Source organism: Chlorobaculum tepidum TLS, from assembly GCF_000006985.1.
Lineage (GTDB): Bacteria > Bacteroidota > Chlorobiia > Chlorobiales > Chlorobiaceae > Chlorobaculum > Chlorobaculum tepidum.
Genome location: NC_002932.3, coordinates 320379 through 435721 on the forward strand (window position 1 = coordinate 320379; position 115343 = coordinate 435721).

Sequence of the window (115343 nt, forward strand, 5' to 3'; positions counted from 1 at the left end):
TTCCGTCAGGATATATTCGAGCAACACGCCGGATGCCACCGTTTCGTGCAGGATAACGAATCGTTTTCACGCTATGGCGTTGTCCGGGGTTTGCATTACCAGAAACCGCCGCATGTGCAGGGCAAGCTTGTCCGTGTGATCCGGGGTGAGGTGCTTGATGTGGCTGTCGATATACGCAAGGGTTCTCCAACATTCGGCCATCATACTGCCCAGTTGCTCAATGAGAGCAACCGCCGGATGATGTGGATTCCGCCCGGATTCGCCCACGGCTTTGCGGTGCTGAGCCAGACAGCGGTGTTCAGTTATAAATGCACGGACTATTATGCGCCATCACACGATGCGGGCATCCGGTGGAACGATCCGGCCATTGGCATAGAATGGAGCGTGCCGGAAAGCGAGATAAGGCTTTCGGATAAGGATCTTCATCATCCGATGCTGCACGAGATTGAAGGTATTGTGCTGGACGCGTAGCATATTTTTCGAACCGCTTATACCGACCAGAGAACAATGAATATTCTTGTCACCGGGAGCCGTGGGCAGCTTGGTTCCGAACTGCAAAAACTGCAAGAAGTGCATGGCTGGCAGGAGTGGTTTTTCATGGATCTGCCGGAACTCGACATTACCGATGCGCTGGCGGTGGAGCGTGTTTGCCGGGATCGACGGATTGGCGCGATTGTCAACTGTGCGGCCTATACGGCGGTGGACAGGGCTGAGAGCGATGCGGAAGCAGCGTTCAGAGTGAACCGTGACGGCGCGGCGGTGCTGGCCGCGGTTGCAATGGAGGTTGGCGCACTGTTGCTGCATGTTTCGACCGATTATGTTTTCGATGGCAGCTCGAACCGACCTTATTGCGAGGATGACCCGGTTGCGCCTTGCGGTGTTTATGGCCTGTCCAAATGGGAGGGTGAAGAGGCGATCCGGGCGAGCGGCTGCTCGTATATCATTCTACGCACCGCCTGGCTCTACTCGGTTTACGGGCAGAACTTCGTGAAGACTATGCTTCGTCTTGGTAGCGAGCGCCAGTCGCTCGGCGTTGTGTTTGATCAGGTGGGCAGTCCGACATGGGCGGCGGATCTGGCCGGGACGATCGTTTCGATACTCGACCAATGCGATCCGGTTCGGAGCTACAGCGAGACTTTTCACTACTCGAATGAAGGAGTCTGTTCCTGGTACGACTTTGCCAAATCGATTATGGATGCCGAAGGGCTTTCGTGCAAGGTGTTGCCAATCGAGAGCAGTAACTATCCGACGCCAGCCAGAAGGCCGCATTTCAGTGTGCTGAACAAACGAAAAATCAAGAGTACATTGGGGCTTGAAATCCCGTACTGGCACGACAGTCTGTTGCGGATGCTGACAGAGTTGCGGAAGACGGCTGGCAAATCGTAAGTTTGGCTGCTATGGAACGGAATGGGTCAGGAAGACAAAAGGCGATGCTTCTGAATCATTATCAGTTATCAACTATCAAATTGCTTCGATGCATATTCTCATTACCGGTGGTGCGGGGTTTATTGGTTCGCATGTGGTCAGGCACTTTTTGAATCGTTATGCGGACTACACGATCACCAATCTCGACAAGCTTACCTATGCGGGCAATCTGGCCAATCTGAAAGATGTCGAATCGAATCCGAACTACCGGTTCGTGAAGGGCGATATCGCTGATGGCGCATTTTTGCTCGATCTGTTCAAAGAGCAGCGCTTCGATGCGGTCATCCATCTGGCCGCCGAGTCGCACGTGGATCGCTCCATCGAAAGCCCGGTCGAGTTCGTGATTACCAACGTGTTTGGCACGGTGAACCTGCTCAACGCCGCGCGTGCCACATGGGAAGGCAGGTTCGAGGGGAAGCGGTTTTACCACATTTCGACCGACGAAGTCTATGGTTCGCTCGGCAGCGAGGGGATGTTTAGCGAATCGACCCCCTACGATCCGCATAGTCCCTACTCGGCCTCGAAAGCGTCGTCGGATCACTTCGTCCGGGCATTCCACGCTACTTACGGCCTGCCGGTGGTTATCAGCAACTGTTCGAACAACTACGGTTCGCACCAGTTTCCCGAAAAGCTGATTCCGCTTTTCATCAACAACATCCGTCTGGAGAAGCCGCTTCCGGTGTATGGTCAAGGCCTGAACGTTCGCGACTGGCTTTGGGTGGTTGATCACGCACGAGCCATTGACGAGATTTTCCACCGCGGAGCGGTGGGCGAGACCTACAACATCGGCGGGCACAACGAGTGGACGAACATCGACCTGATCCGCCTGCTCTGCCGCATCATGGACCGCAAGCTTGGCCGCGAGGCGGGAAGTTCCGAAAAGCTCATCACCTGGGTGACCGACCGCGCGGGCCACGACTTGCGCTATGCCATTGATGCCTCAAAGCTGCAACGTGAGCTCGGATGGGCGCCGTCCGTGACCTTCGAGGAGGGGCTGGAAAAAACCGTTGACTGGTATCTTGAAAATCAAGCATGGCTCGATGAGGTTACGTCGGGAGCCTATCAGCACTATTATGAAAAGATGTACGCTGGCCGCTGAGTGTGGTTGTGACGTTCAATTCTCGGTAACCATTCCATCGATTTTGCAATGATGATCATGCCTGTCATTCTTTCCGGCGGTTCCGGAACGAGGCTCTGGCCGCTTTCGAGGGCGATGTATCCGAAGCAGCTTTTGCCGCTCTTCGGCGAAAAAACCATGCTTCAGGATACGGTGCTCCGGGTCGGGTCGATTGAGGGTGTCGGGCCGGTCATCTGCGTCTGCAATGATGAGCACCGCTTTCTGGTTGCCGAGCAACTCCGACAGATCGGGGTGGCCGAGCAGGCGATCATTCTGGAGCCTTTCGGGCGCAATACGGCGCCAGCTGCCGCTATTGCAGCGCTGGTCATTGCTGCGACCCATCCCGGCGCGCTCATGCTGCTTCTGCCTGCTGATCACGTTATTCTCGACAGGCAAGGCTTTGTTGCCTCGATTGAATCGGCACGGAGCGCGGCTGAGTCCGGCAGTCTGGTGACTTTCGGCATCGTACCGTCCACGCCTGAAACGAGGTATGGCTATATCCGGGCGGTTGCCGGTTCTACGGGAGTGACCCGTCCTGTCGCTGAATTCGTCGAGAAACCATCCCTTGAGCGGGCGGAAGGCTACGTGGTTTCAGGCGACTATTTCTGGAACAGCGGCATGTTCCTGTTCCGTCCAGAAATCTATCTCGCTGAGCTTGAAGCTTCCTCGCCTGAAATACTCGACGCATGCCGCAAATCCCTCGAAAATGCCCGGCGTGATCTCGACTTTCTGAGGCTCGATCCTGAGGCCTTTGCAGCCTGTCCCGCAAATTCGATCGACTATGCCGTCATGGAAAAAACTTCCAACGCAGTGGTTGTGCCCATGCAGGCAGGCTGGCGCGATGTTGGTGCGTGGTCGGCACTTTGGGAGGCCCAGGAACGCGATGCCGAGGGCAACATCAAACGTGGTGATGTGCTGACGCACGGAGTCCGGAACAGCTACATCCACGCCACCAGCCGGCTAGTGGCGGCAGTCGGCCTCGAAGAGCACGTGATCGTCGAAACCGCCGACGCGGTGCTGGTTGCTTCAAAAGAGCGGGTGCAGGAGGTCAAAGCCATCGTTGAGCAACTGAAGTTGCAGAAGCGCGAAGAGCCGCTGATCCACCGGCGGGTTTACCGGCCATGGGGTTCATACGAAACCGTCGATGAGGGCGAACGCTTCAAGGTCAAGCGCATTACGGTCAAGCCGGGCGCGGCGCTTTCTTTGCAGATGCACAGCAGGCGCGCTGAGCACTGGATCGTGGTGACTGGCAGGGCGCTGGTGACGGTCGGGAAAAAACAGGTGCCGCTGGAGGCGAACCAGTCGATCTACATTCCGGTCGAAGAGCTTCACCGGCTCGAAAATCCCGGCGACGAGCCGCTCGAACTCATTGAAGTGCAGTCGGGCGGTTACCTCGGCGAGGACGACATCGTTCGCTTTGAAGATCACTACGGCCGACTGTGAACAGTGGACGGAGTTGCCTTTCCGGTTTTTTCTTCTCTTTAGGATTTATAGGTTGTATAAGTTTTATCGGGTCTGTAAGTCCCATAGAAGAGGATGGATGGTTTTGAGAGCAACGATTATTGTAATACATTCATCTGTTGCGATCATGCGGCACTCCAGACGATTTTCAATCAAAATTCCGGTAGCATATGGCTGAAGAAATGAAATCTCCCAACCAGAATCAGCCGGTTGGTGACGTCGTGAAGGGTGATTTTGCGACCATTCTTGTTGGTCTGGGCACGATGCTCGACGGAGCGCTGACACCTCTGAGCAAAGTCGTCGCCTCGGCGCTTGATTCGATGACGGTTGTCGCGCACCAGATTCTCAATGGCATCAGCAATTCGATTGACAATAAGCAGCAGTAATTCTCCTTTCCCGGGACTTTCCCTCGTAGCGCATCTGAAGGCAGTCATCTCCGCTCGAAGGCTGCCTTTCTCTTTTCCTGCCGATTCTCGTATATTCAGACTTTTCCGCGAAAACGGGCCATAACCTGCTTTTCGCTTACGATATTTCCAGTTTGACATTTTCCAAGCCATGCCAGCCACCTATCCCGAGTACCCGTCCAGCCTTTCCTACAGCGCCATGGAGGCGCAAATCCGCGAGTTCTGGATCGAACGGAATATTTTCAGGAAGAGCCTCGAAAAGGATGCGCCCAAAGGCATCTACTCCTTTTACGAAGGCCCGCCGACGGTGAATGGAAAGCCCGGCGTGCACCACCTGTTCAGCCGCACCATCAAGGATGTGGTGTGCCGTTACCACACCATGCAGGGCTATCAGGTTCCGCGCAAGGCTGGCTGGGACACGCACGGCCTGCCGGTCGAAATCTCGGTCGAGAAGAAGCTTGGCCTAAAAAACAAGTCGCACGTCGAGGAGTACGGCGTGGGCGAGTTCAACCGTGAGGCGCGAGCGCTGGTTTATCACCACATCGACGACAACCGCGAGGGGTGGGGCAAGCTGACTGAGCGCATGGGCTATTGGGTCGATATGGACAGCCCTTACATCACCTGCGACAATAATTATATCGAGTCGGTTTGGTGGGCCCTGAAGACCATTTTCGACAAAGGGCTGATCTACAAGGATTACAAGATCGTGCCGCAGGATCCGAAGTCCGAGACCGTGCTCAGCTCGCACGAGCTGGCGCTGGGCTACAAAGAGGTGCAGGATCCGAGTGTCTATATCAAGTTTCGCCTGAAGGATTCGGGTGAAAGCATTCTCGTCTGGACGACCACGCCGTGGACGCTCATCTCGAACGTCGCCCTCGCCGTTGGCCGCGACATCGACTACGTGCGCGTCAAGCATCGCGAAACTGGCGAGGTGCTGATTCTGGCCGAGTCGCGCTTGTCGGTGCTTGTCGAGAAGATCGGCGACGAGTCGGCCTGGGAAGTCATCGACCGCTGCAAAGGCAGTGATCTCGAAGGGCGCGACTACGAGCCGCTTTTCAACTACTTTTCGCCGGAGCGCCGCGCATGGTACGTGGTGTGTGGCGATTTCGTTTCGACCGGCGAAGGTACCGGCATTGTGCACATCGCTCCGGCGTTCGGCGCGGACGACTACGAGCTGTCGAAGCAGTACCAGCTTCCGATGCTTCAGCCGGTGGCTCGCAACGGCTGCTTCACCGCCGAGGTTCCGGACTACGAGGGGATGTTCTTCAAGGATGCCGACAAGCCGATCATGCAGCGGCTCAAGGAGGAGGGCAAGCTCTACCGCCGCGAGACGATCCAGCACACCTACCCCTTCTCGTGGCGTTACGATGTGCCGGTGATCTACTACGCCCGCGAGTCGTGGTACATCCGCACTACCGACATCGCACCGCGCATGGTGGCGCTGAACAAGACGATCAACTGGAACCCGCCGGAGATTGGCACGGGCCGCTTCGGCAACTGGCTCGAAGAGAACAAAGACTGGGCGCTTTCCCGCGAACGCTTTTGGGGCACGCCGCTGCCGGTTTGGGTTGCCGAGGATTTCGCCATCGGCGATGGCCCCGACTCCGGCAAGCTCTTCGCGGTCGGCTCGGTCGCGGAGCTTCGCGAGGGCTTCATCGAGATTGATGGCGAAGAGATGAATCTCGGCGATGCGCTTGACAAGGGGCTCGTCGAACTCGACCTGCACAAGCCGTTCGTGGATCGCATCTGGTTCATCCGCGATGGCAAGCGCTTCAACCGCACGCCGGAGCTGATCGACGTCTGGTTCGATAGCGGCTCGATGCCCTTCGCCCAGCTGCACTACCCATTCGAGAACAAAGAGCTGTTCGACAAGACCTTCCCGGCGGACTTTATCGCCGAGGGCGTTGACCAGACGCGAGGCTGGTTTTACACGCTGCACGCCATCGCAACGCTCATTTTCGACCGTCCGGCCTACCGGAACGTCGTTGTCAACGGTCACATCCTCGACAAGAGTGGCCAGAAGATGTCCAAATCGAAAGGCAATGTGGTCGATCCGTTCGAGTCGATGGAGCAGTACGGCGCGGACGCTATCCGCTGGTATCTGATGATCACCAGCCCGCCGTGGCGCCCGAAGCTTTTCAATGCCGCCGAGATCGAGGAGGAGCAGCGCAAGTTCTTCCGCGCCTTCATCAACAGCTACAACTTTTTCGTGCTCTACGCGAACGTCGATGGCTTTCGCTACGAAGAGGCTGACATTCCGTTCACTCAGCGTTCGGAGCTTGACCGCTGGGTCCTCTCCAGCCTCAACACGCTCATCGCCGAAGTGACCAGCCGCATGGAGCAGTATGACCTCACGGGTGCGTGCCGTCTCATTGGCGACTTCACCGTTGATGATCTGTCGAACTGGTACATCCGCCGCTCGCGCAAACGCTTCTGGAAGGGGGAGATGGGGCCGGACAAGCTTTCGGCCTACCAGACGCTCTCGACGGTGCTCGAAACGCTCGCGAAGCTGATGGCTCCGTTCGTACCTTTCATCGCCGAAAAAATCTGGCTCGACCTGAAGAGCGTCGGTGGAACCTCGAAAGCCGAATCGGTGCACTTGGCCGACTGGCCGGTGGCCGATGAAAGCTGCATCGATGCGGCGCTCGAAGAGCGCATGAAGAAGGCGCAGATCATCACCTCGCTGGTGCGCACCATGCGCGAGAAGGCCGGCATCAAGGTGCGCCAGCCGCTCCGGCGCATCCTGCTCGCCGCCGCCGAACCCGGTTCGCGCGCCGCCTATGAGCTGGTATCGGACATCATCAAGGAAGAGGTCAATGTCCAGAAGATCGAGTATGTCGAGGACGAGGATGGCTCGGTTATCAGCAAGAAGGCCAAGCCCAATTTCAAGACCCTCGGTCCACGTTTCGGCAAGGACATGAAGCTGCTGGCCGAGGAGATCAGGATCATGAGTCACAAGCAGATTTCGCGCCTTGAAAAGGAAGGTTCCATCGAGATCGATCTCGGCGGACGCATCTGCACCGTGCTTCGTGAGGATGTTGACATCGTGCACGAGGACATCGAGGGGTGGCTGGTGGCGGCGGACGACGCGCACCGCATCATGGTGGCGCTTGACACCGAAATCACCGAAGAGCTTGAGATGCTTGGTCTGGCCCGCGAGCTGGTCAGCCGCATCCAGACGCTCCGCAAGGAGAGTGGTCTCGAAATTACCGACCGTATCGCTCTGACGATTGCGGGCAGCGAAAAGCTGCTGGCGGCGGCCAGAAAGAGCGAGTCCTATATTATGGACGAAACGCTTGCCACGTCGATTGTACTGTTGCCGCTCGACGATTCGCAGCCGGGCGACGGCGTGGAGCAGGTCAACAATGAATTGTGCCGGTTGTCGCTTGAAAAATCCGGTTCGTGATCGTATTATATAACTTCGTGTTTTTTTACGGTTTACCGCTGGGTTGCCGTTGGAACCTCTAAACCATGACCATCATGTCGAAGAAAACCAGCCCTGTTCAGGAAAGCCCTGTGGAGTCTACGGAAGAGACCAGACTGACCAGGACTTACCTGAGCGACGAGGAGCTCGAACACTTCAGGCAGCTTCTGCTGAAGCGGCGTGATGAGGTGCTGCGTGACCTCGATATTCTTCGCTCCTCACTGTCCGAGGAGAGTGTCGAGGACTCGATCAACTCGAACTACTCGATGCACATGGCCGATCACGGTACCGAAACCATGGATCGCGAGCAGCGCTTCATGTTCATTGCCCGTGACGAAAAATATCTGCACTACATCGATCAGGCTCTCGATCGCATCCGCAACAAGACCTACGGTATCTGCACCAAATCGGGCAAGCCGATTCCCAAGAAGCGTCTCGAGGCCGTGCCGCACACCTCGGTCAGGATCGAATTCAAGCAGACCAAGAAATAAAGCATCAACCTGTCCGGAACATTATCACAGATTGAAAAGGCTGTCCATACCGGGCAGCCTTTCGTTTTTTCCATAAAAAAAGAAAAGCCGTCTTGTCCGGAAGCGAAGACGGCTTTTTTATCTGGCGCGGTTTCTCGTTCAGCAAACAGGAAGGCTTAGTCGTTCTCTTCCTTGTCGGTCGTGGCGTCGGCGATCGGGATGGGGTAGTCGCCGCTGAAGCAGGCAGTGCAGTAGCTGCAGGTTTCGCCCTCGAATTCCGGTACGCTGTTCAGGAGGCCCTGCATGGAGAGATATCTCAGTGAATCCACGCCGATGTACTCCCTGATTTTTTCGATATCGCCCAGCTCGTGCTCGGCGTCAGCAAGCATGTGCGTGAGCAGTTGGCGCTTGGAGGGGAAGTCCATGCCGTAAAAGCAGGGATTGGTGATCGGTGGTGAGCTGATGTGCAGGTGAATCTCTTTCGGATTGGCCTCGCGAACCAGCTTGATGAGCATCTTGGCCGTTGTGCCGCGCACGATCGAGTCATCGACGAGGATGATTGGGCGGCCCTGCATGACGCCGCGCACGATGTTGTATTTCGAGCGAACCTTGATTTCACGGCTCTGAATGCCTGGCTGAATAAAGGTGCGGCCAACATAGTGGTTGCGGATCAGGCCGTGCTCGAAGCGCGCAGGCTTGCCGAGTTTGTTGCTTTCTCTGACGAAGCCGAGCGCAGCCGTGTTCGAGGAGTCTGGCACGCTGACTACGGCCAGCTCCTTGTCGTTGGGGTCTCGTTCGATCGTTGATTCCCTGGCCAGGTTCTTGCCGAGGTTCCGGCGCACCTTGTCAACCGAGTGCCGAAAGATGAAGCTGTCCGGGCGGGCGAAATAGACATACTCGAAGATGCAGCGGGCTTTGCGCTCGACAGGTGGAAGGTAGAGCGAAACCGGCTTTTCGTTGTCCACGGCGAGGTGGTCGATCAGGAGGATTTCACCCGGTTCGATGTCGCGGATGTACTCGGCCTTGATGATGTCGAAAGCACAGGTTTCGCTCGCTACGACGTAGGCCAGCTCACCGGTTGCGGGATCGATTTTCTTGCCGAGAGCCAAGGGGCGCACGCCGTAAGGGTCTCGCGCCGCAATCATCTGGTTGTTGGCCAGAATCACGATCGAAAAAGCTCCTTCTACCTGCCGCAATGCATCGTAAATCTGGTGCAGTGGCTCTTTTTCCTTGCTGCGCGCGGCAAGGTGCGGGATGATTTCGGTATCCGATGAGGCCTGGAAAATTACGCCCTCTTCGGTCAGCTCCTTGCGCAAAACTCTCGAATTGGTCAGGTTTCCGTTGTGGGCGATGGCGAGGCTGCCGGAGCGGTAGGTGAGGGAGAAGGGCTGGATATTGTTGTTCGATTTGGAGGCGCCGGTGGTGGAGTAGCGGTTATGGCCGATTGCTGCGTATCCGCTCAGGTTCTCGAAAATCTGTTCGTCCTTGAAAACTTCGGATACCAGCCCCAGCCCTTTATGCTGCTTGAACAGGGTCTTTTTCTTGGCCTTGTTGTATTCGGCAACGACGATACCTGCGGCTTCCTGTCCTCGGTGTTGTAGCGAGTAGAGGCCGTAAAAGGTATCTTCGGCGGGAGTTTTTGAATTAAAAACGCCGAAAACTCCGCACATATCAGTAAAATCTTGAGATTGTGTAAAATCTTTGCCTCTGAGAGGCAAGTGAAACTAATATATCAAGGAGAAACATAAAAACCATGAAAGAGAAATTGGGGCTTACATAACACACGCCAAACAGGTCATTTTGTCATCTGTCGTTCACTCCGGCTTTCCGAATAGTTCAATGGAGAATGAGCTCTGTTGTGACCTCTGAACTGCTTTGGCTGGAATGGAATAAGCGGTTCAGCCGTTGTTAGCAGACAGTAGTCAGAATATCTTTATTCACTCAACTGATCATCAATGAACTCATCCACGAAAAAAACTCCGTCACAATCGGTCTGGACATGGATTGTTATTACCCTGTTGTGGGGAAGCGTCTTCTTCGCTACCTCTACCTGGATTCTCGGCATCGTCTCCAGCTGGTTTGACGGTGGCGCATTCAGTCCTGATCGCGCCGAAGCGCTGCGCGTCTATGCAATGTATGTCCCTGCGCTGTTGGTTGTTGCGCTCTCGGCCATGGTGATACAAAGCCGACTCGATCCGGGCTGGCAAAAGCAGAGAGAGCGCGAAAAAGCGGTTCGGGCAGGAAAGCGTGAACAGCTTTTTGTTTCGTTTGCGGCCAGCATTGCCACGAGCTCTCTTTTCACTTTGTTGACGGCTGCTGCTCACATGCTCGCCGCGCCGGTTATCGGAACAGCTGTCAGTTTCAGCGTGAAGACCGTGCTGGTTGCGGCGGGGCTTAACATCGCGTTTGGAATTGCAGCGTCGCTGTTTGTGGGGATGATTTTTCTGGTGTTTGGCGTTGCGAAAGGGGGTTCGAAAGCGTGAAGCGTTCGGCGGAAAGGGCATAAAAAAAAGCGCAGGATAACCTGCGCTTTTTTTTTCTTTTCTGTGGAGCTAAGGAGACTCGAACTCCTGACCCTTTGCATGCCATGCAAATGCTCTACCAACTGAGCTATAGCCCCATCGACAAGGCTTAATTATCAGAAAAAAAATTTGCATTTCCAACAGCTTTTTTTGAATCTTGGGGGTGAAAGTTTTAAAAGCTGAAAAAAAATGACATTATGGGTCTGCTGTACAGTATGAAAGAGGGGTTTTCAGGGATTGGCCGGGCCAAACTTCCTGCTTTTGTGACCATAGCTGTCGGCTTTTTCTCACTGCTGTTGCTGGGCCTGTTCGGCACGGTCTCCCTCAGCTTTTATCAGGTGATTCAGGAGGTGCGCTCTCGCGTTGAACTGGAGGTTTTCTTTGATGAAACTGTCAACGACGATCAGGCGCGCTCGCTCGGAGAAAAGATGCAGGCGATTCCCGGAGTGGCTGCAACGCACTATATCTCGCGGGATGAAGCCGCATCGAGGTTCAGGCGTGATTTTGGAGAGGATGTCGTGACCATTCTGGGCATGAATCCCCTCCCTCGCTCGGTGACGCTGAATATCGATCAGCGTTACGCTCTTCCGGACAGCATCGCCGTTATCAGAAAGAAGCTCGAAGCCTTGCATCAGGGGCTTGACATTCGGTACAATCAGGAGTATCTGACAGGCATCGAGAAGAATGCGCGGCTTTTTACGCTCATTACTGCCGGAGTTGGCGGGGTGATCGCCCTGGCGACCATCATTCTGAACGCTTTTACCGTCCGGCTTGCCATGTACGCCCGGCGTGACCGCATCAAAACCATGAGGCTGGTCGGCGCGACCCGCTGGTTCATCAGTGCGCCGTTTCTTATCGAGGGTGCGGTGCTCGGGCTGGTTTCGGGTGGGCTGGCTGCGCTTGGTCTCTGGCTCATTTTCGAGCAGGCGCTTTTGCGCTACGAACCGGCGATCTACCAGATACTGCATCCATCGACTTACGTGATCTATCCGGGACTTGTCCTGCTCGGCATTGTGCTCGGTTTTTTCGGCAGCACCTGGTCGGTGGCCCGCTTCCTGCGCGTTTCCTGAGCGCTGCCGCCGGGATAAATGGCTACTCGTTGGTGAAGCCATAGAGCATCGCGATCTCTTCGGCCCAGCCCTCGGCATTGGGGGTTTCGAGTATCAGCGGTATCTCCTCGAGCGCCGGGTGACGCATGATGTGCGCAAAGGCGTCGATGCCGATCATCCCCTTGCCGAGGCACTCGTGCCGGTCAACCTTACTGCCGAGTTTCTGCTTCGCATCGTTCAGGTGCATTCCCTTCAGATAAAGCAATCCCACAACACGGTCAAACTCTCTCAGCGTCGCGTCGAATGCTTCCGGCGTTCTCAAATCGTAGCCACTGGCGAAAAGATGGCAGGTGTCGAGGCAGACGCCGACGCGCGACTTGTCCTCCACCAGTTCGATGATTCGCGCCAGATGCTCGAAGCGCCAGCCGAGATTACTGCCCTGTCCTGCCGTGTTTTCGATCACCGCTGTCACACCCGCCGTCGCATCGAGTGAGCGGTTCACCGATTCGGCGATGGTTTTGAGGCAGGCATCTTCATCAGTCAGATTGAGGTGGCTGCCGGGGTGGAAGTTCAGCATCGTCAGGCCGAGCGCCTCGGCGCGCTGCATTTCGGTGACGAACGCCTTGCGCGACTTTTCGATCTTGTCGGCTTCGGGAGCACCGAGGTTGATGAGGTAGCTGTCGTGCGGCAAAATATGCTCAGGCAGGAATCCTGCTTCATCGCAATTGCGCCGGAACGCCTCGATCGAGGCCGCCGTAAGCGGCGCGGAGTGCCACTGGCGCTGGTTGCGGGTGAACATGGCAAACGCTTTCGCGCCGATCTTTTGTGCGTTCAGCGGGGCGTTCTCGACGCCTCCGGCAATACTGACATGGGCGCCGACCCGTTTCATACTATCGTGTTGTTTGCAGGTTTTCGTGTGTTGATCAGAGCTTAACGACGATCTGCCGTTGAAGGTTCAATCGGTTAGCCTGTCGATGATCTCGTCCGGCAGGTTTGCGGTTTTGCGGATCGACCACCCGCCGTTGCGCGATGGCCGGGTTGAAAGCAGTTCGCCGAGCAGGCCGGTCGAGAAGAACTGCACGCCGAGGATGATGAGCAGGATGCCGAGGAACAGAATCGGCCGGTTGCCTGCCGGTTTGTCGAACAGGTACTTTTCGATGGTAACGTAAAGGCTGATGCAGAAGCCAAAGAAGAAGCTGCCGAGGCTCATCATGCCGAAAAAGTGCATCGGGCGTTTGAGGTAGCGGGTGATGAACATCACCGAAAGGAAATCGAACAGACCCGGCAGGAATCGCGATGCCCCAAACTTGCTCTTGCCGAACTTGCGCGCGTGGTGCATGACGGGAATTTCAGTGACGCGGAATCCTTTCCACTTTGCCAGCACCGGAATGTAGCGGTGCATTTCGCCGTGCAGGTCGAGCGAAGCGACGAGTTCGCGGCTGTAGGCTTTCAGGCCGCAGTTGAAGTCGTGCAGCGGGATGCCGCTGAAGAGGCGCGTCGTCAGGTTGAAAAGCTTCGAAGGCACGGTTTTACTCATCGGATCGTTCCGTTCCCGCTTCCATCCGCTCACCAGGTCGAATCCTTCGTTTATTTTCAGAACAAGGCCGGCGATCTCGCGCGGATCGTCCTGCATGTCGGCGTCGATGGTGACGACCACCTCACCCGACGCCGCTCGAAATCCTGCCGAGAGTGCCTCGGTCTTGCCATAATTCCGCCGGAACGAGATCAGTCGCAGCTCCGGCCTGTCAGTCATCAATTCACCGATCACCTTGTCGGAGCCATCGGTCGAACCGTCATCGACCATGATGATCTCGAAACTGAATTCGTCTCCGAAACATCGCTTCAGCTCGGAGCTTTTCAGCGCTGCGAACAGGCTTTCGCAGAATTCGGGAAGCGATTCCCGCTCGTTGTAGAGCGGCACGATGATGGAGAGGCTCGTCATTTATACACCTCTGGCGTCTGGGTTCCAGATGTACTTGTGCAGCTGGAGCTGCATCCGTACCGGGAGGCGGTCGCGTAGCATCCATTCGGCGAGGAGGCGCGGTTCGAGCTGGCCGAACACCGGGCCGAAGATGATCGAACATTTGCCGAGGATGCCGTGTCCGGCGATATACGATTTTGCCCACAGGTAATCCGCCTCCGAGGCGACGACGATCTTGAATTCGAAGCGTTCCGGCTCGTTGAGGGCGAGTGTGAAATTGGCGGCGCAATTATGCTCCATGACTCCCGACGACGGCGCCTTGATGTCGATGATCGCGTGCACACGCGGGTCAACGCGATCCACCGGCAGGAAGCCGCCTGTTTCGAGCAACACCACTGGATGCCGGTCGCAGAGCGCTGAAAGCAGCCCGAATGTCCCAGATTGAAGCAGCGGCTCGCCGCCCGTGACCTCGACGCACGGCGCATCAAACGCGAGTACGCGGTGCATGATCTCGTCAATAGTCATCGCAGTGCCCGGCTCCTCAGCGTAGGTTGTGTCGCAGTAACGGCAACCGTGGCCGCATCCGGCGAGGCGCACGAAGGCGCAAGGCCAGCCTGCAAACGAAGACTCACCCTGGATTGAGTAAAAAATCTCGCTGATATTGAGGGGGGCTTCCGTGCTCATGGCTGCTTGTCAAGCAGTTTTTCGAGCGCGGCGGGGTAGAGGCGATGCTCGCACCGGAGCACCCGCTCGGCGAGTGTTTTTGGCGTGTCGCCTGGCAGCACCGGCACATGATTCTGCATGATGATCCGGCCCTTGTCGTACTCCTCGTTGACGAAGTGAACCGTCGCCCCGCTCCGGGTTTCACCCGACGCGATCACCGCCTCGTGCACGCGCATTCCGTACATGCCATGGCCGCCGAACTGCGGCAGCAGCGACGGATGGATGTTCACGATTTTTTCCGGGTAGGCGGCAATCACCGCGTCCGGAATCTTGCGCAGATACCCGGCGAGCAGGATCATGTCGATCTGCCGATCCCGGAGTTCGCTCAGCATGGCGCGGGCGAAATCGTCATGCGAGCCGAACTGCGATTCCGAGAGGTGCAGTGTCTCGATGCCATACTCTTTTGCGAAATCGATCGCGCCGCACTGCGAGCGATTCGACAGGCACATCACGATCTCGGCAGGCAGCTCGCGTTCGATGATCGCGTGGAACAGCGCCTTGAAGTTTGAGCCCGTTCCCGAGCAGAATACCGCCAACCGTTTTTTCTTGTCAATCATGCAGATCGCGTACAAAGGATTTCGTGAATTCCCTCTAATATGCACCCGAACGTTGCTTTTTTCAAGCTGAAAGGTTCCCCGCGAACGGTTCAGTTAAGAGTGTGCCTGCGCGGAGTTGCAGTTCTCCGGTCGGTATAGTCGCGGATTTTTGTAAATTCCCGGTCTATTTTTGATTTCCGAACACAACACAACTCTCTGCTCATGCTTGATCCTGTCATCAAACGGGCGCTCGTGTCCGTTTCCGACAAAACCGGCATCGTCGATTTCTGCCGCGAACTGGCCTCGATGGATGTCGAAATCTTCTCCACCGGTGGCACGCTGAAATTACTTCAAGGTGCTGGTATCGTCGCGCAATCCATTTCGACCATCACCGGTTTTCCGGAGATCATGGACGGCAGGGTCAAGACGCTTCATCCGAAAATCCACGGTGGTCTGCTTGCCGTGCGCGACAACGCCGAGCACCAGAAGGCGGCCCGCGAGAACGGTATCCAGTTCATCGATCTCGTGGTGGTGAACCTCTATCCCTTCGAGGCAACTATCGCCAAAGCGGATGTGACTTTCGAGGAGGCTATTGAAAATATCGATATTGGTGGCCCATCGATGCTGCGCAGCGCGGCCAAGAACAACGAGTCGGTCACGGTGGTTACCGATGTCGCCGACTACGCCACCGTGCTTGACGAAATGCGCTCGAACGGTGGCGCGACCACGCGGGCCACCCGTCTGACGCTCGCGGCCAAAGTGTACGCGCTGACCTCGCGCTACGACACGGCCATTGCGGCCTACATGGCTAAAGCCGCTGGAGTCAAGGGCGCGGGCGACACGATGACCCTCAAGCTCGAAAAAGAGCTGAGCATGCGCTACGGCGAGAACCCGCACCAGAGCGCCGGACTCTACAAAATGGACGATGGCAACGGCGTGCGTTCGTTCAGCGCGATTTTCGAGAAGCTGCACGGTAAAGAGTTGTCGTATAACAATATGCTTGACATCGCCGCTGCGACTGGTATCATCGAGGAGTTTCGCGGCGAGGAGCCGTCGGTGGTGATTGTCAAGCACACCAATCCGTGCGGCGTCGCGCAGGCGCCGACGCTCTGCGAGGCCTACCGCAAAGCCTTCTCGACCGACACGCAGGCTCCGTTTGGCGGTATCATCGCCTTCAACCGCCCGCTCGACATGGAGACAGCCAGCGCGGTCAACGAAATCTTCACCGAGATTCTCATCGCTCCGGCTTTCGAAGATGGCGTGCTCGAGATGCTCATGAAGAAGAAGGACCGCCGTCTCGTGCTCCAGAAGCAGCCGTTGCCGAAAGCTGGCTGGGAGTTCAAGTCCACGCCGTTCGGCATGCTCGTGCAGGAGCGCGACAGTAAGACGGTTGCTCCTGAAGAGCTGAAGGTGGTCACGAAGCGCCAGCCGACCGCTGAAGAGCTGGCCGACCTGATGTTCGCCTGGAAGATCGTGCGGCACATCAAATCCAACACGATCCTCTACGTCAAGAACCGCCAGACCTTCGGCGTCGGCGCGGGCCAGATGTCGCGCGTCGATTCATCGAAAATCGCCCGCTGGAAAGCCTCGGAAGTGGCCCTCGATCTCAGGGGATCGGTTGTCGCCTCCGACGCCTTCTTCCCCTTCGCCGATGGCCTTCTCGCTGCCGCTGAAGCTGGGGTAACCGCCGTCATCCAGCCGGGTGGTTCGATCCGCGACAACGAAGTCATCGAAGCCGCCGACGCCAACAATCTCGCAATGGTCTTCACCGGAATGCGCCATTTCAAGCACTGAGGTAGCAGAAAAAGACAGAGAACTGCAAGGGCAGCAGGAACAACGTGATGAGCGTTGTTCCTGCTGCCTTTTTGTTTTTACTGCTATTCCGGGATTGTATTTCTCACAAAAACCGCACTACGACAAACACCCCAACCATAGTAAATGCCACGGCGATCCGGGCAGCTATGCCGATGGCCATACCGATCCAGACTCCGAATCCGGCGGTGCTGGCGGTGCGGAGGTCTTTCTGGGCGTAGAGTTCACCACCGACGGCTCCGGCAAAGGGGCCGATGATGATGCCTGGCAGTCCGAACATGAGCCCAATGATCGTGCCGATTGCCGCGCCGATGATGCCGTATTTGCCTGCGCCGAAGCGTCTTGCTCCGAGCAGCCCGCCGAGAAAGTCGATGAGGTAGGCCGCCGCGGTGAGCACGCCGAGGATGGTGAGCGTTCCCCAGCCGACATAGACGAAGCCTTCCGCCCAGGCGGCGAAGACGAGGCCCGCGAAGATGAGCAGCACGCCGGGCAGACCGGGCAGCAGCAGGCCTGCGAATCCGGTAATGAGCAGAAGCGCAGAGGCGAGCCAGAGGATGGTGGAGGTTTCCATAATCAGTGGAAGATATTGGGCTGAAGCCTTGAATTTTTTATCTGATGGCTGACCCCGGCTTGAAAGCCAGGGCAATATGAATGTAAAAGTTCTGGATGTCCGAAGGGTTGAAACCCTTTGGAATGTTTATCGTTCAGCTTTTTGATTGGCTCTTGTTTGCAACCGCTGCCCGTGCGTTGCGTTTCAGGCGACGGAGGCCGAGGCGCAGGGCGGGGGTTCCGGCGAAGCGTTTTCGGAATTGCGAATGGGTGAGTTCGAGGGCTTTTTCTGGTGTCAGGTTGACGAGTTCTTTTTTTTGCTCAAAGCCGGGGTAGCCTGTTGCTTCGATGTTTGCGTTGTGCGGGCAGGCGTCGAGGCAGTGGTCGCAGCCGTAAAACCAGCCGTTGGTCATCGCGGCTTCCTCGTCGGTGAAGTCGCGTTTCAGCTCTATCGTCAGGTATGAAATGCAGCGCCGGGCGTCGAGTTTTCCGGGGGTGTTGAGCGCTCCGGTGGGGCAGGCGTCGAGGCAGGCGGTGCAGTCGCCGCAGGGGTTCCAGTCGAGCGGTGTGTCGGGTTCAAGTTCGAGGTCGAGCAGCAGTTCGCCGAGGAACACTCGCGAGCCGTAACCGGGCACGATAAGCAGCGTGTTCTTGCCGGTGCGCCCGATTCCGGCGGCTTCGGCCCACTCTTTTTCGAGCACTGGCGAGCTGTCAACGCAGATTTGTCCGTTGATCGGATGGTCGCAGATCGAGCGGATGAAGTCGAGCAGCTCCTTCAGCAGTTCACCCACGACGCGGTGGTAGTCCGGAATGACGGCGTAGCCGGAGATCGCGCCGGGCTTCGCGGGCGCGGGCCACGGCAGGGCGGCGGAAAGGACGCTCTTGACGCCCGGCAGAAGCAGCTCCGGATTGGCGCGAGCTTCGAGGCCTGTTTCGAGGTAGCCCATCTCGCCGTGCCGTCCCTCGTCGATCATCGCGCGGTACTCCTTCATCGCCTCATTCAGCGTGTCGGCGGCGGCGAATCCGACGGCGCAGAAGCCGAGGCTGAGGGCTTTCCGGCGGATTGTTTCTTTCATTGTAAGCCGCTTTTCAGACATATCGATTCACCATTGGTTGCGATAACATCCATTTATTCTTAAATATACGAGTCAACTTCACGTAGTTGTTTCGCAACCTTTCGAACCGCCACCAATTCCTTCATGCAGCGACGCGAGTTTTTCCAGCATTTCCTCAAACGCGCCGGTATCGGGGCGGGCGCTCTCGGTGCCGCAACCGCCGGTCTTGTCGGCTATTACCAACCGCGCAAGGAGGTCTTCGACACCTCCGGCAAGAACAACGACGAGCTGGCAGAAAAGCTGACGACGCCTAAAAAAGCGGTGGTGATTGGCGGCGGGCTGGCGGGCATCAGCTCGGCGCTGGAACTTGCGCGTCGGAACTTCGAGGTGACGCTGGTCGAGGCCTCGCCGTCGCTGGGCGGCAAGCTGACTGGCTGGTCCATCGAGGCGCTCGGCGAGCAGTTCCCGGTGGAGCATGGCTTTCACGGCTTTTTCGACCAGTACTATAACCTGAACGAAATGTTCGCCTCGGCGGGCATCGGCAGCGACATGTTCACCGCCTCGCCCGGCTATCCGGTCATCTTCAGCGACCGGCAGGTCGAGGTGTTCGGCCAGACGCCGAAGTGGTTTCCGTTCAACATTCTCTCGGTGGTGCAGCAGTCGAAACGGCTCGACATCATGTCGTTCCTGAAGGATTATCCCGGACTGTGGCCGGTCATCAGCATGTTCCGCTACCAGTACGACCGCACCTTCCGCGACTGGGACAGCATTGATTTCATGACCTACTGCCGGCGTGGCGAGGTGCTTCCGGCCTTCATCGACACCGTGCTGCATCCTTTCTCGGACGCCACGATGAACCGCATGGAGGTGCTCTCAGCCGCCGAGGCGATGCGTTACTTCCATTTCTACTTCATGGGCAGTCCGGAGGGGCTGGCTTTCCGGATCATCACGAAGGATTGCATGAGCGCCCTCATCGAGCCGCTGGAGCGCAAGATGACGTCGCTGGGCGTGCGGGTGCTGAAAGGGCGCAAGGCACAGAACCTCGTGATGCAGGATGGGCGCGTCACGGCGGTGCGGCTCGACGGCGCGGGAGCTGCGAATGGCGAGGTGGCGTCGATTCCGAAGCGCGAGGTGCCAGTGACCGGATGGCTGCAACACATGTCCGACGCGGGGATTCCCGTGCTGGTGGCGCGGCGAGGTGCGTCGTGGGTGGCCCTCGACGGGCGCTGCACTCACATGGGTTGCCCGGTGGCTCCCGAAGTGTCAACAGGAGGCTTTCATTGCCCCTGCCACGATGGCCGCTTCAACGCAGAAGGGCTTCCGGTGAGTGGCCCGCCGAAAGCGCCGCTGCCCCGGCTCGATGTGCGGGAAGCGGGGGAGATGCTCGTCATCGGGCAGGCGTCGTCAAGCTCGTCGCCGGTGGTTGTCACCGCTGAGGAGCTGCCGTGCGATTACTGCGTGGTGGCTTCGGGCGTGCGCGGTACCCGCGAGCTGATCGCCTTGACCCGGCCTGGCAACAGTGGCTTCGCCGGTCAGGTGGCCGCGCTTGGTGAGGCCGATCCCTACGTCGTCTGGCGCGTTTGGCTCGACCGCCCGTTACCATCCGCCGACTTTCCGTTCTACACCGTCTCGGGCTACACCTACACCGACTCGATCACCTTTTATTCGAGCTTTCAGCAGCCCTTCATCGACTGGGCCAAGCGCACCGGTGGCTGCGTCGTCGAGCTGCACGCCTACGCCGTCGCGCCGCAAGACGTGCGCCCCGAGCCGGAGATCCGCGCCACGATGTTGCAAGAGCTGCACGCCATGTTCCCGGAATCGAAAAACGCCACGATCCGGCACGAAATTTTCATGATGCAATCAAACTTCACCCGCTGGGCACCCGGCGACCATGCCAAACGCCCCGGCGTCGAAACACCCTATGCCAACCTCTTTCTGGCGGGCGACTGGGTAAGCACCAAAGCCCCGGTTTTCCTGATGGAAGCCGCCGTCTTCACGGGCCGTATGGCCGCCAACGCCATTTCTGCAAAAGAGTCGCTGAGGCAGAAGCCGTTGCCGATTGTGCCGATGAACGGGATTTTTGCTTAAAACAGAAATTGAGGTCAATATCGAAAGGAAAAATCTCAAAAACAGAATTTCTCATTTTTCCTCAACACACTCCACTACCGTATCATGCAACAGTGGTCGGAATGTGCGAATCTTCTTGTTTTCCTCGGTCGGCCAGACTCTGTTGCTCAATAAAATCACCGCTAAATCTTTTTCCGGATCGACCCAGATGCTGGTGCCGGTGAAGCCGAGGTGGCCCCAGGAGTTGGCGGAGAAGCGGGTGCCTGCGGATGATTTTCCGGGGGTGATGATGTCCCAGCCGAGCGCTCGCGGGGCATCGGTTTTCCTGAGAAACATCCTGACCGTTTTTGCCTGGATGTAGCGGTGGCCGTGGTATTCGCCGCCGTTCATCAGCATCCGCACCATCTTTATCAGATCACCTGTCGTCGTGAAAAGGCCCGCGTGGCCGGCGGCTCCGCCGAGAAGGGCGGCGTTCTGGTCGTTGACGAGCGGGCGCGGCGTCGGGAGTGTCCAGGTGGTGTCGGGGGCGGTCGGGGCGATTCGCGTCCGTAACCCGGCGGGCGGGTTGAACAGCGTCGATCTCATGCCGAGCGGCGCGGCGAAGCGGGCGTGGAAGTTTGCCGGAAGGCTCTGGCCAGTCAGCTTTTCGATGATTCTTCCGAGCAAGATGAAGTTCAGGTCGCTGTACTTCGTCTCGCTTCCCGGTCGATAGGTGAGCGAGTCCTGCTCGATGGCGCGGAAAACGTCGCTGGGCGTGCGGCAGGTTTTGGCGTAGAAAACGTGTGGGCGGAGGCCGGAGGTGTGGCGCATGAGCTGCTCGATGGTGATGCGCTCCTTGCCGTTGCAGGCGAAGCCGGGCAGGTAGCGTGCGACAGGCGCGTGCAGGTCGAGCGAGTCGCGCTCGACGAGCTGCATGGCGATGCTGGTGGTGACGACCGCCTTGGTGAGCGAAGCAGCGTCGTAGATTGTCGTGGTGTCCGCCGGAGCGCTTTGCGGGTCATAGGTGAGCCGCCCGAACGCTTTGTGATATACCGTCTTGCCCCGGTAGATCACCGCAAGGCTCGCACCGGGGAAGACGCTATCGTGCACCGCACCGTTCAGGAGCGTATCGAGCTTTCTGAAATCCGCCGCACCTGCGTTTGCCGGAAATGCGGCGGCCATCAGCAGAATGACCGCACAAGCGAGGGCGGCGGTGAGTTTCCGGAGCAGGCGCATAAGCGTTCGGGATGCGGTCAGAAGAGCGTGAAGCGCACGTACCGGTTTGGCCTCTTTTTCAGATCGATAAGCAGGGTGTCGAGCGAGATCAGCGTCTTGCTCAGGTTGTTGTAAAGCGCCGGATCGCTGTTGAGCTTGCCGAGCGTGCCCTTCCCTTCGTTGAGCTGCTTCATCAGTGTCTCGGTTTCGGCGGCGGCGTTTTTCAGGTTCACAATGGTCTGCTCGGTGTTGTCGGCCAGCGACTTGTCGTTGATCAGCTTCGGCAGCAGCCCTTTGCCGTTGTGAAGTTCCGCACTGACTCTGGTCAGCTCGTCTGAACTTTTGCGCAGGTTCATCACGGTTTTCTGCAGGTCTTCGCCCATCTGCTTGTCCGAAATGAGCCGTCCGGCAGGGCCGTCGCCGTTGTTGAGCTTGTCGAGCAGCGTGTTGAGCTTTTCGATGGTGCTCTTGGCATTGTCGGTCAATGCGGAAAGTCCGTCTTCGGGCACGAGCTGGATGAAATCACCCTCCTTGACCGGCTTTCCGGTTCCCGCCTTGATGTCTACATATTTGTCGCCCAGCACGCCGAGAGAGCGAATTGAGGCCTTCGAGTCTTTGGTGACGAGGTTTGCATACTCGTTCTGCAACTTCAGTTCAGCTACCACGAACAGCGAGTCGTTCTGAGTGCTGAAGTCGAGTTTCGAGACCGTGCCGATTTTTTTGCCGGCGACCGACACGAAGTTGTTTTCCGCGAGACCGTTGACATCCCGGGTCATGACCTTGATGGTGGTTACGCCGGTGAAAATGCTGGTGTTTTTACCAATTACCAGGCCGAGATAGGCCGCAAACCCGAGTCCAAGCAGGAAAAAAATGCCGGTTTTCAGGTCGCTCCATTTCAGTTCTTTCAGATTTCTCATGCTATCGCAGGGGTCTTGAAAAAAATTAAAGTTCGAGGATTTTATCCGACAGGATCGACTTGATGAATGGATGCTGCGAATCGTGCAGCTGTCCGGTCGGGCCGTCAAAGATGATTTTGCTCTGGTACAGTACGGCCACTTCGTCGGCGATGGCGAACACGTCGTCGATGATGTGCGTCACGAACACCGCGCCGAGGTCGTTGCTCTTTTTGAGCGAGGCGATCAGGTTCAGAATCTTGTGCGAACTGACCGGGTCGAGACCGGCGGTTGGTTCGTCGAAGAGGATCATCTTCGGATTGAAGATCAGCGCCCGCCCGATGGCCACGCGCTTTTGCATGCCGCCGCTGAGGCTTTCAGGGAGTTGATCTTCGTAGCCTTCGAGGCCCGCGAAACGGATCTGCTCGGCCACCCGGCGGTCGATCTCGTCATCCGGAAGCTGCAGATTCTCCCGCAGGAAAAAACTCATGTTTTGGCTGATGGTCATTGAGTCGAAGAGTGCGTTGCCCTGGAAGACGATGCCCATTTTGCGACGGATCGGGTAGAGGTCGGCCTCCTTGAGTGGCGTGATGTCCACCCCATCGACGAATACCTGCCCGCTGTTGGGCTTGATGAGTCCGAGCATGAGCTTGATGATCGTGCTCTTGCCGACGCCGCTAGGGCCGAGTATCGCCTTGATGGTGTTGTCCTGCACGGTCAGCGAAACCTTGTCGAGAATCACCTTTTCGCCATATCTGAGTGTGACGTTCCGGAGTTCAATCATATCAGTGCATGATGTCGAACACGAGTTTCGAGACGTAGAAATTGGCTACCAGCACCAGACCCGACGAAGCAACAATACCCTTGATGGTCGATCGGCCTACGCCCGCCGTGCCGCCCCGTGCCGAGAAGCCGTTGAAACTGCTGACCAGTGTGATGATGATGGCGAAGACCGGCGCCTTGAGGAAGCTGACGACGAAGTCCATCGGCAAGAGGCGCGGGTAGATCGAGTTCCAGAAGATGCCGGGGTCGAGTTTGTGGTAGTACTGGGCGACGAGGGCACCGGTTTGCAATCCGGCGAAGTCGGAGAGGGCGATGAGTGGCACGAACATGATGAGGGCGGCCAGCAGCCTCGGCATGACGAGTTTGGCGATCGGGTCGGTGCCGAAGGCGCGCAGGGCGTCGATCTGCTCGGAAATCTGCATCGCGCCCAGCTCCGCGCCGTTGCGCGCGCCGTAGCGGGCCGAGAGCATGAGGCCCATTAGCAGGGGACCGAGCTCGCGGAGCACAGCGTTCGAGGTGGAGCGACCAAGCATCGTTTTCGCACCAAATTCTTCGAGCAGGTTGCCAACTTCCATCGACATTAAGGCCCCGATGGAGATCGAGCTGACCAGCACGATCGGGATCGACTCGACGCCACAGATGAACGCCTGGTCGAGCACGTCCCGCCAGTAACGCTTCGCCTTGGGCAGGGTGGCGAAGGCCCGGAGCGCGAAATAGAAAAATTCCTGCATGGTCAGCACAAGCTCCTTGAAGCGGAGCATCTTGCTTTCTACGTAGTTACCAATGAGCGTCGCTGCCATAATTACTGGTTCAATTCATCAAAAAACGCAGAGCACGGCGTTCCGGTGCAAGTATATGAAAACCTGACCGAAATTTCAGCCAAAGGGCGGAAAAATCTCACTCTTTGACTGCCGGGGCAAGCCGGCTTTTCATTTTGGTTACCCATTCGTAGGGTATCCAGACCTGTCCGAAGTTGTCTTCGTGATCCTTCGGACCGTGGTAATCCGAGCCGCCCGAAAAGAGCAGGAAGTACTCGTTGGCGATTTCGCGGTAGTAGTTCTGGCGGTACGTGTCATGCGAAGGATGGATGATTTCGAGGCCATCCAGTCCGAAAGAGATGAGCTGCCGGAGGATTTCATCGGGCACGTTCTGCGCCGGATGGGCGAGGAACGACAGGCCGCCCGCTTCGTTAATGAGGCGGATGACCTCTTCCGGATGCGTTTCAATGCTTTTGACGTAAGCCGGGCTGTGCGAGCCGAGGTACTTGCTGAACGCTTCGCTGAAACTTTTGACAAAGCCTTCGTCCTGAAGCACCGCCGCGATGTGCGGACGTCCCACGCTGCCGTTCTGGGCCTTCATGATGATCTGTTCGATCTCGATCTTGACGCCCATCTTCGCCAGTTTCTGTACCATGCGTTCAGCCCGTTCTGTGCGGAGAAGGCGGCAGTGATCCAGATACCCTTTCAGCTCCGATTGCTGATAGTCAAAAAAATAACCGAGGATATGGATGTCATACCCTTTATAGGCCGAGCTCATCTCTACACCGGGGATAAGCTCCAGACCCAATTCGAGTGCTAATGGCTTTGCTTGGTCTATACCCGTGACGGTATCATGATCGGTGATGCTGATGGCTTTCAGCCCGACATGAATCGCCTTGTGCACGATCTCTTCTGGCGTGAACAGACCGTCCGAACATTTGGTGTGTATGTGTAAATCTGCTTTATCAAAGCCATTATGCCCTACACCTGACGAGCTGTATGGCATGGCCAAAGTTTTGTTTAGTGTTTTTCTTCAATCTGACTATATAATAAAATTTCCTTCTCTCTTGTATAGATTGACAATAATTTTTTGCCGTTGAAAGTTGCATGGTGACCGGATGGTGCGTCAGGGCGCAGGCGTGGAAGGATAATTTCATATCCGGTGACAGGGGCAGCGGTCATCTGTAGGGGCAGGCCTCGCGCCTGCCTTGATTTCACGGCAGCAGGTGGCCAGTGCCGATCATGACGATGAGGCCGATGCCCAGGATCAGGCGGTAGGCGATGAAGATACCGGTGGTGTGGCGCTTGAGGTAGTTGAGCAGAAAGGCGATGGAGAGGTAGCCGAAGATGAAAGCGGCGATGGTGGCGACGGCGAGGTTGAGCATGTTGTGCGTCGATGACATGATCTCCTGCCGGGTCTGGTAGAGTTCGAGCATTCCGGCGGCGAAGACCGATGGCAGCGAGAGCAGGAACGAAAAACGGGCGGCGGTTTCGCGGTCGAGGTTGCGGAACAGGCCGCCGGTGATGGTGACGCCGGAGCGCGAAGAGCCGGGAATGAGCGCCATTGCCTGGGCAAGTCCGATGATGATGGCGTCCGTCCAGCTGAGTTCATTGATCGATTTGCCTCTGCGCCCGTCTCGAGCGCGATTTGCGGTGTGCTTTTCGGCTACGACGAGCACAAGTGCCAATCCGATCATCGAAGCGGAGACGATGTAGAGCGAGCGCAGAACGGTTTCGATCTCGTGCTTGAAGGTGAGTCCGAACACGACGATCGGTATTGTGCCGACCGCGATCATCCAGCCCGTCCGCGCCTCGTCCGTTCCGAGCGGCTTGCCCTTGACGAGACCCGAGATCACTGCGCCCGAGATCGAAACAATGTCCTTTGCGAAGTAGATCAGCACCGCCGCGAGCGTGCCGATCTGGATGATCGCCGTGAAGGCCGCGCCCGGATCGCCCCATCCCATGAGAGCCGGGACGATGCGCAAGTGCGCAGAGCTGCTGATTGGCAGAAATTCGGTGAGACCCTGAATGATGCCGAGGATGATGGCCTGGAAGAGGTTCATTGGATGGTGGTGGATTCTGTTACTGGATTCCGCATTGTGAAAGGTACTCGCCGATGCGCTTTGCCGCCGCCACGACGGCGCGGCCACGGTGGCTGATGGCGTTTTTTTCGTCGATACCGAGCTGGGCGAAAGTTCGATCCATTCCTTCCGGTGCGAAGACCGGATCGTAGCCGAAACCGCCGTTGCCCTTCGGCTCCGTGGTGATGAGGCCGTCGATGTGCCCGTCCGTGGTTTCCTCGATCTCCACCGCGGAGCCATTCGCCGCAGGCAGGCGGCCCTTCATGGCGATGACTGTCCGGAAACGGGCGGTGCGCTTGCTCTTGCCGCGCATCTCTGAAAGCAGGTGACGGACGTTGTCTTCGTAGGTGCGGGCGACGCCTTCCGGCACGGGCGCGTAGCGGGCAGAGTAGACGCCGGGCGCGCCGCCGAGCGCATCAACTTCGAGGCCGGTGTCGTCGGCGAGCGCGATGAACCAGTCGAGGCGCGGCGCGACCAGCTCGAAAATCGCATCGGCCTTGAGCCGCGCGTTGCCTTCGAGGGTTGGTTCGGTCTCCTCGACGTCGATGTCGAGGCCGAGGTCATGGAGCGAGCGGACGTGGATGCCGGAGGCGAGAGCTTCGAGTACCGGCTTCAGCTCGCGAACCTTGTCCTTGTTGCCGGTGGCGAGAACGATGGTGATTTCGGGATGTTTCGGTTCCATAGCGTTACCGGCGGATGAGATCGAGGATTTCCTGGATGGCTGCCGGAAGGCCGATGAACACGGCGCGTGAGATGATGGCGTGGCCGATGCTCACCTCCTCGATGTCGTGCAGCTCCTTGAACGGAGCGATGTTCAGTACGCTCAGGCCGTGCCCGGCAACCACGGTCAGCCCCATTTCGCGGGCGATGCGCGCCGAATTGCGGATGCGTTCCAGCTCGTAGGCCGTCTGTTTGTCGCTGGTGCAGAGCGAGTAGGTACCGGTGTGGAATTCGACGATGTTCGCCCCGGCTTCGGCAGCGAGTTCGATGGCCTCCTCTTCCGGCTCGATGAAGACGCTGACGCCTATCTCCTTGTCCCGCAACGGTTTGACGAATTCCGTGAGGCGGGTGAAGTGCTTCTGGATGGCGAATCCACCCTCGGTGGTCAGCTCCTCGCGCTTTTCGGGCACAAGCGTCACCAGGTCGGGCCTGACCGAGAGCGCGATTTTCTGCATCTCGTCGGTCATGGCCATTTCGAGGTCGAGCTTGGTGGTGATCTCCTCTCGCAGCCGTGCGAGGTCGTCGTCCTTGATGTGGCGGCGGTCTTCGCGCAGGTGGCAGACGATACCTGCCGCGCCGTGCTTTTCGGCGAGCAGAGCGGCTTCGACGGGATCGGGATGCCCTTCGTTGCGAGCGTTGCGCAGGGTGGCAATATGGTCAATATTGACGGCAAGTCTCATGGTTGTAGTCTCTTATGCGATGTTCATGCTTGGGGAATTGTCCCGGTGATTTGAGAAGATAGATAAAACAAAAGAAACAAAACGTAAAATCAGCGGTAGGGAGGGGGATGGAGGTGTGGCTGTATTCGGATGCTTGCTTCGGGAACTTGGCGGTGAAGCGGTAGTGTTATAACTTTGTATTGACATCATTATGACATCATAGGTTCAATCATGGTAAAGCAACTGACGAAACACGGAAACAGCATGGCGATGGTTATCGACAAACCGATTCTTGAATTGATCGGTGCCGATGCCGATACTCCGTTTGAAATCACGACGGATGGTCAGGCGCTCATTCTCACGCCGTTGAAAAATCCCAAAGGGGGCGAGGCGTTCGGTGTGGCGCTTGAAAAGGTGAATACCCGTTATGCCAGGGCGTTGAAAAAACTTGCAGAATAGGTGATGAGATTTCTGGACCTTCACGAGGTTCTGCACATCCATCGCGATCAGATCACCCGTTATGGCGGAACGCTCGGCGTCCGGGATATGGGCCTGCTCACCTCGGCGATTGCCATGCCGACGGCGATGTTCAAAGGCGATTTTCTGCATACCGACATTTATGAAATGGCTGCGGCATACCTTTTCCACTTGGTGAGGAATCACCCGTTTCTTGACGGAAACAAACGGGTTGGCGCGGTGTCAGCCATCGTTTTCCTCGCGTTGAACGGATACGATTTCGAAGCGCCGGAAAATGATCTCGTCGAAATGGTTTACGGCGTGGCGAGAAGTGAGTTTGAAAAATCTGATGTTGCGCTGTTTATGAGGAGATGGAGCGTGAAATGGTGATTGTGGATGAGCAGTTGCATAACGTAACACTCAGGGGAAACCAAGGCTTTTCCTGACGCACATGGCTCTGAGGCCTTGATTTCATAAGTCCCTTTCTATTCATCAGGATCAACAATAAGAATGAGTCGTTTCATGTGCGTCTCCGATGTGATGTGCAGAGAGAACCGCTCTACACGTGCGGGGGCTTATAGATGCCCAACAATAATTAGATTGATCCGCGTCTTATACGGATCAGTATAGGACTTATTGTATCCCACAGTAACACAGTCTGAATCAAACACAGCAACAGAGCCCAAGCTTCCCGCACTCAATTGCGACGCCAGCGCTGCCAACAAAAAAATCTCACTGTGAAACAGTCGTGTTTCGACAGAAATCCTCCATACGCATCTGCCAATCTGCCGCCAGTTCGAGGATTTTTTATCGGCTCACAGGAGCCTCCTATCCCACGTCACCCTGCACGATGTGAAGCCTTTGGCTTCAAGCGCCGAGCAGGCATCCCCCCAACAAAATCTCTCATTCTCAGCTTTTTCGGGATTATCTTTTATCTTGGCGGCCTGAAGCGTGAACGAAGTGACAACAGTGTTATGGTGAATATGGACGAAACGACAGTGACAGAATCGGTCTCCCTCTTCAGAAAGCTTGAGTTTGACAAGGTGGCCCGTCATGCGGCGGGGTTCTGCATTTCGGCGATGGGGAGCGATTTGCTGATGGAGATGGGGCTTCCCGACGAGTGCGAGCGGGAACTGGTGCGGGTGCTTGAGCTGAAGAACTTTCTGCTCGAAGGCGAGCCGCTGCCGTTTTCGCGCCTGCCCGACACGCGCTTTCTGCTCAGCAAGCTCGAAGTGCTCGACAGCTGGCTCAATGCCGCCGAGCTGCTCGATATTTTCTACCTGCTGCAAAGCTCCGCGCAGCTTCGCAAGTTCATGTTTACCAGCCGCGAGCGATTCCCGGCACTGAACGAATTCACCATCCGCATCTGGCTCGAAAAGAGCATCCAGTATTCGATTTCGCAGGCCATCGACGAGCGGGCTGTGGTGCGCGATACGGCAAGCGACGCGCTCTACGAAATCCGCAAAAAACTCGGCGAGGCGCGCGACGGATTGCGCCGCAAAATGGAGCGCATCCTGCGCCGCTGCCAGAACGAAGGGTGGCTGATGGAGGAGACCGTGGCGCTGAAAAACGGTCGGCAGGTGCTGCCGCTTCGGGTCGAGAACAAGCACCGGCTGCCCGGCTACATCCAGGACTACTCACAGACCGGCCAGACGGTGTTCGTCGAACCCGCCGAAACGCTCGAAATCAGCAATCGCATCCAGGAACTCGAAATCGCCGAGCGGCGCGAGATCGAGCGCATTCTCAAGGCGCTCTCCGACGGCGTGCGGCAGGAGCTGGAGAATGTGCGCCATAACGAGCGAATCATGGCGGCGTTCGACTCGCTTTACGCACGGGCGCGGCTCGCCGTCGAGACCGGTTCGATGCTGCCGAAAATCTCGGCGGGGCGGCGGCTGAAGATCGTCAAGGGCTACCATCCGTGGCTCTTCATTTCGCACGGTTTCTCGAAGGAGAAAGTCTTTCCGCTCGACATGGAGCTTGACGAAAACGAACAGGTGCTGGTGATTTCGGGGCCGAACGCGGGCGGCAAGTCGGTGGCGATGAAGACCGTCGGGCTGCTGGTCTGCATGTTGCGCCACGGCTATCTCGTGCCGTGCAGCGAGAGTTCGGAGTTCCCGCTTTTCAACAGCATCTTCATCGAAATCGGCGACGAGCAGTCGATCGAAAACGATCTCTCGACCTTCAGCTCGCACCTCTCGGCGATCCGCGACATCCTTGACCACGCGCAGCCCGACAGCCTCGTTTTGATCGACGAACTCTGCTCCGGCACCGACGTCGAGGAGGGGAGCGCCATCGCCCGCGCGGTGATTGAGGAGCTGCTTGAACGCGGCGTCAAGACCATCGTCACCACCCATCTCGGCGAGCTGAAGCTTTACGCCCACCGGCGCGAAGGGGTCGTCAACGGCGCGATGGAGTTCGACCGGCACGGCCTCGCGCCGACCTTTCGCTTCCTTAAAGGCGTGCCGGGCAACAGCTTCGCCTTTGCGATGATGCGGCGCATGGGCTTTTCGGATGAGATCGTCAACCGCGCAACAGGCTTTTTGACGACCGGTCATACCGGCTTGGAGGAGATGATCGAGGATTTCCGGAAGTCTGCGGCGAGCAACCGCGAGCTGGAGAGGGAGCTGAGGCGCGAGCGGCTCGAAGCCGAATCGATTCGCTCGGCCTTGACCTTGCAGCGGGCCGAACTGCGCAAAAAAATGCAGGAGCTGAAGAGCAGGGGGTATCGCGATCTCGACCGCCAGCTCGAACAGGCGCGCAAGGAGATTCGCGATCTCGTGCGCGAGGTGAAGGAACATCCCGGCGACGATGCGACGCTGCACAAGGCGCGGACGAAGCTGGCCGGAATGAAGCGCGAGTTGGCGGTGAAGGGGGAGCAGGTCGAGCGCGAGGTCGCGCCGCAGGCCGACCTGAGCATCCGCCCCGGCGACACGGTTCGGATTGGCGACACCAACACCACCGGCGAGGTGGAGTCGATCCAGGGCGACTCGGCGGTGGTGCAATGCGGCAACTTCCGGCTTACCACGGCGTTGCGCGGGCTGAAGAAGATTTCCCGTGCCGGTGCGAAGAAGCTGCAAAAAGAGGCGGCGACGGGCGCGGCGGCGGGCAAGAGCTGGTCGGTCAAATCGTCAACGCTCGAATCGACGCGGCTCGACCTGCGCGGCCTCACTGGTGACGAAGCGATTGCCGAGATCGGGCGTTTCATCGACGCGCTGGCGGTGCACCGGATGCCCTTCGGAACCATTGTTCACGGCAAAGGTTCCGGCGCGTTGCGGCTGCGTACGGCAGAGTTTCTCAAGCAGCACTCGCGCGTCAAAAGCTTCCGCCTTGGCGACTGGCAGGAGGGCGGTGCGGGCGTGACCGTGGTCGAGATGCGCTGAGTGCGATCAACTCATTCGCCCGGCGTATTTCAGTCAGCTTTGACAAAATGTGCAGGATGAAGTATCTTTTGCCCTTGCGAACGTTCGGATTGAGGAGGCATCGACTTCAATTTCATCATCAACATGACTTTTTCCAATCAGCTTACCATTCTGAGAATCATTCTCGTGCCGGTTTTCGTGCTGCTGCTCATGCAGGATAGCGCGTGGTACAGGCTGTTGGGGGTCATTGTCTTCGTAACGGCTTCTCTCACCGATATTTACGATGGCTACCACGCCCGTAAGTACGGCGAGGTGACGCGGCTCGGAGCGTTTCTTGATCCGCTGGCCGACAAGTTGCTCATCACTACGGCATTTCTTTTCTATGTATGGGAAGGCTATCTGGCGCTCTGGATGGTGTTGCTCGTGGCTGCCCGTGACATCGTGGTGACGGGGCTGCGCGTCTATGCGGAGCACATCGACCATCCTGTGGTGACCAGCAAGGAGGCCAAGTACAAAACCTTCGCGCAGAACCTGTTCGCCTATGTTATCATGCTTTTCATCCTGCTGAAGGAGAAGAGCTTTTTCGGCCCGAAGATGGCGGCTTTCATGGAGGTGATTCTCCATTCGCCCTGGCTTGGTTACGCGATGTTCGCCATTACGCTGTTTACGGTCTGGACTGGGGTTTCCTACCTCATCAGCAACAGGCGCCTCATCTTCCGGAATTCTGCGGGAGGGCGCTGAAGCCATGCGGCAATGGCTCGGCAGAATCTTCGGGAGCGCCTTTGGTATTGGGTATGTGCCGTTTGCGCCGGGCACCTTCGCCAGCGGAGCCGCCGCGCTGCTCTATCTTTATATCCCTACAATTCGTGAATTGCCGTTGCTCGCTTTGCTGATCGCGCTTTCGATTGTGCTTGGCGTGTGGGCTGGCGGGGCCATGGAAAAGGAGTATGGTGAGGATCCTTCGCAGGCGGTGATCGACGAGGTTGCCGGGCAATGGATTTCGCTGTTTGCCATTCCATTTTCACCGCTTGCCGTGTTGCTTGCGTTCATCTTCTTCCGGCTCTTCGACGTACTCAAGCCGGGCATTGTCGATCGTGCCCAGCACCTCCCCGGCGGCTGGGGCATCATGGCCGACGACGTGCTGGCCGGAATTCTGGCCAACCTGTTACTTCGTCTCGTGATGCTTGCCCTTCCGATGCTGCCTTACGGCTTATCCTTGTAAAACTCCAGAATCTTTCCCGACAGACTTTCGGCGTCGAGGCCGACTTCACGGTACAGCTCATCCATGCTGCCGTGGGTGACGAAGGCATCGGGCAGGCCGAACGAAATGCATTTGATTCCGGGATGGGCGTGGTGCAGATAGTTGACCACGTTGCTGCCGAAGCCGCCGATGATGCTGTTCTCCTCGATGGTGACGATGTGCGTACAGCGTGATGCCGCCATGTCGATTATCTCGGTGTCGAGCGGCTTGAGGAAGCGCATGTCGCACACCAGCGGATCGAGGCCTGCCGCTTCAAGCAGTGCAGCGGTTTCGAGCGCGCGGTTGCTCATGGTGCCGATGCCAAGCAGCGCCACCGATTTGCCATCCCGCAGAATTCGCCCCCTGCCGACCGGAACAGGCGTGAACTCCTTGTGCAGCGTCGCGCCGCTGCCGCTGCCTCGAGGATAGCGGATCGCCACCGGGCCTTTGATATCGTACAGTGCCGTGTAGAGCATGTTTCGCAGCTCCTGTTCGTCGCCGGGGGCCATGATGGTCAAATTCGGCACGACGTTGAGGTACGACAGGTCGAACGCGCCATGGTGGGTCGGGCCATCCTCGCCGACCAGGCCAGCGCGGTCGATGGCGAACACCACGTGCAGGTTTTGCAGCGCCACGTCGTGGATGAGCTGGTCGTAGGCGCGTTGCAAAAAGGTGGAATAAACGGCGAATACCGGTTTGAAGCCGCCGCAGGCGAGTCCTGCTGCGAAGGTGACAGCGTGCTGCTCGGCGATGCCCACGTCGAAGCATCTCGACGGAATAGCCTGCTGGAACAGGTCGAGCGAGGTGCCGCTCGGCATGGCTGCCGTGATCGCCGTGATGGTCGGGTCTTTCAGCGCCAGCTCGACCAGCGCTTCGCCGAACACCTCCTGATACTTCGGCTTGGCCGGTTTGCCGGGAGCCTTGACGTTCTTGCCTGTCTCGATGTCAAAGCCTCCAACACTGGCGTGCCACTTGGGCTGGTTCTCCTCGGCGGGCTTGAACCCCTTGCCCTTGGTGGTAATGACGTGTAGCAGCTTGGGGTGGTGGAGCTGGCGCATTTCGCGGAGCGCCTTGATGAGCTGCTCCATGTTGTGGCCGTCGATGGGGCCGAAGTAGCGGAAACCGAGCGCCTCGAAATACGCGCCGGGCGTGAAGGCGGCCTTGATGCCATCCTCGATGCGGTGCACGGCGGTTTTGGCTGTTTCGCCTATTTCGTTGTGCAGCAGGGAGAGGCTGTCCCATACAAACTTGCGCAAGCGGTTGTAGGTTTTGTTCAGGGTGAGGTTGACCAGATAGTTCTTCAAGCCTCCGGTGCTTGGCGAAATCGCCATCTGGTTGTCGTTGAGGATGACCAGTACGTCGGACTTCGTATCGCCGAGATGGTTCATCGCCTCGAAGGCCATGCCGCCTGTCAGGCTGCCGTCGCCGATGATCGCCACTACCTTCTCCTTTCGTCCGGCAAGGTCTCGTGCTGCCGCCAGTCCTGCCGCCGCCGAGATCGAGGTCGAGGCGTGGCCGGTGCCGAAGGCGTCGTGCGGGCTTTCGCTGCGCTTCGGGAAGCCCGCCAGGCCGTGGTAGCGGCGGTTGGTCTCCATCTGCGCCAGCCGCCCGGTGAGGATTTTGTGCACGTACGCTTGATGGCCCACGTCCCAGATGATCCGGTCGGTCGGGCTCTGGTAGACGTAGTGCAGCGCCACGGTCAGCTCCACGACTCCGAGGCTCGAACCGAAGTGTCCCCCGTTCTGCGACACCAGCTCGATCACCTTTTTCCGGCACTCGGCAGCCACCAGTTCGAGTTCGTGAAGACTCAGTTTCTTGAGGTCGGCGGGAGAGTGGATGGACGAAAGCAGTGGATAGGCCTGCGAAATCATAGCCGGAGCGGAGACGAGGTCTGCCATAGGTTAGGGGGATGATGTTCAGATGAAAGTACGTTTTTTTTCTAACCTCCCGGATCAGCCTACCGTTCCGGGATGGGGGGATTTCCTTGTTCTGAATCGAGATCGAAATCGGGATTTGGTAGAAATGAAATAAAGAGATTTTTTCCGTAGCCCATCTCCGTGGTTGCCTGATTGGACTGGTGAATCCGCAACCGTGTCGGCAAACCGGGATCTGCCAACATGGTTCTGGGGCGACCGCAAGGGTTCGCCCCTACATTTTGTTCCATGTTGCGCATGATCAAAATAATCGGTTGCACAAGATATTGGGCTGAAGCCGAGTGGAGAGATGGGGGAAAATTAACCCCGGTTTGAAAACCGGGGCAATAGGGTACATGTAAGAGGTCGAATGTCCGTCTGGTTAAAAAAACCGACTGAATGGAAAAGCGGCTCGTTGAGAAGAGGGGACTTGGTCAATAAGCCCGTGACAATTGCCCTGGACTTTAGTCCGGGGTCAAGCATCTGCTAAAAAATCCGGGCTTCAGCCCAATTCTTCATATCCTGAGCGACCCTGCGGTTTCGTCCCTTTTATTCCCCCTGGATATGCACCAGCACTTCGCGTTTTGGGCGCGGACCATCAAGTTCAATGAAAAAGATCGACTGCCATTTGCCGAGCATGAGCTGGCCTTCGGAGAACGGAATCGTTTCGGAGCTGTTCATGAAAAGTCCCAGCAGGTGCGAGTGGGCGTTGTCGCGGCCATCAATGGTTTCGATGTTGTGCAGCCAGTCGCCATCTTTCGGGATGAAGCGCTTCAGCCAGGTGGTCATGTCTTGCATGAGCCGCTCCTCCCGCTCGTTGATGTTGAGGCAGGCCGTGGTGTGGCGGCTGAGCAGCGTGACGGTGCCCTGTTGCAGACCGGATTCTTCGAGCGCCGAACGCACATCGGCGGTGATGTCGATAATGTCGATTGGCCGCGTTGTCTGGCAGGTGATGGTGGCGGTATGGTAGTTCATGGATGCGTGTGCGAAAATGTGGTGGTGAAAAACGCCGGTTGAACTGCGTCAGCTGTTTTTGGCTATGAGCAGCACTCCTTCGTGGGGCGCGAGGCGGATGCTCAGGGTCGAATCGTGCAGATGAAGTTCATGAGGATGTTCCGGAAATCGGGTTGACAAGGCGGTGATTGCCGAGTCGCCAAGCCCCGCGAGCGCTGGATGGCTGAATTGCGTGTCGATGCCGGTAGCCGAGAAGTTGGCGAGAATGAAGGCGTAAACGTCCGGAATCGTCCGGCAGTAGCCGAAACAGAGCGACTGGCCATTCGTGTTCAGTTCGAGCCATTCGGTATGCCCCTCCTGAATCACGGCCTCACGGCGGAATTCGAACAGTTTGAGGTACAGATGCAAAAGCGCCTTGTCTGAAGGCTCTTTTGAATGGCGGATGAGCTGCACGGGAATTTTCTTTTTCAAGCCGAGCATCTGCCCCTGGTGGATCAGGTTCATGCCGGGCGAGGTGAGCATCACCAGCGCCGCGACCGCGTGGTTCGGGCCGAAGCGCTCCGAGGCGCGAACCTCGTCGTGGTTCTCGATGAACCGGCACAGCTTCTGCTGATACTCCCAGTCGGCGAGCAGGTGGCCCTTGAGTTTCGGCACATTGACCGGCGAGGCGCCGAGGTAGTCGTAAAACGGTTTGTCATAGGTGAAATCGAACCCCAGCTGCTGCAATTCCGACTCGCGGTTCCAGTACGATTCGGCAAGAAAGAGAAACTTCGGGTGCTTGTGCCGGATCGCCTCGATCGCTTTCGGCCAGAACTCCTCGCTCATCTTTCCGGCCAGATTCTGCCAGGTGGTGTTGAACACATCCTTCAGGATCAGCATCGCCACATCGCAGCGCACGCCATCGCACAGGTCGCTGATGTGCGACAGGTTGTGGATCATCATTTCGTGCGTGGCCGGATTGGCGTAGTTGAGCTGCAGGGTGTCGGTCCAGGGCGGGAAGTACGGGTCTTTGCCGTGCGCGAGATATTTGCCTTTGGTGTATTCGAAGCAGGATGAGGGATCGTGGCACTGCTCGTGCCTCGAAATGGTGACGAAATATTCGGGATGCTCCGGCAGCCAGCGGTTGTCGAGTGCCATGTGGTTCGGCACGAAATCGAGGATCAGCTTGATGCCCATGTCGGCCAGGCGTTTGCGGAACGCCACGAGCGCCTCCTGACCGCCGATGACCTTGCTGACTTCGTAAGCCGGAATGGAGTAGGGGGAGCTGACAATATCCTCGGCTTGCAGATCCTTGAGATAATCGAGCAACTCCGAGCGAAGCCCCCGATGCGAAGCCGCGATAGCCGCGCTGTAGCGGCTCGGTCTCCACACGCCCATGAGCCAGACATGGGTGAACTTCCCGTCGCGAAGAATCTGCAACTCCTCATCGGGCACCTCTTCAAGGGTGATAGGGTGCCCAAGCCTCGCCGAAATCTCTTTCAGCCAGACTCGCGTATTGATTTCATAAACCAGAGGAAACATGCCTGTACCAGTTGAGCGGAGGCGGCCAGTGTCGAGGCCGGAAATTTCGGATGCCTAATATAGCAAGGAAATAGCAAAAGATAGGGCGCGAGCAGAGGTTTTACAGTTTCCGGACATGACCCGCGTGCAACTCTGGGATGGATGGCGCGGTTGAAAATTACGCAAAGGCAATGCAGCACTCCAGTGACATCACCAGCGGGGCGATCTGGGCCTAGTCTGCGGAACACAAGACAGGAGAACATATCATGACACAGCTCGAAAACAAGCATTGCGTGCCCTGCGAGGGGACGGCAGCTCCGATGGCTTCGGAAGAGCTTCAGCGGCAACTCTCCTCTCTGCCAGAGTGGACACTGGTCGATGACTCCGGCACCTCGAAACTGGTCAGGGTTTTCACGTTTAAGGATTTCCAGTCGGCGCTCGACTTTACCAACCGGGTTGGCCAGCTCGCCGAAGCCGAGGGGCACCATCCGGCGCTTCTGACCGAATGGGGCAAAGTGACCGTCTCGTGGTGGACGCACGCCATCGGAGGCATCCACCTGAACGACGTCATCATGGCGACGAAGACCGAAAAGCTGGTTTGAGGACGTTTTTTTCTAATGTCAGCGTTGGTATTCGAGTCCGGATGTGCGAAATTCTTCTGAGCTTTGTGATGGCTTGCCGATCCCCAGCCGGGAGTGTGGGCCGCTAACCTTTTATTTCCAGAAGCTTTGACAGATTTTCTCCAGGGACTCAACGATGTTCAGCGACAGGCCGTGCTCGCTACCGAAGGCCCCGTGATGGTACTGGCGGGCGCGGGGTCGGGCAAGACTCGCGTCATTACCTACCGCATCGCGCACCTCATCCGCAACGTCGGGGTTTTGCCCCAGAACATTCTCGCCCTCACCTTCACCAACAAGGCGGCGGGCGAGATGCGCCAGCGTATCGACAGCATCCTCGAATATGGCAGCGCCTCCAGCCTCTGGATCGGCACCTTCCACTCGGTGTTCGCGCGGCTTTTGCGCAGCTACATCCACCTGATCGGCTACGATCGCAACTTCTCGATTTTCGATGCCGACGACAGCAAGAGCCTCATCAAGCAGTGCATGAAGGAGCTGAACCTGTCGCCCGAAACGCTGCCGGTGAACCTCGTGCACTCGGCCATCAGCAAGGCCAAGAACAGCTTCGTCCTGCCACCGGAGTTCCATCGCAAGGCGATCGACGACCAGTCGCAGAAGATTTCGCTGGTCTATGAGCGCTACGTGCACAAGCTGCGCGAGAACAACGCGCTCGATTTCGACGACCTGCTCATCAAGCCTATCGAGCTGTTCACCGAGCAGCCGCGTGTGCTGGAGCAGTTGCAGGACTATTTCAAGTACCTGCTCATCGACGAGTACCAAGACACCAACCGCGTGCAGTACCTGGTCGCCAAAATGATCGCCGAAAAGCACCGGAACATCTTCGTCGTTGGCGACGACGCGCAGTCGATCTACTCGTGGCGCGGGGCGGACATCTCGAACATACTCAACTTCAACGACGATTACGGCGACGCGCAGGTGTTCAAGCTGGTCGATAACTACCGCAGCACCAAGACGATTCTGGACGCGGCCAACAGCGTCATCAGCCGCAACACGCACCAGATCAAAAAGGAGCTGGTGGCCAACGCCGGTATGGGTGAGCCGATCACGCTGATCGAAGCGTTCAACGAAAAGCGCGAGGCCGAAAAGGTGGCCGAGCACATCAAGTCGATCCGGCTGTCGAAGGGCGCGCAGTACCGCTCGTTCGCGGTGTTTTACCGCACCAACGCCCAGTCGCGCGTGATCGAGGACATGATGCGCCAGAACCGCATTCCGTACAAGATTTTCGGCAGCGTGTCGTTCTACAAGCGCAAGGAGATCAAGGATGCCGTGGCCTACATGCGGCTCGTGCTGAACGACCGTGACAGCGAGTCGCTTCTGCGGGTCATCAACTTTCCGCCGCGCAAGATTGGCGACGTGAGCATCAACAAGCTCAAGGAGTTCGCCGAGGAACGGAACATTTCGCTCTATGAAGCGGTGAAGCGCGCGGGTGAGGGGGGCTTCCAGGCGCGGCTCGTCAACGCGCTGACGCAGTTCACTGACCTCATCGAGGCGATGCGGAAGCAGGCCGAAGAGGGCACCGCCTACGACGTGCTTTCGATGCTCTACGAGACCACCGGCCTGCTCTCGCTCTTGAAGGAGGAGAACACGCCCGAAGCGCTTGCGCGGCACGAGAACCTTCAGGAGCTGCTCTCGATGACGCGCGACTTTGCCGACCACAATCCCAATTCGGCCACGCTCGGCGACTTCCTCTCGACCATCTCGCTCGCCTCGGACTACGACGAAACACAGGAGTCGGATAACTACGTCTCGCTCATGACGGTGCACGCGGCGAAGGGTCTTGAATTTCCGGTGGTGTTCGTCACCGGCATGGAGGAGAAGCTGTTCCCGCTCAACAGCTACGAACCGGGCGAACTGGAGGAGGAGCGGCGGCTCTTCTACGTGGCGATCACCCGAGCGCGCGAAAAGCTGTTCCTCTCGTGGGCGCAGAGCCGCTATATGTATGGCCAGCCGCAGATGTGCATGCGCTCGACCTTCATCAACGAAATCAACCCCAACATTATCGTCACCGAAGGGGGGCGCAAGCTCTCCGAAAGCCCGAAAAAGGTCGCTGCGACGGCGATGGCCGGACGCCCGGTCTTCGGCTCGTCGCTGAGGCCTCAGCCGGGGGGCAGCCCGGCGGCAAAGGTGCCGACCGTCAAACCCGCCGGATCGGCGCGTCCCACCGGCGCGGCCAAAAGCGAGTACCGCCCGGGCACCAGAGTGCAGCACGCTATCTTCGGCCCCGGCACCGTGCTCGAAGTGCAGGGCAGTGGGGCGAAGCAGAAGGTCAAGATCAACTTCCGCACCGCCGGCGAAAAAACGCTGATGGTGCAGTACGCCAATCTGAAGATCGTGTGATGAACGCTGCCTGACGGGATGCTTCGCTCTGCTCAGCATGACAAAGGCGCAGCATCCGGGAGCGACGCCGGTTGATTTATCCTTCACCCGCTACGTCCACAGCGTCAATGCCTTTTCTCCGCTTTTCTCATGCCGCCGGTCAATCTGTGATGCAACGGTGTTACGCCGTTGCTGCTTTCTTCTATATTTCCGTAATAATTGTAATTTTAAGCTGTTGGCATCCAGTCCCGTGGCTTTTGACTGGCAACGGGAAGGTATTAAACAAACGCAGTGCATGAAGATCCTTTTCGGCGTTCAGGGAACAGGGAATGGCCATATCAGCAGAAGCAGGGAGCTGGTCAGAAAGCTCAAGGAAGATGGGCATGAGGTTCAGGTCATCATCAGCGGCAGAAAGGAGGAAGAGCTTCGTGAGATTGAGGTGTTTGCTCCCTACAAGGTGCTCAAGGGCTTCACCCTGGTGACGCGCCGCGGCAAGATGAGCTACATGGAGACCATGTTCCAGCTCGATTTTGTCAGTCTTTGGACCGATGTTCTGTCGCTCGATACTTCGTGTGTCGATCTGGTGATTACCGATTTCGAGCCGGTCACTTCGATGGCTGCCCGGTTCAAAGGGATCGTGAGCGTCGGGTTTGGTCACCAGTACGCATTTCCCTTCCATATTCCCATCGCACGCGGTAATCTCTTCGAGAAGTACACTCTGCTCAATTTCGCTCCGGCCCGCTACAACGCCGGATTGCACTGGGACCATTTCAACCAGCCAATCTTTCCCCCGGTTATTCCTCAAACACTCTACGATGCCGTTCGGCCAGAAGAGGATCCGCAGAAGATTCTGGTTTATCTGCCGTTCGAGGAGGTCGAGGACATTGATGCGTTTCTCCGTCCGTTCGATGCGTACCGCTTTTTTATTTACGGCAAGGTCAAAGAGGATCGCGACGATGGTCATCTCTGTTTTCGGGGCTACTCGCGGGAGGGGTTCCTGCGCGACCTCATGGAGTGCTCCGGGGTGGTTTGCAACGCGGGCTTCGAGCTGCCGGGCGAGGCGTTGCATCTCGGCAAGAAGATGCTGCTCCGTCCGCTCGATGGCCAGATCGAGCAGGAGTCTAACGCGCTGGCAATGGTGCAGCTCGGCTATGGCATGTCGATGCACACGCTCGATGGCGAGGTGCTCAAGGAGTGGTTCGCCATGCCGCCGGGCAAGCCGCTTAATTATTCGAGGACGGTCGATTACATCGCCGAGTGGATTGCTTCGGGCAGATGGAACGATCTGCGCGTCTTTACCGATGCCGCATGGAAGGATCACTGTCGCGAGGAGTCGAAATCATGAAGCTCAGGGAACTGGTGGCCCGGAGTCGCAGCATCCGGCGGTTCGACGAACATGTCGCCGTGAATGATGCAACGCTTCGCGATCTGGTTGAGCTGGTCTGCTACACGCCGTCCGCGGCCAACAGGCAGCTGTTGCGGTTTTTGCCGGTTACAGGTGCTGATATGTCCGACAAGGTGTTTCCCTGCCTGAAATGGGCCGGGTATCTCGAAGATTGGCCTGGCCCTGAACCGGGCGAGCGTCCCGCCGCCGCCCTTGTCATGCTGTGCCGGAACGAAGATTTGCCCGGCGCGGCCTGCGACAGCGGTATTGCGGCGCAGACCATCATGCTTGGCGCGGCTGAGAAAGAGCTAGGTGGCTGCATCGTCGCCGCCATCGACCGTGAGCGTCTCATGGCGTCGCTTGGCATTCCCGACGCATGGACGGTGCTTCTTGTGATTGCGCTTGGCAAGCCCGCCGAAACGGTGGTGATTGACCAGATAAAACCGGGAGACGATATCCGCTACTGGCGCGACAAACATGGTATTCACCATGTGCCGAAGCGGCAGGTCGATGAATTGCTGGTGACGGCGGAACAGCTTCGTGAACGCGGGTAAGTCCTTAGCATGATAAAAGTAGAGGATATTCTGCGTGCCTACAGGCACGGCTTTTTCCCGATGGCCGACTCTCGCGAGGGGACGGTGAGCTGGTGCCAGCCCTACCAGCGCGCGGTGGTGCCGCTCGACAGTTTCCGGCCGTCGCGAAGCCTCCGGCGCGTCATTGGCAAAAAGCGTTTTACCATCAAAATCAATTCAGTTTTCGAACAGGTGATCCGTGCCTGCTCGCAGCCTCGTTCAACCGGGCAGGAGACCTGGCTTTCGGAGGAGATTATCAAGGTGTTTCTCAAGCTGCATCGTCTCGGAGTGGCGCACAGTGTGGAGAGCTGGCAGGATGGCGAGCTTGCCGGAGGGCTGTACGGTCTGTCGATGGGTGGGGCTTTTTTCGGTGAGTCGATGTTCTTTTTTCGGTCTGATGCCTCGAAAGTCGCCTTTGCCTGGCTGGTGGGCTATCTCAAACGCAAAGGCTATCTCCTGCTCGACGCGCAGATCATGAACCCACACCTTGAGAGTCTCGGTGCGATTGAAATCCCCCACGAAGAGTACATGGTGCAGCTTGAGCGCGCTCTCGGAAAAAAGATTTCGTTTGTCTGAGAAGCAAAGGGGAAAAGAGCTACCTTTTTCTATTTGACAACGGGTTGAAACGCGGCCTTTATTCAACGTTCGATCAACCGCTGTTTTCGAAGCACCAATTCTTCTTGGTGCATTTTGAGATGGATGCGAGAAGCGTCATGGTTCATTCACCTATAAAACAAACGCCGACGGCAATGAAACAGAGATTTTTACAGGCTTTCTTTATCGTGTTCGCAATAAGCAGCTTTTTTGGCGGCGTATCGCTTGCGGCTGATTCATCACCCGCAGTTTCCAAAAAGGCGGCAACCAGTCCGGAATCCGGGAAGACGGTTTCCAAGGATATTTCAAAGCCAGGCGTCTGGTCGAAGTTTGAAATGCTTTCATTCACGGATCGGGTAGTATTCAGGGATACTATGGCCGGTCTTACAGGGGTGGGCTATGAGCCTCTTGTTGTCAGGAAGCAGATTGTTGAAGGCGTGAACTACGAATTTTTCTGTAACGCGAGGGCCGTCTATCCTGGCACGGATTGGCATCCTGCAATGGTGCTGATTTACAAGCCACTGAAAGGCAACGCAGTCATTAAGAAGATCAGCAAGATAGATGGGCGCTGAAACGAGTCTGTTTGTTCTGTCTTGTAATTGTTTATATCATTATTCCAAAATGATTTAGCGATCTTTTGAAAATGTTGCTGTAAAAGTGCTAACTTCACAGTTCGTTTTATCGGGATCATTTTTCAGGCTGTATCAAAGGAGTGTGCCGCATGTCGTCGAGAGATTTATCTGAAAAACAGTCTCCGCCAAGGATTATCATCTATTCCGGCAAAGGGGGAACGGGCAAGACCACCATTTCGTCCTCTACGGCAGTCGCCCTTGCACGACAAGGCAAACGGGTGCTCATCATGTCCTCCGATCCGGCTCACTCGCTCTCTGATGTGTTCGGCGTGCAGATTGGCCGCAACGAGCCGCTCAAGATCGAAAAGAACCTGTACGGTCTCGAAGTCGATACCATCTACGAGCTGAAGAAAAACATGTCGGGCTTCCAGAAGTTCGTCTCTTCGTCGTACAAGAATCAGGGCATTGACAGCGGCATGGCTTCGGAGCTGACCACGCAGCCAGGTCTTGACGAAATCTTCGCGCTTTCCCGTCTGCTCGACGAATCGCAGTCCGGCAAGTGGGACACTATCGTGCTCGATACCTCGCCGACCGGCAACACGCTTCGACTGCTCGCCTACCCGGAGATCATCATCGGCGGCAACATGGGCAAGCAGTTCTTCAAGCTCTACAAGAGCATGTCTTCGCTGGCGCGTCCTCTCTCGGGCAACAATATTCCCGACGACGACTTCTTCAACGAGGTCAACGTGCTGCTCAAGCAGATGGAGGACATCAACGAGTTCATTCTCAGCCCGGAGGTCACCTTCCGGCTGGTGCTGAACCCGGAGAAACTCTCGATTCTCGAAACCAAGCGCGCCTATACTTTCGTGCACCTCTACGGTATCAATATCGACGGCATCGTCATCAACAAGATTCTGCCGACCTCGCGAACCGTGGGCGAGTACTTCGAGTTCTGGGCCGATCTGCACAGCAAGTACCTGATGGAGATCGACAACTCCTTCTATCCGACGCCGGTCTTCCGCTGCCACCTGCAACGCACCGAGCCGATCGGCCCCGACGCTCTCTACGACATCAGCCAGATCGTCTTCGGCGAAGAGGCTCCCGACAAGACCTTCTATTCGGGCAAGAACTTCTGGATCGAGAGCAAAAAGAATCAGGCGACCTCTGACAACCGCGAGGTGCTCTGCATCCGGATTCCGTTCCTCAAGGACGCCGCAGATGTCTCGGTCGAGCGTATGGGTACCGACATCATCGTCACGGTTGACCGCGCCCAGCGCAATATCACCTTGCCAAGGGCGCTCTACAGCCTCGACATGGATCGCTTCGTCCGTGAAGACAACATACTGAGGGTGATCTTCAAGGAGGTTAAGGTTGACAAGGAGGAGATGGAGCTGAACGTCAACAAGAACGTTCTTGACAAGTTGCGCTCCATGCGCCGCCTGAAAATCTGACAGCTGTGCCACCGGATTCCGCGCTTCTTGCCATTCCCGATGGCGCGGCCCTGACTGGTGGCAGGTTGATTTCCGTACCACAGTTTGTGTTGTATCGCCTTTTCCGTCAGGATGCAATTTTTACCGGTAACTGTTTAACAATTCACCGGAAACTTGTATCTTGACAGCTTTGAACGATCATCAAAGGGGTATCCGCTACCCTTATTTTCTGAATAGAATCAGATTGTATCATGCCCGAGAAAGCGCACTATGGTCTTTTGAAAGGGAAAAAAGGAATTGTTTTTGGCCCGCTCGATGAAAGCAGCATCGGTTGGCAGATTGCACTTCATGCTTACCGGGAAGGCGCACAGGTCGCCCTTTCCAATGTCGCGACAGCCATTCGCTTCGGCAAGCTGCAGGAGCTGTCCGAGCTTTGCGGCAATGCACCGATTCTGATCTGCGATGCGTCCAAGAACGAAGAGGTAGATAATACTTTCAGGGAACTCAAGGAGACCATGGGTTCTGTCGATTTTATTGTGCATTCGATCGGCATGTCCCAGAATATTCGCAAACAGGTGCCCTACGAGGAACTGAACTACGAGTGGTTCATGCGGACGCTCGATGTTTCCGGCATTTCGTTCCACCGGCTCGTGGCCTATGCGCTGAAGAACGAGGCGCTCAATGACGGCGCAAGCATTGTCGCGCTTTCATACATCGCGTCGCAGCGCAACTACTGGACCTATTCGGACATGGGCGACGCTAAGTCGCTGCTCGAATCGATTGCACGCAGCTTCGGCCCGAGACTGGCACCCCGTGGCATCCGGATCAACACGATTTCACAGAGCCCGACCTACACGAAAGCCGGCAGCGGTATTCCCGGTTTCGAGAAGATGTATGATTACAGTGAACTGATGTCGCCGCTCGGTAACGCGAGTGCTGAAGAGTGCGCCGAGTACACCATGACGATCCTGAGCGATCTGACGCGCAAGGTGACCATGCAGAACCTTTTCCATGATGGCGGTTACAGCTCGATGGGTGCAACCATTCCTATGATCAAGCTTGCTCATGAGGCTCTTCATGACAAGGAGCTTGCCGAAAGAGTTGGACTCGAAGGCCGTCATTCATCAAGGTAAGCATTGATGGAGCGCCGGCTTCCGCTGGCCTCCCGTTTTCCTTCATCACTTCCATACCCATTCGTCTTTGGCCTTGCTGACCAGGGCTAGAAGGTAGGTAGGGTTCACCTTTTTTGCGGTCGAACTGCCATTTAAGGAGGTGATTGTTATTTTAGGCACGATACGTGCATTGACAGTATGTCAGTCAATTCCGGTGTGTTTTCGGGAGCATACAATGGCAGTTTTTTTCTGACCGGGGGTAATGCGACTCCTGATCGGTGTGTAAGGTTTTCTTTTTCCCAGAAGTCATTTATAACCATAATACCTTCAATAGCAACGATATGGCAAGCAAATCAACCATCATTTACACCAAGACCGACGAGGCTCCGGCTTTGGCGACCTACTCGCTGCTTCCGATCATCCAGGCCTTCACCCGCGGCACCGGCGTTGATGTCGAGATGAGGGACATCTCCCTTGCCGGCAGGATCATTGCCAACTTCCCGGAGAATCTTACCGAGGCCCAGAGGATTCCCGACTACCTTAGCCAGCTCGGTGAACTCGTGCTCGCGCCTGAGGCCAACATCATCAAGCTTCCGAATATCAGCGCTTCGATTCCCCAGCTGAAAGCCGCCATCAAGGAGCTTCAGGAGCACGGCTACAACGTGCCTGACTATCCCGAAGCCCCGTCGAATGACGAAGAAAAAGCGATTCAGGCCCGTTATGCCAAGGTGCTTGGCAGCGCCGTGAACCCGGTGCTTCGCGAGGGTAACTCCGACCGCCGTGCTCCGCTCTCCGTCAAAGCCTACGCCAAGAAGCATCCACACCGCATGGCTGCATGGAGCGTCAATTCGAAAGCGCACGTTTCGTATATGACCGATGGCGACTTCTACGGCAGCGAGCAGTCCGTAACCGTGCCTGCCGCCACCACCGTTCGTATCGAATATGTTAACGGCGCCAACGAGGTGACCGTGCTGAAAGAGAAAACCGCACTGCTCGCCGGTGAAGTGATCGACACGTCAGTTATGAACGTGCGCAAGCTCCGCGAGTTCTACGCCGAGCAGATCGAGGATGCCAAATCGCAGGGCGTGCTTTTTTCGCTGCACCTGAAGGCTACCATGATGAAGATTTCCGATCCGGTCATGTTCGGCCACGCCGTGTCGGTCTTTTACAAGGATGTGTTTGACAAGCATGGCGCATTGCTCGCCGAGCTTGGCGTGAACGTCAACAACGGCCTCGGCGATCTCTACGCCAAAATCCAGACCCTACCGGAAGACAAACGTGCCGAGATCGAGGCTGACATCATGGCGGTCTACAAGACCCGTCCCGAGCTGGCGATGGTCGATTCCGACAAGGGCATCACCAACCTGCACGTGCCAAACGACATCATCATCGATGCTTCCATGCCGGTCGTTGTGCGCGACGGTGGCAAGATGTGGGGCCCCGACGGTCAGCTTCACGACTGCAAAGCTGTGATTCCGGATCGCTGCTACGCTACCATGTACGGCGAAATCGTGGACGACTGCCGCAAGAACGGCGCGTTCGATCCTTCCACTATCGGCAGCGTGCCGAACGTGGGCTTGATGGCGCAGAAGGCTGAAGAGTACGGTTCGCACGACAAGACCTTCATCGCGCCTGGTGACGGCGTGATCCGCGTGGTCGATGCCGATGGTTCAGTGCTCATGTCGCAGAAGGTCGAGACCGGCGACATCTTTAGGATGTGCCAGACCAAGGATGCTCCGATTCGCGACTGGGTGAAGCTGGCTGTCCGCCGCGCCAAAGCTACCGGTGCTCCGGCAGTCTTCTGGCTCGACAGCAACCGCGCTCATGATGCGCAGATCATCGCCAAGGTGAACGAGTATCTCAAAGACCTCGACACCGACGGCGTCGAGATCAAGATCATGCCTCCGGTCGAAGCCATGCGCTTCACCCTCGGCCGTTTCCGTGCCGGACAGGACACCATTTCGGTGACTGGCAACGTGCTTCGTGACTACCTGACCGACCTGTTCCCGATCATCGAGCTCGGCACCAGCTCCAAGATGCTTTCGATTGTTCCGCTGCTCAACGGTGGTGGCCTGTTTGAAACCGGTGCAGGCGGTTCGGCTCCCAAGCATGTGCAGCAGTTCCAGAAAGAGGGCTACCTCCGCTGGGATTCGCTCGGCGAGTTCTTGGCTCTGACCGCATCGCTGGAGCACCTCGCGCAGACCTTCGGCAACCCGAAAGCGCAGGTGCTGGCCGACACGCTCGACCAGGCGATCGGCAAGTTCCTCGAAAACCAGAAGTCGCCCGCCCGCAAAGTCGGCCAGATCGACAACCGCGGCAGCCACTTCTATCTCGCCCTCTACTGGGCCGAAGCGCTGGCCAGTCAGGACGCCGACGCCGAAATGAAGGCTCGCTTCGCCGGTGTCGCACAGGCGCTCGCCGAGAAAGAGGAGCTCATCAACGCCGAGCTGATCGCCGCGCAGGGTAGCCCGGTCGATATCGGTGGCTACTACCAGCCCGATGACGAGAAGACCACTCGCGCCATGCGCCCGAGCGGCACGCTCAACGCGATCATCAACGCCATGTGATTTCTGTCGCAAGGCAGCACATCGTAAACGAAGAAGCCCGGTTTATCGCCGGGCTTCGTCATTTCCGGGAGTTATCGTCTGGTGTTGCCCACGCATAGATGAACCCTCCGCCGGCCAGCTTTTGCACCACCTCGTCGATGTCGTTTTCCGAGACGACAAAGCAGCCGTTGCTTCTGCCGATCATCGGGCCATAGCCGGTCACGACGTTCAGCAGAATGAACGGAATCGAGACGTATCCGGCTTTGTGCAGCACGATGTCGCGCTTGGCGGCGTTGCCGTTGCGGAGCGAATCGAGGCCGTCGAGCCGGAGCGCGAGGCCGTGGTCGCCGAGGTATCGCTCGCCGACGCGGAACAGGCCGAGGCTGCTCATGTTCGACTCCGGCACGTCGGAGAAGCGCCGGGCGTACAGCTCGCCGGAATTCTTGCCGTGAGCGACCCGATAGAACGACTGCCGACCGGTTTTCAGGTCGATGATCGCCATGCGCTTTACGTACGAAGGTTGGCTGTAGTCGATGACGGCAAGCGCTCGGGGTGGCGCTTCGGGATGCGCAGCGAGATAGTCCGCCAGTGCGATCTTCGCGCCGTTGACCGCTTCTTCGCTGACTTTGCCGGAGTCGAAGCGCAAGCCCGCAGCGGCGACTGTCAGCAGCATGATACTGCCGAGGAGGAGGGTGAGGGCGACTTTGAGCGCGGTGCTGTGCATTGGCTCAGGGCAAAAGCATGGTTATTGCCTCAAGAGCACCACCAACAGTATCGTCGAGTGGGTATTGTTTCGATGGCCTCAACAGGTTCAGGTAGGCGATTAGATTCAACTTGTTGTTTTGATCGAACTCAAAAACTTTGTAGCAGAACCCGTTTGTGGATACAATTTTTTTACAATTCTTGCAGCACTCGGCGTATCCTTCAACTTGCTTATCGGCGAAATCAAGTCCAGACGAAAATGTTTTCGTTTCAATGATCATGATGCAATCGTCATCAGTAGTATTCTTATCGTGATTTTTGGAAAAACAGGCGATATCGATTGTTCCTCGTTTGCATCCATACTCTATTTTTAACTGCTGTTCACGCCAGCCAAGTGCAAGAAGTAGCGGAATTACAAGGAATGTTCTCGTTTCGTGTTCAAGAATTTTTTTACCCCATGATCCCGGTAATATTCTGCCATCAGTCTGATGCGAACAAGCGTGTTTGCCAGGTTTACAGCGTTGAAAGGGCTTAGCGAAGTTTTGATGAGATGCTTGAGGATTTCGAATCATCGATTTTGCTCAGTCGGGGTGCATTGGCGACAGGCACTGTGCTGGGCGTGTTTTTGATCAGATTGTCGGCCAGCATGATTACAGTTGAACTGGTCACTTGACTTACGGTACGACGATCGAGTTTTATAAGTATATCAGAATAATCCCTGCCATCTGCTCCAGATGCTATTTGCCGGTAGTTTGCCATGAGATGATGGTCTTGTTTTAGGTATTACCGACTCTTTTATCGCAGCTGAGCTTTGGTTTGGCTGATTTGGTGATGCGTATTTTTACTTCATTTCTCAATGTAATGAGGGCGAATTTGTTCTACAAAGCTTGTTTACCGGTGGTCAGCCTGACGGTCGTCGATGAATTGTATCTGTGTCTTTCAGAATACGCCTCTGTTTGCGTACCTTTGCAGATTCAACTTTTACCCGCCCGTAACTTTTTTCAGCCTTTATCATGTCAGCAAAAACCGCCAATATTCTCTTCATCGGCGACGTCGTCGGCAATCCCGGTCTGCAGATCGTTAGCCGGATGCTCAAAGGATTTATCTCTAAATATGGGGTCGATTTTGTTATTTGCAACGGCGAGAACGCTCACAACGGCAAAGGCATGAGCCTCGAAGCGCTGAACCTGATGCTCGAAGCGGGCGTCGATGTGGTGACCGGAGGCAATCACACCTGGAACAACTTCAATTTCTTCGAGACGCTCAAAACGCACGAGCGGGTGCTCCGCCCGCAGAACTACCCGAAGGGCACCTACGGCAAGGGTTACGGAGTGTACAAACTTCCTCGCGGGCTGGGCAACATCACCGTGCTGAATCTGCAAGGGCGCACCTTCATGTCTCCTATCGACTGCCCGTTTCGCACGGCGGACTGGGTCATCAAGCAGACCAAAGAGCAGTCATCGCTCCTCGTGGTCGATTTTCACGCAGAGGCGACTGCCGAAAAAATTTCGCTCGCCTGGTACCTCGATGGCCGGGCATCGGCGGTGATCGGCACCCATACCCACGTGCAGACCGCCGACGAGCGCATTTTCCCCAAAGGCACGGCCTACCTGACCGACGTCGGCATGACCGGCCCGTACCAGTCGGTGATCGGAATGCAGGTCAAGTCAGCGGTTGACCGGATGCTCTACCAGACTCCCCACAAATACGAATGTGCCACCGATGATGTGCATTTTTCCGCCGTGCTACTCACGCTCGATACGGAGACGGGGAAGGCTGTAGGGATCAAAAGGATTTTCTATCCAGAGTTTGAATCGGTTGCGACGCAGGGTTGAGCGGGAGTAATCAAGTCAGAATGAGGTTGCCCTGATTATCGAGATTGAAAAACAAAAACCCCAGCCATTTAGTTGGGGTTTTTGTTGTCAGCAAAGTTGAATAAAAATCATCGCTTCCCTTGTTCGAACTCTTCGGCGATGAGGACGTCGTTTTTGCTGCCGATGTAGAGCGGCGTGCGCTGGTGCAGCTCCTTAGGCTCTATGTCGAGAATCCGGCGGTATCCGTCGGTGGCGCGGCCTCCAGCCTGTTCGCAGATGAAGGCCATCGGGTTGGCTTCGTACATCAGGCGCAGCTTGCCGTTTTTGTGCTTCTTTGTGGCCGGATAGACGAACACTCCGCCGGTGAGCAGGTTGCGGTGGAAATCGGCGACGAACGAACCGATGTAGCGGGTGCTGTAGGGGCGTCCGGTTGCTTTGTCTTCTTCCTTGAGGTAGTCGAGAAAGCGCTTCGTGCCGTCGTTGAACTCCTGCCAGGAGCCCTCGTTGACCGAGTAGTATTTACCGTGTTCGGGAGTGGTGATGTTCTCGTGCGAGAGCAGGAACTCGCCGACGGTCTGGTCGTAGGTGAAACCGTGAACGCCGTGGCCCGTGGTATAAACCATCATCACCGACGAGCCGTAGATGACGTATCCGGCGGCAATCTGGTCAGCCCCTTTCTGCAGGCAGTCCTCGAGGCTGGCCTGCGATGGCTCGCCGCTCTTGAGCCGGTAGATCGAGAAAATGGTGCCGACGCTGACGTTCACGTCGATGTTCGACGAGCCATCGAGCGGGTCGAAGAGCAGGACGTATTCGCCCGACTCGAACTTGGGCGGCTTGATGATCTCTTCGTTCTCCTCGGAACCCATGATGGCGAAGCGCCCGTGCTGACCGATGGCGTTGATGAGCCGCTCGTTGGCGAACAGGTCGAGCTTCTTGACCTCTTCGCCCTGCACGTTGGTCGATCCGGCAAGGCCGAGAATGTCGGCCAGACCCGCCCGCACGACTTCGCGCCGCACCAGCTTGGCCGCGAAGGCGACGTCGTTGAGGAGGTCGGTCACTTCGCTGTTGATTTCGGGATAGCGTTTCTGCAATTGCAGGAAATGGCTTTCAATGGTGGTGAGCTTGTTCATCACAAAATCGTTCAGAAGGTTATTGGGAGGCCGGTTCAGCCGGGGCTTTCGCGGCACTGAATGCAAGGGCGGCCTTGTCGCTGTGGCGCCGGGAAGCGGCAATGGCCTTGAAATCTATACTATTTTCAAGGGGATTCCAACGCCGCGTGATTCCGGTTTAAAAACGGTTTTTTTGTAAAGAAACGATGAATTATCCGTACATTCACCGACCATTTTCCTGATTCAAGGATTTATTCATGAAACGATACCGGTGGACATGCCTTGAACCCGAACCCACTTTGGTTCAGGCACTTTCCGAAGCGATCAACGTCAGCTCACCCATTGCCGCTGCGCTCGTCAATCGCGGCATTTCGAGTTTTGAGGAAGCCCGCCGGTTTTTTCGTCCTTCGCTCGACGAAATACCGTCACCATTCCTTTTCAATGACATGAAGCGTGCCGTCGGCCGCCTGTCGAAGGCGATTTTCGGTGGTGAGAAGATCATGGTCTATGGTGACTACGATGTCGATGGCACCTCCGGGACTGCCATGCTTTCGCTGTTTCTTCGTGAAATGGGGGCCGAGGTCTGTCACTATATCAATGACCGCTTCACGGAAGGTTATGGTCTTTCGGAAGCTGGCATTGCCTGGGCCTTCGAACAGGGGGTGTCGCTCATCGTCACGGTGGATTGCGGCATCCGCGCCATCGATGAGGTGCAGGCATGCGTTGGCAAAGGGGTCGATGTCATCGTCTGCGATCACCACGAAGCCGGGGAGCTTCCGGCGGCGTGCGCGATTCTCAATCCGAAAGTGGAGGGCTGCGGTTATCCTTTCCGGGAGCTTTGCGGCTGCGGCGTGGCGTTCAAGCTCATGCAGGCGATGGTTGAAGCGAGGGGGGAGAGTCAGGATCGCTGGAGAAACTATCTCGATTTCGTGGCCGTCGCGACCGCTGCGGATATGGTGTCGCTGCAAGGGGAGAACCGTGCCTATCTGCGTGAAGGCCTCGAACTGATGCGGCGATCGCCCAGAGTGAGCTTTCAGGCGATGGCCGCGAACATGAAGCTCAATCTCGCCGAGTTCAGCATGATGAACATCACCTATGGCATCGCTCCCCGAATCAATGCAGCCGGCAGGATGGAGTCTGCTGGTGCGGCGATGCAGTGGCTGCTCTCTTCGGACGAGTCGGAGGCACGCCTTCGTGCTGCGGAGCTTGAGGCGCTGAATGTCCGCCGCCGCCAGATCGATGCGGAAATTACGGCTCGCGCTGAAACGATGGTCGCGGGTCATTGCGCCAGTTTCTGTTCCTCGATCGTGCTCTATGACGAAGCGTGGCACCTCGGTGTGCTCGGCATCGTCGCCTCGAAGCTGCTCGACAAATATCAGTTGCCCACCGTCGTGATGGGCCGGATGAACGGTCTCATCAAGGGTTCGGTCAGGAGCGTCGATCAGCTCAACATCTATGACGTGCTGCACGAGTGCCGTGACCATCTCGAGCAGTTCGGTGGTCACCACCAGGCGGCGGGGCTGACGCTCAGGCCGGAACAGCTCGAAGCGTTCCGGCGCCGTTTTGACGAGGTGTGCCGCGAACTGCTGCCGGTCGAGGCCCGTCAGAAAACGCTCTTGATCGATGCCGATCTTACGCTCGACGAGATCACCCCGAAATTCCTCAACGTGCTCGAACAGTTCGCCCCTTTCGGTTTTTCCAACCGCGAGCCGCTTTTTACCGCCACCGGCTGCCGCCTGGTAGGCAAGCCGAAGCTCCTGCGGGAGCGGCATGTCAAGTTCACGGTGCGCGGAGAGCAGAGCTCGTCATTCGAAGTGATTGCTTTCGACCGGCCCGATATTTTCAACGATCTCGAAGCTCACGGTTCCGCTTCAGCCCTGCAGTTGGTCTGCATTCCCGAAAGAAATCAATGGAACGGCCGCGAATACGTGCAACTCCGGGTGATGGATATGGCGATTGGGTAGAATGATGAACTGAAAAAGGAGATTGGTGAAATCTCCTTTTTTTCGTTTTACGCTGCTGTTTTTAGTGCCTCTGAAGTCGCTGTCGTCTTTTCTTCACTCACTGGCCGCCGGTAACGGTTCGCCGCTTTTTTCATGCCTGATTCTCGACAGAATTCCCACGAGAGACGAGATCGCCGAGATGGCGAAGAAGATCAGCGACAGGGCAATGCCGGTGTTGACATCGAGCCCGAGGTGGTTCAGCGCGTAGAAGAAGGTGACCTCTCGTGCTCCCGCTCCGCCAACGGTGAGTGGCAGGATGGTAGCGACGCTCGAAATCAGGAAGATGGCGAGGTAGTCGATCTGGTTCGCCGTAGCCGAAAGCGCCATGAGAATGAACCACGCCGAGATGACCTGCGTTGCCTGGATTACCAGCGACTCAAATGCTGTAATGATGAAGACCGGCATGAACTGTCGGTAAAAGAGCCAGGTTAGCAGCAGTGATAGCGGATAAGTCGCACCGGCGATCACCCATATCCACACCATTTCACCGGGGTAGAGTGTCGCGAAAGAGCTCGGGATGATCAGCAGCGCTGACAGAAAGATGAGCGCGAAAATACCGCTGACACGGTCCCAGAATACCGCGCCGAAAATATTTATGGCCGTCAGGCCGTGATTTTTTTTCAGCACGTAGATTTTGTACCCGTCTCCACCGATGCCTCCCGGCAGGAAGAGGTTGTAAAACATGCCGAGGTAATAGAGTTTCAGGTTGTACCATGCCGAGAGCCGCAGGCCGATTGATGTGAAAAAGCGGTTCAGCCGAATGGCGTTCACGATCTTGGAGATGTTGAAAAAGAGGATCGCGCCCAAGAGGTACCACGGGTTGGCATGGCTCATGAGCGAAGTCAGTCGGCCAATATCGGTCTTGTTCAGCACGATGGCCAGCGCCGCCACGGTGAGCAGGAGCTGGATCACTGTTTTGAGCACCTTGCTTCTGATGGAGCTACTTGCTTTTGTCAATGATCTCTCTGATGATGTAGGGTTTCTTGTTCTGCGACTCGTAGTAGGTGCGCATGATGAATTCGGCGATGAAGCCGGTGGTGATCAGCTGGATGCCGATGAAGGTCATGATGACGCCGAGGCTGAGGAGCGGGCGACCACCGATGTCGTTGCCGAGGATTTTAAGTACGAGCAGGTAGAGGTTGATGCCGAGGCCGAGGAAGAGCGTGACGAAGCCGAGCGAGCCGAACAGGTGCATCGGTCGGTGGGCGTACTTCTGGTAAAAAACCATGAAGAAAAGGTCACTCAGCACCCTCAAAGTTCTGCCGATGCCGTACTTCGACTTGCCGTATTTCCTCGCGTGGTGGCGCACATCGACCTCTTCCATCCTCGCGCCGTAAAGTTGCACGAGCACCGGAATGAAGCGGTGCAGTTCGCCGTACAGACCGAGGTTTTTGGCCACGTCGCGCTTGAACACCTTCAGCGTGCAGCCATAATCGCGGATGTGCACGTTGGTCAGGTTCCGGATCATCGCGTTGGCGATCTTGCTCGGAATCTTGCGCAGCACCATGCCGTCCTTCCGCCCTGCGCGCCGTCCCGCTACCACGTCGAGACCCTTCGATTCGAGGTGGGCGATCATCATTGGAATATCGGCAGGATCGTTCTGCAAATCGCCGTCCATCGTGGCGATCAGCTCGCCCTGGGCCTCGTCGATGCCTGCCGACATGGCTGCCGTCTGGCCGTAGTTCTTGTTGAGCACCACCAGTCGCGCGTTCGCCGGAGCGAGGCGCTTGATTTCGGCAACTGTCGAGTCGGTCGAGCCGTCATCGACCAGAATGATTTCGTGATCGATGCCCTGAAGCGCCGAGGCGAGCGCATCGAAGAGCGGGCCAATGCTTTCGGCCTCGTTCATGAGCGGTATGACGACAGAGAGTTTCATCGGGAAGTCGGTTGAGTCGGCATTCTGACGAGCATGATTCCATTCCTGCCATACAGGCGCTCGACAGGTCCGAGCTTTTCGAGACGGTCGATGGTGGTCAGCACCACGTCACCCGGTTCAGGGAAGCGCCTTTCGGCAAAAGAGCCTGAATATACAAAAAAAGAGGGGTAATAGACCTTCCACATCACGATTTTGAGCTGCTCCTTCCGGGCAAGCTGCGCAGCCTCCTTGACCGGTTCCTGCATCACTCTGGCCGCCATCGGCATCGCCACGAAGTTGAACGAGAAGGTCAGGAGCGCTCCGCCGATGATGAATCGCATTGACGGCGCGAGCGCCGGCACGAATTGCAGGAGCATGCAGAGCGCTGCCGCGGCGAGCATGAGCAGCGAGAAGTGGTTTGACTCCATCTCCGTTAGAAACCCCTGAAGCTGAGCCTGGATGAAGAGATTCTCCATCGACGGCATGAGCATCTCCAGCGCGAAAGGCAGGGCAGCGAGGAGCAGCAAGAGACCGGTGGGCCAGAGCGCGAGAAGCCACGAACGCTCGATTTTCGACAGTTCCGCGCCGACGAGGATGAAGAGCGGCGTGTAGCCGTAGATCATGTAGTGCGGTAGCTTGGTGCCCGACAGCGAGAAGAAGACGAAAACGAAAGCGAACCAGATCAGGCAGAACTGCCAGAGCGGGTCGGCGAGGCGCTGCCGGAGCTTCGTGAAGAGGCCGAAAAAGAGCCCGGTCGAGGGCATGATGCCGATGAGCACCACCGGAATGTAGTAGAAGAGCGAACCCGAGTGACCCTCCATTGAGCCGTTGAAGCGTCTGACGTTGTGCTTCATGAAAAAGCCGTCGATGAACGCCTGCCCCTGCTCGCGGTATTCGAGCACGTACCAGGGGAGCGCGATCAGGAGAAACAGCGCGATAGCCGTCGGATTCAGCATGGCTCGGAACCACGCCGTCAACTCCTTCTGCGCGAGGAAGAAGAGGAATGATACCGCGATCGGAATGAGAATCGCCACCGGCCCCTTGTCGAGCATCCCGAAGCCCATCGCCGCGAAGGCGATGTAGATCCACGATCGCCGCTTTGTTCGCCAGTGCGTGAAGAGCGCCGTCAGCGCGATTGCCAGACAGAGATTGAGCACGGCGTCGGCAATGGCCGCCTTGGCGATGATGCTCACCTGCAACGATAGCGCCATCAGCGCTGTAGCCAGAATCGCCTCGGTTTCGTTGCGCTCGCGCCGCACGAAGAAGAAAATCGCGCCCGCCCAGAGTGCCGCCGCCACAGCCGAGGGGAGCCGGAAGGCGAACTCGCTGATGCCGAACGTCTTGATCGAGAGCAGTTGCAGCCAGTAGACGAGGATCGGCTTGTCAAAGCGCAGCGCGCCGTTCAGGTAGGTGGTGAGGTAATTTTTCGACACGAGCATCTCCCGCGTCGCCTCGCTGAACGCGCCCTCGTCCACGTCGAAGAGCGGCCCGGAGCCGATTCCGGCAAAGAAGCTCAGGAAAATGATCAGGAAAAGTCCGGCGAAAAGGATGTTTCTGTCAGGTCTGTATGGTTGCAGTTTCATCGAATAACTTGCGGAAATAGCGTTGGTAAAGGAGCGCGACCGTTACGGCGCCGAGCGCCGATCCGGCCACGATGTCGCTCAGGTAGTGCTGGCAGATCACGACGCGGCTCGCAGCGATTGTGGATCCGGCGATGATGAACACCGGTCTGAAGCGTGGAAACAGCAGCGACAGCGTCAGTGCAGCGCTCAACGCTGTGGCTGAATGGCCGGAAGGAAACGACTGCCAGGCATGGTCGAAATGCCATCCGAACAGGTCGAATCCATAGATGCCCTGTTGCAGGAAAAGCTCTGGCCGGGAGCGGCAGAGGATCACTTTTGCCAGATCCGACGCCAGCCCCGAGGCAGCCACCGTGCTGAACAGAAAGAGTCCGCTCAGTGAGAGCCAGCGGTTCCATTTCCAGAATCCTGCAAACAGAAGGAGTCCGCCCACGAGATACCATTCGGATTGCCCCGCCTTGGTGATTGCTTTCCAGATGCTGTGCCAGAGTCCGATGTCGAGCTGGTGGAAAAAGAGCGTCAGCGGCTGGTCGAAGAAGAAAAACGAGAGGAGTCCGAACAGCAGCGTTGCCGCAAGCAGCAGGTGTTGTTTCTGATTTCTTTCATCTATCATGGCGTGTTTGTTTGCTTCGATGATGTATACCTGGCATTCTCAAAACCTTTCGGGACGATTTTCGGGGGTTCATTTTCTTCGATCATGATGATTTTCCCGACAGTTTCCCCGTACCGGTCATATGGTTGCTATCGACGGAAATAACCATTTTTCTATGAGTCTTCCGGGGCGGCAAATGGTAAAGAGGGGCTGGTTGCAGGTCAGTGGGGCGGATTGAACCGGCTCCGGGTCAGTTCTTTTTCTTCTTGCTCCGGTAAAAAATCGCGAACAGAATCCACGCATACGCGCCGACCAGCGTGAAGGGGGCGATGTCGAGCGCGAAGAAGCCGTCTACTGACTTTTCAATGTACATCACGGCGTAGCTGAGGGCGAGCACGGTTGCGCCAAGCGCGATGAAGAGGTAGTTCATCGCGCCGAGCGGCATCGTGGCTGGTGCCGGTTTGGCGGCGGCTGGCGGTTGCTTTGCCGCCGCTTCAGCCTTACGCTTTTGCTTCTTCGGTGAAGATGGCATCGAGTGTATCGAGACAGAGTTGCGCCTCCTCTTTGCTGATCGATAGCGGTGGAAGAAGCCTGATGACGTTGTTGCTGGTGGCATTGACGAGTACGCCCCTCTTCAACGCCTCTTCGACGTAGTACTTCGCTTCGCGGTGCACCGTGACGCCGATCATGAGGCCGTACTGGCGGATTTCGAGAATCTGCGCGTGCTTCTCGGCCATTTTCTCGAAAGCTGTACGCATCATGGAGCCAACTTCGAGTGCGTTCTGCATCAGGCCGTCCGCCAGGATCGCTTCGATCATGGCGAGACCCGCCGCGCAGGCGACCGGATTGCCGCCGAAAGTCGTGCCGTGGCTACCGGGGGTGAACACCTCGGCGACCTTCTCCGAGCCGATGATCGCGCCGAGCGGCAGTCCGCCGCCAAGCGGCTTGGCCACGCAGACCAGATCAGGCTGGATGTCGAACGGCATGTAGCTGAAAAACGCGCCCGTACGACCGCAACCGGCCTGAATTTCATCGGCCACGATGAGGAAATCGTGCTCCTTGGCCAGCTCTTTCAGCTTTGCAATGAAGGCTTCGCTCACTTTGTGGATGCCGCCCTCGCCCTGCACGAATTCGACAAAGACCGCTGCCGTGCGGTTCGAGACCTTGCGTTCCAGATCCTCCACGTCGTTGAAATCGATCATGCCGGTTTCGGGCACGAGCGGCTCGAAGCCGTCGACATACTTCGGCTTGGCGGTCAGCGAGAGCGCGCCGTAGGTTCTGCCGTGGAAGCAGTTGGTCAGTGAGAGCACCTGCGTTTTGTCGGTGTCTCCGTTACGCGCGGCGAAGCGTCTCGCGAGCTTGATGGCCGCCTCGATCGCCTCGGTGCCGCTGTTGCAGAAAAAGACCTTCGACATCCTGGAAATTTCAAGCAGCTTCGCAGCCAGGTCGAACTGCGGCTTCTGCATGAAGAGGTTCGAGACATGGATGTATTTCGAAGCCTGTTCGGTGATTGCCTGTTCGAGGCGCTTGTCGCCGTAGCCGATGGCGTTGACGCCGACGCCGGCGATCATGTCGAGGTAGCGCTCACCGCTGGCAGTGTAGAGGAACGAGCCTTTGCCAGAGGCGATGTCGAGCGGCAGCCTTGCATAGTTATGAAAGAAGAGCTGCTTCTCGGTTTCGAGATTTATTGCAGGTGTGTTCATCGTCATGGTTTGTTCTTTAAAGATCAGGTTTGTGATTTTTGTCTCTCATCGAAATCAGCGCTTGTCCGTCAGCTCTTCTCGTCCTTCTGCCGGTAGCGAATCACGCCGCGGATCGCCCGCCAGATGCCGTACGCGCCAAGGAGCAGCGAGAACCGGAACAGGTCGCGGCCATGGTCGCCACCGGCCGTCGAAGTGTAGAGGCCAATATACGCAGCGAGCACCAGAAATGTGACGGAAAGAAGCGCGTCAAGCGCCATGGTGATCGACCAAAACCCTTTTTTTCGTGCTCTTCCGCCGGCGTTGTCGTTGTCGTCAGGCTTTTTTGTCATCGCAAGGCGACGATTTCTGCTCCCGGTAGAAGCGCCAGTCCTTGTTGACGATCAGGCGCGCGCCGTAGCCGAAGGTGAAGTACGACCAGGCCCACTGCATCAGCACGAAGACGCGGTGCTTGAAGGTCGAAAGATAATAGATATGCACGAGCAGCCAGGTGAACCAGGCGATCGCGCCGTCGAACTTCAGGTTGCCGATCTCGACAATCGCCCGGTTGCGCCCGATGGTGGCCATCTGCCCTTTGTCGCGGTACTTGAACGGTTTGCGAGGCTTGCCCTTCAAATCATCCAGAATCATCCGCCCGATGGCCTTGCCCTCCTGCATGGCCACCGGAGCCATGCCTGGCAGGGTCGAACCGTTTTCGAGCGTGTAGCAGGCCTGGTCACCGCCGACGAACACCTCCGGATGACCGGGCAGGCTCAGATCGGCCTCGACCATGATCCGGCCGCTGCGGTCGGTCTGGACGCCCATGTTCTGGCCGATCTCCGAGGCTTTGACGCCCGCTGCCCAGAGCACTGTGGCAGCTTCGATGCGCTCGCGCCCGATCTGCACGCCGTCAGCATCGACGTCGCTTACCATGCTCGACGTCCAGACCTGCACGCCGAGCTTTTCGAGCTCGCGGGTTGCCTTGCTCGATAGTTCGGGCGAGAACGTGCCGAGAATGCGTTCAGCGGCTTCGACGATGAAGATACGGGTGAGCTTCGGGTCGATGTGGCGGTAGAATTTCGACAGGGTGTAACGGCTCATTTCTCCGATCGAACCGGCAAGCTCGACGCCCGTCGGTCCGCCGCCAACGATCACGAAGGTGAGTTGCTTTTTGCGCTCCTTCATATCGTTGGTGCGCTCAGCGGCTTCGTAAGCCTCCATCACGCGGCGGCGAATTTCGGAAGCCTGGGCCAGGTTTTTCAGGCCAGGCGCATGCTCCTCCCAGTCGTTCTTGCCGAAGTAATGGTGCTGTGCCCCGCAGGCGAGGACGAGATAGTCGTACTCGATATCGCCAAAATCGGTCTTTACCTTTTTCTGTTCGAGATCGACGTTGCAGACGTTGCCTTTGAAGACCGTGACGTTGTCGTAACCGGCCAGCATGTTACGCAGTGGCGTGGCGATGTCGCCTTCACCGAGCGCGGCCATCGCCACCTGGTAGAGCAGCGGCTGGAAAAGGTGGTAGTTTTTCCTGTCGATGAGCGTGACCTCGACATCCTTTCTGTTACTAAGGATTCTCGCGGTGTTCAGACCGGTAAATCCGCCACCGACAATTACGACCTTTTTTTTCATCTCGTTTTTCATCTCGTTCAGATTCTCACGTTCATTTCTCAAATCCCTGGCGTGGACATCCGTATGTCAATCAAGTTACGGCAAAGATGCCCTCATCGTATACAAACGCAGGGAATGTAATAAAAATGTGTTGAATATCGCTGCGAATGTCACTCAAGCGTTACGCAGAACGGCGCATGTCAGCTCAGCTTTTCGATGATCTGCGCATGGGCAGGAAATTGCGCGGTCAGCGCCGCCGGGTCGGCGAAGGTGAGGTCGCGGAAGTCGAAGCCCGGCGCGACCACGCAGCTTACGAGGGCGTATGTGCCGGGAGCGTCGGCCTGTTCCGAAAGAGATGCTCCAAACCAGTGTCCGGCTGACACCCATGAGTGCAGCACCTGCCCGGCGTTCGGGTCATCGCCCAGCGTGAACAGCGACGGATCGCCGGTTTCGGGAAAGCAGTGCACGTCGAGCGGCGAACCGGCGTGGAAGTACCACTGCTCGTCTGAGCGGATGCGGTGCAGGCGCGAGCGGTCGCCGTGTTCGAGCAGGTAGAAGATCGAGGTCGCGTAGGAGCGGGGCGAACCGAAGGGGCTGTTGCCGTTGAAACCGTACGAGCCTTCGCTGCGGTAGGTTTCGCGATACCAGCCCCCTTCCGGATGGCGTTCGAGGCCGAGGCGCCCGATCCAGAACTCAGCCGTTCGCACGCAGTTTTTCCCGGATTTTGGCGGTCTTCTGGCGCGAGGCTTCGGCAAGCTTCTGTCGGAACTCCCTGAGCTTCTGCATCAGACTGGCGTCGCACAGGGCGAGCATCTGCACGGCGAGCAGCGCGGCGTTGCGGGCGTTGTCGATGCCGACGGTGGCTACGGGAATTCCGGCGGGCATCTGCACGATGGCGTAGAGCGAATCCTGGCCGCTGAGCTTTTTGCTGTAGATCGGCACGCCGATGACCGGCAGGGGAGTCATGGCCGCCGTGACGCCCGGCAGATGTGCCGCACCGCCAGCTCCGGCGATGATCGCTTTCAGGCCGCGCTCCTCTGCCGAGGAGGCGTAGGCTTCGAGATCGCCCGGCGTTCGGTGCGCCGAGATGACCGATATTTCAAACGGAATGCCGAACTCGTTGAGCACCGTGGCGGCCTCTTTCATGATGTCGAAATCGGAATCGGAACCCATCAGGATGCCGACCAGCGGCGCCTGTGCGTCAAAGGAAACTTGTGTCATGGAAAAAGAAGTTCTCCGTTCTTGTGAAGGTTAACGCCGTTGCAGTTTGAGGGCTAAAAAATTCGCGGAGTTTTTGTATTTTCATCAGTCTAACAAAAAAAATAACACTTGCCAAGGAAGAATACAATGACAACAGATGTCGTCGCGAAGCTGGCTTTGAAGTACAGCAATCCCGGGCCACGTTACACCAGTTACCCCACCATTCCGTCCTGGAGTGAGGACGGCGTGACTCAGGAGCAGTGGAAAGAGGCTATGGTCAAAGGCTTCAACGAGAGCAACGAGACCACGGGTATCAGCATGTATATCCATATCCCGTTCTGCGAGAACTACTGCTACTTCTGCGGCTGCAACGCTCATCGCACCACCGATCACTCGCTCGAGAAGCCCTACATCGATGCGCTCATCAAGGAGTGGCAGATGTATCTCGACGTTTTCCCCGGCAAGCTCAACGTCAAGGAGCTGCATATCGGAGGCGGCACACCGACTTTCCTCAGCCCCGAGAACCTTATCCGTCTTGTCGATACCCTTTTCAGGGATGTCAACAAGATGGACGATTACATGTTCAGTTTCGAAACCAACCCTCGCTCGACCACAAAAGAGCATCTCGAAGCGCTTTACAGCGTCGGATTCCGCCGCATGAGCTTCGGTATCCAGGACTTCGATCCCGTGGTGCAGGCCGAGATCAACCGCCCGCAGTCCTTCGAACTGGTCAAGGAGAAGATCGACATGGCCCGCGAAATCGGCTTCAACTCGGTCAACTTCGATCTCGTGTACGGCCTGCCGAAGCAGACGCTCGCCACGGTGACCGATACCATCCAGAAAGTGATGGAACTGCGTCCCGACCGCCTCGCCTTTTACGGCTATGGCCACAACCCGCACCTTTACGAAGGGCAGCGCCGCTTCAAGCTCGAAGACCTGCCGGTGGGCGACGTCAAGCAGGAGCTGTACGACCAGGGCCGCGCGATGCTCGAATCGATCGGCTATCACGAGGTTGGCATGGACCACTTCGCCATCGAGGGCGACGCGCTTTACGAGGCGATGAAGAATGGCACCTTGCACCGGAACTTCATGGGCTACACCGAGAACACCACCCAGATGATGCTCGCCCTCGGCGCTTCGTCGATCAGCGACACCTGGTACGCCTTCGCGCAGAACGAGCGCACCGACGACCGCTACATGGAGGAGGTCAACAAGGGCCGCTTCCCGATCATGCGCGGTCACCTGCTCAGCGACGAAGACCTTGTGCTTCGCCGCCATATCCTGAACCTGATGTGCCGCCAGGAGACCTCGTGGGAAGATCCGAAGCTCTACACCGAAGAGCTGGACATCGCCCGCTATCGCCTCGAAGACATGGAGAACGATGGCATCGTGGTGCTTGGCGAGAAGAGTGTGAAGGTCACCGAGATCGGCGTGCCCTTCCTCCGCAACGTCTGCATGGCGTTCGACGCGCACCTCTGGCGCTCCGACAGCCTCTCCAAGGCCTACAACGTGTCGCGCGACATCCAGAAGGAGTACATCGAAAAGGCCCGCCAGGCCAAGCTCCAGCAGACCTCCTGAGCGGGTGTCTCTTAACGGTTTTGAGGGGTGATCGTTTGGTCACCCTTTTTTTTGGTTAAGATTTCGTATGAACCGCACGATGACAAAGTCAATCACACGATGAAACAAAAGATCAGGATCGGATTTATCGGCAGTGGATGGGCGCAGGTGGCGCAGGCTCCGGCCTTTTCGCTGATGGAAGATGTTGAACTGGCAGCGGTTGCAAGTCCGACTGAACGGCGGCGGCAGAAGTTTCAGGATCGCTTCGGCATTCCGGAAGGCTACGCTGACTGGCGCGAGATGCTCGACGAGTGCCCGCTCGATCTGGTATGCGTCACTACGCCGACCTTTCTGCACGATCCGATGGTGACGGGCGCGCTCGAAAAGGGTGTTGGTGTGCTCTGCGAAAAGCCGTTTGCCCTGACCGTCGAGGAGGCCGAGCGCATGAACGCGCTTGCCTCGAAATCGCCGGGCCTTTCGCTGATCGATCACCAGCTCCGGTTCCATCCGTCGGTCAGGAGCATGAAGCAGATGATCGACAGCGGCGAAATTGGCAAGGTGTATGAAGTTCGCGCCGTAGTGAACCTCGCCTCGCGTAACCGCATCGACATGCCGTGGTCGTGGTGGAGCGACGCCTCGAAGGGCGGCGGCGCGCTTCGGGCGCTTGGCTCGCACCTGATCGATTTGAACCGTTTTCTCGTCGGCGAGATTTCAGAAGTGTGCTGCAACCTTTCGACCTCGATTCCGCAGCGCCCCGATGCCTCGACGTCCGGCAAAAGCCTGCCGGTTACGTCGGACGACAGCTTCGCCATGTTCATGAAGTTCGGCCCTTCGTCGGTGGCGCTCGGCGCGTCGTCGCTCATGCACGTCACCACGGTTGGCTCCTACACCTGGTTTTCGCTTGAAGTGGTTGGAAGCCTCAAAACCATTCGGCTCGACGGTGCGGGTCGTCTCTGGGAGATCGTCAACAGCGAGGTCAAAGGAGGGCGCAGCCTCATCGACGCGCCGCGCTGGAAGCAGTTGGAGCCGATGCTGCCGTGGGACGAGCTGGTGCTTCAGGAGAAGATCAAGCAGTCCTCACTCGCCGTGCACGGTATCTTCGCCGTCGGCTTTGCTTTTCTTGCACATCGCATCGTCAAAGCGTTGAAGAGCGGCGACCCGGTCATTTTGCAGGACGCAGCAAGCTTCCGCGACGGCCTTGCCATCCAGAAGGTGATGCAGGCCGGGCTCGATTCTGACCGTGAGAAGCGCTGGGTGAAAGTGTAGTCGATGGATGATTCGGTCGATCTGTCCCGTAAATGATGTTATAACCAGCAGGAACTGAATCGTGGCGTGGGTGATGCTGTTTGTGGCCGGGCTGTTCGAGTGTGCCTGGGCGGTGGGGTTGAAATATTCCGAAGGGTTCACGCGGCCCGTGCCGTCGGTGCTGACGATTGCGGCGATGCTGGTGAGCTTCTGGCTGCTCTCCGTGGCGATGAAAATCGTGCCGGTCGGCACAGCCTACGCCGTCTGGACTGGTATCGGCGCGGCGGGTGTTGCCGTGGCGGGGATTCTGCTTTTCAACGAACCGCGCGATCTGGCGCGAGTTTTCTGCATTTTTCTGATTATCGCTGGTGTCGCTGGGTTGCGGGTGCTGGCTGGGAAGTAGCTGGGAATTGGGTGGACGGGGTGGGCAAATGGAAGAAGGTTCTGTCCGCAGTGTCCGCTTAGTCCACTTTTTTCTTCACCCCGCTTCGTCCTCCCAGCACTGGTAGAGCGCATCCAGCTCTTTGCATAGCTCTTCGTACTCTGCGATGGCTTTGTGCGTCTCTTCTGCGGATTGTTCGTAAAATAAGGGTTGGGCCATCATATCCTCGTGCTGTTTTTTTGACTCCTCCAACCGCTGAATCTCCTTTTCGATTGCCGCGATCTTTTTGCTGTTCGCTTTGGGCGCGGCCGGTTTTTTTTCGACAGATTTCGCCGTGGCGGCTTTGCGTGCGGCTTCCTCTTTGGCCTGGGCTTCGGCCTGCTGTTTTTTCTCCTCTTCCCACGATTTTTCGGCTTTTTCGAGGTATTCGGCATAAGTGCCGAGATAGACCTGCACTCCACCGTTCTTGATCTCGAACACCTTGTTGACGAGGCTGTCGAGGAAGTAGCGGTCGTGCGAGACGATGAGCAGCGTGCCGTCGTAGTTTTCGAGCGAGTCGATCAGCATTTCTTTGGAGCGCATGTCGAGGTGGTTGGTCGGCTCGTCCATGATGAGCAGGTTCGAGGCCTGGAGCAGAATCTTGGCGAGTGCCACCCTCGATTTTTCGCCTCCGGAGAGCACGGCGATTTTCTTCTCCACCGCGTCGCCGCTGAAGAGGAAGCAGCCGAGGATGTCTCGCACGCGGCGCTGTGCTTCAGAGGTCGGGGCTGCGTCCATCATCTCCTGAAGGATGCTCTTTTCCGGCGCGAGATTGTCGGTCTGGTGCTGGGCGAAGTAGCTCATGCTGACGTGGTGGCCGGTCTGGCGTTTGCCCTCGAAGTCGATCTCGTCGGCCAGAATCCTGCAAAACGTCGTCTTGCCCGCACCGTTTGAGCCGACGATGGCGATGCGGTCGCCGCGCATGATTTCGAGATCGATGTTCTTGAGCACGGTTTTCGTCGTGCCGTCCGGTAGCGTGAACGACTTTGAGACTCCCTCCAGCCGGAGCACTTCGCGGCCCGACGGTCTGGCCTTCGGGAACGAGAAAGAAATCTGCGACAGATCCTCCTCCGGCGCCTGCAACTCCTTTTCGAGTTTCTGCATCTGGCGCAACCGGCTTTGCGCCTGCCGCGCCTTGGTGGCCTTGTAGCGGAAGCGGTCCACGAACGACTTCAGGTCGGCCATCTTTTTCAGATCGTTTTCGTAGCGCGACATCATGAGTGTGTATCGCTCGGCCTTTTCTTTCTCATAAAAGCTGTAGTTGCCCTTGTACTCGGTGATTTCGTTGAAGGCGATTTCGAGCGTTTTGGTGGTGAGCTTGTCGAGGAAAAAGCGGTCGTGCGAGACGATCAGGTAGCTGTGCTCGTAGTTGAGCAGGTACTGTTCGAGCCAGCGGAGCGAGTCGATGTCGAGGTGGTTTGTCGGTTCGTCGAGCAGCAGCAGCGTCGGGTTTTGCAAGAGCAAGCGGGCGATGAGCAGGCGCATTTGCCAGCCGCCGGAAAACTCTTTCACCTTTTTGTAGAAATCCGCGCTGCCGAAGCCGAGTCCGGAGAGAATTTTCTCTGCGTCGGACTGCATCCGGTAGCCGCCAAGCCGCTCGAAGTCTTGCGAGGCGTCGCTGAAGCGTTCGATCAGCTTGTGGTACTCGTCGCTCGCGTGATCCTGATCGGGCAGCGCGAGCTCGTGCTCCATGCGCGAAATCTTTTCAGAAAGTTCATGCAGCGTTTTGTTCGCTTCGAGAGCGTACTGGAGCGCGGTTTTGTCGAGGTCGCCTTCGAACGAAATCTCCTGCGGCAGATAGCCGATGGTGGTGGTCGAGGACTTCATGATCTGCCCTTCGCTGATGGGCCCGTCCTCCTTGAGCTGGCCGCTGAGGAGGCGCAGCAGCGTGGATTTGCCAGTGCCGTTCAGGCCGACCAGCGAGGCGCGATCCTTGTCGCCGATCCGGAATGAGGTGTTGCGCAGGAGCACTTTGGTGCCTGCTGAAAGAGAGAGATTTCGTACTTCGAGCATGGAGTCGCGGTTTCAGGTTTGCAGTTGAAGATACGATATTTCATTAAAGCGCCATGCCCTCTAAGGATTCCGGTTATGTGGCCGGTCTTTGGCTGTTTTTCCCATGGTCGCTGGAAACAGGAGGTTGCAGCGTCAAACCCGTGAGTGTCTGTCAACGTGTTTATAAATTATATCCGGATCATGAGACGACTTCGCCGAACTTTTGTCATTGTAGCAGTGCTCTGTTTTGTCTGCCTGCCAAAGGCTCCCGTACTGGCTGTTGAAACGCTTGACTGGGCGCAGTGTCTTGCCGAAGCGGCCGGGCATCATCCCGATCTGCGTTCGGCGGCGGAAAGCGTCCGGCAGTCCGAGGAGCAGCGAAATAGTGTCAAGGGTGGAATGCTTCCGTCCGTCAGCGCGTCGGCGGGGGGCGAACGTTCGGGTTCGAGCGCTGCGGCTCCGGTGGGGGCGTGGTCGTACGGCGTCAATGCGAGCCAGTTGCTCTACGATGGCGCGAAAACTTCCAGCGAGGTGAAGTCCGCTACCGAAACACTCAAGGCGTCGAAGTATAATGAAAGCAAGGTTTCTGTCGCTACGCGCTATGCTTTGCGCACGGCGTTCGTCCAGCTTCTGACCGCGCAGAAACAGGTGGCGCTCGCAGAAGAGATTGCAACGAAAAGAAAGCAGGAGTTGCGCCTGGTCGCCCTGCTTTATAAATCGGGCACGGAAAATATCGGCTCGCTCAGCAAAGCCCAGGCTGACCTCGGCGAGGCGGAGTTCGAGGTGGCGCAGGCAAGGCGCGCGCTCGATCTTGCTCAGATGGTACTTAGCACTCAGCTTGGTCGCCGCAGCTTCACGCCGATCCGCGTGACCGGGCAGTTCACGGCCAGCGAACAGACCCGCACACCGCCCGATTTCGACAGCATCGCACGGAACAATCCGGCCTACCTCGAACTCACCGCGCAAAAGAGTGCCGCCGGATACAGCTTGCAGGCAGCGCGGAGCGCGTTCATGCCGTCGGTTTACCTGAGCACCGGCTTCGGCAATAGCGCATTCCGGCAGCTTCCGCCCGACCGCACCGACTGGCAGGCGGGCATCGACGTGTCGGTGCCGATCTACGCGGGCGGCTCCGGCAAGGCAGGCGTGGCCAAGGCGCGGGCGGTGGTTAACCAGTTGAGCGCCGACGAGGAGAGCCTTTATCTGTCGCTCAAACGGAGCCTTGCGCAGGCGTGGAAGACTTTCATCGACGCCTCCGGTAACGTGGATGTCCAGAAAAAATATCTCGACGCCGCCTCCGAGCGGGCGCGCATCGCTGACGCGCAGTACTCGGCGGGACTGATTTCGTTCAACGACTGGACCATTATCGAAGACAATCTCGTCACCGCGAAAAAATCATATCTCAACGCCCAGTCCAATCTGCTGACCGCCGAGGCGGCCTGGGTTCAGGCAAAAGGAGGCACTCTTGAAAGCAGGTAAACCGCAACTCATCTGGGGGGCAGTGGCCGTCGTCATTGCTCTGGTCGCCGGTTCTGTTGTGTACAGAACAGTGTTTGTCGGCAAGCCGAAAATTTCGTACCGCGAGTACCGCCCGGAGATTGGCGATATTCGCCAGCTGGTCTCCACCACGGCGACGATCACGCCGCAGAACAGGCTCGAAATCAAGTCGCCCGTGAGCGGACGCATCGACAAGATTCTGGTCAAGGAGGGGGATTTCGTCAAAAAAGGCCAGGTGCTGGCGCTTGTTAGCTCTACGGAGCGGGCGGCGCTGCTCGATGCGGCTACGCTGAAGGGGCAGAGCGAGATCGACTACTGGAACAAGGTCTACAACCAGACCGCCCTCATTTCGCCCATCGACGGGCAGGTGATCGTCAGCAGCCTCAATCCGGGCCAGACCATCACCACGAGCGATGCCGTGATGGTGCTCTCCGACCGGCTCATTGTGAGGGCCAATGTCGATGAAACCGACATCGGGAACGTCAAGCTCGGCCAGAAGGCGGTAATCAGTCTCGATGCCTATCCCGACATCCACGTCGAAGGGGTGGTCGATCATATCTATTACGAATCGACGCTGGTCAACAACGTCAATATCTATCATGTCGATATCGTGCCCCGAAAGGTGCCCGAGGTGTTCAGGTCGGGCATGAGCGCCAATGTCGATATTGTCGTCAACGAAAAGGATCACGTACTCATGCTTCCGCTTGCCGCCGTCAAGAGCCGCAACAGCCATTCCTTTGTGCTGAAAAGAGTTGCAGCCCCCGATTCGGTCAAGCGCACGCCAGTGCGGATCGGCCTGTCCGATGACAACAATGTGGAGATCGTCAGCGGGGTTTCTCCATCGGATGTCATTCTGGTCAAAAATGCCGCCTACTCGCTGCCGAAAAACAGTGCGGGCACCAACCCATTCATGCCTCAGCGCAGGAGCTCACAACAAAACCGGCAGCGATGATCGAAATCGTCAACGTTACCAAAACCTACCGGATCGGTGAGAGTTCGGTCAAGGCGCTTGACGGCGTGAGCCTGACGATTGGACAGGGTGAGTTCGTGGCGATCATGGGCGCGTCGGGTTCGGGCAAGTCCACGCTGATGCACATTCTCGGCTTGCTCGATGTGCCCGATACCGGGCAGTATCGCCTGATGGGCAAGGAGGTAAGCCGGATGAGCGACGACGAGCTGGCCGGAATCAGGAACAACGTGGCCGGGTTCGTGTTCCAGCAGTTTCACCTGCTCAGCCGGATGAGCACGATTGACAACGTGGTGCTCCCCTGCATTTATAGCGGTCAGCGTGGCGATTTTCGTAAGGACGCGCTGAAGCGGCTTGAGATGGTCGGACTCGCGCAACGATCGGATCATCGCCCGAACCAGATGTCGGGCGGCGAGCAGCAGCGGGTGGCCATCGCTCGTGCGCTCATCCGGGATCCAATGCTCATCTTCGCCGACGAACCAACCGGCAATCTCGACACGAAGAATTCGCACGAGATCATGCGGATTCTCACCGATCTGCACCGGCAAGGCAAAACCATCATCATGGTGACGCACGAGACGGATATCGCCGAATTTGCCGACAGGGTGATAACCATGAAGGATGGGGTCGTGGTGGACGACCGCAAGAAACAGGATGCGCGACTCAACCCCCAAATGCCCCAAGGAGGCATGGAGGCCGCTCATTCCGCGCTTTTTCAGCCGTCGCGCCTGCTTGGTTTTGTGGTTCAGGCGTTCCAGTCTATCGCGTCCAACAAGATCAGGACGTTCCTGTCGGTGCTCGGCATCCTTGTCGGTGTTGCTTCGGTCATCGCCATGATGGCGCTTGGTACCGGGGCGAAAGCATCGATGGAGGAGCAGTTGAAATCGATGGGATCGAACCTGCTCTCGGTCAGGGGCGGTTCGGCAAAGATCGGCGGCGCTTCGCAGGGTTTCGGTACGGTGACCCGTTTCACCGAAAAGGACGCGGCAGCCATTCAGGCTATTCCCAATCTGATCGATCACGTCTCCGGCGATGTTACCGGATCGGGCCAACTGGTCTATCTCGACAAGAACTGGAGCACCAGTGTCGAGGGTGTCGATTATGATTATGGCGAGATGCGCGCTGCCATACCCACTGTTGGGCGCTGGTTTACTAGGGAAGAGATTCAGGAGAGAGCCAAGGTCGCGATTCTCGGGACGACCGTTGCCATGCAGCTTTTCGGCGACGCTGATCCGGTTGACAAGATCATCAAGATCAACAGGATCAACTTCAGGGTCATTGGCGTCGCTCCGGCCAAGGGTTTCGCAGGCCCTCGCGATCAGGACGATGTCGTTTACATTCCTGTTTCGACCGCCATGTACCGCGTACTTGGCAAGCTGTATCTCGACGGCATTTACGTGGAGGTTTCGAGCGCTGAAAACATCGCTCCGGCAACGCAGGCCATTGACGCGCTGATTCGTAAACGGCACAAGCTGGCCGCTGACGATCAGGATTCGTTCAACATTCGCGATATGACCCAGTTCCAGCAGATGCTCAGCGCCACCACGCAGACCATGAGTATGCTGCTTGGCTCGATCGCGGCCATTTCGCTGGTGGTGGGCGGCATCGGCATTATGAACATCATGCTGGTTTCGGTGACCGAGCGCACCCGCGAGATCGGCCTTCGCAAGGCTATCGGCGCGCGGAAAGGAGACATCATGCTTCAGTTTCTGATTGAATCGGTGGGTATGACGCTTAGCGGTGGCATCATCGGTATCGTGGTTGGTGTCGGTGTTTCGGTAATGCTTTCAGCCTTCGCCGGGTGGGCGGTGAAAACGTCGATGTTCTCGGTGGTGCTTGCCACAGGCTTCTCCGTGCTGATCGGTCTGTTTTTTGGCTTGTGGCCTGCCAGAAAAGCGGCGGCACTCAAACCTGTAGAGGCGCTGCGTTACGAGTGAGGGGCGGCTGGATTCGACAGAGCAAAATTATTTTTTGAAAAAAAATAAAAAAGCGCGCAAGGAAGTTTGAGCATCATCGTCTCAATAATTGTAAGGGATGAGTTGAATGATATAATGAGTTTTTGTGTTGAATGTTCTTGAGTAAGGTTGTGATGTGTTGTTCTTTGTGTGTTGATTGACAGCAACGTTCCGGCTCTTCTTCGCCATGTTATGTGTTATAGTTGATTGTGATGTGTGAAGATGAATGTCTGAGTAAACGATGAATCGCGGAGAAGAACGGGTTGTTGCTGATTTGGCCGGGCGATAGGCTGGTTGATCCTTTCGTCCGGCTTTTTTAGGATTGTACGCATTTCTCTTATCGAAAAGAGACCTCAGTTTTTTTCTCCTGTGTTAGTGGCAAAACGGAAAAGCCCGCCTCCATGAAGTTCGTTCTGTGGGGGCGGGCTTTTCCGTTTGTTTGCGTGTGTTGGGACTTTATGCTGTGGCCAGTGCCTTCTGCACCTTTTCCGCAGCGTCCCTCAGGCCTTTGGCCGAGATGAGGTTGAGACCCGATTCGTCGAGCATTTTCTGGGCCTCTGTGGCGTTTGTGCCTTCGAGGCGCACGATCACCGGTACCTTCAGGCCGATGTTTTTGGCGGCTTCGATGATGCCTCCGGCCACGCGGTCGCAGCGTACGATGCCGCCGAAGATGTTGACCAGGATCGCCTTGACGTTTTTGTCGCCCAAGATGATTTTGAAACCCTCTTCGACTGTCTTGGAGCTTGCACCGCCGCCGACATCAAGGAAGTTGGCCGGTCTGCCGCCGGAGAGCTGGATGAGGTCCATGGTGCCCATCGCCAGGCCTGCGCCGTTGACCATGCAGCCAACGTTGCCGTCGAGGCGCACGTAGTTGAGGTTCGATTTCGAGGCTTCGTATTCGAGCGGATCCTCTTCGGTAATGTCACGCAGATCGTGGAAATCAGAGTGGCGGTAGAGGGCGTTGTCGTCGAAGTTGATCTTGGCGTCGAGCGCGAGCACGCGGCCCTCCTTGGTGATGACCAGCGGGTTGATCTCAGCCAGCGAGGCGTCGATGGTGGTGTACGCGTTGTAAAGCGCCTCGATGAACTTGACGCCGTTGCGGAACTGCTCACCCTGCAAGCCGAGGAAGAACGCCGCCTTGCGAGCCTGGAAGCCCTGCAGGCCGTAGACTGGATCGACGTGAATCTTGAGCAGCTTTTCTGGGGTCTCTTCGGCCACTTTCTCGATCTCCATGCCGCCTTCGGTCGAGACCATGAGCACGTTGCTCGACGTGGTGCGGTCGAGGGTGATGCCGAGGTAGAACTCCTTGTCGATATTCATGCCCTCTTCGATGAGGAGACGGCGAACCTCCTTGCCTTCGGGTCCGGTCTGGTGTGTTACCAGCGTTGCGCCGAGCATTTTCTGGGCGATTTCGAACACCTCTTCAGGCGATTTTGCCAGTTTGACACCGCCAGCCTTGCCGCGGCCACCGGCGTGAATCTGCGCCTTGACGACCACTACGGGGCTCGACTGCTCCTCGAAGAGCTGCTCTGCCGCTTGTTTTGCTTCTTCAGCCGAAAATGCTACTATGCCCTTGGGAACGGCCACGCCGAACTGTTTCAGGATGCCTTTACCCTGATACTCATGAATATTCATAGTACAAGTTCTATGGTTACGGGAGAATACTTGCCGGTCGGTACCGGGCTTAACGCGGAAAAAAGTTTAAACTTTATGATAACAAAAATTCTTGTTTTACTGAAACCGCTGTGGCTCGTAGCGCACATTTCTTCGCATCATGATGTCTGACCTGAACCACTGCATGGAACTCGCCTTCAGGGAGGCGATCAAGGCGTACGAAAGCAAGGAGGTGCCGGTCGGCGCGGTGGTGCTCGACCCGAACGGCTTGATCATCGGGCGCGGCTACAACCAGGTGGAGACTCTGTCGGACGCCACCGCGCACGCCGAAATGATCGCCCTGACCTCGGCAATGGCAACTATAGGCAGCAAATATCTCGAAGGATGCACGCTCGCCGTTACGCTCGAACCCTGCCCAATGTGCGCAGGGGCGATCGTGCTGTCGAAAATCAGCCGCGTGGTCTTTGGCGCGTGGGATCCCAAGATGGGCGCGGCGGGAACCGTTCTCAACATTACCGCCTGCAACGCACTCAACCACCAGCCCGAGGTGTATGGCGGCATCATGGAGCGCAAAGCCGAAAGTTTGTTGCAGGATTTCTTCCGGGGGCTGCGGGGGCGGTGAAGAAGAAAGAAGAGAAACAAGAGGCTGAGGAGGTTTCGTTTGGACTCCTGCTGAGTCAATAACCGACGATCTCCCGATTGAAGAGTTCCATGATCACCGTGAGGTGCTGTGCTAACCGCTATCGGTCCGCAAGTAGGTCATATTGCTCGTCCAGGCCTCAAACGGCATATCCGGGAAGAAGTCAATAGAGCAAGCCCACGAACTTGTTGCTATGTTGATAATTAGGCCTTGCCAAGCCAATCGATAGGCGCTCAAACAGCAGTGCATCGCCGCAGCCTGGGGTGATCTTATCCGATGGATATTTTCGATGCGGCTCGCCAGCCAGCAGCGCCATTCGAAACGGCGCAAAAAAGCAGGTTGAACAGCTGACCCGGATTCATCACCAGAAAAATGACCGAGACCGCCGTCATGCTGCTCTTGGCCAAACGGGCCATATCGCTGTTGCGCCTGGCCGAAGTTGCCTTTGACCGCATCGCGGATGCCTCGCTTTTTGGACCAGTTCCGGTTCTCTCGCGTCCGGTAAAGCTTGTCGGTACGCACCGATTCGGGATAGTGTCCACTTTTTCGTTACAGGTTCAACGCAGCCGCAGTGATGAACGAATTACTCAATGCACGTGTAGATTGGTTACTGGTTGCTTCTCCAGTTTTTCCCACGCATGATCATCTGGGCGCATTCACAGGTTAAGAGGCTCATCGACGGATGGTGAACATGATTCGGGCGGCTTCATCGGAAAACAAATCATCACCATGTCAGATGATACGATAGATCGTTTTTTTGGATATCTGAACTGGCTTTTCAATCCATTCCACGGGTTGAAAACAACGGAAGTCTATGATTTGATCGGCACCTCTTCTCTAACCGAGAACGCGCTCTATCTGAATCTCGGCTATTGGCGGAAGGCGGATACCATCGATGAAGCCAGTGAAGCGCTTGCGCTGCTGGTGGCGAAAAGAGGCGGCATGGGGCCGGGCGATATTGTGCTGGATTGTGGGTACGGTTTTGGCGATCAGGACATCCTCTGGGCAAGACAACTGAAACCCGAAAAAATCATCGGCCTGAACATTACGAGTTCCCAGGTGGAGCGCGCCCGGAAGCGTGTTGCTGATGCAGGTCTGGAACAATCAATCGATTTACGAGAAGGTTCGGCAACAGCAATGCCCATTGAAAACGAGTCCATCGATCTGGTGGTTTCCGTAGAAAGCGCTTTCCACTACAGAACTCGTGAGGCTTTTTTCAGGGAAGCGTTCCGCGTTTTGCGGCCGGGCGGAAGGCTTGTGACAGCGGACATTGTGCCAACAGAAAACTCCGGCAATCCCTTCAGGCGAATGGAGCAGTGGTTTTCATGGAATCTTGTAGCAGGAAAATTCAATATTCCGCAAGAAAACTATTACTTGATCCCATCCTACCAGAACAAGCTCACCAAAGCCGGATTTGTCCAGATTGACATCAAATCCATCCGTGACGATGTCTATGAACCGCTTCATGCGTATCTGGCAAAAAACCGGACATTTTTTGCCAAGATGCATCCCCTTGCAAGGATTATGGCGCAATTAACCCTGAATCGTTCTGCAGAGAGTGTGTATGCCGGCTTGGATTATATCCTTTCTTATGCTGAAAAGCCATAGTCTGAAGCGGCTCTCAGGGTATGCAAAAATGAATGACACAGAACAGCGTTAAGCAAGCGCCTGTTTGAAGGCCGCTTTTATACGAGAGCCACTCAAGTCTGCATATCCTGCTCTTTGGGGAAGGCTCTCCTTTGGCCTTGCTCGGAATATCCTAAACTGAACGGGGATTCAGATTACGATACGCCGCCCCGTTTACCTCTTCAACTTGACGTTTGCTTATCCCGAAACTTACAGGCCTCAAACCACCCGCGTTTCCGGTAATGCGTCAGCAGCTCATGCAGAATATCATGAGCAGAATGCCAGCTCTAAAGAGCTTAACCGATGCCCTCTGCAATAAGCTGCTTTGTTTTTAACACTCTATTGGTCTCGACAGGATGATATTGCTTTACTATTGACTAAACAGTTTTTTTGGAACATCCCCCACCCATCGAGTGACCGAAAGACCTGCGCCCTCTTTGTAGAGGGAGTACTGTCTCACAGAACAAAACCATAAGCGCCATTACTATGAATCTTATGGGCACCTTTCAACAAACGTTACGATATCAAAATCGACAGCCAACGCGCGCCAACGATAAAGACTGTAGCCCCTCATATCTACTTCAGCAACGTGCAATTCAATCGACGACGACCGCCTGCCCCTCCATGTCGAACAGCACGAAGGTCAGGGAGGTGTCAGGAAGCCACCGGCGACAGGCGCGATAGCTGGCGTTGGCAATGGCCGTATAGAGTGGTTCATCGCTGCTAAAAGGGATGAGGTCGGTCACATTCCGGACGAGGTGGAGGTCGGCGAGCTGGTTTGCAATTACCGGGCTGTAGCCAAGATCGGCAGAGAGATTGGCAAGCCATCGGGGATCGAGCTGAACGACGCGGCTGGAGAGGTCGGCCTGGCCCTGAGCGAGTTTGGTGGCTTTGGCGAGCATGACGCCAACGATGACGCGGCTGAAGCCGCCGTGCTGGTGCACCAGTTCGAGCGTGCGCCCAATATAGTTGCCGTAGTGAATGCAGGCCAGCTCCGGCAGGTCGGGGTAACGCGCGCGGAGGTGACGTTCGGTTCGAAGACCAGAGGTGAGAGCGAGGGTGGTACAGCCGTTGGTGGAGGCAACCGCGATAGACTGGCGGATGCTGGCGAGCCACGCCTCTATTGAGTAAGGAATGACCTCGCCACTGGTACCGAGAATCGAGATACCTCCGGTGATGCCGAGCCGTTCGTTCATCGTTTTGCGGGCGACCGCGTTGCCGCCGGGCACTGATATCGTGACCGCGACGGCGTGGCGCAACCCGCGCTGCCGCAACTCTCCGGCGATGCACTCCCGGATCATTTGACGTGGCACGGGGTTGATCGCCGGTTCGCCGGGTGGAATCTCCAGCCCCGGCAGCGTCACCCTGCCAACTCCTTCACCTTGCAGGAATCGCACTTCACCCGGTTCGCCGTTCGGCAACAGCGACACTTCACTGACAATCAGCAGGCCATGCGTCACATCGGGGTCGTCGCCCGCGAACTTCCGCACGCCGCACCGCGATCGCCCTCGCTCCGCGCGGTACGAGACGATCCCGAAGCTGGCGACTTTGCCGGACGGAAGCGTGATCGTGACCAAGTCGGGCGCAGCACCGTCAAACAGCGCGATCACGGCGGCTTTGGTAGCGGCGGCGGCACAGGCTCCGGTGGTGTAGCCTGTCCTGAGCGGCTTCAGCGTGACGGCGTCTGGCAGCAGCGCTTCAAGCTCCTCGACGGATGTTGCCACCACATCGTACGCGGGTGCGGGGGGACGCCGGATGACGATCAGCGGAATGGCGCACCGTTCGGCAACCCGCAGTTTCGAGGAGAAAAAGCCGGACTCTCCGCTCTCCTTTGCGAGCAGGCAATCGACGCCATGCTTCCGCACCAGCTTTTCGAGCGCCTCGTCGGAACTATCGGGATTCATAGGCAGCAGCTGCGCTTCGGGAATCCCCTCGCGCCGCGCAAGCTCCATCGAGGCTTGTGTCGGCAGGATGCGCAGAAGCATGTCGTGCTGTTCCCACCACGGGCGTAACGGAGCGATGGACTGTACTCCGGTCAGCGCGAGCAGCTTCGCCGGATTGAGGCGGTCGAGCAGCGCAAGAGCTTCGGTGAAATCGGCTACGGAGTGAAGTCCTTCAAAATCTGGAACATCCACCGATGGTCTGTCGAAACGGATCAGGCGAACGGCGAGGTGCTGGCAAACCTCGAACAGCGAGCGGTGCAGTCGGGCGGCGAAGGGGTGGGCGGCGTCGATGACGAGCCGGACGCCGCTCGACGAGACGAGTTCGGACAGCGCCGCCTCGTCGAGCGCTCCGTGGCGAAACTCGCCGCAGGCAGTTGCGAATGGTTCGACGCGGGTTTTGGTCGAGTAGATGAAAGGCAGGCCGAGCCGGTCGCAGAGCGCCGCCGCCTGCCGTCCCTCGGTGGTACCGCCGAAGAGCAGAATCACGCCGCCCTCCTCACGCGCCATGCCCTTCGCGGAAGCCATGCGTGAAGGATGGGTCGTAGAGCTTCGAGCGCCCGCCGCGCGCACCGATCGCCTCACCGACCACCAGCAGCACCGTGCGGGTTTTGCCGCTTTCGCGCACCAGCGAGGCCAGCCCGTCGAGCCGCCCGCGCCACACCTGCTGGTCGTCCCAGGTGAGCCGGTAGCAGACCGCCACGGGGGTATCGGGCGCGTAGTGTTCGAGCAGCTCGGACTGCACCTGGTCGCTCCACTCGGCGCTGAGGTAGATGCACATGGTCGCCCTCGCACGCGCCAGCTCCGAGAGCCGCTCCTTGTCTGGCACCGGCGTCCGCCCGCTGCCGCGCGTCAGGATGATGGTCTGCACCTTCTCCGGCACGGTAAACTGCGACTGCAACACCGCTGCCGCTGCCTGGAACGACGACACGCCCGGCACGATTTCGTACTCGAACCCCTCAGCGTCGAAAAAGGCCATCTGCTCCTGAATCGCTCCGTAAATCGACGGATCGCCGGTGTGCAGTCGCACCACGAATTTGCCCTGTCGATAGAACCGCTCCATCAACGCGAACTGCTCTTCGAGCGAAAGCGAAGCCGAACTCCGCACCAGCGCGCCCGGTTTGGCATAGTGGGTCAGCTTCTCCGGCACGAGGCTGCCCGCGTAGAGAATCAGGTCGGCCTGTTCGAGGTAGCGTTTGCCCTTGACCGTCACCAGCTCCGGATCGCCCGGCCCCGCCCCGACGATGGCGATGCGCCCGCGCCGTTCAGCTCCGCGCAAAAGGCTGACGGCGAAGGTGTAGTGGCGCGGCTCTCCCTCCGGAATACCGTCGAGCGAGATCTTCTGTTTCTCGATCAGCCAGCGGTTCTCGCCGGAGAGCAGCGCCGCCGAAGCCTCGGAAACGCTGTGCACGCCAGTTTTGCGGAAGACGACATCAGACGGATTGGGTACCGGCCCGACACTTTCGAGCTGCTCCGGCGTGAAACCCGTCAGCGTCGTGCCGCACGCTTCGGCAAAGGCAATGAAGGCCTCTTCGTTTAGCTTGAAATCAACCGAACCGACGCTGCGGATCGAGCGCATGGAGAAACCGTTGCTTGCAAATTGTTCGGAAATCGAGCTGACGAACCGTTCGGGGTCGATGCCTCGCTCCGACCCAACGCCAACGCAGAGCACCTTCGGTCGATAGAACACCGTCTGGACAGATGCTTCGATGATCCGCGGCGTCACGGCGAGCAGAAGACTGCACGTGCTGAAATCGACCTCTTCGTAGCGATAGGCAATCGTCACGAACGGCGGTGCGGTTCGCTCCAACTCATCGGTCAGCGAGTCGCGAACATCAAGTAGCAGCGTGGTCGGCTCGTGGTTCACGAAGGCCGCCATCGCCGTAGTCATCGATTCACCCGCGACCGGCGAGGCGAACTCGACGCCCCACCCCTCTTCACGCCCCAGAATGTCGAGCGGCCACAACCCCTGCACGTCGCTCGACGTGCTCAGCACCGCCTGTGCCCCCAGCAGCCGCGCGACCCGCCCGGCCAGCGCGTTCGCCCCGCCCGCATGGCCCGACAACACGCTCTGCACGAAGCGCCCGGACTCGTCGCAGTTGATGACCGCCGGGTCGCGCAGCTTGCCCTGCAACACCGGCGCAATCGAGCGCACGCAGATGCCGAGCGAGCCTATAAAAAGAAAAGCGTCGAAGCTGCCGAACGAGTGCCGGACAAACGCCGGAACGCTTTCGATGGGTTCGACACCCTCGGCGACGCGGGACGAGAACAGCCCGCACCCGGCAAACCCGTCGGCCACGAGCAGGCTTTTCAGTGAGCGGGCGAGCGCGATTCCGGTTTCGGTGATGGCGATAATGGCAATTCGTTCGTGCATGGGTTTTGTAAAACAACTGTTTGAAATAGTCCGGATAACGTTCTGATCGGACAGGGCGTCTCAAGCGCTCAGCCCGGCATCACCGCCTTCATCACACTCACGGGATTGTGGTCGCCGACGGTTAGCTTGAGCGGCTCGGCGAGTTCCATACCGTGGCGGGCGGCGCTGGCGGTGAACGCTTCGGCGCTCGACCGGCGCACGGCGTTCATCACCACCCGACCTCCGGGAGCGAGATGCGTCGCCACAGCGGCGAACAGCTCGCCCAGCCGGTCGCCGTGGCCGCCGATGAAGACCGCATCGACGCCGTCGTTGCCGCACAACGCGCGGTGATCCTGTTCGAGAAAGTCCCCCATCACCTTTGCGATGCCGGGCGCTCCGAAGCGACGGGCGTTGACTTCCAGCAGGGCATCGCACTCGGGGCGCTTCTCGAAGGCGGTCACCGCGAGGCCGGGAAACCGGAGCCGCGCTTCGATAGCGACAGAGCCAGTGCAGAAACCAACGTCCCAGAAGGTGCGCGCCCGGCCAAGCTCCAGCGCGGCGAGAGCGGCCAGGCGAAAGGGCATTTTGGTAATCATGTTGGGCCGCCCCGGCAGCCCGTCGAACAGATTTTCGGGAATACCGAACCAGCGCTTCGGTGGCTCCGAAGCTTCGAGCAGCAGGCAGTTGAGCTTGCCGAATTGCATCCCGGAAGCCTCCTCCAGCGTACAGCGTGTTACCCGCTCATCGCTGCCGCCAAGCGATTCACCGACCGCCATGCGATAGCTGGAATAGCCGAAATCGAGCATTCGCCGCGCTACCTCTGTCGGCGTCTTGCGGGTGTCGGTCAACACGCCAATCAACCGCTCGCCTGCTATCAGAGCGCAGTCCAATTCCTCCCAGCTCCGCCCGGTGAGCGAGGCATGACGCATCGACTGGTACGGAATCAGGCAGCGCTGTGCCAGCATCTGAAGCGAGTGAAACGTCGGAAAACTTTGAATCGACGCGCCGGGAAAACGCTTCTGCAAGGTTGCGCCGAAGCCGTAAAAAAAGGGGTCGCCAGAGGCGAAGACCACCACCGGCTCGTCCGCCCCGGCAAGTTGCGACAGCACCTCGTCAATCGGCGGCGCGATGGTGATCCAGCGGTAGGCGGACGGCAGCAACGCACCGACGATTTCGCGATGGCGGGTTCCGCCTGCGAAGATTCGATGTGCACGAATTGCCTCGATGGCGGAGGGGTCGAGATGCGGCTCCGTGCTGTCGCTGAGGCCGATGAGCGTGAACTGCTCAGACATCGCGCCCCGGATTCATCGCCTCCGCCTCGTCGAGGCTGAAGGCCGCGTTGACGATGGTGGCCGCAATCGCGCTGCCACCCTTGCGCCCCTCGATGACGGCAATCGGCGTTGCGCCCGCCGCCGCCTTGAGCCGGTGCTTCGACTCGACTACGTTCACGAACCCGACCGGCGCTCCAATCACCCCCATCGGAGCGAAGCCTCCGCGATGCAGGAGCGATGCAAGTTCCAGCAGCGCCGTCGGCGCATTGCCGACGACGAAGAGCGCGTCGGGATGCTCCTTGGCGGCAAGCCGCATCCCCGCCTGGCTGCGCGTGATGCCCGCGCTTTTGGCCAGCTCCGTCACGCGCTCGTCGTGCAAGTAGCAGCGCACCGTCACGCCGTAGCGCTCCAGCGCTGCCTTGCGCAGCCCCGACTGCACCATCGTCACGTCGGTAATGATCGTCGCGCCACCGGCGGTCAGCGCCTCGTGCCACCGCTGGATTGCGCCGGGTGTGGCGTGGAACAACTCCTGCATCTCAAAATCGGCGGTCGTGTGAATCGTGTGCATGACCGCCCAGCGCTCGTCAGTCGGGCGTGAGTCCGGCTTCATCAGTTCCGCGATGGCGCGGAAGCTGCTGCTCATGATCGACTGGCCAACCGGTCTCAGGCCACGCTCCTCTCGGCTGAAATAGCCCCTCGGCGTCACCATCCGCTCTCCGGAGAAGAAGGTGGTCGAGTTGCCAACCAGCATCATGGTGAACATGTCGAGCGAATCGGGATCGAACTCACCGAGCGTCGTCAGCACGACCGACTCATCCTTGCGCGTCACATTGCGGACGATGCCCACCGGCGTCGAGGGTGAGCGGTGGCGCAGGAACAGCTCGCGGAAGCGGTGAATCTGCCAGTAGCGGTCGCGGCTGCGTGGGTTGTAAACCGCCGTCACGAAGTCCGCCGATGCCGCTGCCTCGATCCGCTTTTCGATCACCTCCCACGGCGTCATCAGGTCGGAGAGCGAAATGGCACAGAAGTCGTGGCTCACCGGAGCGCCGAGTCGCGCGGCAGCGGCCTGGAACGCACTGATGCCCGGCAGTACCTCGACCGCGACCTCCGGCCAGCGGCCGCTCGCATGCAGTTCGACAATGAGTGGTGCCATGCCGTAGATGCCCGCGTCGCCGGAGCTGACGACAACGACGTGACGCCCTTCGGCGGCCAGCGCGAACGCCTCTTCGGCCCGCTGCATCTCGCCGGTCATGCCAGTCGCCACGGTCTGGACGGAGTCCGGAATCAGGTGTGCGATGCTCTTCATGTAGCCGGTGTAGCCGACCACCGCGTCAGCCGTGCGGATCGCATCGAGCACCTGCGGGGTCATCATCGAGTCGCTGCCGGGGCCGAGGCCCACAACGGTAATCGTGCCGTTCATGACGCAAAGGGCGAAAGGGTTGACTGCCGGCAATGCGGCGAGCAGACCAGCAGCGAAAAGTAGGGGATAGCGCGTGAGCGCAAGGCGTCGACTTCCATCGTGATGAACTCGCCCGCCATGCCCACCTTTTCGGCGTAGAGGAAGGGTTTGGCGTACCGTTCGAGGAAGCTAACCAGCTCGTCTCTGACCGTCGAGAGCTTCATCACCACTACGGTGCTGTGCGTGACGAGAGCGCGTTCGAGTTCGCCGATCTCGTCGATCTGCGCCAACACCAACACGCTGTCGCTCTGCAACGCAAGCGGCATCCCGGCAGCTGACCCGGCAGCGATGAAGGCCGGAATTCCTGGCGTCATCGAGCAATCGAGACCGTCTCGCCGCGCCCGTTCGATAATCGCCGACGCAGTGCTGTAAAAGCCGCCGTCACCGACACTCACCACCGCCACCCGTCGGCCCGCCTGCACTTCTTCCGCCATCGAGGCGTAGTTCGCGGCATAACTCGCCTCGGCGGCCCCACGCGAGCGCGACATCGGCACGAGCATTCCCCGGAGCTTCGACGGATCGAGATCGAACTCCTTGAGAATATCGAGCGCCACGCTCGTCACCGCGCCCGAAGCGCTGACCGTGCCGGGATAGTAGATCACGTCAGCCTCGCGAAGCTGCGAAAGCGCCTTGACGGTAATCAGCCCGGGATCACCCGGTCCAAGCGAAACGCTGATGATCGAGCCTTGATTGTTCATTGGTTGCAAACGGTTGTTCAAAGCGTTAATCGATTTTGTCGGATGCTGAAAACAGATCGATACCATGATCTTCAGCGGTTTCAAGAATCCGCTTGGCGAAGATCGAGGCGAAACGATCATCCGAGCCAAGTCCCTCCATGCGGATTTCGACACGACATCCCGCCGCCTCGAACGCTCCTTTCCACGAACCGGTATCGTCATCGGCAATGTCGTTGTGCGCGTGGTCACCCGCCGTTATCATGAAGGGGCGCAACAGCACCGTCGTGCACCCTTTGCCCGTCACCTCGGCGACGATCTCCTCCACGCCGGGCCGCCCCTCGATCATACCGATGTGAATCTGTGCGCCCGGATAGCGACTGCGCATCACGTCACCGGTTTCGCGGAACACACCCGACGAGAAGAAGTCGTTGCCGTGTGCCACATAAACCAGCGCCGCGTCGAGCTGGCGGGCGCGTTCGACATCATCATCAAACAGCGCCGCCACCTCTTTGATGTCCTCGGTGTAGTCGTGCTCCACGCCGCAGGTGCCAAGCGCCGGACGCGACAGCACCACCTTCTCGAAGGGCGACCAGACCCGCTTGATGGTGCGGATCGACTGGAGCGCCGAGACGTAGGATTTCAGATCCTCAAACTGCTCGCCGTGGTACATGTGGGTCGGCTGCACGATGATCGTCCGGTAGTTGCCGTCCTGTAAATTACCGATCGCGCCGAGAAACCCCTGCACGTTCAGGAACTCGTCGGCAACGCCCTCGGCGAGCCAGCGTTGCGGATCGCGCCGCCGCGCCGACCAGATGTTGCGCACCATGTTCGAGGTAAAGCAGTGCCGCACCTCAATGCCGGGAATCCGCGCCCGCACCTGCCTCCGGATGTTCTCCAGCGACGGCAGTGCCGAGGGATAGGTGGTGCCGAAATGGGCAAGCAGAATCGCCTTCTTGTTGATCTGTGACCGTTTCTTGTGCTTACTCATTGCTGTTCATTGTGATTTTGATCAGACGGATCGGACGCATCGGACTGATCTGGGCACGCCCCCTCGGGAACGGCGTGTTCGCCGATGATGAACACCACCGGCAGGGATAGCTCGCGCTCGCGAATCTGCTGGACAATCGTGCCGATCGTGGCCGCAACCAGCGTCTGGTCGCTCCGCGAGACGCGCGAAACCGCGCACGCCGGGAGTTCCGGCGACAGCCCGGAGTCGATGAAGCGCTCGACGATCTTGTCCAGATTCTCGAAACCCATGTACATCACCAGCGGCGTACCCGCCTTCATCAGCTCGATCACCGCCGCGAAATGCCCAAGCGAGTAGTCCGCCGTGTGGCCGGTGCAGAAGAGCACCGAGCTGTTCCGGTGGCGTTCGGTGAGCGGGATGCCGCAGAGGTCAGCGGCGGCGATGCCCGTCGTGATGCCCGGCACCACCTCGCACGGCACTCCGGCGGCGGCGAGCGCACGCACCTCCTCGATGCCGCGCCCGAACATGAAGGGGTCGCCAGCCTTCAGCCGTACGACGCATTTACCCTCTCTGGCGTGACGGACGAGCAGGTCGTTGATCTTCGTCTGGCGGTCGGTCTGATCCTTGCCGTCGCCGAGGCGCTTGCCGACGCTGATCCGCTCCGCGCCGTTCGGCAGCAACGCAAGAATTTCCGGGCTGATGAGCGCGTCATGCAGCACCACGTCCGCCGATTGCAGCACGTTGTGTGCACGTATGGTCAGCAGCTCCGGATCGCCCGGCCCGCCGCCCACCAGAAAAACCTTACCCTTACCGTCGCTCATCGCTTTTTTGATTCTCTTTCAATGTTTTCAAAACCTTTCGCGCTGCGCCAATTGTCATCACATTGCCAGGCAGCGTGAAGCCGTCCTTCGAGACGAGAATCTCGATCAGATGCGCGATGCGCGGCAGGCGAAGCCCGGCCTGCCGCACGAGATCGCGATGCTCGACTATCGCCGATATTTCGCCCTCGAAGAGCACCCGCCCCCGCTCCATGATGCAGACGCGGTCGCAGAAAAGCGGTGCCATTTCGATGTCGTGCGTGGCGACCACCACCGTCATCCCACGGGAGCGCTGCAACTCGCGGATGAAGCGCATGATGGCGTCCGCGCCCTGCGGATCGAGTCCGGCGGTTGGCTCATCGAGCAGCAGCACCGACGGCTCCATCGCCAGCACCCCGGCCAGCGCCACCCGCTTTTTCTGCCCGAAGCTGAGGTGGTGCACCGGCTTGCGCGCTAGTGCCGACACGCCGACAAGCTCCATCGCCGCCTCGATCCGCCGCCGCGTCTCCGGCTCCGGCAGGCCGAGGTTGCAGAGGCCGAAGGAGATGTCTTCGTAAACGCTCGACGCGAAGAGCTGCGCGTCGGGGTTCTGGAAGACGATGCCGACCTTCTGCCGCAGCGCCTTCAGGCCGCGAGCCGAGTAGTCGAGCGGCTCATCGAGCAGCAGCACCCGGCCCGATTGCGGCTTCAGGATGCCGTTAAAACTGAGCAGGAGCGACGACTTGCCCGCGCCGTTGCTGCCGAGCAACGCGGTGACCTGGCCCGCGCGGATCGAAAGATCGACGCCATCGAGCGCCAAGGTGCCGTCCGGCCAGACGCACCGGAGCGCCTCGGTTCGGAGAATATCCGGCGACGGCATCAGAAGAGCCTCCCGAAATGCGTTGCGACGGCGACGCAAAGCAACGCCGCCTCGACCAACGCAATGCCAGCAAGCGACGGCTGCCGCGCTCCGCTCGTTGGCGCGAGCACGCGGATCGCGCCGTCGTAGCCCCGGCACTCCATGGCCACGTACAGCTCCTCTGAACGCCTTGCCGAAAATACGAAAAGATTCGAGGCGAGCGCGGAGAGCGAGCGGAACGTTGCCTGCAGGCCGGCATATCCGAGACGTGACTTCTGGGCTGTGGCTATCGCCGACGACGTATCGAAAAGCTGAAAAACAAAACGATAGACCAGCAACGTCATCTCGACGAAGAGTGGCGGGAGGCCGACCGAAGCCATCGAGCGGGCAAGGTCGGCGACCGGCGTGGTGAAGGCGATGACGTAGAGGCACGAGACCGACGCGAGCGCCCTGAAACAGAGATGCGCCGCCATCGCGAGTCCGGCGGAGGTGACGCCGACGTGCACTCCGCCGAGCGGCGCGGAGACGATGAACGCTTCCGGAGATGCGGATGCATCCACGGCCACCGCAATGGTTCCAATCAGGAGAAATCCCGCCGGAAGAGTCAGCCAGCGAAGGTAATCGACTGGCCGCACGCCGCCCTTCACGACAACCGTGATTCCCATCAAGAGAAGCACCAGCAGGGAAAACACAATGGAATCGGCCCACAGCACCATCGCGATCGGCGGCAGCGCGTAGAAAAGCTTGTATACCGGCGCGACATCGCGCAGCCGGGAACGGGCGGCGTGTTCGTCAAGCGTCATCATTGCTGCTCGAAACCGGAAGCTTCATGCTTGCCTCGCAGAAATCCGAGGCCGTAGCCCAGCACGCCCGCGCCGATGGCCGCCTGCAACGCAAAGAGCAGGCTCTCGACCTCGCCGCCCGGCGGCTCCCAGAATGGCGTGAACCACCGCTTGTACTCCGGGTGCAGTTGCGTAATGGCATGTTCGGCCTGGTCGTCCGAACCGCCGAACTCGGCGTGTTTGAGGCTCATCAGCGGTACGGCGGCCAGCGCGATCACCAGCACACCGAGCAACAGATTTTTCACGAGCAGATTGCTCTTTGTCGAAGCTTTTGTCATCACTTCACCTCCCTGGAAAGCGACTGCGCGCCAAAGAATGATTGACCCGTGTAGGCCATGATGGCGTTATAGACCATCACCGTCAGGATGCCCTCGCTCACGGCGAGCGGAACCTGGGTGATGGCGAAAATACCGAGGAACTTGACCGCCGAAGCGACAACGCCGCCGGTGATGGAAGGGAACGCGAAGGCGAGCTGAAAAGAGGTGACCACGTAAGTTGCCAGATCGCCAATCGAAGCAGCGACAAAGACCGACAGCCAGCGCGGCGAGCGCAAACTGTCGAAAAGTTTGTACAAACCCCATGACACGAACGGCCCGGTAATCGCCATCGAAAATGCGTTCGCGCCGAGCGTGGTCAAGCCACCATGCGCCAGCAGCAGCGCCTGGAAGAGCAGCACGATCGCGCCGAGCACGCTCATCACCGACGGCCCGAACATGATCGCCCCAAGCCCGACGCCGGTCGGGTGCGAGCAACTCCCGGTCACGGAGGGAATCTTGAGCGATGAGAGCACGAAGGCGAACGCCCCCGCCATGGCCAGCAGCAGCTTCATGCGCGGATTGCTCGCCACGATCCGGCGCAGGGAGATGAAGCCGAGCACGAAAAACGGCAGCGACACCAGCCACCAGAACAGGCTCCAGCCCGGCGGCAGGAAGCCCTCCATGATGTGCATGGCATAAGCCTCGCCGCCACCGAAGAGCATAAAAGCCACGGCCATCGAGGCCACGGCGAAAAAGCGGAATTTCAAATTGGTCATGGTTATCCTCCTTTAATTGAATCGTGCGGCCAGGCCCAGCAGCACAGCCGTATCAGGTTCGGCATCGTTCAAACCACCCTTGATGCCAAAATCGAAATCGAAATCTTTGGTGATGCTGTAAGTCAGTCCACCAATAAGAAATGCAGGATGTGTGCGTGAACCCTTCTCTGTGGCCGTTTCGAGACCGATATCGGCAACTGCCCTGAGCTTTTCCGAAAACGCATATTCGCCCGCAAGGGATGCGTTCCAGATGTCCTTGTTGCACGCTGCGTCATCCGCGTCAAGTGCGTAAGCGTTGCGATGGTAGCCGGCGTTGGCGTGCAGCGTCAGCGCCCCGAACTCTTTTGTGGCGATCAGCACCGCGCCGCCGGTCACCCGACCAGTACCGAGGCCCCTGTCGGCGTCACCGGTCGGCAACGAAATGCCGGGTTTCACGGCAAGGCTGAGACCACTCTTTTCGTTTTCCAGGAAGCGCCACTTGAGTTCGACCGTCATATCGCCGATGCCGCTTTCATCGTCGGTAACGAGCTGCCCTTGCCGATGCTGATACCACTGGTACGGCAAGGTGACAATAACATCCATGCGCTTTGCGACGCCATACGAAATCACCGTTGTCGCGTCGTCTTCACGATCCTTGATGCGGACGCCGCCATCGGTCCTGCTGCTGGTGGAAAATTCTGTATGGAGCTCTATCTGCCAGCCGCCGGCGCCCTGGGTGCCGGTATCGTCGGTCGTGAGGGGATAGGCCGCGTAAGCCGGAGCGGCGTAGCACAGTAGTGCTGTCGCCATAACATATTGTTTCATAACCACTTGTTTTCTTGCTTCAGTTGAGTTGCCAGAACGGAATGGCGGTCAGCGGATGACCGGCGACGGTAAAACCGTCATGCCCTTGATGATCGTGTTGACAGTGTTGACCGGATTGACGCGAAAAAGGCGAACAATAGCCGATAAGATGAGTGCGACAGGATCGATGGGGGGCGATGGAAAACAGCACGAATCGCGCCGGGACGCCGAAAGGCGAGCGGAACAGATCGTGATAGACAGGAGGAACGAATCGACTGAAAAGCGAGCGGAACAGTCGGCTGCGCATCGACCGGATCGATGCCCGAACCCAGCCTGTTCCGAAAAGCGGAACGGAGTTGTGTTTCATGGTAGTATGTTGCTTTATTCCCGAAGCCAAAAAATATGAGGCAGGTCTTCTGACTTTCCCGGATTCTGCCGGCCTTCCCATCCCTGAACGGGACAGTGGCATTGTCGGCAAACCTTGTCGCCAGCCTTGCGGCCAGCGCGGAATTACAGCAGCGGGTACTGTTCCGGACTCTCACCGGATTCCCTTTTAAGCCCGTATGTTTCCATGGCGGGCACCACATAATCGGATGAAGTATAAGAAAAAGAAGGGTCTGGGCAAATGCTGGACGATTTTTTTTCAGCCCGAACAGGACGCCCCCCGAGGCAGGGACACTCTTTTCAATTCATCATTCTCCCTTACTCTTTCCCGCTCTCCATAATAATGTGCTTGATCGAGCTGGCGAGGTGGGAGACGATGTCTTGCGCCAGGCTGCTGCTTGATGTTGGCGCGGTGACGGTGTCGAGACTTTCGATGCCCGCCTTCTTGACGGCGTTGCTGATGGTGACGGAGAGGATCGGGTTGCATTCCTTGACGATCTCTTTGAGCATGAATGCCGCTTCGAACATGCTTTGCTGCACAATCTCCTCCTTGTCTTCGAGCGAGAGCACCTGGCAGTGCTTCGAGGCAATGATGCCGGCAAGGCAGGTGAGGTAGGTGTTGGTTGCGCCCGCAAGGAACAGGTTCAGGAAGAATGGTGTCAGGAGGTTTCCTCCCGGCAGCAAAGAGGAGAGTGTATTGCTGAACGAGCACTGGATGATCGGCTTGATGTGCGCCGGAAGCTCACCCTTGTTGAAATCCGACAGCGGCAGGCACTCGTAGACCGATCTGAGCAGTCGCAGGAACTCCCTGATCGAGTGTTTGTGGTGGTATCTCGCGTAGATGTTCCAGACAAGCTTGATGTTGTTGACCAGCGATGTCGTCGTGCCGTAGGAGGTATTCTGGGCGAAAGCGCCGATGAAGAAGTTTTTCGTGGCTACGGTTTTGGTTGTGTTGAGCGCATCGACCTCGTGGAGTTTGATATTGGCCTTGATCCAGCGCAGGTCGTGCTCCTTTCTGCCGCCGTCAGGATGGGCGTGGTGCACGGCGAGCGATTTGCCCAGCCAGGCGATATACGGCTCGAAGTTGCTGCCTCCGACCCGGTCGGCCAGCGGAGGCGCTTTCGGTGCGCTCCAGAGCCGCAAACCGGTGAAAAGCGTAACGGCGAAAAAGAGAACCCAAAGGGCAAGGAATGCATAGCCGGAGTAGGGGAGAAGGCCGTTCAGTACTACCGAAAGACTGTAGAGCTGGTTGACGGCAATGGCCGCCAGGAGAAGGATGATGAACGAGGCAGACAGCCTCAACCAGGAGAGCAGTTGTTTCTTCATGTTGGAAGGAGGCTGTTTTCTGGTTGGAACATGGTGACGGAACAGGCGCGAGAGACGCACTTGTTCCTTTCCATCCAAGGTAAGCTATCTGATTGTCTGAGGCAAAAAGACTGACGCTCACCCTTGCTTTTTGATCTCCGGTTTTCTGATCGAGTGGTTTTCGCTCAGGAGGTAGTCCATGAAAATATCCTCGGCGGAAGGTAACTGCCAGGAGCCGTCCGGCAACCGGTTGACGGTCTCCTTCAGCCGTGAAACCGTATGGCCGCAGGTCCAGCAGTCGTAGCGAGCCATGCCGGTGCAGAGGCAGGTGTGGTTTTTGACCACGAAACGGCCCTCTGCGGGGTTCCTTGATTCGAGCGCCTCGTAGTAATCGTCGATATAGGAGCATTGACCGTTGTTATCGAGCAGATAGCCAAGTCCTTCGCAGTTCGGCTTTCTGCTGTAGTACAGGGTCGGCGACTGTTTCAGCATTCGCATCGGATAACCGGTAGGCGATGAAAGGTTGACCTCCACATCCTCCGGGCTGGCGTTGATGTAATGCTGCTTGACCTCGTCCGGCAGGCCAGACTCCCTGGCGATGGTGAATCGCGTGGCCACCTGCACGGCGGCAGCGCCCGCTTGCAGGTACTCGACCGCATCGGTGCCGGTGAAGATGCCGCCCGCAGGAATGATCGGAATATCCAGATTTTCCTTTTTGAGAAAGGCGAGCGTTTCAGCCACGATGGATTGCAGGCTTTGCGACTGCCAGTCGTCTGGGCCGAAGCCGAGATGGCCACCGGCCAGCGGACCTTCGACCACAATGTAGTCTGGCGGCCGCTGCAAACGCATGGCTCGTTTCAGGAAGATCGAGAGGGCTCGCACCGACGAGATGACGATGCCGAGCTTGACGTCACGGAACCGTTCGTGCTCGCTGATAAGATCGAGGCTTCTCAGATGGAGTCCGGCGGCCAGCGTGATGCCGTCGATTCCCGCTTCCATGGCTGCCTCCATGCGCACCTTGAGTGTCGCGGCGGAGTTGTTCATCGTAAGCTTCTCCATGCAATTCATGAAGATCGCTCCATTGCCTGTTTTCTGACTGATGGTATGGGATACAAACCGCTTCTGAGCTTCGGCGAGCTGTTCCAGATCGAAATGCACCGACGATTTGTCGCGATTGTTGACGTTCGACGCATACATCTGGCGCTTGTCGGCTACGTATGAGGTTCCAAACAGCTGGTCGCAGACAAACATCACCTCGGCATCGGAAATATGACCAATACCTCCCAGCCGTTCCGCCGACAAGGCGAGCTCCGAGGTCGAGATATTGACCCCCATGCCACCGATGACGATGGGGATATACTCTTTTCCGCCGAGCTTTAATCTGAAATTATTGACGTTCATGGTGTTCAGATCTGATACGTGCTGGTTACTGAAGTGCCGCCCGGTGGGCGCTGGCTTGTTCCTCCGTCCGACGGGCAACGGTAGCCGTTGCCATGGGCTCAGGTTCGGTCATCAAGCGTCAAAAATCATATAAGATATAATATTTCGAACGATAATGCCATAACAGGGTGTTCAACGCCTTATAAAAAATACCCTTGTCGCAGGAATTTCAGGGGGTTGCACGTCGCTGAGAGAATGTTTGAGAATGGTTTTTCAGAATATTAAATTGCCAAGCCTGTAAATGGCGCACTCTTTCCTTTTTCAAGAATCAATTTACGAGCACAAGGAGCGTTACATGAAGAAACTTGTCCTGCTGAGGCACGGCGAAAGCCAGTGGAACCGGGAGAACCGTTTCACCGGATGGGTGGATGTTGATCTTTCCGAGAAAGGAAGAGAAGAGGCGAGAACCGCTGGCCAGCTGCTCAAGGATGAGGGTTTCGTGTTTGACCTCGCCTACACTTCGGTGCTCAAGCGCGCCATCAGGACGCTCTGGACGGTGCTCGACGAGATGAATCTCATGTGGATTCCCGTCACAAAAAACTGGCGTCTCAACGAACGCCATTACGGAGCATTGCAGGGGCTCAACAAGGCAGAGACTGCCCAGCGCCACGGCGACGAGCAGGTGCTGATCTGGCGCCGCAGCTACGACACGCCGCCACCGGCTCTCACCGAGAGCGATGAGTTCTGGCCGGGCAAGGACCCGCGCTATGCTTCGCTGTCCTCTCAGGAACTGCCTGCCACGGAGTGCCTGAAGGATACGGTTGCGCGCTTCCTTCCCTACTGGCACGAGACTATTGCACCGCAGATTCGCGATGGCAAGAATGTCATTATTACAGCTCACGGTAATTCGCTCAGGGCGCTGGTCAAATATCTCGACAACATTTCGGATGAGGATATCGTCGGTCTGAACATTCCTACCGGTATTCCGCTGGTGTACGAGCTTGACGACGATCTCAAGCCGCTGAAGAGTTACTATCTGGGCGACCAGGAGGAGCTGAAGAAAAAGGTGGAGGTCGTCGTCAAACAGGGCAAAGCCTGAACTTTCAAGGACTTCCGGTTTCGCGACATTCTGTTTGGCCTGAAGCTTTTGGCTTGAAGGTAAAAGGTCATGAATTTTCTGTTCAATACCTTATATTCTGGCCTTTGCGCAAGGAAAGTCCTGTATTTTTGAATTTTTCTGAATTGATGTGCCTGAAAATATGAAAGCAAAGCATGAAGGGGGCCTGTACGATCCACAGTTCGAGCATGATGCCTGCGGTGTTGGTTTCGTAGCCAATATCAAGGGTGTCAAGTCTCATCAGATCATCAAGCAGGGCTTGCAGGTGCTGGTGAACATGAAGCACCGTGGCGCCACCGGTTACGAGAAGAACACCGGTGATGGCGCTGGTATCCTGATACAGATTCCCGACAAGTTCATGCGCAAAGTGTGCGCCCAGAGGAACATCGAACTTCCCGAACCGGGTAAGTATGGCGTCGGCATGGTTTTTCTCCCACCAGACCTCACGCAGCGCCGCGCCATCGAGGATATCTGTCGCCAGATGGTGCAGGCGGAAGGTCAGAAATATCTCGGTCTGCGCAAGGTACCGACCGACAACTCCACGCTCGGCCAGACCGCCCGTTCGCAGGAGCCGGTGGTCAAGCAGATTTTCGTTGGCCGCGGCAACGACAACATGTCAGACCTTGAATTCGAACGCAAGCTTTACATTATCCGCCGCCGTATTTTTAAGCGCGTTCGCTTTACGTCGGGTCTTCTCGGCAGCAGCTTTTTCTACATATCGAGCTTTTCGGCCCGCACGATTGTCTATAAAGGCATGCTCAATCCGGAGCAGGTCGAGGAGTTCTATCCCGAACTGAGAGACCCGGATATGGAGAGCGCCATCGCGATGGTGCACTCGCGCTTCAGCACCAACACCTTCCCGAGCTGGGATCGCGCTCATCCCTATCGCTTTCTGAGCCACAACGGCGAGATCAACACGCTGCGCGGCAACGTGAACTGGATGAAGGCGCGTGAAAAGAACATGCAGTCCTCTATTTTCAAGGGTGCGCTCGAAGAGATCAAGCCGATCCTGCTCGAAGAGGGTAGCGACTCGGCCACGCTCGACAATGCTTTCGAGTTGCTTGTCATGTGCGGCCGCTCGATGGCTCACGCAGCGATGATGCTCATCCCGGAGCCGTGGTCGGGCAACGAATCGATGGACCCGGACAAACGAGCTTTCTACGAATATCACAGCTGCCTCATGGAGCCGTGGGACGGCCCCGCATCGGTGGTTTTCACCGACGGCATCCAGATCGGCGCGGTGCTCGACCGTAACGGCCTGCGCCCGTCGCGTTATTATATAACCAGCGACGACCTGGTGGTGATGGCTTCCGAGGTCGGCGTGCTCGATATCGATCCTGAAAAGATCATCAAGAAAGATCGCCTTCAGCCGGGACGCATGTTCCTGGTCGACACCAAGGAGGGGCGCATCATCTCCGACGAGGAGATCAAGAAAAGCATCGCTTCGGAGAAGCCCTACACGGAGTGGATCGAGCGCAATGTCATCGATCTCGCTTCGTTGCCGGAGCGTGAGCGCATGAAGAATCCCGACGAGGACAACTACAGCATCACCGCTCGCCAGAAGGCGTTTGGTTATACCAATGAAGACCTTACGCTTCAGATCAGGCCGATGGCCCAGAACGGCACCGAATGCATTGGTTCGATGGGCAACGATACGCCGCTGGCAGTGCTCTCCAACCGTCCGAGGCTGCTTTATGACTACTTCAAGCAGCTCTTTGCCCAGGTGACCAACCCGCCGATCGACTCGATCCGCGAGGAGATTGTCACCTCGACAACCGTCATGCTCGGTGCCGAAGGCAATCTGCTCGAATCGGACGAAATCAACTGCCGCCGCATCAGGATTCCGCATCCGATTCTGACTGACGAAGACCTCGAAAAGATTCGCGGCATCGACAAGCCTGGCTTCAAAGCGATTACCCTGCCGATTTTCTACAACGTCGCAGAAGGTGGTCGAGGTATCCAGGAGACCATGCAGGACCTGTACCGTCAGGCTGAAAAGGCGATCAATCAGGAGGGGGTCAACATTATCATTCTCTCCGACAAGGGTGAACTCGAAAAGTCGCGTGCGCCGATTCCAGTTCTTTTGGCCCTTGCCGGCTTTCATCACTTCCTTATCAGCGCGGGTCTCAGAACCAAGGTTGGTCTCATCGTCGAGTCGGGCGAGCCGCGCACGGTTCACCACTTTTCGATGCTGATCGGCTATGGCGCGGGGGCGATCAATCCCTATCTCGCGTTCGAAACCATTCGCCAGCAGGTGGCCCAGGGGCGCATTACGCACGACGAGAAGAAGGCGATCAAGAATTATGTGAAAGCGGCCGTGAAGGGTGTGGTCAAGACGATGGCCAAGATGGGCATCTCGACCGTGCAGAGCTATCGCGGCGCGCAGATTTTCGAGGCGGTTGGTCTCAACACCGAAGTGGTCGATACCTACTTCACCAAGACTCCGTCACGCATCGAGGGTATCGGTCTCGACACGCTGGCCGATGAGGTCCGCAAGCGCCACGAGGCGGCTTTCCCGCCCGGCGGCAACAAGGTCAATCGCGGCCTCGAGGCTGGCGGCGATCGCAAGTGGCGTCACGATGGCGAGTTCCACCTGTTCAATCCGGAGACGATTCACTATCTCCAGCACTCGTGCCGCACGGGCGATTACGAGCTGTTCAAGAAGTACGAGAAGCTCATCGACGACCAGAGCGAGCACTACTGCACGATTCGCGGTCTGATGGATATCCGCTTCTCCGAGAAGCCAATCCCGATCGACGAGGTTGAGCCGGTAGAGGCGATTGTCAAACGATTCAAGACGGGCGCGATGTCCTACGGCTCGATCAGCAAGGAATCACACGAAACGCTCGCCATCGCCATGAACCGCCTTGGTGGCAAGAGCAACACCGGTGAGGGTGGCGAGGAGCCGGATCGCTTCGTGCGCGACGCCAACGGCGACAGCCGCATGTCGGCCATCAAGCAGGTCGCGTCGGGTCGCTTCGGCGTCACCAGCGAGTACCTGACCAACGCCGAAGAGATTCAGATCAAGATGGCGCAGGGCGCCAAACCCGGCGAGGGCGGCCAGCTTCCCGGCACCAAAGTCTATCCGTGGATCGCCAAAACGCGCCACTCGACCCCCGGCGTGGGGCTGATTTCGCCGCCGCCGCATCACGACATCTACTCCATCGAGGATCTGGCGCAGCTCATCTTCGATCTCAAGAACGCCAATCGTTCCGCGCGCATCAACGTCAAGCTGGTATCGACGGTTGGCGTCGGCACCATCGCGGCGGGCGTTGCGAAGGCTCACGCCGACGTGGTGCTCATCAGCGGTCACGATGGCGGCACGGGTGCATCGCCGATTTCGAGCATCATGCACGCCGGTATGCCGTGGGAGCTCGGCCTTGCCGAAACCCACCAGACCCTCATGCTCAACAATCTGCGCAGCAGGATCGTCGTCGAGGCGGACGGCCAGCTCAAGACGGCGCGCGACATCGTCATCGCGGCCATGCTCGGTGCAGAGGAGTTCGGCTTCGCCACCACTGCTCTGGTGGTGATGGGCTGTATCATGATGCGCTGCTGCCAGGACGATTCCTGTCCGGTCGGCATTGCCACGCAGAACCCGGAACTTCGCAAGAACTTCAAGGGCAAGCCGGAGCACGTCGAAAACTTCATGCGCTTCCTCGCCCAGGGTGTGCGCGAGTACATGGCGAAGCTCGGCATCCGCACGCTCAACGAACTGGTTGGTCGTTCCGATCTGCTTGCCACCTCTCGTACCATCAAGCACTGGAAGGCCAAGGGCGTCGATCTCTCCAAGATTCTGCACCAGGTCGATACCGGAGACAACGATACGCCGTACTGCACCATAACGCAGGATCATGGTATCGAGGAGAGCCTCGACATGCGCGTACTCATGGCGATCTGCGAACCGGCTATCAAGCGTGGCGAGAAGGTTTCGACCACGCTGCCGATCAAGAATACCAACCGTGCTGCAGGCACCATTGTGGGCCACGAGGTCACGAAAGCTTATGGCAGCAAGGGACTTCCGGATGACACCATCCACCTGAAGTTCATCGGTTCGGCTGGCCAGAGCCTTGGGGCCTTTATTCCGAAAGGCATGACCATCGAGCTGGTGGGCGACGCCAACGACTACATCGGCAAGGGCCTCTCGGGCGGCAGGATCATCGCCTATCCGCCCAAATCGTCGAAGTTCGTGCCTGAAGAGAACATCATCGTCGGTAACGTGGCCTTTTACGGAGCGACCTCCGGCGAGGCCTTCATCCGCGGTATGGCTGGCGAGCGCTTCTGCGTGCGCAACAGCGGCATGGAGGCGGTTGTCGAGTCGGTGGGCGACCACGGCTGCGAGTACATGACCGGTGGCAAGGTGGTTATTCTTGGCAAGACTGGCCGCAACTTCGCGGCGGGCATGTCGGGTGGCGTGGCCTACGTTTACGACGTCGATGGCGCCTTCACCGGACGCTGCAACCTCGAAATGGTCAGCCTCTCGGCGGTCGAAGCCGAGGACGAACTCGAGTGGCTCCGCTCGAAAATCGAGCAGCATGTGGAGGTTACCGGCAGCGAACTCGGCAAGGGCCTGCTGGCGACGTGGCCGAACGCCTCGCAGCGCTTCGTCAAGGTGTTGCCGAACGACTACAAACGCGCTATCGATGCGATGAAAGAGGTCGAGGCGATGGGTATGACCGGCGATGAAGCCGTCATGGCCGCCTTCGAAAAGAACGTGCATGATCCTTCCCGTGCCTCGGGGAACTGAAATTGGGCGAGTCGCCTGAACAACGTATTACGACCTATGGGTAAACTGAAAGGATTTATGGAGTACCGGAGAGCCCTTCCCGTAGACCGGGAGCCTCTGGAAAGAATAAAGGACTGGAACGAGTTCCACGAGGAGATGTCGGCCGAGCAGCTCAGCGACCAGGGCGCGCGCTGCATGGATTGTGGCACGCCGTTCTGCCACTCGGGCTTCATGCTCAACGGCATGACTGCTGGCTGCCCGATTCACAACCTTATCCCCGAGTGGAACGATCACGTCTATCGCGGCTTCTGGCGCGACGCCTGGGAACGACTGATGAAGACCAACAACTTCCCGGAATTCACCGGCAGGGTGTGCCCCGCGCCGTGTGAAGGCTCCTGCGTGCTCGGCATCATCCAGCCGCCGGTGACCATCAAGAATATCGAGTACTCGATCATCGAACATGCCTTCGCTGAAGGGTGGGTCGAGCCGAAGCAGATCGCCGTCCGCACTGGTAAAAAGGTGGCTATTGTGGGTTCCGGTCCGTCGGGCCTTGCCTGCGCCGACCAGCTCAACAAGGCGGGGCACACGGTCACGGTTTTCGAGCGTGATGACCGCGTTGGCGGCCTTCTCATGTACGGTATTCCGAACATGAAGCTCGACAAGCGGCTGGTGGTGCAGCGCCGCGTCGATCTCATGAAAGAAGAGGGCGTGAGTTTTGTGACCGGAACCGAAGTTGGAGTCAACTACCCGGTTGACAAGCTGCTCTCGGAGTACGACGCCGTGGTGCTCTGTATCGGAGCGACCAACCCGCGCGATCTCAATGCCGATGGGCGCAATCTTGACGGCATTCACTTCGCGATGGAGTTTCTCCGTGCCAGCACCAAGGCTGTGCTCGATGGCACCGAACCTGTGCTCTCCGCCAAGGGCAAGGATGTGGTGGTGATCGGCGGCGGTGACACCGGAACCGACTGCGTGGCTACATCGCTGCGCCAGGGGTGTAAGAGCGTCATACAGCTTGAAATCATGCCGAAACCAGCCGACTTCCGCCAAGAAGACAACCCGTGGCCCGAATGGCCGAAGGTTTTCAAGGTCGATTACGGCCAGGAAGAGGCAGCTGCCGTGCAGGGCGGCGACCCGCGTCGCTATCTCATGATGACCAAGAAGTTCATCGGCGAGAACGGGCGGCTCAGTGCCGTCGAGGTCTCGAAGGTCGAGTGGATCAAACAGGAGGGGCGCACCATTCCCGTGCCGGTATCCGGCAGCGAAGAGATCATTCCAGCCCAGCTCGTGCTGCTGGCGATGGGCTTCCTCGGGCCAGAAGCGCAGCTCTTGCAGTCGCTTGGCGTCGAGCAGGACAGCCGCAGCAACATCAAGGCTGACGAGAAAAGCTACCGTACCAGCGTTGACAAGGTTTTCGCCGCAGGCGATGCCCGCCGTGGTCAGAGCCTCGTGGTGTGGGCGATCAACGAAGGGCGCGCCGCTGCCAGAGAGTGCGACCGCTTCCTGATGGGTTGCACCAGCCTGCCGTGAACGAATCGGCAACCGACTGTGTTTGAAGAGGACGAAAAAGGCTGAATAAATCCGGATACGTTGTATGGAACAGCAAAAACTGAGGGAGCTGCTCGAAACCCTGCATCAGGAGCTGGGGCAGATTGGAACGGTCGATGAAAAGACCGCAGAGGTGCTTGCCACGCTGAATGAGGACATCTCGAAGCTCATCGAAGGCGGCAAGGACGCCGCCGAGAATGAGGAGAGTCTGACGGATAGAATGGGTGAAGCAGTGGCCCATTTCGAGGAGGAGCATCCTCGCCTTAGCATGTTGATCCAGCACGTGCTCGATAGCCTCGCCCGTATGGGACTGTAAGCACAGGCGAAGTATAAATTGAGAATACTAAATGACTGTGAACGGTAAGAGTAGACCTGTGTGTCTGCCCTTTCATTCAGCCAGGATCGAAAAATTTCAGGGCATCAGTCAAATAATTTCAATAGCGTGAACGTGTCGGCAATAACCGCGCAATCACAACCGCTACCAAATGATAAAAGACAAAGAGCCGCGTAAAGGCCAGAACGGCGGAAGGAAAAGTTACGGATCGGAACCGCCGGTTGTTTGCTCCTTCTGCGGAAGAACAAGCCAGGAGGTAAACAGCATGGTCGCTGGGCCGAGAGCCTTCATCTGCGACCGCTGCATTCTCAGCTCGGTAGAGATTTTGCGCAAGGAGATCAGCGCCATCCGTCATCCGGATCAGTCGCCTGAACCCGCTTTCCAGCCACGGCTGAAAAGCCCCGTCAACATCAAGGAGGCGCTTGACCAGTACGTCATCGGTCAGGAGCAGGCCAAGAAGTCGCTCGCCGTGGCGGTCTATAACCACTACAAGCGACTTGACGCCCACGACTGGTCGTCCGGCGACGAGGTGGTGATCGAAAAGAGCAACATCCTGCTCATTGGTCCGACCGGCACCGGCAAGACGCTGCTCGCCCAAACGCTGGCCAACCTGCTCGAAGTGCCCTTCACCATTGCTGATGCCACTTCGCTCACCGAAGCGGGCTACGTGGGCGACGACGTCGAGACCATTCTTGCACGGCTTCTGCACGCCTCCGACTTCAACCTCGAACGCGCCGAGCGCGGCATCATCTACGTCGATGAAATCGACAAGATTGCCCGCAAATCGGCCAACGTTTCAATCACGAGAGATGTTTCTGGCGAAGGCGTTCAGCAGGCGTTGCTCAAGATTCTTGAAGGCTCAGTGGTTGGCGTGCCACCGAAAGGCGGACGCAAGCATCCGGAGCAGCAGTTGATCAACATCAACACCAAGAACATCCTCTTCATCTGTGGAGGAGCGTTCGAAGGACTCGACAAGATCATCGCTCGCCGTGTCTCGAAATCCTCGATGGGCTTCGGCTCCAAGGTCAGAGGCAAACAGACAGGCTACGATCCGGAGATTCTCAAGCTTGTCACACAGGACGACCTGCATGACTACGGCCTTATCCCCGAATTTATCGGAAGACTACCCGTCATGTCCGTCCTCGAACCGCTCGATGCCGTCGCCCTGCGCAACATCCTTGTCGAGCCAAAAAACGCGCTCGTCAAGCAGTACAAGCGGTTGTTCGAAATGGACGGCGTGGAACTTGAATTCACCGACGAAGCGCTCGAGCGCGTGGTTGCAATCGCCATCGAACGCGGCACCGGTGCGCGCGCCCTGCGCTCCGTGCTCGAAAACGTCATGATCGACATTATGTTCGAGTTGCCCACCCGCAAGGATGTGCAGAAGTGCGTCATCACCGCCGAAACCATCGACAAAACCGGCGGGCCGGTGTATGAAAAGAAGGATGGAAAAGAGCGCAAGATCGCATAAAAAGAGTTTGGATTCAGCCGGAAAAGTCCTATATTAGGGCCTTCTCGAAGGGGCGGTTAGCTCAGTTGGTTAGAGCGCTACCTTGACACGGTAGAGGTCAGAAGTTCGAATCTTCTATCGCCCACATCCTCCGTTAAGCCTTGTAAGATAAAGACTTACAGGGCTTTTTGTTTTCCCTTTCTTCCCTCTTGAAATACGTCATTTGCGCTGAGTTTTGTGCCTTTTCAGGCATTATTGTTACACCATTGTTATACGAAATGATGAGCTTTGTCAGAGGTTGTCCATAACCTTCAATATTAATGGCAATTATGATTTCTCTTGGCATAGAAGTGCTGCCTCTGCAAAGAGAGTGCAGGTGTTATTCGAGCGGGAAAATTTGAATCATTCATGTTGATCACGGATTTTCCGGCCGTTGGAGTAGATTGCTTCTATGCTGCTGGTGCTCATTTTGTGGTCATTGGCAAGATTTCTGTGCTCACCATTTGATCGATGGGCTTGCAAATCAGAAAAAGATTTGGTATTTAAGGCCCTTAACAAGTTCTTTCTCGCCATGACAGGTGCCGGTTTAAAAGCCGGAGAATAGGGAAGTACGTGAGATTCGTACACTGTACCCGCAACTGTACAACGGTTAACCGCCGGGCAAATTCCGTGGCCACACGGATGCGCAAGGCGGGCTTTCAGGTCACTGCCGGTTTTCCTCCACGGAAAACTGCGGGAAGGTTTGGAGGCGCTCGATGCCGTGAAAGTCAGGAGACCTGCCAGTCATGCATTTGCACCAATAACGGACTACGGGTTTATAGTCTCAGGCAAAGATTCATGTGAAAATCGTGCTTCACCCATTTGTCGTCTCGACACCTGCTCATCAGGCCGCCAACCGCGGTAAGTCTTGAGCCTTGCTTCCGGTTGCGCTTCAGCCAGTTCGGGGCGTAGTTTTGCTTTGGGTTGGCCGTTGCGGTTTTTCGTTGCTTCTTTTGTATGGTTCACCTTGCCTGAACAGAATCCTGTAGATCAGTTGATCGGTTTTTTTCACTGATAACAGGTACATGGATGGCCAGAATTCTCTTCTCTCTCGTCGGCACTTCCGCCAATGTTGTACGGAGCGCAGTGCTCACTTCTTTATTTCATCCGTTCAATTCAGATCGGCTTCGACCGGTCACGCCTTTTTCTGCATCAGCCCGCCGCGTTTTTCGGCAAGGGCGGAATCAAGGGTTGCGCTGACCATTTCAGTTTCTCCGTCAGGGCCTCCTGCCATGGTGTGGTGGTGGTGGGAGGGCTGACGCAATTATCAAATCTGGATTTTCCATGAACGACAAGAATCAAAGAAGAAAACGTCGCCTGACTGTTCCCCGTGCAGAGATCGCCTGGTATCCGGTGATCGATGCCGAGCTGTGTAACAGTTGTCTGTCATGCTACAACTATTGCCCGAAGGATGTTTTCGCTTCGGCAAAAGCGGAGGAGGGGCTGCGGCGGCGACCGAAAATGGAGGTGGCCAACCCTTACCGGTGCATCGTGCTCTGTTCGGCTTGTGAGCAGGAGTGTGCAGCGGGCGCGATCTCGTTTCCCTCGCCTGAGGAGTTCGAGCAGTTTGTTGAATATCTCGACTGAACGGTGATGGCTCGATTCTACATAAGCATCAGACGTTTTGGCGCACTGCCGGTTCTTGGCGTCATTTTGTTGCAGGCGGCATTGCTCGCGGGATGCGGTACGCCTTCTGGCGGAAAACAGCATTCGACGAGCGTGGCGTCCGCTCCGGATTCTCTCAAGAGCTCTATCGGGTATTCGCGGCGCTTCAGGCTTTTTCGCCGGGGTGAGGTTACGGTGCTGGAGGTCATGGCCGGTCAAAAAGCTTACCCTGATACGCTTCGGTACCTTCTGGTTCCGGAGGGCAGGCCTCAACCTTCGGGTTTTGTTGGTTACACAGTCATTCGCACGCCGGTCAAGCGGATTGCCGTATTTTCCACCACGCATATCGGTTTTCTCGATATGCTCGGCAGGAGTGACGGCATTATCGGGGTTTCCCGTCCCGAGTTTGTCAACACCCCTGCGGTCAGATCCCGCATAAGGAGCGGAGCGATCAAAGCGATCGGCATGCCGTTCAGTCCCGATGTCGAGGCTCTGCTGAATCTGGAGCCCGATCTGGTTATCGCGCCGGCGCTTCCCGCGGCCCGGAAGACCGATTATCAGGCGCTTGTCCAGGCGGGCATTCCGGTGCTCGTCGTTGCCGAATGGCTGGAGCCGTCGCCTCTCGGGCGCGCCGAGTGGATCAAGCTTTTCGGCGCGCTTGTCGGCAAGGAGAAACTTGCCCGCGAGCGGTTTGCTGCGATTGAATCTTCGTACCTGAAGATCGCCGCGCTTTCCCGTAACCTGCCGAACCGCCCAACCGTGCTGACCGGCCTGCCGGTGAAGGATGCCTGGTATGTCCCGACGGGCGGAAGCTACGTGGCGGCCATGCTTCGTGATGCAGGGGCCTCGTACCACTGGCGTGATCTGCCCGGAACCGGAAGCGTGCCGCTTACGATTGAGGCGGTCTGGCCGGTTGCGCTCGAAGCTGAGTACTGGCTGAATACCGGAACGGTCTCCACTCTCGATGAGTTGCTGGCCGTCGATTCCCGTTTCGGGCAGATGCGGTCGGTCAGGGAGCGGCGAGTCTGGAACAACAACCGGCTGGTCAACGCAGCGGGCGGCAATGCTTACTGGGAGAGTGGCGTGGTCAGGCCTGACCTGATTCTAAAGGATCTGGTGATGATTCTTCATCCGGGTCTTCTTCGCGCTCACGGTATCGGTGAGGGTGAACTCACCTTTTTCCAGGAGGTGAAGTAACATGAGTAACGTTGCGGAACTTCGTGCCCCGGCCCATCCCTGGCCTTCGCTCGTGCCGAAAAGCGGCATGATCCTCTTTATGCTGATCCTGCTTGTGCTGCTCTTCATGCTCGACATTGCGCTCGGCTCGGTGTCGATTCCCCTGAAAAGCGTCGTGGCGATTCTGTTCGGAAGCGATCAGGAGCCTGTAGCCTGGCAGAAGATCGTGACGACGATCCGCCTGCCCAAGGCGATCACCGCGGTGATTGCCGGTGCTGCGCTCTCGGCGAGCGGCTTGCAGATGCAGACGCTCTTTCGCAATCCGCTGGCAGGCCCCTCGGTGCTTGGAATATCCGCCGGTGCGAGTCTCGGCGTCGCCATGGTGATGCTTGTGTCCGGATCGGCAGCCAATGCCTTCGCCATACGGCAACTGGGGCTGGGAGGGAGCTGGTTGATCGTGATTGCTTCATCGCTGGGAGCGGCAGCGGTGCTGCTGGTTGTGCTTGCCATCGCGGTCAAGATCAAGGATAACGTCGTGCTGCTGATTGTCGGCATCATGGTCGGCAATATTACGGTCTCTTTGATAAGCATCTGGCAGTATTTCAGTGAACCCGAGCAGATACAGGACTACCTTATCTGGACATTCGGCAGTCTCGGCGGTGTTCTGGGCAATCAGCTCTGGGTGCTCGGCATCGTTGTCGGGGCGGGGCTTCTCGTTTCATTCGCCGCATCGAAGCCGCTCAACGTGATGCTGCTTGGCGAAAATTACGCGAAAAGCCTCGGCATGAGCACCTTCTCTATCCGGATTACGGTGATTGCCGCCACCAGCCTGCTGGCCGGAAGCGTGACCGGCTTTTGCGGTCCCATCGGCTTCATCGGCATCGCCGTGCCCCACCTGACCCGTTCGATTCTCAACACCTCCGATCACCGTTTTCTCATGCCGAGTTCATGCCTGGTCGGGGCGATTCTGATGCTGGTCTGCGACATCATCGCGCAGATGCCGGGCAACCAGACAACCTTGCCGATCAATGTCGTGACGGCGCTTATCGGTTCGCCGGTGGTGATCTGGGTGATCATTCGGCAGAGAAACCTCAAATCGTCATTTGCATGAGCGATAGCATGATACAGACTCGCAACCTTGCCATCGGCTACCAGTTGCGACAGCGGGAGTTCATCGCTTGGCGCAAACCGTCGCATCCGGCCTCGACAGTGGTGGCGGGCAGTATCAATCTCGATATCGCGTCGGGTGAGCTGGTCTGCTTGTTGGGGCCGAACGGATCGGGCAAATCGACCCTGATGCGAACGCTGGCCGGGGTGCAGCAGCCCCTTTCGGGATCGGTGCTGCTCAAGGGGCGTGACATGGCGGGGCTGCATCCCAAAGAGATAGCGAAGCTGTTGAGCCTTGTGCTGACCGACCGGGTCATGACAGGCAATATGTCGGTCTATGCGCTGGTGGCGCTTGGCCGTTACCCTTACACCGGCTGGATGGGCACGCTGAGTGACGCGGACGAGGAGCTGGTGCGACGGGCCATTGAAACCACCGGAACGCGGGCGTTCGCACACCGGCATATCGGTGAATTGAGCGATGGCGAACGCCAGAAGGTGATGATCGCGCGGGCCATCGCGCAGGATACCCCCGTGATTCTGCTCGACGAGCCGACGGCGCATCTCGACCTGCCGAACCGGCTTGAAATCATCAGTCTTTTGAAACGCCTGGCCCGTGAAGAGGGCAAAGCGGTCGTGCTCTCGACGCACGAACTCGATCTGGCCTTGCAGGCCTCAGACAGGATATGGCTGATGAAACGCTCGGGCGACCGCGTCTGTTCGATCGTGTCGGCCATCCCTGAATCCCTCGTGCTCGAAGGCCATCTTGAAAAGGCCTTTAGTCGCAACGGGTTCGAGTTCGATCAGTATTCCGGCTCATTTCGGTTCAGGCACGAAGGATCGAGCCAAGTTGGCCTTCTCGGCGATGGCGTCACGGCGTACTGGACCCGCCGAGCCCTCGAACGGGCCGGGTGTCGGGTCGTTCAGGGAGCATCGAACATCCGGCATGTTGAAATATCCGGCGACGAAAGCCGCAATATGCAGTGGCGGTTTTTTCCCGGAGAGAACGGAGAGCCGGTTGTTACCGGGAGCCTCGACGAGTTGTTGCGAGCCGTTGTCCGTTCGTCAAAAGAGAAGGAGGTTTCATGAATCACATCAAAAGCTCCCTGCGCTGGGCTCTCTCTCTGATTATCGCGCTGCTCTTGTTTTCCATCCAGGCGTGCAAGCCATCGGAACATGCCAAAACCGCCTCCGGGACGGAGGCGAACGAGGCTGTTCCGCTGCGGTATGCGAAGCTTTTTACGATGAAGCGGGAGAACGGATGCACGCGGATCGATGTGTTTGCCGGCGAAAAAAACAGCTCGGTTCCCGTGGCGCGCTATCTGCTGGTGCCTCGCGGCAAGGCCGTTCCGGAGCACGACGCCGACATGCTTGTTGTGAAAACGCCGGTCAGGAGGCTGACCTGCGACAACGGTCTTGAAGTGTCGTTTCTCGATCTGCTTGGCGCTTCCAAAGCGCTTGTCGGTGTATCGGGAAAGGTGCTCATCAGCCACGACCGCGTCCATCGCGCCATCGACGACGGCACTCTTGCCGTGACCGGCTACGGGCGCTCGACGAACATGGAGACGTTGCTTGCCTTGAAGCCGGACGTCACGTTCATCATCACATCGTTTGGTGTTGACCTGCCATTCCGCCTCCGTTCGTACGGCATCACTCCCGGCCTTTTTTCGGCGTATCACGAAGAGCATCCGCTGGGGGTTGTCGAGTGGATCAGGTTCATGGGGGCGTTTCTTGGCAAAGAGAGCTTGGCCGAAGCCATCTTCCGTGAAAAAGAGGCGGCCTATCTGGCGATGCAGCAAAGGGTTCGGAAAGTCCAAAAGCGTCCGACGGTCATCGCTGGTTACATGAGGAAGGGAACCTGGTCAACCATGACCGCGCCTCGCAGCTTCGTGACCATGCTCGATCATGCAGGAGCCGACTATCTCTTCAAGGAGCTGGAGCCGGAACGGGGTTATCTGTTGAGCGGAGAGGTCGCCATGCAGGCGGGCCAGCAGGCCGCGTTCTGGCTGAACACCCACTCGCAAGCCTCGACGCTCCAGGAGGTGCTGACCGAGGACGGGCGATACGGCGAATTCAGAAGCGTGCGCGAAGGGCGGGTTTACAATAACAACGGAAGCTGCTTCAGGAATGGCAAGACCAGGTACTGGGACATCGGCATGACCGAGCCTGACCAGATTCTGGCAGACCTTGTCGCCATCTTCCATCCAGAGCTGATGCCGGGCCATACACTTCGCTACTACAGGAGGCTTGAATGACCGGGTGCGGGGGCAAGACGGATTCTTGAATTGACATGACAATAAACGTAATGAAGTTAGGAGTTTTTGGCAATGCGGAAGTCCATCGCAACGGCAAGATGATTTCGGTGCGTTTTCTCGCGCCGCACCGGGTTGTTTCGACCTGCCGGGTGCATGGCGGCCTGCGCGATGACCTCGACGGTGTGTTCAACCACCAGTCGTGCGAACCGGCAGGGCACATGCGCAAAGATATGAAAACCATTGTTGCTGAACCGGAGCGCTACCATCAGAGGTTGTGCCAACGGTATGGGGTTTCGGAGCTGAGCGCATCGCTCGGTACGGCGGCCAACATGAACCACGCGGCCATCGCCACACGCTCGTTCCGCGATCTTTCGGTAACGGCAATCTGCACCGGGGGCGTGGAGGGCAACGCGGGACGTGCGGGCGACCCCGCCTCGGTCTGGGAGGGCGAGACGGGGTTCGAGCCGCTGGACAAAAAGGGCGAAGAGCTGCCGGGCACGATCAACATGATGCTGCTCATCAACCGCGAACTGAGCCACGGTGCGATGGTGCGCAGCATCGTGACCGCGACCGAGGCCAAGAGCGCCGTATTGCAGGAGCTTGCGGTCTCGTCGCGCTACTCCGAGGGGCTGGCCACCGGCACCGGCACCGACCAGATCGCGGTGGCCTGCGCGCTGGGTGGATCGCGTCCGCTCACTAGCGCGGGCAAGCACTCCAAGCTCGGCGAACTGATCGCACAAGCGGTGATCAATGCGCTGCGTGACACGCTTTCCCGCCAGAACTCCCTGACTCCGCAGAGCCAGCGCTCGGTCTATGAGCATATCCGGCGGTTTGGTGTAAGCAAAGAGGAGGTGATGGAGATGGTTGCCGAGCGTTTGTCGCCGGATGAGAGCGAGGTGTTCAGGAAGAATTTCGGAGGCCTCGACCGCGACTCCATGACGGTGGCCGCGGCGTGCGCGCTGGTGCATCTGTACGACAAGCACGCCTGGGGTCTCTTGCCCGACTCCTGCATGGGCGAGATTTTCGTCATGCAGGGTGCGCTCTTCGCTGCGGCGGTTTCGCACCGGCAAGAGCGGATCGCAACGTACGCCGAACAGCTCGAAGCGGTCGGTTGGGGCGCTGGCCGGGAGGCACTGCTTTCACTTATCACAACCGCATGGGCGCTGGGGTACGCCGACAAATGGAACGACTGAATATCGCGCTTGTCCATCTGGCCGTCCGGCACGGCGAGCCGGAGCACAACCGCCGGGAGCTGATCCGCCTCAACCGCCAGGCGGCTGAAGCTGGCGCAAGGATTATCGTGAACACCGAGCTGGCCGTCAGCGGCTACAGCTTCCGATCGCCGAAAGAGGTCGCCGCCGTTGCCGAACCGGTTGACGGCCCATCGGTTCAGGCGATGGCAGAAATTGCCGAAGCCGCGGGTTGCTACATCGTGCTCGGTTATCCCGAAATCGATCCGTGCACCGGCATCTGCTACAACTCCGCCGCCGTGCTCGGCCAGGACGGAAAGCTGGTTCTCAATTATCGCAAGGTGACTGCTGAGGCGCGGTGGGCCTGTCCCGGCTCCCACATGCAGGAGAGCCTTTTCGAGACGCCGTGGGGCAGAGCCGCCGTGCTCATCTGCTCCGACAGTTATTACGGTCTCATTCCGAGGGCAGCTGCCCTGCGTGGAGCCGATCTTTTGCTGGTGCCAGCCAACTGGCCTGGTGGCTCACTCGATCCGAGGGAGCTCTGGCGGGCGCGAGCTTGCGAAAACGGCTGTGCGCTGGTAGCCTGCAACCGCACCGGCAAGGATCGCACGATGGAGTGTTACGACGCAGTCTCTTGCGCCTATGGCGCCGATGGCTCGGTCATTGCCGAGCGCAGCTCACCTGACTCGGAGGTGTTTCATGTTGAGCTTCCCCTTTCGCGTGGAAAGCTGCGTTCGTCGAGCCGTGAACGTTTCGCATCGAGGACGCCGGAACGGTACCGCTCGATCTATCTCGACATGCGTTATGCAAACGATATGACGAGCTGGCACAGCTTGCCCGAACCCGCTCCGGTGCAGGTGCACTGTCTGCACGAACTATACTTCGAGCCGGGCGACGTGTCGGTTCTCGACAGCCTGCTGCACGACCGCGAAAAGGCCGCGGGGCTGGTGGTGGTGCTGCCGATGCTTCGGGTTGCCAACCGTGAGGAGGCCGTCGGCTTCCTGCTGGATGTTGCACGGGCGCATGGCGCGGCGTTCTGCGCCGGGCTTGTGGATACGGACGGGGTGGCGGAGCTGATCTGCTGCCGCCCCGACGGCAGCGTGCATCGTCGGTGTCCGGAGCGTGACGACTTCGTGCTGATCGATCTCGATCATCTGCGCCTGACGCTGTTGTCCAAAGAGGAGTGCCGCCACCCGGAAGCGGTGACGGCACTCGCCAAAGAGGGGTGCGACCTGGCGGTGGTGCCCGAGACCGGATTCGACGAGGGCGACCGGGCCGTGCTCGGTTCCCGCTCTATCGAACAGCTTGCCATCGCGGCGTGCGGGCGCGACGTGTCGTTTATCTGCCTGCCGCCGGTCGATCACTACCGCTGGGAGGAGGCCGTTGGCGAGGGGGTCGATGGAGCCTCCATGCTGATCGAGGTGGAAAAGCTGCGCCGCAAGCGCTTTTACGACCGGATCGACGTTGAGCTTTTGCTTGCGCGAAACGGGCGCTCGCCAGATGCCTGCCGGGCCGATGAAACCGGAAAGCGCGAGGAGGAAACGCCGTGAACTGGCTGCTCAACATCAGTACCCACGGTTCTGATCTGGAGATTGCCGGGCCGGAGTGGAGCGAAGCGGTCTCGCTGCTCCGGCGCACCGGCATGGACGGCTTCGAGCTGTACCCGGCTGGCGCGTACGACTGCACGGCGATTCCGAAAGAGATTGTCGGCGGAGTGCACCTGCGCTTTTTCGTCATGCTCCGCCAGATATGGCAGAACGACCGGGAGGGGTTGCTCCGCATGTTCGGCAGCGAACAGACCGTGCGCCACTACTACAGCGGCGTGAATCGCGAAGCCGTGATCTCGTGCTACCGTTCACAGCTCGAACTGGCGGCCCGTTTCAATGTTCCCTATGTCGTCTTCCATCCCGTTCACTACGAGCTGGAGTATGTTTTCAACTGGCAGCCACCCTGGGGCTGGCGGGAGACTGTCGATCTCTCGACGGAGATTATCAACGAGGTGGTGCGCGACACTCCGTACGATGGCTGGATTCTGTTCGAGAACCTCTGGTGGCCGGGCAACTTCCGGCTCGACAGCACGGATGAGATCGACCGCCTGCTCTCGAAAGTCCGGTGGCCGAAGTGCGGCATCGTGCTCGATACCGCCCATATTCTGAACAAGAATCAGGAGTTGCGAACTGAAGAAGAGGCGATTGCTTTTCTCTTGCGGCAAGTCGAGCGGCTCGGCGACTACCGCCAGCTCATCAAGGCGGTGCATCTCAGCAAGAGTCTGTCGGGCGAAGCGGCCAAGGCCGGATTTGCCAACGCCGATCCCTTTTGCGGCGCTCACGATTTCTGGCAGCGCTTCTCCATCGCTCTCCGCCATGTACGCGATCTGGATCGTCACGAGCCTTTTTCGCACTCCATGCTTGGCGAGCTGTTCGATCTCATCGAGCCGGACAACGTCGTGTTCGAACTTGCCTTCAGCTCCCTTGACGAGTGGATTGGCAAGATCGAACAACAGCAGCGGGCGTTACAACGCTTTTTTCCTGAATGCCGAATCAAGGAGAATTTGTATTGAACAATCACCGGATTTCATCGCTCATGCTCGTCGTCACCACAGCATGTAATCTCGATTGCGCCTATTGCTACGAAGGCGGCGGCAACGGTCAGGGAGAGATGATGGATCTCGATACGGCTCTGCGTGCGCTCGATCTGGTGGCCGCATCGAACCAGCCCTTCCATGTGCAGCTGACCGGCGGCGAGCCGCTGCTTGCCGGAGAGCTTGTTTTCAGAATTCTGGAGTATATCAGAAACAACAATCTGCCCGCTACTACCGCCATCCAGACCAACGGCGTGCTGCTCGACCATCAGACCGCCCGCCGTTTGCACTCGTTTGGCACCGCTGTCGGGGTCAGCGTCGATGGACTGCCCGCCATTCAGGAGCAGCTTCGTGGCCAGGGCGCTGCAACCTGGAAAGCCCTCGCCATGCTCGACAGCGAGCGGGTGCCGTTTTCAGTCACGACGGTTTTGTCGTCGCGCAATACCCGCGACTTATCAACGCTCGGCATGGCGCTGCATTCGATGCCGGCGGCCTCGGCTATCGGCCTGGATCTGCTGGTGCAAAAAGGCTCTGCGGCGGCGAAAATTGGCGTGCAGCCACCGGATGCCGTCACGATCCGCAGCGGCGTCACCCGCCTGCTCGCCACGCTCGATGTGCTGAATGCGCAGCGGAGCCGTCCTCTCATTTTGCGCGAACGGCAGACGGTGCTCAAGGCGCTCGGTCGCGATGAAGCTCGTCCCTACTGCCAGGCCTGCACCGGTTCGAGCCTCGCCGTCACGCCGCGCGGTGAACTCTATCCCTGCACCCAAACGCTCGGTGATGCCCGCTTCCACCTCGGTACGCTCGATCATCCCCGTCTCTCCGGCACGGCGCTGCCCGACGGGCGGTTGCCGAAGCGCGAGGAGTGTGCCGGATGCGGGCTTCAGGGGCGTTGCCCTGGCGACTGTCCGTCGCGTTTGCACTACAACGGCGCTGACGGGGCCGGTCTGGTCTGCGCTCTCTATCGAACCATCTGCGACTATTGTCTGTACAAAGGAGAGATACCATCATGAAACCAATCTCGCTCTGCTATTTCTGTGTCAACCCCTCCGAAATCTCCACGCTCAGCGCCGGACTCAGGCGCTACAACGACGGAGGCGGTCAGGCGGAACTCAAGGCCCGCATCGCCGCGCAGCTCTCCACGCCGGAGCAGATCGCCGTGTTCGCCCGCGCCGCAGCCTCGGCGGATGCGGTCATTATCCGACTCATGGGCGGCAAGGCCTCCTTTCCCGCATTCGACGCTTTTCTCGAAGCGTTAGCCGAACGGCGCGAAGCGGGCCAGGCTACGCCGCTCATTCTGATTTCCGCCGGAGGGGGTGACGACGAAGCTGCCGAACTGGCCCAGCAGCACAGCGCCCTGTATGGCACCGAAGCGGGCGACAGGCTCCGGCGCTACATCCAGAACGGCGGCGTTATCAACGTGGCCAACATGCTCCGTTATCTGCACCATCTGATCCACGGCGGCGAAAACGACGCCGACGAGCCGGTCGAGATGCCTCACGAGGGCATCTATCATCCCGACTGGCCAGCGTTCGACGACTTCGAGGGGTACCTGGCAAAGCATGTCGATCCGTCCAAACCTACGGTCGGCCTCTGGTTCTACCAGAACTACTTCGTCGATGGCGATCTGGCCGCGTATGATTATCTCATCCGCCAGGTCGAAGAGCGAGGGGCCAACATCATCGCTGTTTTCCACCACCGTTACCGCGACGCGATGCGGGGAAACAAGGGGGCCGATTACGTGGCCGAACGCTACTTCCGCCGCCCGGATGGCACAAGCCGCATCGATGTGCTCGTCAATCCGATGCTCTTCGCCCTGTCGATGGCTTCGCCAGAGTACCGGAGTATTCTTCCGGGCCTCGACGTGCCGTTCCTGCAAGCCTTCAACACCTTCCAGAGCCGCGAGCAGTGGCGGGAGAGCATTCAGGGACTCGGCACGATGGAGGTCTCCTACAACGCCGCGCAGCCCGAATTCGACGGTGCGCTCATGACCGTGCCCTTTTCGACGCGCGAGAACATGGGCATCGATCCGCTCACCGGAGGCGAAGTGCTCAGGATCATGCCGGTCGAAGAGCGCGTCTCGAAGCTGGCCGACATGGCGCTCCGCTGGGCGGCGCTGCGGCGCAAACCGAACGCCGACAAGCGCATCGCCATCATCTTCCACCACTACCCGCCGCGTAACGACCGCATCGGGTGTGCTGTCGGTCTCGACAGCTTCGAGAGCATCAGGCTGCTGCTCGAACGGATGGCGGCGGAGGGCTACGTGGTCGAGCGACAGTACGAAAACGGCGACGAGCTGGCAAAAGAGCTTGTTACCCGAATGACCTGCGACCGACGCTGGCTCACCCCGGAGCAGATGGCCGAAAAAGCGGAAGCCAAGGCAGGCTCGAAGTTGTTCCAGCCCTGGCACGAAGCGTTGCCCGCAGCGGTGAAGCAAAAGATGGTGAAAAATTGGGGCGAGATGCCGGGAGAGCTGTTCGTGCACGACGAGGAACTGCTCTTTCCGGGTACGATCAACGGCAACGTCTTTATCACCATCCAGCCGTCGCGGGGAAGCATTGAGCGTCAGGATCAGATGCTGCACGATCCCGACATTCCGCCGCCGCACCACTATCTGGCCCACTACCGCTGGATCAGAGATGTCTTCAAGGCAGACGCTGTCATGCACGTCGGTAAGCACGGCTCGCTCGAATGGCTGCCGGGCAAGGCACTCGGACTGTCGGAGGAGTGCTATCCCGATCTGTCGATCATGGATCTGCCGAACATCTACCCCTACATCATCAACGATCCGAGCGAGGGGACGCAGGCCAAGCGGCGCTCGAATTGCTGCATCATCGACCACATGACGCCGGTCTTCACCAACGCCGACCTGTACGAAGAGATGGCGGTGCTCGAAGGCCACCTGCGGAGCTACGCCGAGGCGCGCAACAGCGATCCCGGCAAGCTCGACGTGCTGCGCCCGATGATCTGGGATGCGGTGCTCGCAGCCGATCTCGACAAGGACACCGGGTACACCCGCGAAAAGGCGTTTGCCGATTTTGACAAATTTCTCGAAGTGCTGCACTCCGCGCTCGACGAGATTGCCGATACCATGATTTCCGACGGCTTGCACACGATGGGCGTCGCGCCCGATGGCGACCGGCTGGTCGAGCTGCTCGTTCAGCTCACCCGTCTCGAACAGGGCAGCGTACCGTCACTGCGCGAGTCGATTGTTACGGCGATGGGCTTTAATTATGACGAACTGCTTGGTCGCAAGGGGGAGCCGGTTTTTGGCCCGACCTCCGAGACCGGCGGGGAGATGATCCGTCGTGCTCATGAACACGCGCTCGCGATGGTGAAGCTGCTCTCGGCGAACGGCTACTCAACACAAGCTCCCGAGTTCGTTCAGGCTGAACTGCCCGCACTCGTGACGCCCGATGTGATGGCCGCTCTCCGCTACATCTGCGACGACCTCGTGCCGCGTCTCTTGAAAGTGACCGACGAAATCGACGCCTCCCTGAAAGGCTTTGCCGGGCGCTTTGTCGATCCCGGCCCGTCCGGCGCTCCCACCCGCGGGCAGGCCGACATCCTGCCGACCGGGCGCAACTTCTTCTCCATCGATCCCCAGCGTATTCCCACGCCTGCCGCCTGGAAGGTCGGGTGCAGCCTCGGCGACGCCCTCGTCCAGCGCTACCTCGCAGAGAAGGGGGAGTATCCCCGCAACATCGGCATCATCCTGTTCGGCGGCGCGACCATGCGCTCCGGCGGCGACGATCTTGCCGAAATCTTCTACCTCATGGGCGTACGACCGGTCTGGAAGAAGGGTAGCGGGTATGTCCAGGGGGTCGAGATCATTCCGCTGAACGAACTTGGCAGGCCGAGGCTCGATGTGACGCCCCGCATCTCCGGCTTTTTCCGTGACGCTTTTCCGCTGCTGGTCGAGCGTATCGATGATGCGGTCAGAATGGTCGCCGCGCTCGACGAGCCGCTCGAAAGCAACCTCTTGCGCCGCAACGTGCTTGCTGACGTCGAGGAGTACCGGAAGCAGGGCATGAACGACGAGGAGGCGCTGCGCGAAGCGTCGTTCCGCGTCTTCGGTTGCCCTCCTGGCACCTATGGGGCGGGCGTTTCGGAGCTGATCGAATCGAAAAACTGGCAGACGCAGGGCGATTTGGCGGCCAACTACATCCGCTACTCCTCCCACGCCTACGGGCGCGGATCGTACGGCCAGCAGAAACCCGACACCTTCAAGCGGGTGCTCTCCCGCATGGACGCCACGGTCAAGAACGAGGACAGCCGCGAGTACGACATGTTTTCTTGCACCGAC

101 protein-coding genes, 2 tRNA genes and 2 riboswitches (2 of these 105 cut by a window edge) are annotated in these 115343 nt (G+C 58.0%); of the genes, 51 read left to right on the plus strand and 52 right to left on the minus strand.

The window, feature by feature from the left end; translation table 11 throughout:
* From rfbC to AYT24_RS01545, 7 genes are all read left to right on the plus strand, one after another.
* A protein-coding gene (gene rfbC / locus AYT24_RS01515; RefSeq protein ID WP_010931998.1) for a dTDP-4-dehydrorhamnose 3,5-epimerase crosses the window boundary here: on the plus strand, positions 1 to 471 show its 3' portion. 87 nt of this gene lie to the left of the window's left edge; the window shows 471 of its 558 coding nt (coding positions 88-558); the start codon falls outside the window, past its left edge; the stop codon is at positions 469 to 471.
* A 36-nt stretch (positions 472 to 507) separates the two neighbouring features.
* Complete coding sequence (gene rfbD, locus AYT24_RS01520) at positions 508 to 1386, plus strand: dTDP-4-dehydrorhamnose reductase (protein ID WP_010931999.1); 879 nt, start codon at positions 508 to 510, stop codon at positions 1384 to 1386.
* Positions 1387 to 1474: 88 nt separating this feature from the next.
* Positions 1475 to 2524 carry a dTDP-glucose 4,6-dehydratase gene (gene rfbB, locus AYT24_RS01525; RefSeq protein WP_010932000.1) on the plus strand — a complete coding sequence of 350 codons (1050 nt, stop codon included), beginning with the start codon at positions 1475 to 1477 and terminating at the stop codon, positions 2522 to 2524.
* 51 nt (positions 2525 to 2575) lie between these two features.
* Entirely contained in the window at positions 2576 to 3985 is a 1410-nt protein-coding gene (locus AYT24_RS01530; protein WP_164927202.1) for a mannose-1-phosphate guanylyltransferase/mannose-6-phosphate isomerase, read from the plus strand.
* Between the two features lie 188 nt (positions 3986 to 4173).
* The gene (locus tag AYT24_RS01535) at positions 4174 to 4389 is read left to right on the plus strand and encodes a hypothetical protein (RefSeq protein ID WP_010932002.1); all 216 of its coding nucleotides are present in this window, start codon (positions 4174 to 4176) and stop codon (positions 4387 to 4389) included.
* 169 nt (positions 4390 to 4558) lie between these two features.
* Positions 4559 to 7813, plus strand: a complete 3255-nt coding sequence (ileS, locus tag AYT24_RS01540; RefSeq protein ID WP_010932003.1) for an isoleucine--tRNA ligase — start codon at positions 4559 to 4561, stop codon at positions 7811 to 7813.
* A 65-nt stretch (positions 7814 to 7878) separates the two neighbouring features.
* Complete coding sequence (locus AYT24_RS01545; RefSeq protein WP_010932004.1) at positions 7879 to 8322, plus strand: TraR/DksA family transcriptional regulator; 444 nt, start codon at positions 7879 to 7881, stop codon at positions 8320 to 8322.
* Positions 8323 to 8477: 155 nt separating this feature from the next.
* Here the strand turns inward: AYT24_RS01545 and purF are convergent, their stop codons facing one another.
* Positions 8478 to 9971, minus strand: a complete 1494-nt coding sequence (gene purF, locus AYT24_RS01550) for an amidophosphoribosyltransferase (protein ID WP_010932005.1) — start codon at positions 9969 to 9971, stop codon at positions 8478 to 8480.
* A gap of 285 nt (positions 9972 to 10256) precedes the next feature.
* Between purF and AYT24_RS01555 the strand changes: the two genes are divergently transcribed.
* Positions 10257 to 10784, plus strand: a complete 528-nt coding sequence (locus tag AYT24_RS01555; RefSeq protein WP_010932006.1) for a hypothetical protein — start codon at positions 10257 to 10259, stop codon at positions 10782 to 10784.
* 64 nt (positions 10785 to 10848) lie between these two features.
* Here AYT24_RS01555 and AYT24_RS01560 read toward each other — a convergent pair.
* Positions 10849 to 10921, minus strand: a tRNA-Ala gene (locus AYT24_RS01560).
* Positions 10922 to 11020: 99 nt separating this feature from the next.
* Here AYT24_RS01560 and AYT24_RS01565 point away from each other — a divergent pair.
* Complete coding sequence (locus AYT24_RS01565) at positions 11021 to 11893, plus strand: cell division protein FtsX (protein ID WP_164926835.1); 873 nt, start codon at positions 11021 to 11023, stop codon at positions 11891 to 11893.
* A gap of 22 nt (positions 11894 to 11915) precedes the next feature.
* Here AYT24_RS01565 and nfo read toward each other — a convergent pair whose 3' ends face one another.
* The 4 genes from nfo to purN form a co-directional block, all read right to left on the minus strand.
* Positions 11916 to 12761 carry a deoxyribonuclease IV gene (gene nfo / locus AYT24_RS01570; protein WP_010932008.1) on the minus strand — a complete coding sequence of 282 codons (846 nt, stop codon included), beginning with the start codon at positions 12759 to 12761 and terminating at the stop codon, positions 11916 to 11918.
* Between the two features lie 66 nt (positions 12762 to 12827).
* On the minus strand, positions 12828 to 13814 hold the full coding sequence (locus AYT24_RS01575) for a glycosyltransferase family 2 protein (protein ID WP_010932009.1): 987 nt from the start codon (positions 13812 to 13814) through the stop codon (positions 12828 to 12830).
* Positions 13815 to 14477: a 7-carboxy-7-deazaguanine synthase QueE gene (locus AYT24_RS01580; protein WP_010932010.1), complete on the minus strand. Its 663-nt coding sequence runs from the start codon at positions 14475 to 14477 to the stop codon at positions 13815 to 13817.
* Positions 14474 to 15073, minus strand: a complete 600-nt coding sequence (gene purN / locus AYT24_RS01585; protein ID WP_010932011.1) for a phosphoribosylglycinamide formyltransferase — start codon at positions 15071 to 15073, stop codon at positions 14474 to 14476. The genes AYT24_RS01580 and purN overlap by 4 nt, the downstream gene beginning before the upstream one ends.
* Before the next feature lie 201 nt (positions 15074 to 15274).
* Here purN and purH point away from each other — a divergent pair, with 201 nt between their 5' ends.
* On the plus strand, positions 15275 to 16846 hold the full coding sequence (purH, locus tag AYT24_RS01590; RefSeq protein ID WP_010932012.1) for a bifunctional phosphoribosylaminoimidazolecarboxamide formyltransferase/IMP cyclohydrolase: 1572 nt from the start codon (positions 15275 to 15277) through the stop codon (positions 16844 to 16846).
* A gap of 103 nt (positions 16847 to 16949) precedes the next feature.
* Here the strand turns inward: purH and AYT24_RS01595 are convergent, their stop codons facing one another.
* Positions 16950 to 17435, minus strand: coding sequence for a DUF456 domain-containing protein (locus AYT24_RS01595; RefSeq protein WP_164926836.1), 486 nt, complete (start codon positions 17433 to 17435; stop codon positions 16950 to 16952).
* Positions 17436 to 17568: 133 nt separating this feature from the next.
* Positions 17569 to 18489: a tRNA epoxyqueuosine(34) reductase QueG gene (queG, locus tag AYT24_RS01600; RefSeq protein ID WP_226986833.1), complete on the minus strand. Its 921-nt coding sequence runs from the start codon at positions 18487 to 18489 to the stop codon at positions 17569 to 17571.
* A gap of 123 nt (positions 18490 to 18612) precedes the next feature.
* Here queG and AYT24_RS01605 point away from each other — a divergent pair, with 123 nt between their 5' ends.
* The gene (locus tag AYT24_RS01605; RefSeq protein ID WP_010932015.1) at positions 18613 to 20556 is read left to right on the plus strand and encodes an FAD-dependent oxidoreductase; all 1944 of its coding nucleotides are present in this window, start codon (positions 18613 to 18615) and stop codon (positions 20554 to 20556) included.
* Positions 20557 to 20607: 51 nt separating this feature from the next.
* On the opposite strand, the gene AYT24_RS01610 is transcribed toward AYT24_RS01605, so the two are convergent.
* The 8 genes from AYT24_RS01610 to AYT24_RS01645 all read right to left on the minus strand — a co-directional run bounded on the left by AYT24_RS01610 (position 20608) and on the right by AYT24_RS01645 (position 27644).
* Entirely contained in the window at positions 20608 to 21750 is a 1143-nt protein-coding gene (locus AYT24_RS01610) for a serine hydrolase domain-containing protein (protein WP_010932016.1), read from the minus strand.
* Positions 21751 to 21767: 17 nt separating this feature from the next.
* Positions 21768 to 22646, minus strand: coding sequence for an MlaD family protein (locus AYT24_RS01615; protein WP_010932017.1), 879 nt, complete (start codon positions 22644 to 22646; stop codon positions 21768 to 21770).
* Between the two features lie 25 nt (positions 22647 to 22671).
* A complete protein-coding gene (locus AYT24_RS01620) occupies positions 22672 to 23406 on the minus strand; it encodes an ABC transporter ATP-binding protein (RefSeq protein WP_010932018.1) in 735 nt (244 codons plus the stop codon).
* Between the two features lies 1 nt (position 23407).
* Positions 23408 to 24205, minus strand: coding sequence for an MlaE family ABC transporter permease (locus AYT24_RS01625; protein ID WP_164926837.1), 798 nt, complete (start codon positions 24203 to 24205; stop codon positions 23408 to 23410).
* A 97-nt stretch (positions 24206 to 24302) separates the two neighbouring features.
* The gene (locus AYT24_RS01630; RefSeq protein WP_010932020.1) at positions 24303 to 25169 is read right to left on the minus strand and encodes a PHP domain-containing protein; all 867 of its coding nucleotides are present in this window, start codon (positions 25167 to 25169) and stop codon (positions 24303 to 24305) included.
* Positions 25170 to 25377: 208 nt separating this feature from the next.
* Positions 25378 to 26226, minus strand: coding sequence for an undecaprenyl-diphosphate phosphatase (locus AYT24_RS01635; RefSeq protein WP_010932021.1), 849 nt, complete (start codon positions 26224 to 26226; stop codon positions 25378 to 25380).
* Between the two features lie 19 nt (positions 26227 to 26245).
* A complete protein-coding gene (gene rdgB / locus AYT24_RS01640; RefSeq protein WP_010932022.1) occupies positions 26246 to 26926 on the minus strand; it encodes an RdgB/HAM1 family non-canonical purine NTP pyrophosphatase in 681 nt (226 codons plus the stop codon).
* Positions 26927 to 26930: 4 nt separating this feature from the next.
* Positions 26931 to 27644, minus strand: coding sequence for a pyridoxine 5'-phosphate synthase (locus tag AYT24_RS01645; protein ID WP_010932023.1), 714 nt, complete (start codon positions 27642 to 27644; stop codon positions 26931 to 26933).
* A gap of 210 nt (positions 27645 to 27854) precedes the next feature.
* On the opposite strand from AYT24_RS01645, the gene AYT24_RS01650 reads away from it, so the two are divergent.
* The 5 genes from AYT24_RS01650 (at position 27855) to AYT24_RS01670 (ending at position 32660) form a co-directional block, all read left to right on the plus strand.
* Positions 27855 to 28082: an AbrB/MazE/SpoVT family DNA-binding domain-containing protein gene (locus tag AYT24_RS01650; protein WP_010932024.1), complete on the plus strand. Its 228-nt coding sequence runs from the start codon at positions 27855 to 27857 to the stop codon at positions 28080 to 28082.
* A gap of 3 nt (positions 28083 to 28085) precedes the next feature.
* On the plus strand, positions 28086 to 28469 hold the full coding sequence (locus tag AYT24_RS01655) for a type II toxin-antitoxin system death-on-curing family toxin (RefSeq protein WP_010932025.1): 384 nt from the start codon (positions 28086 to 28088) through the stop codon (positions 28467 to 28469).
* Positions 28470 to 29062: 593 nt separating this feature from the next.
* On the plus strand, positions 29063 to 31459 hold the full coding sequence (locus tag AYT24_RS01660) for an endonuclease MutS2 (RefSeq protein ID WP_010932026.1): 2397 nt from the start codon (positions 29063 to 29065) through the stop codon (positions 31457 to 31459).
* 123 nt (positions 31460 to 31582) lie between these two features.
* Positions 31583 to 32179, plus strand: a complete 597-nt coding sequence (gene pgsA, locus AYT24_RS01665; protein WP_010932027.1) for a CDP-diacylglycerol--glycerol-3-phosphate 3-phosphatidyltransferase — start codon at positions 31583 to 31585, stop codon at positions 32177 to 32179.
* Positions 32180 to 32183: 4 nt separating this feature from the next.
* Positions 32184 to 32660, plus strand: a complete 477-nt coding sequence (locus AYT24_RS01670; protein WP_010932028.1) for a phosphatidylglycerophosphatase A family protein — start codon at positions 32184 to 32186, stop codon at positions 32658 to 32660.
* Here the strand turns inward: AYT24_RS01670 and dxs are convergent.
* The 4 genes from dxs to AYT24_RS01685 all read right to left on the minus strand — a co-directional run bounded on the left by dxs (position 32642) and on the right by AYT24_RS01685 (position 37066).
* The gene (gene dxs, locus AYT24_RS01675) at positions 32642 to 34576 is read right to left on the minus strand and encodes a 1-deoxy-D-xylulose-5-phosphate synthase (RefSeq protein WP_010932029.1); all 1935 of its coding nucleotides are present in this window, start codon (positions 34574 to 34576) and stop codon (positions 32642 to 32644) included. The two genes, AYT24_RS01670 and dxs, sit on opposite strands and share 19 nt — an antisense overlap.
* Positions 34577 to 34635: 59 nt before the next feature.
* Complete coding sequence (locus AYT24_RS10410; RefSeq protein ID WP_226986834.1) at positions 34636 to 34851, minus strand: hypothetical protein; 216 nt, start codon at positions 34849 to 34851, stop codon at positions 34636 to 34638.
* 289 nt (positions 34852 to 35140) lie between these two features.
* On the minus strand, positions 35141 to 35566 hold the full coding sequence (locus AYT24_RS01680) for a secondary thiamine-phosphate synthase enzyme YjbQ (RefSeq protein ID WP_010932031.1): 426 nt from the start codon (positions 35564 to 35566) through the stop codon (positions 35141 to 35143).
* Between the two features lie 48 nt (positions 35567 to 35614).
* Positions 35615 to 37066: an alpha-amylase family glycosyl hydrolase gene (locus tag AYT24_RS01685; RefSeq protein ID WP_164926839.1), complete on the minus strand. Its 1452-nt coding sequence runs from the start codon at positions 37064 to 37066 to the stop codon at positions 35615 to 35617.
* 245 nt (positions 37067 to 37311) lie between these two features.
* On the opposite strand from AYT24_RS01685, the gene AYT24_RS01690 reads away from it, so the two are divergent.
* The 9 genes from AYT24_RS01690 to AYT24_RS01730 all read left to right on the plus strand — a co-directional run bounded on the left by AYT24_RS01690 (position 37312) and on the right by AYT24_RS01730 (position 48230).
* On the plus strand, positions 37312 to 37647 hold the full coding sequence (locus AYT24_RS01690; protein WP_010932034.1) for a 4a-hydroxytetrahydrobiopterin dehydratase: 336 nt from the start codon (positions 37312 to 37314) through the stop codon (positions 37645 to 37647).
* 126 nt (positions 37648 to 37773) lie between these two features.
* The gene (locus tag AYT24_RS01695) at positions 37774 to 40020 is read left to right on the plus strand and encodes an ATP-dependent helicase (RefSeq protein WP_164926840.1); all 2247 of its coding nucleotides are present in this window, start codon (positions 37774 to 37776) and stop codon (positions 40018 to 40020) included.
* A gap of 274 nt (positions 40021 to 40294) precedes the next feature.
* On the plus strand, positions 40295 to 41344 hold the full coding sequence (locus AYT24_RS01700; RefSeq protein ID WP_164926841.1) for a glycosyltransferase family protein: 1050 nt from the start codon (positions 40295 to 40297) through the stop codon (positions 41342 to 41344).
* The gene (locus AYT24_RS01705) at positions 41308 to 41937 is read left to right on the plus strand and encodes a nitroreductase family protein (RefSeq protein WP_010932037.1); all 630 of its coding nucleotides are present in this window, start codon (positions 41308 to 41310) and stop codon (positions 41935 to 41937) included. The genes AYT24_RS01700 and AYT24_RS01705 overlap by 37 nt, the downstream gene beginning before the upstream one ends.
* A 9-nt stretch (positions 41938 to 41946) precedes the next feature.
* Positions 41947 to 42531 (plus strand): leucyl/phenylalanyl-tRNA--protein transferase, encoded by a 585-nt coding sequence (aat, locus tag AYT24_RS01710; RefSeq protein WP_010932038.1) that lies wholly within the window; start codon positions 41947 to 41949, stop codon positions 42529 to 42531.
* Between the two features lie 44 nt (positions 42532 to 42575).
* Positions 42576 to 43121 (plus strand): hypothetical protein, encoded by a 546-nt coding sequence (locus tag AYT24_RS10415; protein ID WP_010932039.1) that lies wholly within the window; start codon positions 42576 to 42578, stop codon positions 43119 to 43121.
* 149 nt (positions 43122 to 43270) lie between these two features.
* A complete protein-coding gene (locus AYT24_RS01720) occupies positions 43271 to 44572 on the plus strand; it encodes an ArsA family ATPase (protein ID WP_164926842.1) in 1302 nt (433 codons plus the stop codon).
* 230 nt (positions 44573 to 44802) lie between these two features.
* Positions 44803 to 45684: an enoyl-ACP reductase gene (locus AYT24_RS01725; RefSeq protein ID WP_010932042.1), complete on the plus strand. Its 882-nt coding sequence runs from the start codon at positions 44803 to 44805 to the stop codon at positions 45682 to 45684.
* A gap of 320 nt (positions 45685 to 46004) precedes the next feature.
* A complete protein-coding gene (locus AYT24_RS01730) occupies positions 46005 to 48230 on the plus strand; it encodes an NADP-dependent isocitrate dehydrogenase (RefSeq protein ID WP_010932043.1) in 2226 nt (741 codons plus the stop codon).
* 58 nt (positions 48231 to 48288) lie between these two features.
* Here the strand turns inward: AYT24_RS01730 and AYT24_RS01735 are convergent, their stop codons facing one another.
* From AYT24_RS01735 to AYT24_RS01745, 3 genes are read right to left on the minus strand one after another with little or no spacing between them, the layout of a single operon-like run.
* A complete protein-coding gene (locus AYT24_RS01735) occupies positions 48289 to 48933 on the minus strand; it encodes a murein L,D-transpeptidase catalytic domain family protein (protein ID WP_010932044.1) in 645 nt (214 codons plus the stop codon).
* 4 nt (positions 48934 to 48937) lie between these two features.
* Positions 48938 to 49483: a type I restriction enzyme HsdR N-terminal domain-containing protein gene (locus AYT24_RS01740; RefSeq protein WP_164926843.1), complete on the minus strand. Its 546-nt coding sequence runs from the start codon at positions 49481 to 49483 to the stop codon at positions 48938 to 48940.
* Positions 49443 to 49670, minus strand: coding sequence for a hypothetical protein (locus AYT24_RS01745; RefSeq protein WP_010932047.1), 228 nt, complete (start codon positions 49668 to 49670; stop codon positions 49443 to 49445). Before AYT24_RS01745 ends, AYT24_RS01740 begins: the two co-directional genes overlap by 41 nt.
* 254 nt (positions 49671 to 49924) lie before the next feature.
* Here AYT24_RS01745 and AYT24_RS01750 point away from each other — a divergent pair, with 254 nt between their 5' ends.
* A complete protein-coding gene (locus AYT24_RS01750) occupies positions 49925 to 50746 on the plus strand; it encodes a TIGR00282 family metallophosphoesterase (RefSeq protein ID WP_010932049.1) in 822 nt (273 codons plus the stop codon).
* Between the two features lie 107 nt (positions 50747 to 50853).
* Here AYT24_RS01750 and fbp read toward each other — a convergent pair whose 3' ends face one another.
* A complete protein-coding gene (gene fbp, locus AYT24_RS01755) occupies positions 50854 to 51855 on the minus strand; it encodes a class 1 fructose-bisphosphatase (protein ID WP_010932050.1) in 1002 nt (333 codons plus the stop codon).
* 236 nt (positions 51856 to 52091) lie between these two features.
* Here fbp and recJ point away from each other — a divergent pair, with 236 nt between their 5' ends.
* A complete protein-coding gene (gene recJ, locus AYT24_RS01760) occupies positions 52092 to 53798 on the plus strand; it encodes a single-stranded-DNA-specific exonuclease RecJ (RefSeq protein ID WP_010932052.1) in 1707 nt (568 codons plus the stop codon).
* Between the two features lie 93 nt (positions 53799 to 53891).
* Here the strand turns inward: recJ and AYT24_RS01765 are convergent, their stop codons facing one another.
* From AYT24_RS01765 to purE, 10 genes are all read right to left on the minus strand, one after another.
* Complete coding sequence (locus AYT24_RS01765) at positions 53892 to 54794, minus strand: lysylphosphatidylglycerol synthase transmembrane domain-containing protein (protein ID WP_164926844.1); 903 nt, start codon at positions 54792 to 54794, stop codon at positions 53892 to 53894.
* Positions 54778 to 55713, minus strand: a complete 936-nt coding sequence (locus AYT24_RS01770; protein WP_010932054.1) for a glycosyltransferase family 2 protein — start codon at positions 55711 to 55713, stop codon at positions 54778 to 54780. Before AYT24_RS01770 ends, AYT24_RS01765 begins: the two co-directional genes overlap by 17 nt.
* Positions 55710 to 57275: an ArnT family glycosyltransferase gene (locus tag AYT24_RS01775; RefSeq protein ID WP_010932055.1), complete on the minus strand. Its 1566-nt coding sequence runs from the start codon at positions 57273 to 57275 to the stop codon at positions 55710 to 55712. The genes AYT24_RS01770 and AYT24_RS01775 overlap by 4 nt, the downstream gene beginning before the upstream one ends.
* Positions 57250 to 57885, minus strand: coding sequence for a phosphatase PAP2 family protein (locus AYT24_RS01780; protein WP_164926845.1), 636 nt, complete (start codon positions 57883 to 57885; stop codon positions 57250 to 57252). The genes AYT24_RS01775 and AYT24_RS01780 overlap by 26 nt, the downstream gene beginning before the upstream one ends.
* 229 nt (positions 57886 to 58114) lie before the next feature.
* A complete protein-coding gene (locus tag AYT24_RS01785) occupies positions 58115 to 58396 on the minus strand; it encodes a hypothetical protein (protein ID WP_010932058.1) in 282 nt (93 codons plus the stop codon).
* Positions 58365 to 59567 (minus strand): aspartate aminotransferase family protein, encoded by a 1203-nt coding sequence (locus AYT24_RS01790; RefSeq protein ID WP_010932059.1) that lies wholly within the window; start codon positions 59565 to 59567, stop codon positions 58365 to 58367. Before AYT24_RS01790 ends, AYT24_RS01785 begins: the two co-directional genes overlap by 32 nt.
* A 68-nt stretch (positions 59568 to 59635) precedes the next feature.
* Positions 59636 to 59896 carry a hypothetical protein gene (locus AYT24_RS01795; protein WP_010932060.1) on the minus strand — a complete coding sequence of 87 codons (261 nt, stop codon included), beginning with the start codon at positions 59894 to 59896 and terminating at the stop codon, positions 59636 to 59638.
* The gene (locus tag AYT24_RS01800) at positions 59880 to 61172 is read right to left on the minus strand and encodes an NAD(P)/FAD-dependent oxidoreductase (RefSeq protein ID WP_010932061.1); all 1293 of its coding nucleotides are present in this window, start codon (positions 61170 to 61172) and stop codon (positions 59880 to 59882) included. Before AYT24_RS01800 ends, AYT24_RS01795 begins: the two co-directional genes overlap by 17 nt.
* A gap of 179 nt (positions 61173 to 61351) precedes the next feature.
* Positions 61352 to 61858, minus strand: a complete 507-nt coding sequence (locus tag AYT24_RS01805; RefSeq protein WP_010932062.1) for a cupin domain-containing protein — start codon at positions 61856 to 61858, stop codon at positions 61352 to 61354.
* Entirely contained in the window at positions 61845 to 62372 is a 528-nt protein-coding gene (purE, locus tag AYT24_RS01810) for a 5-(carboxyamino)imidazole ribonucleotide mutase (protein ID WP_010932063.1), read from the minus strand. Before purE ends, AYT24_RS01805 begins: the two co-directional genes overlap by 14 nt.
* A gap of 126 nt (positions 62373 to 62498) precedes the next feature.
* Between purE and hemN the strand changes: the two genes are divergently transcribed.
* The 3 genes from hemN (at position 62499) to sugE (ending at position 65556) form a co-directional block, all read left to right on the plus strand.
* Complete coding sequence (hemN, locus tag AYT24_RS01815) at positions 62499 to 63929, plus strand: oxygen-independent coproporphyrinogen III oxidase (protein ID WP_010932064.1); 1431 nt, start codon at positions 62499 to 62501, stop codon at positions 63927 to 63929.
* Positions 63930 to 64028: 99 nt separating this feature from the next.
* Positions 64029 to 65174: a Gfo/Idh/MocA family protein gene (locus AYT24_RS01820; RefSeq protein ID WP_010932065.1), complete on the plus strand. Its 1146-nt coding sequence runs from the start codon at positions 64029 to 64031 to the stop codon at positions 65172 to 65174.
* A gap of 61 nt (positions 65175 to 65235) precedes the next feature.
* Entirely contained in the window at positions 65236 to 65556 is a 321-nt protein-coding gene (sugE, locus tag AYT24_RS01825; RefSeq protein ID WP_010932066.1) for a quaternary ammonium compound efflux SMR transporter SugE, read from the plus strand.
* 75 nt (positions 65557 to 65631) lie between these two features.
* Here sugE and AYT24_RS01830 read toward each other — a convergent pair whose 3' ends face one another.
* Positions 65632 to 67587, minus strand: coding sequence for an ABC-F family ATP-binding cassette domain-containing protein (locus AYT24_RS01830; RefSeq protein ID WP_010932067.1), 1956 nt, complete (start codon positions 67585 to 67587; stop codon positions 65632 to 65634).
* 180 nt (positions 67588 to 67767) lie between these two features.
* Here AYT24_RS01830 and AYT24_RS01835 point away from each other — a divergent pair, with 180 nt between their 5' ends.
* Genes AYT24_RS01835 through AYT24_RS01845 form a run of 3 tightly spaced genes read left to right on the plus strand, consistent with a single transcriptional unit; the run spans position 67768 to position 71964 of the window.
* Positions 67768 to 69042, plus strand: a complete 1275-nt coding sequence (locus AYT24_RS01835; protein ID WP_164926846.1) for a TolC family protein — start codon at positions 67768 to 67770, stop codon at positions 69040 to 69042.
* A complete protein-coding gene (locus tag AYT24_RS01840) occupies positions 69029 to 70012 on the plus strand; it encodes an efflux RND transporter periplasmic adaptor subunit (protein ID WP_010932069.1) in 984 nt (327 codons plus the stop codon). Before AYT24_RS01835 ends, AYT24_RS01840 begins: the two co-directional genes overlap by 14 nt.
* Positions 70009 to 71964 (plus strand): ABC transporter permease, encoded by a 1956-nt coding sequence (locus AYT24_RS01845; protein WP_010932070.1) that lies wholly within the window; start codon positions 70009 to 70011, stop codon positions 71962 to 71964. Before AYT24_RS01840 ends, AYT24_RS01845 begins: the two co-directional genes overlap by 4 nt.
* Before the next feature lie 474 nt (positions 71965 to 72438).
* Here the strand turns inward: AYT24_RS01845 and sucC are convergent, their stop codons facing one another.
* Complete coding sequence (gene sucC, locus AYT24_RS01850) at positions 72439 to 73617, minus strand: ADP-forming succinate--CoA ligase subunit beta (protein WP_010932072.1); 1179 nt, start codon at positions 73615 to 73617, stop codon at positions 72439 to 72441.
* A gap of 142 nt (positions 73618 to 73759) precedes the next feature.
* Here sucC and AYT24_RS01855 point away from each other — a divergent pair, with 142 nt between their 5' ends.
* Positions 73760 to 74218, plus strand: a complete 459-nt coding sequence (locus AYT24_RS01855; RefSeq protein WP_010932073.1) for a nucleoside deaminase — start codon at positions 73760 to 73762, stop codon at positions 74216 to 74218.
* A 111-nt stretch (positions 74219 to 74329) separates the two neighbouring features.
* Here the strand turns inward: AYT24_RS01855 and AYT24_RS10695 are convergent, their stop codons facing one another.
* Entirely contained in the window at positions 74330 to 74758 is a 429-nt protein-coding gene (locus AYT24_RS10695; protein ID WP_010932074.1) for a hypothetical protein, read from the minus strand.
* Between the two features lie 207 nt (positions 74759 to 74965).
* Here AYT24_RS10695 and AYT24_RS01865 point away from each other — a divergent pair, with 207 nt between their 5' ends.
* Positions 74966 to 75844 carry a class I SAM-dependent methyltransferase gene (locus AYT24_RS01865; protein ID WP_010932075.1) on the plus strand — a complete coding sequence of 293 codons (879 nt, stop codon included), beginning with the start codon at positions 74966 to 74968 and terminating at the stop codon, positions 75842 to 75844.
* 614 nt (positions 75845 to 76458) lie between these two features.
* On the opposite strand, the gene cbiD is transcribed toward AYT24_RS01865, so the two are convergent.
* The 15 genes from cbiD to AYT24_RS01940 form a co-directional block, all read right to left on the minus strand.
* Positions 76459 to 78330 carry a cobalt-precorrin-5B (C(1))-methyltransferase CbiD gene (gene cbiD / locus AYT24_RS01870; RefSeq protein ID WP_226986835.1) on the minus strand — a complete coding sequence of 624 codons (1872 nt, stop codon included), beginning with the start codon at positions 78328 to 78330 and terminating at the stop codon, positions 76459 to 76461.
* Entirely contained in the window at positions 78302 to 80176 is a 1875-nt protein-coding gene (gene cobM / locus AYT24_RS01875) for a precorrin-4 C(11)-methyltransferase (protein WP_010932077.1), read from the minus strand. Before cobM ends, cbiD begins: the two co-directional genes overlap by 29 nt.
* A 68-nt stretch (positions 80177 to 80244) precedes the next feature.
* On the minus strand, positions 80245 to 81447 hold the full coding sequence (locus AYT24_RS01880; protein ID WP_010932078.1) for a bifunctional cobalt-precorrin-7 (C(5))-methyltransferase/cobalt-precorrin-6B (C(15))-methyltransferase: 1203 nt from the start codon (positions 81445 to 81447) through the stop codon (positions 80245 to 80247).
* Positions 81440 to 82846 (minus strand): precorrin-3B C(17)-methyltransferase, encoded by a 1407-nt coding sequence (cobJ, locus tag AYT24_RS01885; protein ID WP_164926847.1) that lies wholly within the window; start codon positions 82844 to 82846, stop codon positions 81440 to 81442. The genes AYT24_RS01880 and cobJ overlap by 8 nt, the downstream gene beginning before the upstream one ends.
* Complete coding sequence (locus tag AYT24_RS01890; RefSeq protein WP_010932080.1) at positions 82843 to 83583, minus strand: precorrin-2 C(20)-methyltransferase; 741 nt, start codon at positions 83581 to 83583, stop codon at positions 82843 to 82845. The genes cobJ and AYT24_RS01890 overlap by 4 nt, the downstream gene beginning before the upstream one ends.
* Before the next feature lie 25 nt (positions 83584 to 83608).
* Positions 83609 to 84550, minus strand: coding sequence for a sirohydrochlorin cobaltochelatase (locus AYT24_RS01895; protein WP_010932081.1), 942 nt, complete (start codon positions 84548 to 84550; stop codon positions 83609 to 83611).
* Positions 84547 to 85350 carry a uroporphyrinogen-III C-methyltransferase gene (cobA, locus tag AYT24_RS01900; protein WP_010932082.1) on the minus strand — a complete coding sequence of 268 codons (804 nt, stop codon included), beginning with the start codon at positions 85348 to 85350 and terminating at the stop codon, positions 84547 to 84549. Before cobA ends, AYT24_RS01895 begins: the two co-directional genes overlap by 4 nt.
* Complete coding sequence (locus tag AYT24_RS01905) at positions 85337 to 86206, minus strand: ATP-binding cassette domain-containing protein (RefSeq protein WP_010932083.1); 870 nt, start codon at positions 86204 to 86206, stop codon at positions 85337 to 85339. Before AYT24_RS01905 ends, cobA begins: the two co-directional genes overlap by 14 nt.
* Entirely contained in the window at positions 86206 to 86991 is a 786-nt protein-coding gene (cbiQ, locus tag AYT24_RS01910; RefSeq protein ID WP_010932084.1) for a cobalt ECF transporter T component CbiQ, read from the minus strand. Before cbiQ ends, AYT24_RS01905 begins: the two co-directional genes overlap by 1 nt.
* Positions 86988 to 87305: an energy-coupling factor ABC transporter substrate-binding protein gene (locus AYT24_RS01915; protein WP_164926848.1), complete on the minus strand. Its 318-nt coding sequence runs from the start codon at positions 87303 to 87305 to the stop codon at positions 86988 to 86990. Before AYT24_RS01915 ends, cbiQ begins: the two co-directional genes overlap by 4 nt.
* The gene (locus tag AYT24_RS01920) at positions 87305 to 88060 is read right to left on the minus strand and encodes an energy-coupling factor ABC transporter permease (RefSeq protein WP_164926849.1); all 756 of its coding nucleotides are present in this window, start codon (positions 88058 to 88060) and stop codon (positions 87305 to 87307) included. Before AYT24_RS01920 ends, AYT24_RS01915 begins: the two co-directional genes overlap by 1 nt.
* A gap of 12 nt (positions 88061 to 88072) precedes the next feature.
* A complete protein-coding gene (locus AYT24_RS01925; RefSeq protein ID WP_164926850.1) occupies positions 88073 to 88864 on the minus strand; it encodes a transporter in 792 nt (263 codons plus the stop codon).
* A 19-nt stretch (positions 88865 to 88883) separates the two neighbouring features.
* Entirely contained in the window at positions 88884 to 89210 is a 327-nt protein-coding gene (locus AYT24_RS01930) for a hypothetical protein (protein ID WP_164926851.1), read from the minus strand.
* Positions 89211 to 89231: 21 nt separating this feature from the next.
* Positions 89232 to 89444, minus strand: a riboswitch (cobalamin riboswitch).
* 101 nt (positions 89445 to 89545) lie between these two features.
* Positions 89546 to 90553: a hypothetical protein gene (locus tag AYT24_RS01935; RefSeq protein ID WP_164926852.1), complete on the minus strand. Its 1008-nt coding sequence runs from the start codon at positions 90551 to 90553 to the stop codon at positions 89546 to 89548.
* 117 nt (positions 90554 to 90670) lie between these two features.
* Positions 90671 to 91933, minus strand: coding sequence for a nitronate monooxygenase (locus tag AYT24_RS01940; RefSeq protein WP_010932090.1), 1263 nt, complete (start codon positions 91931 to 91933; stop codon positions 90671 to 90673).
* A 334-nt stretch (positions 91934 to 92267) separates the two neighbouring features.
* Between AYT24_RS01940 and gpmA the strand changes: the two genes are divergently transcribed.
* From gpmA to cobN, 16 genes are all read left to right on the plus strand, one after another.
* A complete protein-coding gene (gpmA, locus tag AYT24_RS01945; RefSeq protein WP_010932091.1) occupies positions 92268 to 93011 on the plus strand; it encodes a 2,3-diphosphoglycerate-dependent phosphoglycerate mutase in 744 nt (247 codons plus the stop codon).
* Between the two features lie 160 nt (positions 93012 to 93171).
* The gene (gene gltB / locus AYT24_RS01950; protein WP_164926853.1) at positions 93172 to 97776 is read left to right on the plus strand and encodes a glutamate synthase large subunit; all 4605 of its coding nucleotides are present in this window, start codon (positions 93172 to 93174) and stop codon (positions 97774 to 97776) included.
* A 36-nt stretch (positions 97777 to 97812) separates the two neighbouring features.
* Positions 97813 to 99285, plus strand: coding sequence for a glutamate synthase subunit beta (locus tag AYT24_RS01955; RefSeq protein WP_010932093.1), 1473 nt, complete (start codon positions 97813 to 97815; stop codon positions 99283 to 99285).
* Between the two features lie 64 nt (positions 99286 to 99349).
* The gene (locus AYT24_RS01960; protein WP_010932094.1) at positions 99350 to 99619 is read left to right on the plus strand and encodes a DUF4404 family protein; all 270 of its coding nucleotides are present in this window, start codon (positions 99350 to 99352) and stop codon (positions 99617 to 99619) included.
* 169 nt (positions 99620 to 99788) lie between these two features.
* On the plus strand, positions 99789 to 101108 hold the full coding sequence (clpX, locus tag AYT24_RS01965; RefSeq protein ID WP_010932095.1) for an ATP-dependent Clp protease ATP-binding subunit ClpX: 1320 nt from the start codon (positions 99789 to 99791) through the stop codon (positions 101106 to 101108).
* A gap of 50 nt (positions 101109 to 101158) precedes the next feature.
* Positions 101159 to 101232, plus strand: a tRNA-Val gene (locus AYT24_RS01970).
* Between the two features lie 414 nt (positions 101233 to 101646).
* Positions 101647 to 101886, plus strand: a riboswitch (cobalamin riboswitch).
* Positions 101887 to 102410: 524 nt separating this feature from the next.
* On the plus strand, positions 102411 to 102713 hold the full coding sequence (locus AYT24_RS01975) for a 4Fe-4S dicluster domain-containing protein (RefSeq protein WP_010932100.1): 303 nt from the start codon (positions 102411 to 102413) through the stop codon (positions 102711 to 102713).
* A gap of 6 nt (positions 102714 to 102719) precedes the next feature.
* Entirely contained in the window at positions 102720 to 103928 is a 1209-nt protein-coding gene (locus tag AYT24_RS01980) for an ABC transporter substrate-binding protein (RefSeq protein ID WP_164926854.1), read from the plus strand.
* Between the two features lies 1 nt (position 103929).
* Positions 103930 to 105018 (plus strand): FecCD family ABC transporter permease, encoded by a 1089-nt coding sequence (locus tag AYT24_RS01985; RefSeq protein ID WP_010932102.1) that lies wholly within the window; start codon positions 103930 to 103932, stop codon positions 105016 to 105018.
* On the plus strand, positions 105015 to 106100 hold the full coding sequence (locus tag AYT24_RS01990; protein WP_010932103.1) for an ABC transporter ATP-binding protein: 1086 nt from the start codon (positions 105015 to 105017) through the stop codon (positions 106098 to 106100). Before AYT24_RS01985 ends, AYT24_RS01990 begins: the two co-directional genes overlap by 4 nt.
* Positions 106097 to 107266: an ABC transporter substrate-binding protein gene (locus AYT24_RS01995; protein ID WP_164926855.1), complete on the plus strand. Its 1170-nt coding sequence runs from the start codon at positions 106097 to 106099 to the stop codon at positions 107264 to 107266. The genes AYT24_RS01990 and AYT24_RS01995 overlap by 4 nt, the downstream gene beginning before the upstream one ends.
* A 50-nt stretch (positions 107267 to 107316) precedes the next feature.
* Complete coding sequence (locus AYT24_RS02000) at positions 107317 to 108459, plus strand: adenosylcobinamide amidohydrolase (protein ID WP_010932105.1); 1143 nt, start codon at positions 107317 to 107319, stop codon at positions 108457 to 108459.
* Positions 108447 to 110006 carry a nitrilase-related carbon-nitrogen hydrolase gene (locus AYT24_RS02005; RefSeq protein ID WP_010932106.1) on the plus strand — a complete coding sequence of 520 codons (1560 nt, stop codon included), beginning with the start codon at positions 108447 to 108449 and terminating at the stop codon, positions 110004 to 110006. The genes AYT24_RS02000 and AYT24_RS02005 overlap by 13 nt, the downstream gene beginning before the upstream one ends.
* Positions 110003 to 111016 carry a TIM barrel protein gene (locus tag AYT24_RS02010; RefSeq protein ID WP_010932107.1) on the plus strand — a complete coding sequence of 338 codons (1014 nt, stop codon included), beginning with the start codon at positions 110003 to 110005 and terminating at the stop codon, positions 111014 to 111016. The genes AYT24_RS02005 and AYT24_RS02010 overlap by 4 nt, the downstream gene beginning before the upstream one ends.
* Complete coding sequence (locus tag AYT24_RS02015; RefSeq protein ID WP_226986837.1) at positions 111013 to 112050, plus strand: radical SAM/SPASM domain-containing protein; 1038 nt, start codon at positions 111013 to 111015, stop codon at positions 112048 to 112050. Before AYT24_RS02010 ends, AYT24_RS02015 begins: the two co-directional genes overlap by 4 nt.
* A protein-coding gene (cobN, locus tag AYT24_RS02020) for a cobaltochelatase subunit CobN (protein ID WP_010932109.1) crosses the window boundary here: on the plus strand, positions 112047 to 115343 show its 5' portion. Its footprint extends 483 nt past the window's final position; only the first 3297 of its 3780 coding nucleotides appear in the window; it begins with the start codon at positions 112047 to 112049; its stop codon lies off the right edge, out of view. Before AYT24_RS02015 ends, cobN begins: the two co-directional genes overlap by 4 nt.

Coding starts and splice junctions, on each gene's coding strand:
- AYT24_RS01905 (WP_010932083.1), bottom strand. CDS start 86,206: ATGCCGTCGCCGGATATTCTCCGAACCGAGGCGCTCCGGTGCGTCTGG.
- AYT24_RS01605 (WP_010932015.1), top strand. CDS start 18,613: ATGCAGCGACGCGAGTTTTTCCAGCATTTCCTCAAACGCGCCGGTATC.
- AYT24_RS01985 (WP_010932102.1), top strand. CDS start 103,930: ATGAGTAACGTTGCGGAACTTCGTGCCCCGGCCCATCCCTGGCCTTCG.
- AYT24_RS02000 (WP_010932105.1), top strand. CDS start 107,317: ATGAAGTTAGGAGTTTTTGGCAATGCGGAAGTCCATCGCAACGGCAAG.
- AYT24_RS01855 (WP_010932073.1), top strand. CDS start 73,760: ATGTCTGACCTGAACCACTGCATGGAACTCGCCTTCAGGGAGGCGATC.
- AYT24_RS01650 (WP_010932024.1), top strand. CDS start 27,855: ATGGTAAAGCAACTGACGAAACACGGAAACAGCATGGCGATGGTTATC.
- purH (WP_010932012.1), top strand. CDS start 15,275: ATGCTTGATCCTGTCATCAAACGGGCGCTCGTGTCCGTTTCCGACAAA.
- AYT24_RS01685 (WP_164926839.1), bottom strand. CDS start 37,066: ATGTTTCCTCTGGTTTATGAAATCAATACGCGAGTCTGGCTGAAAGAG.
- AYT24_RS01790 (WP_010932059.1), bottom strand. CDS start 59,567: ATGAACACACCTGCAATAAATCTCGAAACCGAGAAGCAGCTCTTCTTT.
- fbp (WP_010932050.1), bottom strand. CDS start 51,855: ATGAACAAGCTCACCACCATTGAAAGCCATTTCCTGCAATTGCAGAAA.
- AYT24_RS01670 (WP_010932028.1), top strand. CDS start 32,184: ATGCGGCAATGGCTCGGCAGAATCTTCGGGAGCGCCTTTGGTATTGGG.
- ileS (WP_010932003.1), top strand. CDS start 4,559: ATGCCAGCCACCTATCCCGAGTACCCGTCCAGCCTTTCCTACAGCGCC.
- gltB (WP_164926853.1), top strand. CDS start 93,172: ATGAAAGCAAAGCATGAAGGGGGCCTGTACGATCCACAGTTCGAGCAT.
- AYT24_RS10410 (WP_226986834.1), bottom strand. CDS start 34,851: ATGCGCAACATGGAACAAAATGTAGGGGCGAACCCTTGCGGTCGCCCC.
- AYT24_RS01935 (WP_164926852.1), bottom strand. CDS start 90,553: ATGAAGAAACAACTGCTCTCCTGGTTGAGGCTGTCTGCCTCGTTCATC.
- clpX (WP_010932095.1), top strand. CDS start 99,789: ATGATAAAAGACAAAGAGCCGCGTAAAGGCCAGAACGGCGGAAGGAAA.
- AYT24_RS01725 (WP_010932042.1), top strand. CDS start 44,803: ATGCCCGAGAAAGCGCACTATGGTCTTTTGAAAGGGAAAAAAGGAATT.
- AYT24_RS01720 (WP_164926842.1), top strand. CDS start 43,271: ATGTCGTCGAGAGATTTATCTGAAAAACAGTCTCCGCCAAGGATTATC.
- cbiD (WP_226986835.1), bottom strand. CDS start 78,330: ATGGCTTCCGCGAAGGGCATGGCGCGTGAGGAGGGCGGCGTGATTCTG.
- AYT24_RS01995 (WP_164926855.1), top strand. CDS start 106,097: ATGAATCACATCAAAAGCTCCCTGCGCTGGGCTCTCTCTCTGATTATC.
- dxs (WP_010932029.1), bottom strand. CDS start 34,576: ATGGCAGACCTCGTCTCCGCTCCGGCTATGATTTCGCAGGCCTATCCA.
- AYT24_RS01960 (WP_010932094.1), top strand. CDS start 99,350: ATGGAACAGCAAAAACTGAGGGAGCTGCTCGAAACCCTGCATCAGGAG.
- AYT24_RS01690 (WP_010932034.1), top strand. CDS start 37,312: ATGACACAGCTCGAAAACAAGCATTGCGTGCCCTGCGAGGGGACGGCA.
- AYT24_RS01545 (WP_010932004.1), top strand. CDS start 7,879: ATGACCATCATGTCGAAGAAAACCAGCCCTGTTCAGGAAAGCCCTGTG.
- AYT24_RS01780 (WP_164926845.1), bottom strand. CDS start 57,885: ATGATAGATGAAAGAAATCAGAAACAACACCTGCTGCTTGCGGCAACG.
- AYT24_RS01750 (WP_010932049.1), top strand. CDS start 49,925: ATGTCAGCAAAAACCGCCAATATTCTCTTCATCGGCGACGTCGTCGGC.
- AYT24_RS01635 (WP_010932021.1), bottom strand. CDS start 26,226: ATGAACCTCTTCCAGGCCATCATCCTCGGCATCATTCAGGGTCTCACC.
- AYT24_RS01660 (WP_010932026.1), top strand. CDS start 29,063: ATGGACGAAACGACAGTGACAGAATCGGTCTCCCTCTTCAGAAAGCTT.
- AYT24_RS01615 (WP_010932017.1), bottom strand. CDS start 22,646: ATGAGAAATCTGAAAGAACTGAAATGGAGCGACCTGAAAACCGGCATT.
- purN (WP_010932011.1), bottom strand. CDS start 15,073: ATGATTGACAAGAAAAAACGGTTGGCGGTATTCTGCTCGGGAACGGGC.
- AYT24_RS01955 (WP_010932093.1), top strand. CDS start 97,813: ATGGGTAAACTGAAAGGATTTATGGAGTACCGGAGAGCCCTTCCCGTA.
- AYT24_RS01705 (WP_010932037.1), top strand. CDS start 41,308: ATGGAAGGATCACTGTCGCGAGGAGTCGAAATCATGAAGCTCAGGGAA.
- AYT24_RS01865 (WP_010932075.1), top strand. CDS start 74,966: ATGTCAGATGATACGATAGATCGTTTTTTTGGATATCTGAACTGGCTT.
- sucC (WP_010932072.1), bottom strand. CDS start 73,617: ATGAATATTCATGAGTATCAGGGTAAAGGCATCCTGAAACAGTTCGGC.
- AYT24_RS01735 (WP_010932044.1), bottom strand. CDS start 48,933: ATGCACAGCACCGCGCTCAAAGTCGCCCTCACCCTCCTCCTCGGCAGT.
- aat (WP_010932038.1), top strand. CDS start 41,947: ATGATAAAAGTAGAGGATATTCTGCGTGCCTACAGGCACGGCTTTTTC.
- purF (WP_010932005.1), bottom strand. CDS start 9,971: ATGTGCGGAGTTTTCGGCGTTTTTAATTCAAAAACTCCCGCCGAAGAT.
- AYT24_RS01915 (WP_164926848.1), bottom strand. CDS start 87,305: ATGACAAAAGCTTCGACAAAGAGCAATCTGCTCGTGAAAAATCTGTTG.
- AYT24_RS01890 (WP_010932080.1), bottom strand. CDS start 83,583: ATGAACAATCAAGGCTCGATCATCAGCGTTTCGCTTGGACCGGGTGAT.
- purE (WP_010932063.1), bottom strand. CDS start 62,372: ATGACACAAGTTTCCTTTGACGCACAGGCGCCGCTGGTCGGCATCCTG.
- AYT24_RS01680 (WP_010932031.1), bottom strand. CDS start 35,566: ATGAACTACCATACCGCCACCATCACCTGCCAGACAACGCGGCCAATC.
- AYT24_RS01620 (WP_010932018.1), bottom strand. CDS start 23,406: ATGATTGAACTCCGGAACGTCACACTCAGATATGGCGAAAAGGTGATT.
- rfbB (WP_010932000.1), top strand. CDS start 1,475: ATGCATATTCTCATTACCGGTGGTGCGGGGTTTATTGGTTCGCATGTG.
- AYT24_RS01580 (WP_010932010.1), bottom strand. CDS start 14,477: ATGAGCACGGAAGCCCCCCTCAATATCAGCGAGATTTTTTACTCAATC.
- AYT24_RS01555 (WP_010932006.1), top strand. CDS start 10,257: ATGAACTCATCCACGAAAAAAACTCCGTCACAATCGGTCTGGACATGG.
- AYT24_RS01990 (WP_010932103.1), top strand. CDS start 105,015: ATGAGCGATAGCATGATACAGACTCGCAACCTTGCCATCGGCTACCAG.
- AYT24_RS01610 (WP_010932016.1), bottom strand. CDS start 21,750: ATGCGCCTGCTCCGGAAACTCACCGCCGCCCTCGCTTGTGCGGTCATT.
- AYT24_RS01880 (WP_010932078.1), bottom strand. CDS start 81,447: ATGTCTGAGCAGTTCACGCTCATCGGCCTCAGCGACAGCACGGAGCCG.
- AYT24_RS01595 (WP_164926836.1), bottom strand. CDS start 17,435: ATGGAAACCTCCACCATCCTCTGGCTCGCCTCTGCGCTTCTGCTCATT.
- AYT24_RS01530 (WP_164927202.1), top strand. CDS start 2,576: ATGATCATGCCTGTCATTCTTTCCGGCGGTTCCGGAACGAGGCTCTGG.
- AYT24_RS01700 (WP_164926841.1), top strand. CDS start 40,295: ATGAAGATCCTTTTCGGCGTTCAGGGAACAGGGAATGGCCATATCAGC.
- AYT24_RS01565 (WP_164926835.1), top strand. CDS start 11,021: ATGGGTCTGCTGTACAGTATGAAAGAGGGGTTTTCAGGGATTGGCCGG.
- AYT24_RS01655 (WP_010932025.1), top strand. CDS start 28,086: ATGAGATTTCTGGACCTTCACGAGGTTCTGCACATCCATCGCGATCAG.
- AYT24_RS01895 (WP_010932081.1), bottom strand. CDS start 84,550: ATGAGTAAGCACAAGAAACGGTCACAGATCAACAAGAAGGCGATTCTG.
- AYT24_RS01785 (WP_010932058.1), bottom strand. CDS start 58,396: ATGCCATCTTCACCGAAGAAGCAAAAGCGTAAGGCTGAAGCGGCGGCA.
- AYT24_RS01745 (WP_010932047.1), bottom strand. CDS start 49,670: ATGGCAAACTACCGGCAAATAGCATCTGGAGCAGATGGCAGGGATTAT.
- AYT24_RS02005 (WP_010932106.1), top strand. CDS start 108,447: ATGGAACGACTGAATATCGCGCTTGTCCATCTGGCCGTCCGGCACGGC.
- AYT24_RS01645 (WP_010932023.1), bottom strand. CDS start 27,644: ATGAGACTTGCCGTCAATATTGACCATATTGCCACCCTGCGCAACGCT.
- nfo (WP_010932008.1), bottom strand. CDS start 12,761: ATGAAACGGGTCGGCGCCCATGTCAGTATTGCCGGAGGCGTCGAGAAC.
- hemN (WP_010932064.1), top strand. CDS start 62,499: ATGACAACAGATGTCGTCGCGAAGCTGGCTTTGAAGTACAGCAATCCC.
- AYT24_RS01925 (WP_164926850.1), bottom strand. CDS start 88,864: ATGAAACAATATGTTATGGCGACAGCACTACTGTGCTACGCCGCTCCG.
- AYT24_RS01830 (WP_010932067.1), bottom strand. CDS start 67,587: ATGCTCGAAGTACGAAATCTCTCTCTTTCAGCAGGCACCAAAGTGCTC.
- cobJ (WP_164926847.1), bottom strand. CDS start 82,846: ATGAACGGCACGATTACCGTTGTGGGCCTCGGCCCCGGCAGCGACTCG.
- AYT24_RS01795 (WP_010932060.1), bottom strand. CDS start 59,896: ATGACAAAAAAGCCTGACGACAACGACAACGCCGGCGGAAGAGCACGA.
- queG (WP_226986833.1), bottom strand. CDS start 18,489: ATGAAAGAAACAATCCGCCGGAAAGCCCTCAGCCTCGGCTTCTGCGCC.
- AYT24_RS01775 (WP_010932055.1), bottom strand. CDS start 57,275: ATGAAACTGCAACCATACAGACCTGACAGAAACATCCTTTTCGCCGGA.
- gpmA (WP_010932091.1), top strand. CDS start 92,268: ATGAAGAAACTTGTCCTGCTGAGGCACGGCGAAAGCCAGTGGAACCGG.
- AYT24_RS01730 (WP_010932043.1), top strand. CDS start 46,005: ATGGCAAGCAAATCAACCATCATTTACACCAAGACCGACGAGGCTCCG.
- AYT24_RS01770 (WP_010932054.1), bottom strand. CDS start 55,713: ATGAAACTCTCTGTCGTCATACCGCTCATGAACGAGGCCGAAAGCATT.
- AYT24_RS01920 (WP_164926849.1), bottom strand. CDS start 88,060: ATGACCAATTTGAAATTCCGCTTTTTCGCCGTGGCCTCGATGGCCGTG.
- AYT24_RS01630 (WP_010932020.1), bottom strand. CDS start 25,169: ATGCCATACAGCTCGTCAGGTGTAGGGCATAATGGCTTTGATAAAGCA.
- AYT24_RS01575 (WP_010932009.1), bottom strand. CDS start 13,814: ATGACGAGCCTCTCCATCATCGTGCCGCTCTACAACGAGCGGGAATCG.
- pgsA (WP_010932027.1), top strand. CDS start 31,583: ATGACTTTTTCCAATCAGCTTACCATTCTGAGAATCATTCTCGTGCCG.
- AYT24_RS01835 (WP_164926846.1), top strand. CDS start 67,768: ATGAGACGACTTCGCCGAACTTTTGTCATTGTAGCAGTGCTCTGTTTT.
- rfbD (WP_010931999.1), top strand. CDS start 508: ATGAATATTCTTGTCACCGGGAGCCGTGGGCAGCTTGGTTCCGAACTG.
- AYT24_RS01800 (WP_010932061.1), bottom strand. CDS start 61,172: ATGAAAAAAAAGGTCGTAATTGTCGGTGGCGGATTTACCGGTCTGAAC.
- AYT24_RS01980 (WP_164926854.1), top strand. CDS start 102,720: ATGGCTCGATTCTACATAAGCATCAGACGTTTTGGCGCACTGCCGGTT.
- AYT24_RS01845 (WP_010932070.1), top strand. CDS start 70,009: ATGATCGAAATCGTCAACGTTACCAAAACCTACCGGATCGGTGAGAGT.
- AYT24_RS01820 (WP_010932065.1), top strand. CDS start 64,029: ATGAAACAAAAGATCAGGATCGGATTTATCGGCAGTGGATGGGCGCAG.
- AYT24_RS01535 (WP_010932002.1), top strand. CDS start 4,174: ATGGCTGAAGAAATGAAATCTCCCAACCAGAATCAGCCGGTTGGTGAC.
- AYT24_RS01740 (WP_164926843.1), bottom strand. CDS start 49,483: ATGATTCGAAATCCTCAAGCATCTCATCAAAACTTCGCTAAGCCCTTT.
- AYT24_RS01975 (WP_010932100.1), top strand. CDS start 102,411: ATGAACGACAAGAATCAAAGAAGAAAACGTCGCCTGACTGTTCCCCGT.
- cobA (WP_010932082.1), bottom strand. CDS start 85,350: ATGAGCGACGGTAAGGGTAAGGTTTTTCTGGTGGGCGGCGGGCCGGGC.
- cobM (WP_010932077.1), bottom strand. CDS start 80,176: ATGCACGAACGAATTGCCATTATCGCCATCACCGAAACCGGAATCGCG.
- AYT24_RS01625 (WP_164926837.1), bottom strand. CDS start 24,205: ATGGCAGCGACGCTCATTGGTAACTACGTAGAAAGCAAGATGCTCCGC.
- AYT24_RS01940 (WP_010932090.1), bottom strand. CDS start 91,933: ATGAACGTCAATAATTTCAGATTAAAGCTCGGCGGAAAAGAGTATATC.
- rdgB (WP_010932022.1), bottom strand. CDS start 26,926: ATGGAACCGAAACATCCCGAAATCACCATCGTTCTCGCCACCGGCAAC.
- cbiQ (WP_010932084.1), bottom strand. CDS start 86,991: ATGATGACGCTTGACGAACACGCCGCCCGTTCCCGGCTGCGCGATGTC.
- AYT24_RS01930 (WP_164926851.1), bottom strand. CDS start 89,210: ATGAAACACAACTCCGTTCCGCTTTTCGGAACAGGCTGGGTTCGGGCA.
- recJ (WP_010932052.1), top strand. CDS start 52,092: ATGAAACGATACCGGTGGACATGCCTTGAACCCGAACCCACTTTGGTT.